Source organism: Pseudomonas sp. PGPPP4 (genome assembly GCF_002256045.1).
Lineage (GTDB): Bacteria > Pseudomonadota > Gammaproteobacteria > Pseudomonadales > Pseudomonadaceae > Chryseomonas > Chryseomonas oryzihabitans.
In genome coordinates this window covers 112,354-227,696 of the sequence record NZ_NKID01000007.1, presented here as the reverse complement: position 1 = coordinate 227,696, position 115,343 = coordinate 112,354, and the positions used below count along the sequence as shown (strand labels likewise).

97 protein-coding genes, 4 tRNA genes, 1 pseudogene and 1 riboswitch (1 of these 103 running past the window's edge) are annotated in these 115,343 nt (G+C 64.9%); of the genes and pseudogenes, 66 read left to right on the top strand and 36 right to left on the bottom strand.

Annotated features, from left to right (window positions below):
• Positions 1–199 precede the first annotated feature (199 nt).
• The 6 genes from murJ to ispH all read left to right on the top strand — a co-directional run bounded on the left by murJ (position 200) and on the right by ispH (position 7,515).
• Complete coding sequence (gene murJ / locus CFE50_RS14695) at positions 200–1,738, top strand: murein biosynthesis integral membrane protein MurJ (RefSeq protein WP_286734594.1); 1,539 nt, start codon at positions 200–202, stop codon at positions 1,736–1,738.
• A gap of 79 nt (positions 1,739–1,817) precedes the next feature.
• Entirely contained in the window at positions 1,818–2,765 is a 948-nt protein-coding gene (ribF, locus tag CFE50_RS14690; RefSeq protein WP_007160797.1) for a bifunctional riboflavin kinase/FAD synthetase, read from the top strand.
• Position 2,766: 1 nt separating this feature from the next.
• On the top strand, positions 2,767–5,601 hold the full coding sequence (ileS, locus tag CFE50_RS14685; protein ID WP_286734593.1) for an isoleucine--tRNA ligase: 2,835 nt from the start codon (positions 2,767–2,769) through the stop codon (positions 5,599–5,601).
• Entirely contained in the window at positions 5,594–6,097 is a 504-nt protein-coding gene (lspA, locus tag CFE50_RS14680) for a signal peptidase II (protein ID WP_044341578.1), read from the top strand. The genes ileS and lspA overlap by 8 nt, the downstream gene beginning before the upstream one ends.
• On the top strand, positions 6,090–6,536 hold the full coding sequence (locus tag CFE50_RS14675) for an FKBP-type peptidyl-prolyl cis-trans isomerase (protein WP_007160800.1): 447 nt from the start codon (positions 6,090–6,092) through the stop codon (positions 6,534–6,536). Before lspA ends, CFE50_RS14675 begins: the two co-directional genes overlap by 8 nt.
• A 34-nt stretch (positions 6,537–6,570) precedes the next feature.
• Positions 6,571–7,515: a 4-hydroxy-3-methylbut-2-enyl diphosphate reductase gene (ispH, locus tag CFE50_RS14670; protein WP_286734589.1), complete on the top strand. Its 945-nt coding sequence runs from the start codon at positions 6,571–6,573 to the stop codon at positions 7,513–7,515.
• A 15-nt stretch (positions 7,516–7,530) separates the two neighbouring features.
• On the opposite strand, the gene CFE50_RS14665 is transcribed toward ispH, so the two are convergent.
• The 7 genes from CFE50_RS14665 to CFE50_RS14635 form a co-directional block, all read right to left on the bottom strand.
• Positions 7,531–7,986, bottom strand: coding sequence for a type IV pilin protein (locus CFE50_RS14665; protein ID WP_275941137.1), 456 nt, complete (start codon positions 7,984–7,986; stop codon positions 7,531–7,533).
• On the bottom strand, positions 7,983–11,825 hold the full coding sequence (locus tag CFE50_RS14660) for a pilus assembly protein (protein ID WP_286734584.1): 3,843 nt from the start codon (positions 11,823–11,825) through the stop codon (positions 7,983–7,985). Before CFE50_RS14660 ends, CFE50_RS14665 begins: the two co-directional genes overlap by 4 nt.
• Before the next feature lie 17 nt (positions 11,826–11,842).
• Complete coding sequence (locus tag CFE50_RS14655; protein ID WP_044341575.1) at positions 11,843–12,313, bottom strand: pilus assembly PilX family protein; 471 nt, start codon at positions 12,311–12,313, stop codon at positions 11,843–11,845.
• On the bottom strand, positions 12,310–13,344 hold the full coding sequence (locus CFE50_RS14650) for a PilW family protein (RefSeq protein WP_286734582.1): 1,035 nt from the start codon (positions 13,342–13,344) through the stop codon (positions 12,310–12,312). The genes CFE50_RS14655 and CFE50_RS14650 overlap by 4 nt, the downstream gene beginning before the upstream one ends.
• Positions 13,341–13,814 (bottom strand): type IV pilus modification protein PilV, encoded by a 474-nt coding sequence (gene pilV / locus CFE50_RS14645; protein WP_115945313.1) that lies wholly within the window; start codon positions 13,812–13,814, stop codon positions 13,341–13,343. Before pilV (CFE50_RS14645) ends, CFE50_RS14650 begins: the two co-directional genes overlap by 4 nt.
• Complete coding sequence (locus tag CFE50_RS14640) at positions 13,811–14,287, bottom strand: GspH/FimT family pseudopilin (RefSeq protein WP_286734580.1); 477 nt, start codon at positions 14,285–14,287, stop codon at positions 13,811–13,813. The genes pilV (CFE50_RS14645) and CFE50_RS14640 overlap by 4 nt, the downstream gene beginning before the upstream one ends.
• Before the next feature lie 105 nt (positions 14,288–14,392).
• Complete coding sequence (locus CFE50_RS14635; RefSeq protein ID WP_286734579.1) at positions 14,393–14,917, bottom strand: GspH/FimT family pseudopilin; 525 nt, start codon at positions 14,915–14,917, stop codon at positions 14,393–14,395.
• Positions 14,918–15,012: 95 nt separating this feature from the next.
• On the opposite strand from CFE50_RS14635, the gene thiO reads away from it, so the two are divergent.
• Entirely contained in the window at positions 15,013–16,116 is a 1,104-nt protein-coding gene (thiO, locus tag CFE50_RS14630; protein WP_241809277.1) for a glycine oxidase ThiO, read from the top strand.
• On the opposite strand, the gene CFE50_RS14625 is transcribed toward thiO, so the two are convergent.
• Genes CFE50_RS14625 through CFE50_RS14615 form a run of 3 tightly spaced genes read right to left on the bottom strand, consistent with a single transcriptional unit; the run spans position 16,117 to position 19,266 of the window.
• Positions 16,117–17,457 carry a sigma-54-dependent transcriptional regulator gene (locus CFE50_RS14625; protein WP_027600185.1) on the bottom strand — a complete coding sequence of 447 codons (1,341 nt, stop codon included), beginning with the start codon at positions 17,455–17,457 and terminating at the stop codon, positions 16,117–16,119. It lies immediately after the preceding gene.
• Between the two features lie 2 nt (positions 17,458–17,459).
• Positions 17,460–19,034, bottom strand: a complete 1,575-nt coding sequence (locus CFE50_RS14620; protein ID WP_027600186.1) for a sensor histidine kinase — start codon at positions 19,032–19,034, stop codon at positions 17,460–17,462.
• Positions 19,018–19,266, bottom strand: coding sequence for a PP0621 family protein (locus tag CFE50_RS14615; RefSeq protein WP_027600187.1), 249 nt, complete (start codon positions 19,264–19,266; stop codon positions 19,018–19,020). The genes CFE50_RS14620 and CFE50_RS14615 overlap by 17 nt, the downstream gene beginning before the upstream one ends.
• 131 nt (positions 19,267–19,397) lie before the next feature.
• On the opposite strand from CFE50_RS14615, the gene CFE50_RS14610 reads away from it, so the two are divergent.
• Complete coding sequence (locus CFE50_RS14610; RefSeq protein ID WP_241809276.1) at positions 19,398–21,020, top strand: NAD+ synthase; 1,623 nt, start codon at positions 19,398–19,400, stop codon at positions 21,018–21,020.
• A gap of 110 nt (positions 21,021–21,130) precedes the next feature.
• On the opposite strand, the gene CFE50_RS14605 is transcribed toward CFE50_RS14610, so the two are convergent.
• Positions 21,131–22,156: an outer membrane protein assembly factor BamD gene (locus CFE50_RS14605; protein ID WP_007160812.1), complete on the bottom strand. Its 1,026-nt coding sequence runs from the start codon at positions 22,154–22,156 to the stop codon at positions 21,131–21,133.
• Positions 22,157–22,344: 188 nt separating this feature from the next.
• Between CFE50_RS14605 and rluD the strand changes: the two genes are divergently transcribed.
• The 11 genes from rluD (at position 22,345) to CFE50_RS14550 (ending at position 33,897) form a co-directional block, all read left to right on the top strand.
• Positions 22,345–23,304 (top strand): 23S rRNA pseudouridine(1911/1915/1917) synthase RluD, encoded by a 960-nt coding sequence (gene rluD / locus CFE50_RS14600; protein ID WP_027600189.1) that lies wholly within the window; start codon positions 22,345–22,347, stop codon positions 23,302–23,304.
• The gene (gene pgeF, locus CFE50_RS14595) at positions 23,301–24,032 is read left to right on the top strand and encodes a peptidoglycan editing factor PgeF (protein ID WP_286734572.1); all 732 of its coding nucleotides are present in this window, start codon (positions 23,301–23,303) and stop codon (positions 24,030–24,032) included. Before rluD ends, pgeF begins: the two co-directional genes overlap by 4 nt.
• A gap of 129 nt (positions 24,033–24,161) precedes the next feature.
• Complete coding sequence (clpB, locus tag CFE50_RS14590; RefSeq protein WP_286734571.1) at positions 24,162–26,726, top strand: ATP-dependent chaperone ClpB; 2,565 nt, start codon at positions 24,162–24,164, stop codon at positions 26,724–26,726.
• 163 nt (positions 26,727–26,889) lie between these two features.
• Positions 26,890–26,965: transfer RNA gene (locus CFE50_RS14585), tRNA-Asn, on the top strand.
• 10 nt (positions 26,966–26,975) lie between these two features.
• Positions 26,976–27,052 (top strand) — tRNA-Pro (locus CFE50_RS14580).
• Between the two features lie 5 nt (positions 27,053–27,057).
• A tRNA-Lys gene (locus CFE50_RS14575) sits at positions 27,058–27,133 on the top strand.
• 334 nt (positions 27,134–27,467) lie between these two features.
• A complete protein-coding gene (locus tag CFE50_RS14570; RefSeq protein WP_286734569.1) occupies positions 27,468–28,001 on the top strand; it encodes a GspH/FimT family pseudopilin in 534 nt (177 codons plus the stop codon).
• Complete coding sequence (gene pilV / locus CFE50_RS14565; protein WP_042137093.1) at positions 28,002–28,598, top strand: type IV pilus modification protein PilV; 597 nt, start codon at positions 28,002–28,004, stop codon at positions 28,596–28,598.
• A 3-nt stretch (positions 28,599–28,601) separates the two neighbouring features.
• On the top strand, positions 28,602–29,387 hold the full coding sequence (locus tag CFE50_RS14560; protein WP_115945317.1) for a PilW family protein: 786 nt from the start codon (positions 28,602–28,604) through the stop codon (positions 29,385–29,387).
• On the top strand, positions 29,384–29,989 hold the full coding sequence (locus CFE50_RS14555; protein WP_042137095.1) for a pilus assembly PilX family protein: 606 nt from the start codon (positions 29,384–29,386) through the stop codon (positions 29,987–29,989). The genes CFE50_RS14560 and CFE50_RS14555 overlap by 4 nt, the downstream gene beginning before the upstream one ends.
• On the top strand, positions 29,986–33,897 hold the full coding sequence (locus CFE50_RS14550) for a pilus assembly protein (RefSeq protein WP_286734564.1): 3,912 nt from the start codon (positions 29,986–29,988) through the stop codon (positions 33,895–33,897). Before CFE50_RS14555 ends, CFE50_RS14550 begins: the two co-directional genes overlap by 4 nt.
• A gap of 70 nt (positions 33,898–33,967) precedes the next feature.
• Here the strand turns inward: CFE50_RS14550 and cyoE are convergent, their stop codons facing one another.
• From cyoE to CFE50_RS14520, 6 genes are all read right to left on the bottom strand, one after another.
• A complete protein-coding gene (gene cyoE / locus CFE50_RS14545) occupies positions 33,968–34,855 on the bottom strand; it encodes a heme o synthase (protein ID WP_223855368.1) in 888 nt (295 codons plus the stop codon).
• Between the two features lie 11 nt (positions 34,856–34,866).
• Positions 34,867–35,205 carry a cytochrome o ubiquinol oxidase subunit IV gene (gene cyoD / locus CFE50_RS14540; RefSeq protein ID WP_007160921.1) on the bottom strand — a complete coding sequence of 113 codons (339 nt, stop codon included), beginning with the start codon at positions 35,203–35,205 and terminating at the stop codon, positions 34,867–34,869.
• A complete protein-coding gene (locus CFE50_RS14535) occupies positions 35,205–35,819 on the bottom strand; it encodes a cytochrome o ubiquinol oxidase subunit III (protein ID WP_027600197.1) in 615 nt (204 codons plus the stop codon). Before CFE50_RS14535 ends, cyoD begins: the two co-directional genes overlap by 1 nt.
• A gap of 4 nt (positions 35,820–35,823) precedes the next feature.
• Positions 35,824–37,812 carry a cytochrome o ubiquinol oxidase subunit I gene (gene cyoB, locus CFE50_RS14530; protein WP_007160923.1) on the bottom strand — a complete coding sequence of 663 codons (1,989 nt, stop codon included), beginning with the start codon at positions 37,810–37,812 and terminating at the stop codon, positions 35,824–35,826.
• Between the two features lie 3 nt (positions 37,813–37,815).
• A complete protein-coding gene (gene cyoA, locus CFE50_RS14525) occupies positions 37,816–38,739 on the bottom strand; it encodes a ubiquinol oxidase subunit II (protein WP_286734558.1) in 924 nt (307 codons plus the stop codon).
• A gap of 406 nt (positions 38,740–39,145) precedes the next feature.
• Positions 39,146–39,221 (bottom strand) — tRNA-Thr (locus CFE50_RS14520).
• Positions 39,222–39,511: 290 nt separating this feature from the next.
• On the opposite strand from CFE50_RS14520, the gene CFE50_RS14515 reads away from it, so the two are divergent.
• Positions 39,512–40,510, top strand: a complete 999-nt coding sequence (locus CFE50_RS14515) for an SDR family oxidoreductase (RefSeq protein WP_286734556.1) — start codon at positions 39,512–39,514, stop codon at positions 40,508–40,510.
• A gap of 164 nt (positions 40,511–40,674) precedes the next feature.
• Here CFE50_RS14515 and CFE50_RS14510 read toward each other — a convergent pair whose 3' ends face one another.
• Positions 40,675–41,181 (bottom strand): pilin, encoded by a 507-nt coding sequence (locus CFE50_RS14510; RefSeq protein WP_286734554.1) that lies wholly within the window; start codon positions 41,179–41,181, stop codon positions 40,675–40,677.
• A 212-nt stretch (positions 41,182–41,393) separates the two neighbouring features.
• Here CFE50_RS14510 and pilB point away from each other — a divergent pair, with 212 nt between their 5' ends.
• From pilB to yacG, 5 genes are all read left to right on the top strand, one after another.
• Positions 41,394–43,088, top strand: coding sequence for a type IV-A pilus assembly ATPase PilB (pilB, locus tag CFE50_RS14505; RefSeq protein ID WP_286734552.1), 1,695 nt, complete (start codon positions 41,394–41,396; stop codon positions 43,086–43,088).
• A 180-nt stretch (positions 43,089–43,268) separates the two neighbouring features.
• On the top strand, positions 43,269–44,486 hold the full coding sequence (locus CFE50_RS14500) for a type II secretion system F family protein (protein ID WP_286734551.1): 1,218 nt from the start codon (positions 43,269–43,271) through the stop codon (positions 44,484–44,486).
• Positions 44,486–45,358, top strand: coding sequence for a prepilin peptidase (locus CFE50_RS14495; RefSeq protein ID WP_286734549.1), 873 nt, complete (start codon positions 44,486–44,488; stop codon positions 45,356–45,358). The genes CFE50_RS14500 and CFE50_RS14495 overlap by 1 nt, the downstream gene beginning before the upstream one ends.
• Positions 45,355–45,966 carry a dephospho-CoA kinase gene (gene coaE, locus CFE50_RS14490; RefSeq protein ID WP_286734547.1) on the top strand — a complete coding sequence of 204 codons (612 nt, stop codon included), beginning with the start codon at positions 45,355–45,357 and terminating at the stop codon, positions 45,964–45,966. Before CFE50_RS14495 ends, coaE begins: the two co-directional genes overlap by 4 nt.
• Entirely contained in the window at positions 45,963–46,160 is a 198-nt protein-coding gene (gene yacG / locus CFE50_RS14485) for a DNA gyrase inhibitor YacG (protein WP_007160931.1), read from the top strand. The genes coaE and yacG overlap by 4 nt, the downstream gene beginning before the upstream one ends.
• A 155-nt stretch (positions 46,161–46,315) precedes the next feature.
• On the opposite strand, the gene CFE50_RS14480 is transcribed toward yacG, so the two are convergent.
• On the bottom strand, positions 46,316–46,813 hold the full coding sequence (locus CFE50_RS14480; RefSeq protein ID WP_286734536.1) for a hypothetical protein: 498 nt from the start codon (positions 46,811–46,813) through the stop codon (positions 46,316–46,318).
• 181 nt (positions 46,814–46,994) lie between these two features.
• On the opposite strand from CFE50_RS14480, the gene recC reads away from it, so the two are divergent.
• The 4 genes from recC to CFE50_RS14460 all read left to right on the top strand — a co-directional run bounded on the left by recC (position 46,995) and on the right by CFE50_RS14460 (position 57,816).
• Positions 46,995–50,426: an exodeoxyribonuclease V subunit gamma gene (gene recC, locus CFE50_RS14475; RefSeq protein ID WP_286734534.1), complete on the top strand. Its 3,432-nt coding sequence runs from the start codon at positions 46,995–46,997 to the stop codon at positions 50,424–50,426.
• A complete protein-coding gene (recB, locus tag CFE50_RS14470) occupies positions 50,423–54,085 on the top strand; it encodes an exodeoxyribonuclease V subunit beta (RefSeq protein WP_286734533.1) in 3,663 nt (1,220 codons plus the stop codon). The genes recC and recB overlap by 4 nt, the downstream gene beginning before the upstream one ends.
• A complete protein-coding gene (gene recD, locus CFE50_RS14465) occupies positions 54,078–56,159 on the top strand; it encodes an exodeoxyribonuclease V subunit alpha (RefSeq protein WP_286734532.1) in 2,082 nt (693 codons plus the stop codon). The genes recB and recD overlap by 8 nt, the downstream gene beginning before the upstream one ends.
• Positions 56,160–56,232: 73 nt before the next feature.
• Positions 56,233–57,816, top strand: coding sequence for a DNA recombination protein RmuC (locus CFE50_RS14460; RefSeq protein ID WP_286734530.1), 1,584 nt, complete (start codon positions 56,233–56,235; stop codon positions 57,814–57,816).
• A gap of 75 nt (positions 57,817–57,891) precedes the next feature.
• Here the strand turns inward: CFE50_RS14460 and CFE50_RS14455 are convergent, their stop codons facing one another.
• From CFE50_RS14455 to CFE50_RS14440, 4 genes are all read right to left on the bottom strand, one after another.
• Positions 57,892–59,475, bottom strand: coding sequence for a peptide chain release factor 3 (locus CFE50_RS14455; RefSeq protein ID WP_286734528.1), 1,584 nt, complete (start codon positions 59,473–59,475; stop codon positions 57,892–57,894).
• Between the two features lie 95 nt (positions 59,476–59,570).
• On the bottom strand, positions 59,571–60,746 hold the full coding sequence (locus CFE50_RS14450; RefSeq protein ID WP_027600209.1) for an acyltransferase family protein: 1,176 nt from the start codon (positions 60,744–60,746) through the stop codon (positions 59,571–59,573).
• A 298-nt stretch (positions 60,747–61,044) separates the two neighbouring features.
• Positions 61,045–62,094: a glycoside hydrolase family 5 protein gene (locus CFE50_RS14445; protein WP_286734525.1), complete on the bottom strand. Its 1,050-nt coding sequence runs from the start codon at positions 62,092–62,094 to the stop codon at positions 61,045–61,047.
• Positions 62,095–62,412: 318 nt separating this feature from the next.
• Complete coding sequence (locus CFE50_RS14440; protein ID WP_132832793.1) at positions 62,413–62,604, bottom strand: hypothetical protein; 192 nt, start codon at positions 62,602–62,604, stop codon at positions 62,413–62,415.
• Between the two features lie 721 nt (positions 62,605–63,325).
• Between CFE50_RS14440 and CFE50_RS14435 the strand changes: the two genes are divergently transcribed.
• From CFE50_RS14435 to CFE50_RS14420, 4 genes are read left to right on the top strand one after another with little or no spacing between them, the layout of a single operon-like run.
• Entirely contained in the window at positions 63,326–64,036 is a 711-nt protein-coding gene (locus CFE50_RS14435) for an ABC transporter permease (protein WP_044341554.1), read from the top strand.
• 9 nt (positions 64,037–64,045) lie between these two features.
• Positions 64,046–64,948 carry a glycine betaine ABC transporter substrate-binding protein gene (locus CFE50_RS14430; protein WP_027600212.1) on the top strand — a complete coding sequence of 301 codons (903 nt, stop codon included), beginning with the start codon at positions 64,046–64,048 and terminating at the stop codon, positions 64,946–64,948.
• A gap of 3 nt (positions 64,949–64,951) precedes the next feature.
• A complete protein-coding gene (locus CFE50_RS14425; protein WP_007160943.1) occupies positions 64,952–65,611 on the top strand; it encodes an ABC transporter permease in 660 nt (219 codons plus the stop codon).
• A gap of 10 nt (positions 65,612–65,621) precedes the next feature.
• Positions 65,622–66,776 (top strand): ABC transporter ATP-binding protein, encoded by a 1,155-nt coding sequence (locus CFE50_RS14420; RefSeq protein ID WP_132832796.1) that lies wholly within the window; start codon positions 65,622–65,624, stop codon positions 66,774–66,776.
• A gap of 50 nt (positions 66,777–66,826) precedes the next feature.
• Here the strand turns inward: CFE50_RS14420 and CFE50_RS14415 are convergent.
• Positions 66,827–67,249: pseudogene (locus CFE50_RS14415) on the bottom strand (L,D-transpeptidase family protein); the annotation flags it as partial.
• Between the two features lie 137 nt (positions 67,250–67,386).
• Positions 67,387–67,941, bottom strand: coding sequence for an NUDIX hydrolase (locus CFE50_RS14410; RefSeq protein ID WP_286734521.1), 555 nt, complete (start codon positions 67,939–67,941; stop codon positions 67,387–67,389).
• A 127-nt stretch (positions 67,942–68,068) separates the two neighbouring features.
• Here CFE50_RS14410 and CFE50_RS14405 point away from each other — a divergent pair, with 127 nt between their 5' ends.
• From CFE50_RS14405 to purT, 3 genes are all read left to right on the top strand, one after another.
• Positions 68,069–68,656, top strand: coding sequence for a CoA pyrophosphatase (locus tag CFE50_RS14405; protein WP_181125990.1), 588 nt, complete (start codon positions 68,069–68,071; stop codon positions 68,654–68,656).
• A 251-nt stretch (positions 68,657–68,907) separates the two neighbouring features.
• Positions 68,908–69,105 carry a DUF1289 domain-containing protein gene (locus tag CFE50_RS14400; RefSeq protein ID WP_007160948.1) on the top strand — a complete coding sequence of 66 codons (198 nt, stop codon included), beginning with the start codon at positions 68,908–68,910 and terminating at the stop codon, positions 69,103–69,105.
• A gap of 21 nt (positions 69,106–69,126) precedes the next feature.
• Positions 69,127–70,308, top strand: a complete 1,182-nt coding sequence (purT, locus tag CFE50_RS14395) for a formate-dependent phosphoribosylglycinamide formyltransferase (protein WP_286734518.1) — start codon at positions 69,127–69,129, stop codon at positions 70,306–70,308.
• 60 nt (positions 70,309–70,368) lie between these two features.
• On the opposite strand, the gene CFE50_RS14390 is transcribed toward purT, so the two are convergent.
• On the bottom strand, positions 70,369–71,673 hold the full coding sequence (locus tag CFE50_RS14390; protein ID WP_286734516.1) for an MFS transporter: 1,305 nt from the start codon (positions 71,671–71,673) through the stop codon (positions 70,369–70,371).
• Positions 71,674–71,861: 188 nt separating this feature from the next.
• The gene (locus CFE50_RS14385) at positions 71,862–72,662 is read right to left on the bottom strand and encodes a cytochrome C assembly family protein (RefSeq protein ID WP_241810192.1); all 801 of its coding nucleotides are present in this window, start codon (positions 72,660–72,662) and stop codon (positions 71,862–71,864) included.
• On the opposite strand from CFE50_RS14385, the gene CFE50_RS14380 reads away from it, so the two are divergent.
• The 14 genes from CFE50_RS14380 to CFE50_RS14315 all read left to right on the top strand — a co-directional run bounded on the left by CFE50_RS14380 (position 72,661) and on the right by CFE50_RS14315 (position 85,415).
• Positions 72,661–72,906 carry a small membrane protein YohP gene (locus CFE50_RS14380; RefSeq protein ID WP_241810193.1) on the top strand — a complete coding sequence of 82 codons (246 nt, stop codon included), beginning with the start codon at positions 72,661–72,663 and terminating at the stop codon, positions 72,904–72,906. The genes CFE50_RS14385 and CFE50_RS14380 overlap by 2 nt on opposite strands.
• A gap of 176 nt (positions 72,907–73,082) precedes the next feature.
• Positions 73,083–74,462 carry a signal recognition particle protein gene (gene ffh / locus CFE50_RS14375; protein WP_007160953.1) on the top strand — a complete coding sequence of 460 codons (1,380 nt, stop codon included), beginning with the start codon at positions 73,083–73,085 and terminating at the stop codon, positions 74,460–74,462.
• A gap of 250 nt (positions 74,463–74,712) precedes the next feature.
• Positions 74,713–74,961: a 30S ribosomal protein S16 gene (gene rpsP, locus CFE50_RS14370; protein ID WP_007160954.1), complete on the top strand. Its 249-nt coding sequence runs from the start codon at positions 74,713–74,715 to the stop codon at positions 74,959–74,961.
• A 5-nt stretch (positions 74,962–74,966) separates the two neighbouring features.
• Entirely contained in the window at positions 74,967–75,503 is a 537-nt protein-coding gene (gene rimM, locus CFE50_RS14365; RefSeq protein WP_286734513.1) for a ribosome maturation factor RimM, read from the top strand.
• Between the two features lie 3 nt (positions 75,504–75,506).
• Positions 75,507–76,244, top strand: coding sequence for a tRNA (guanosine(37)-N1)-methyltransferase TrmD (gene trmD / locus CFE50_RS14360; protein ID WP_286734511.1), 738 nt, complete (start codon positions 75,507–75,509; stop codon positions 76,242–76,244).
• A gap of 42 nt (positions 76,245–76,286) precedes the next feature.
• The gene (gene rplS / locus CFE50_RS14355; RefSeq protein ID WP_007160957.1) at positions 76,287–76,637 is read left to right on the top strand and encodes a 50S ribosomal protein L19; all 351 of its coding nucleotides are present in this window, start codon (positions 76,287–76,289) and stop codon (positions 76,635–76,637) included.
• Between the two features lie 240 nt (positions 76,638–76,877).
• Positions 76,878–77,291: an acyl-CoA thioesterase gene (locus CFE50_RS14350; RefSeq protein WP_007160958.1), complete on the top strand. Its 414-nt coding sequence runs from the start codon at positions 76,878–76,880 to the stop codon at positions 77,289–77,291.
• Positions 77,288–78,178 carry a site-specific tyrosine recombinase XerD gene (gene xerD, locus CFE50_RS14345; protein WP_007160959.1) on the top strand — a complete coding sequence of 297 codons (891 nt, stop codon included), beginning with the start codon at positions 77,288–77,290 and terminating at the stop codon, positions 78,176–78,178. Before CFE50_RS14350 ends, xerD begins: the two co-directional genes overlap by 4 nt.
• 63 nt (positions 78,179–78,241) lie before the next feature.
• Positions 78,242–78,967 (top strand): thioredoxin fold domain-containing protein, encoded by a 726-nt coding sequence (locus CFE50_RS14340; RefSeq protein WP_007160960.1) that lies wholly within the window; start codon positions 78,242–78,244, stop codon positions 78,965–78,967.
• Positions 78,968–79,030: 63 nt separating this feature from the next.
• Entirely contained in the window at positions 79,031–80,335 is a 1,305-nt protein-coding gene (locus CFE50_RS14335) for a homoserine dehydrogenase (protein ID WP_007160961.1), read from the top strand.
• Between the two features lie 46 nt (positions 80,336–80,381).
• Positions 80,382–81,791, top strand: a complete 1,410-nt coding sequence (gene thrC / locus CFE50_RS14330; protein WP_286734502.1) for a threonine synthase — start codon at positions 80,382–80,384, stop codon at positions 81,789–81,791.
• Positions 81,792–81,982: 191 nt separating this feature from the next.
• Positions 81,983–82,522: a YaeQ family protein gene (locus tag CFE50_RS14325; protein ID WP_007160963.1), complete on the top strand. Its 540-nt coding sequence runs from the start codon at positions 81,983–81,985 to the stop codon at positions 82,520–82,522.
• The gene (recJ, locus tag CFE50_RS14320; RefSeq protein ID WP_042137138.1) at positions 82,522–84,243 is read left to right on the top strand and encodes a single-stranded-DNA-specific exonuclease RecJ; all 1,722 of its coding nucleotides are present in this window, start codon (positions 82,522–82,524) and stop codon (positions 84,241–84,243) included. The genes CFE50_RS14325 and recJ overlap by 1 nt, the downstream gene beginning before the upstream one ends.
• A gap of 68 nt (positions 84,244–84,311) precedes the next feature.
• Positions 84,312–85,415: an NADH:flavin oxidoreductase/NADH oxidase gene (locus tag CFE50_RS14315; protein ID WP_286734497.1), complete on the top strand. Its 1,104-nt coding sequence runs from the start codon at positions 84,312–84,314 to the stop codon at positions 85,413–85,415.
• A gap of 37 nt (positions 85,416–85,452) precedes the next feature.
• Here the strand turns inward: CFE50_RS14315 and CFE50_RS14310 are convergent, their stop codons facing one another.
• Positions 85,453–85,923, bottom strand: coding sequence for a nuclear transport factor 2 family protein (locus tag CFE50_RS14310; RefSeq protein ID WP_286734495.1), 471 nt, complete (start codon positions 85,921–85,923; stop codon positions 85,453–85,455).
• A 192-nt stretch (positions 85,924–86,115) separates the two neighbouring features.
• Between CFE50_RS14310 and CFE50_RS14305 the strand changes: the two genes are divergently transcribed.
• Positions 86,116–86,811 (top strand): tellurite resistance TerB family protein, encoded by a 696-nt coding sequence (locus tag CFE50_RS14305; protein ID WP_286734493.1) that lies wholly within the window; start codon positions 86,116–86,118, stop codon positions 86,809–86,811.
• Positions 86,812–86,814: 3 nt separating this feature from the next.
• On the opposite strand, the gene CFE50_RS14300 is transcribed toward CFE50_RS14305, so the two are convergent.
• The gene (locus tag CFE50_RS14300; RefSeq protein WP_077171599.1) at positions 86,815–87,717 is read right to left on the bottom strand and encodes a LysR family transcriptional regulator; all 903 of its coding nucleotides are present in this window, start codon (positions 87,715–87,717) and stop codon (positions 86,815–86,817) included.
• Positions 87,718–87,864: 147 nt separating this feature from the next.
• On the opposite strand from CFE50_RS14300, the gene CFE50_RS14295 reads away from it, so the two are divergent.
• The 8 genes from CFE50_RS14295 to CFE50_RS14260 all read left to right on the top strand — a co-directional run bounded on the left by CFE50_RS14295 (position 87,865) and on the right by CFE50_RS14260 (position 97,770).
• Entirely contained in the window at positions 87,865–89,538 is a 1,674-nt protein-coding gene (locus CFE50_RS14295; protein ID WP_286734488.1) for a GMC family oxidoreductase, read from the top strand.
• A gap of 108 nt (positions 89,539–89,646) precedes the next feature.
• The gene (locus tag CFE50_RS14290; RefSeq protein ID WP_007160970.1) at positions 89,647–91,269 is read left to right on the top strand and encodes an MFS transporter; all 1,623 of its coding nucleotides are present in this window, start codon (positions 89,647–89,649) and stop codon (positions 91,267–91,269) included.
• Between the two features lie 100 nt (positions 91,270–91,369).
• Positions 91,370–92,465 (top strand): peptide chain release factor 2 gene (prfB, locus tag CFE50_RS14285; RefSeq protein WP_100168977.1). Its coding sequence is split into 2 segments (ribosomal slippage): positions 91,370–91,441 and positions 91,443–92,465, totalling 1,095 coding nucleotides; the frame shifts between segments, so codons are not numbered across the junction.
• Between the two features lie 100 nt (positions 92,466–92,565).
• The gene (lysS, locus tag CFE50_RS14280; protein ID WP_108582484.1) at positions 92,566–94,068 is read left to right on the top strand and encodes a lysine--tRNA ligase; all 1,503 of its coding nucleotides are present in this window, start codon (positions 92,566–92,568) and stop codon (positions 94,066–94,068) included.
• A 116-nt stretch (positions 94,069–94,184) separates the two neighbouring features.
• A complete protein-coding gene (locus tag CFE50_RS14275; RefSeq protein WP_144957051.1) occupies positions 94,185–95,192 on the top strand; it encodes a transporter in 1,008 nt (335 codons plus the stop codon).
• A 64-nt stretch (positions 95,193–95,256) separates the two neighbouring features.
• Positions 95,257–96,201, top strand: a complete 945-nt coding sequence (gene cbpA, locus CFE50_RS14270; RefSeq protein ID WP_144957054.1) for a curved DNA-binding protein — start codon at positions 95,257–95,259, stop codon at positions 96,199–96,201.
• Positions 96,201–96,509, top strand: a complete 309-nt coding sequence (locus tag CFE50_RS14265; protein ID WP_286734478.1) for a chaperone modulator CbpM — start codon at positions 96,201–96,203, stop codon at positions 96,507–96,509. Before cbpA ends, CFE50_RS14265 begins: the two co-directional genes overlap by 1 nt.
• A 517-nt stretch (positions 96,510–97,026) precedes the next feature.
• Entirely contained in the window at positions 97,027–97,770 is a 744-nt protein-coding gene (locus CFE50_RS14260; RefSeq protein WP_241807886.1) for a TIGR00266 family protein, read from the top strand.
• Between the two features lie 13 nt (positions 97,771–97,783).
• Here the strand turns inward: CFE50_RS14260 and CFE50_RS14255 are convergent, their stop codons facing one another.
• From CFE50_RS14255 to CFE50_RS14240, 4 genes are all read right to left on the bottom strand, one after another.
• Entirely contained in the window at positions 97,784–98,680 is an 897-nt protein-coding gene (locus CFE50_RS14255) for a hypothetical protein (protein WP_007162117.1), read from the bottom strand.
• A gap of 100 nt (positions 98,681–98,780) precedes the next feature.
• Positions 98,781–99,596, bottom strand: a complete 816-nt coding sequence (locus tag CFE50_RS14250; RefSeq protein ID WP_286734471.1) for an aldo/keto reductase — start codon at positions 99,594–99,596, stop codon at positions 98,781–98,783.
• Positions 99,593–100,768: an NAD(P)/FAD-dependent oxidoreductase gene (locus CFE50_RS14245; protein ID WP_286734470.1), complete on the bottom strand. Its 1,176-nt coding sequence runs from the start codon at positions 100,766–100,768 to the stop codon at positions 99,593–99,595. The genes CFE50_RS14250 and CFE50_RS14245 overlap by 4 nt, the downstream gene beginning before the upstream one ends.
• Before the next feature lie 62 nt (positions 100,769–100,830).
• Positions 100,831–101,163, bottom strand: coding sequence for a DMT family transporter (locus tag CFE50_RS14240; RefSeq protein ID WP_027600233.1), 333 nt, complete (start codon positions 101,161–101,163; stop codon positions 100,831–100,833).
• An 83-nt stretch (positions 101,164–101,246) separates the two neighbouring features.
• Between CFE50_RS14240 and CFE50_RS14235 the strand changes: the two genes are divergently transcribed.
• A complete protein-coding gene (locus tag CFE50_RS14235; RefSeq protein ID WP_286734467.1) occupies positions 101,247–102,131 on the top strand; it encodes a LysR family transcriptional regulator in 885 nt (294 codons plus the stop codon).
• Between the two features lie 145 nt (positions 102,132–102,276).
• Positions 102,277–103,563 carry an MFS transporter gene (locus tag CFE50_RS14230; RefSeq protein ID WP_027600813.1) on the top strand — a complete coding sequence of 429 codons (1,287 nt, stop codon included), beginning with the start codon at positions 102,277–102,279 and terminating at the stop codon, positions 103,561–103,563.
• Here the strand turns inward: CFE50_RS14230 and CFE50_RS14225 are convergent.
• On the bottom strand, positions 103,560–104,924 hold the full coding sequence (locus CFE50_RS14225) for an MFS transporter (protein WP_007162111.1): 1,365 nt from the start codon (positions 104,922–104,924) through the stop codon (positions 103,560–103,562). The genes CFE50_RS14230 and CFE50_RS14225 overlap by 4 nt on opposite strands.
• A 166-nt stretch (positions 104,925–105,090) precedes the next feature.
• Positions 105,091–106,038, bottom strand: coding sequence for a LysR family transcriptional regulator (locus CFE50_RS14220; RefSeq protein WP_286734463.1), 948 nt, complete (start codon positions 106,036–106,038; stop codon positions 105,091–105,093).
• Positions 106,039–106,146: 108 nt separating this feature from the next.
• Here CFE50_RS14220 and CFE50_RS14215 point away from each other — a divergent pair, with 108 nt between their 5' ends.
• From CFE50_RS14215 to waaA, 3 genes are all read left to right on the top strand, one after another.
• Complete coding sequence (locus tag CFE50_RS14215; RefSeq protein ID WP_286734461.1) at positions 106,147–107,328, top strand: fumarylacetoacetate hydrolase family protein; 1,182 nt, start codon at positions 106,147–106,149, stop codon at positions 107,326–107,328.
• Positions 107,329–107,521: 193 nt separating this feature from the next.
• Positions 107,522–109,306: an IlvD/Edd family dehydratase gene (locus CFE50_RS14210; RefSeq protein WP_027600810.1), complete on the top strand. Its 1,785-nt coding sequence runs from the start codon at positions 107,522–107,524 to the stop codon at positions 109,304–109,306.
• 48 nt (positions 109,307–109,354) lie between these two features.
• On the top strand, positions 109,355–110,620 hold the full coding sequence (waaA, locus tag CFE50_RS14205; RefSeq protein ID WP_286734459.1) for a lipid IV(A) 3-deoxy-D-manno-octulosonic acid transferase: 1,266 nt from the start codon (positions 109,355–109,357) through the stop codon (positions 110,618–110,620).
• Here the strand turns inward: waaA and CFE50_RS14200 are convergent.
• Positions 110,566–112,062, bottom strand: coding sequence for a TolC family outer membrane protein (locus CFE50_RS14200; protein ID WP_286734456.1), 1,497 nt, complete (start codon positions 112,060–112,062; stop codon positions 110,566–110,568). The genes waaA and CFE50_RS14200 overlap by 55 nt on opposite strands.
• Before the next feature lie 109 nt (positions 112,063–112,171).
• A riboswitch (TPP riboswitch) is annotated at positions 112,172–112,298 on the top strand.
• Positions 112,299–112,400: 102 nt separating this feature from the next.
• Here CFE50_RS14200 and thiC point away from each other — a divergent pair.
• Positions 112,401–114,278: a phosphomethylpyrimidine synthase ThiC gene (thiC, locus tag CFE50_RS14195; protein WP_027600242.1), complete on the top strand. Its 1,878-nt coding sequence runs from the start codon at positions 112,401–112,403 to the stop codon at positions 114,276–114,278.
• Between the two features lie 251 nt (positions 114,279–114,529).
• On the top strand, positions 114,530–115,343 hold the 5' portion of the coding sequence (gene cytX / locus CFE50_RS14190) for a putative hydroxymethylpyrimidine transporter CytX (RefSeq protein WP_286734453.1). The gene runs 449 nt beyond the window's last position; 814 of the gene's 1,263 nt are visible here — the first part of the coding sequence; the start codon lies at positions 114,530–114,532; its stop codon lies off the right edge, out of view.

The following is a 115,343-nucleotide window of genomic DNA, read 5'->3' as shown; positions in this document are numbered from 1 at the left end:
TCTGTAGCAAGTACAGAGCTAAATTAAGGTCGCGAATCTTGACGTCCCTGGCGGCGCCTGTCAAGGCTGTCTGGATGGATATCCGGCTGGTCGCCGATGAAGGGCCTCGTTACACTCGATCGCTTGTGCCCATCGCGCGACTGCGCTCACGCGCATCCTCTGTCACGTCCCGCTGCGTTCACCGAGTCCTCTCCCTGCCATGAATCTGCTCAAGTCCCTGGCCGCCGTCAGCTCCATGACCATGCTGTCCCGCGTGCTGGGTTTCGTGCGCGACACCATCGTCGCCCGCACCTTTGGCGCCGGCATGGCCACCGACGCCTTTTTCGTCGCCTTCAAGTTGCCCAACCTGCTGCGCCGCATCTTCGCCGAAGGGGCCTTTTCCCAGGCGTTCGTCCCCATCCTCGCCGAATACAAGGCCCAGCAGGGCGAGGAGGCCACCCGCACCTTCCTGGCCTACGTCAGCGGCCTGCTGACCCTGGTGCTGGCGCTAGTCACGGTGCTGGGCATGCTGGCCGCGCCCCTGGTGATCTGGATCACCGCGCCGGGTTTCGCCGACACCCCGGAGAAATTCGCCCTCACCTCCAATCTGCTGCGGGTGACCTTTCCCTACATCCTGCTGATCTCCCTGGCGTCCCTGGCCGGCGCCGTGCTCAACACCTGGAACAGGTTCAGCGTGCCGGCCTTCGTGCCGACCCTGCTCAACGTCAGCATGATCATCTTCGCGCTGTTCCTGACTCCCTATTTCGATCCGCCGATCATGGCCATGGCCTGGGCGACCCTGGTGGGTGGCCTGGCGCAATTCCTCTATCAGCTGCCGCATCTCAAGCGCATCGGCATGCTGGTGCTGCCGCGACTGAATCTGCGGGACAGTGGCGTCTGGCGGGTCATGAGGCAGATGGGGCCAGCGATCCTCGGGGTCTCGGTCAGCCAGATTTCGCTGATCATCAACACCATCTTCGCCTCCTTCCTGGCGGCCGGCTCGGTGTCCTGGATGTACTACGCCGATCGCCTGATGGAGCTGCCCTCGGGGGTGCTCGGCGTGGCGCTGGGGACCATCCTGCTGCCGGCGCTGTCGCGCACCTACGCCAAGGCCGATCGCCAGGAATATTCGCGGCTGCTCGACTGGGGCCTGCGACTGTGCTTCCTGCTGGTGCTGCCTTGCTCGGCGGCCCTGGCGCTGCTGTCCGAGCCCCTGACCGTCTCGCTGTTCCAGTACGGCCGTTTCGATGCCCATGACGCCCTGATGACCCAGCGAGCGCTGGTCGCCTATGCCGTGGGGCTGCTCGGCATCATCCTGGTCAAGGTGCTGGCGCCGGGTTTCTATGCCCAGCAGAACATCAAGACCCCGGTGAAGATCGCGCTCTTCACCCTGGCGGTGACCCAGGTGCTCAACCTGATCCTGATCGGGCCGCTGCAGCATGTCGGCCTGGCCCTGGCCATCGGCCTGGCAGCCTGTCTCAACGCCGGCCTTTTATTCTGGCAACTGCGCCGCCATAACCTGTTCATCCCCCAGGCGGGCTGGACAGGCTTCCTGCTGCGACTGCTGATCGCGGTGGCGGTAATGACCGCGGTGCTGGTCGGCCTGATGCAGCTGCTGCCCAGCTGGAGCGAAGGACTGATGTGGCAGCGCCTCTTGCGTCTGGGCGGTCTGGTCGCGGCGGGGGTGCTGGCCTATTTCGCCAGTCTCTTCCTGCTCGGCTTCCGCGTGCGCGACTTCAATCGGCGCGCGGTGCTGTGATTGCACAAGGCCGGGTGTGCGCCTGTCCTCGCGGCGGGCATCCGGATATAATCGATTAATTTCTGAGCAATACCTACCCATGCAGCTGTTTCGTGGTCTCCATCATCTCGACGCCTTTCCCAAGGGCTGCGTTGCCACCATTGGCAACTTCGACGGGGTTCACCTGGGGCACCAGGCCATCCTCGCGCGGCTGCGTGAGCGGGCGGCGGAGCTCGGGGTGCCCAGTTGCGTGGTGATCTTCGAACCTCAGCCGCGGGAATTCTTCCTGCCCGATATCGCGCCGGTGCGTCTGACCCGCCTGCGCGAGAAGCTGGAATGCTTCGCGCGCCTGGGCGTCGACAACGTGCTCTGCCTGAACTTCAATCGGCGGCTGCGCGAGTTGTCCGCCGAGGCCTTCGTCCAGCAGGTGCTGGTGGAAGGCCTGGGGGTGAAGCACCTGGAGATCGGTGACGATTTCCGTTTCGGCTGCGACCGCGCCGGCGACTTCACCTACCTGAACCTGGCTGCCCGCGACCACGGCTTCACCCTGGAAGCCGCCACCACCGTCGAGCTGGACGGCCTGCGGGTGAGCAGTACCCTGATCCGCCAGGCCCTGGCCGACGGCGATCTGGCCCTGGCCGCGCGCATGCTGGGCCGGCCCTACAGCCTCTCGGGACGGGTCTTGCATGGCCAGAAGCTGGCGCGTCAGCTGGGCTGGCCCACGGCCAACGTCCAGCTCAAGCGGCGTCGACCGCCGCTGCGCGGCGTCTATCTGGTCAGCAGCCTGATCGATGGGCGGGTGGTACCGGGCGTGGCCAATATCGGTCAGCGGCCGACGGTGCAGGGCGATGGCCGTCCGCACCTGGAGATCCATCTGCTGGACTTTGCCGGCGACCTCTATGGCCGCCACCTCAGCGTGACCTTCGTGCAGAAGGTCCGCGACGAACAGAAATTCGCCTCTCTGGAGGCCCTCAAGGCGGCGATCGAAGCGGACGTCGCCACGGCCCGCGCCTACTGGCAGGGGCAACCGTCAACGAGCCTGGACTGACATGACCGATTACAAAGCGACGCTCAACCTGCCGGAAACGGCATTCCCGATGAAAGCCGGCCTGCCGCAGCGCGAGCCGGAAGCGCTCAAGCGCTGGCAGGACATCGACCTGTACGGGAAGCTGCGCGCCATCGGCAAGGGCCGTCCGACCTTCATCCTGCATGACGGTCCGCCCTATGCCAACGGCAGCATCCACATCGGTCATGCGCTGAACAAGATCCTCAAGGACATCATCACCCGGTCCAAGACCCTGGCCGGCTTCGATGCCCCCTATGTGCCGGGCTGGGACTGCCATGGCCTGCCCATCGAGCACAAGGTGGAGACCACCTTCGGCAAGAATCAGCCGGCGGACCTGACCCGCGAGCGCTGCCGTGCCTATGCCAGCGAGCAGATCGAAGAGCAGAAGGCCGGCTTCGTCCGCCTGGGTGTGCTGGGTGACTGGAGCAATCCCTACCTGACCATGAACTTCGCCAACGAGGCCGGCGAGATCCGCGCCCTGGGCGAACTGGTCAAGAAGGGCTTCGTCTTCAAGGGCCTCAAGCCGGTCAACTTCTGCTTCGACTGCGGCTCGGCCCTGGCCGAGGCCGAGGTGGAGTACCAGGACAAGCGTTCCGACGCCATCGACGTGGCCTTCCCGGTCGCCGATGCCGACAAGCTGGCCGCCGCCTTCGGCCTCGAAGCGCTGGCCAAGCCCACCGCCATCGTCATCTGGACCACCACCCCCTGGACCATCCCGGCCAACCAGGCGCTCAACGTGCATCCCGAATTCACCTATGCGCTGGTGGACGTCGGTGATCGCCTGCTGCTGCTGGCCGAAGAGCTGGTGGAAAGCTGCCTGGCGCGCTACGGCCTGCAGGGCGAGGTGATCGCCACTGCCCCGGGAACCGCCCTGGAGCTGATCAACTTCCGTCATCCGCTGTACGAGCGCCTGTCGCCCATCTACCTGGCCGAATACGTCGAGCTGGGCGCCGGTACGGGCATCGTGCACTGCTCGCCGGCCTACGGCGAAGATGACTTCCGCATCTGCAAGCAGTACGGCCTGAGCAACGACGACATCCTCAATCCGGTGCAGAGCAACGGCGTCTACGCCGAGTCGCTGCCGCTATTTGGCGGCCAGTTCATCTGGAAGGCCAACCCGGTCATCGTCGGCGCGCTGGAAGAGACGGGCGCCTTGCTCAAGCACGAGGCGATCAACCACAGCTACATGCACTGCTGGCGCCACAAGACCCCGCTGATCTATCGCGCCACCGCCCAGTGGTTCGTCGGCATGGACAAGCAGCCCAACGAGGGCGCCACCCTGCGCGAGCGCTCCCTGGCGGCCATCGAGCAGACCCAGTTCGTCCCGGCCTGGGGCCAGGCACGGCTGCACGGCATGATCGCCGGTCGGCCCGACTGGTGCATCTCGCGCCAGCGCAACTGGGGCGTGCCGATTCCCTTCTTCACCCACAAGGAAAGCGGCGAGCTGCATCCGCGTACCGTCGAGCTGATGGAAGCCGTCGCCCAGCGCGTCGAGCGCGAGGGCATCGAAGCCTGGTTCAAGCTCGATCCCGCTGAACTGCTCGGCGAAGAAGCCGGCCAGTACGACAAGAGTCGCGACACCCTCGACGTCTGGTTCGATTCCGGCACCACCCACTGGCACGTGCTGCGTGGCTCCCATGCCGAGCTGGCCCATGACCAGGGTCCGGTGGCCGATCTCTACCTCGAGGGTTCCGACCAGCATCGTGGCTGGTTCCATTCCTCGCTGCTGACCGGTTGCGCCATCGACGGCCACGCACCCTACAAGGAACTGCTGACCCATGGCTTCACCGTGGACGAGCAGGGCCGCAAGCAATCCAAGTCGCTGGGCAACGTGGTCGCCCCGCAAAAGGTCATCGACAGCCTGGGCGCCGACATTCTGCGCCTCTGGGTCGCCTCCACCGACTACACCGGTGAGATGGCGGTCTCCGACCAGATCCTGCAGCGCAGCGCCGACTCCTATCGCCGTATCCGCAACACCGCGCGCTTCCTGCTTTCCAACCTCTCCGGCTTCGATCCGGCGGTGAATCGGGTCGCTCCCGAAGACATGATCGATCTGGATCGCTGGGCGGTGGATCGTGCGCTGCTGCTGCAACAGGAAATCGAACAGGCCTACGCCGAGTATCGTTTCCTCAACGTCTACCAGAAGGTGCACAACTTCTGCGTGCAGGAGCTGGGCGGCTTCTACCTCGATATCATCAAGGACCGCCAGTACACCACCGGCGCCGACAGCCTGCCGCGGCGTTCCTGCCAGACCGCGCTGTATCTCATCGCCGAGGCCCTGGTGCGCTGGATCGCGCCCATCCTGTCCTTTACCGCCGACGAGATCTGGCAGTACCTGCCGGGCGAGCGGGAAGAGTCGGTGATGCTGACCACCTGGTACGACGGCCTCTTCGCCCTGCCCAAGGGCGCGACCCTGGATCGCGCCTACTGGGATCAGGTGATGGCGGTCAAGGCCGCGGTCAACAAGGAGCTGGAGAACCAGCGCGCCGCCAAGACCCTGGGCGGCAGCCTGCAGGCGGAGATCACCCTCTACGCCGACAGCGCCCTGCAGAGCGTGCTGGAGGCCCTGGGCAATGAACTCAGGTTCGTGCTGATCTCGTCCCAGGCCGCTGTCCAGCCGCTGGAAAAGGCTCCGGAAGGCGCCGTGGCCAGCGAACTGAGCGGCCTCAAGCTGGTGGTCCGCAAGTCCGAGGCACCCAAGTGCGCCCGTTGCTGGCACCACAGCCACAGCGTTGGCAAGGATGTCGCGCACCCAGAGATATGCGAGCGCTGCGTGACCAACGTCTATGGTGCCGGCGAGGTGCGCGAGCATGCGTGACGCCTCGCGTTTCGGTGCCTTGCCCTGGTTGGCCCTGAGTGTGCTGGTGATCCTGCTGGATCAGCTGACCAAACTCTACTTCCAGGCCAACCTGTCGCTCTACCAGAAGGTGCCGGTGATTCCGGACATCCTCAGTTGGACCCTGGCCTACAACCCGGGCGCTGCCTTCAGCTTCCTGGCCGATCACTCCGGTTGGCAGCGCTGGTTCTTCGCCGGCATCGCCGCGATAGTGAGCGTGGTTCTGGTGGTCTGGCTCAAGCGCCTGCGCAACGACACCTGGACCGCCATCGCCCTGGCCCTGATCCTGGGTGGTGCGCTGGGCAATCTCTATGACCGCCTGGTCCTGGGCCACGTCATCGACTTCATCCTGGTGCACTGGCGCCAGGAGTGGTACTACCCGGCCTTCAACCTGGCCGACAGCGCCATCACCGTCGGTGCCGTGATGCTGGCCCTGGACATGTTCCGCAAGAAGAAGCCCGAGGAAGCCCATGGCTGAGATCACCATCGGCCCGGATACCCGGGTCACCCTGCATTTCGCCATCAAGCTGCAGAATGGCGACGTGGTGGACAGTACCTTCGACAAGGCGCCGGCCACCTTCACCGTCGGCGACGGCAATCTGCTGCCCGGCTTCGAGCAGGCGCTGTTCGGCCTGGAGGCCGGTACCAAGACCAGCCTGACCATTCCGCCGGAGCGCGGCTTCGGCCAGCCCAACGACGGCAATCTGCAGACCATGGCGCGGGATGATTTCAGTGACATGGAGCTGTCGCCCGGCCTGCTGATCATCTTCAGCGACGCCGCCGGTGGCGAGATGCCTGGCGTGGTCAAGAGCTACGACGACGAGCAGGTGATCATCGACTTCAACCACCCGCTGGCCGGCCGTGTGCTGACCTTCGACGTGGAAATCCTGGCCATCGAGCCTGCCGTCTCCCATTGATCCAACGCCGCCCGTGAAGCGGGCAGAGGAGCCTATGCAGATCAAGCTCGCCAATCCCCGCGGCTTCTGCGCCGGCGTGGACCGCGCCATCGACATCGTCGACCGGGCGCTGGACGTTTTCGGTCCGCCCATCTATGTGCGTCACGAAGTGGTGCACAACAAGTTCGTGGTCGACAACCTGCGCGCCCGTGGCGCCGTCTTCGTCGAAGACGTGGCCGATGTACCGGACGACGTCATCCTCATCTTCAGCGCCCACGGCGTCTCCCAGGCCGTGCGCCGCGAGGCCGCCGAGCGTGGCCTCAAGGTGTTCGACGCCACCTGTCCGCTGGTGACCAAGGTGCACATGGAAGTCGCGCGCTACAGTCGTGACGGCCAGGAATGCATCCTCATCGGCCATGCCGGGCACCCGGAGGTGGAGGGCACCATGGGCCAGTACGATGATCGTGCCGGCGGTGCCATCTACCTGGTGGAAGACGAGGAAGACGTGGAAAAGCTCGAGGTGCGCAACCCCGAAGCCCTGTTCTACGTCTCCCAGACCACCCTGTCGATGGATGACACCCGCAAGGTGATCGATGCTCTGCGCGCCAAGTTTCCCCACATCAATGGTCCGCGCAAGAACGACATCTGCTACGCCACCACCAATCGCCAAGACGCGGTAAAGACCCTGGCCCTGGAAAGCGACGTGGTGCTGGTAGTCGGCAGCCCCAGCAGTTCCAACTCCAACCGCCTGCGCGAACTCGCCGAACGCCTGGGCACCCCGGCCTACCTCATCGATGGCGCCGAAGACCTGCAGCGGAGCTGGTTCGAGGGCGTCCAGCGCATCGGCGTCACCGCCGGCGCCTCGGCCCCCGAAGTCCTGGTACGCGGCGTCATCGACCAGCTGCAGAGCTGGGGCGCCACCGGCGAAGTCGAGCTGGAAGGCGAGCCGGAACACATCACGTTCACCCTGCCGCGAGAGCTCAGGGTAAAGGCGGTCTAGGACGTCGCTGGCGCGCTAGCGGCGCCAGCAGTCGGCGGTGGTGACGTTTTGGCCGGTTTGGCCCTTCAAGCCGGTGTTGGTGAGTGTCAGATTCCCGCACCTGTCATTGGCCATCGTACCCGGGTTGTTCGGCGTCGCCGTCGCCGTATAGGACGTACCCGCATTTCCTATAGTGATCGAGAAGGTATAGCCGGTACCCGTGGGGTAGGGCGGGGCCGGATTATCCGGCACATCCGTCTGCCCGAGTGTCTTCGAATAGCGCCCTGTACCTGTGTTGTAGCGCTCCATGAATTGCGCCAACTGCATCAGAGACGCCTCGGCGTCGGTACGATTCGTCCTTCTGACATGCTCCATGTAGGAGGGGTAGGCGATGGCCGCAAGAATGCCCGCGATGGCCACCACTATCATCAGCTCTATCAGGGTAAAGCCACGCTGTTGGCTTCTAGGTCGCATTCCAATTATCTCATTCATCTGATTTCACGCCAGGAAGCGCGTTCTGAAACGCGGGAGCCTTTATTGACAGGTTCGCATTGGGGCTGCCCTGTTGCTGAGCCGGTATAGCAGATGAGGTCGGTATCAGCACTGTCTCCCCGATTTATATAGGTCGGAGTCTTCACGATGCCTTGTTGAGTATCAATGAGCCCTGAGTAAGGGATTTTGGTGCCATCAGCGGCCAGGTAGTAGTCCTGATCATTGATTACGCCATCGCCATTGAAGTCGAGCGGGCTATAGGTCAGGCGTGAGCCGGTTTGAGCATCAATGATCATTAGCGCGCTGATCCCACCTCCTTTGCAAGCATCAGGAGAGGGAATAAGTGAAGTGAAGGTCAGGGCCCCATTCCTGAGTTTTGAGCGGGCGATAACGCGTTCCCCCTGGCGGTTGTTGTTGAAGGCCAGATCCAGGTACCAACCTGACTTGTCCGAAGGGATATCGTTGTTGCTTACCACTCGAAGAGTTCTGGTGCCTGAGGACTGCTGTGCGATGAAGGTCTGTTGTACCAAGGCGCTACGCTGGATCGTCACCCCTTTATCAATCAGGCCGTAGTAACTCTCGAGACGCGGGGAGGCCGGCACATCGCTATCGCCCGTCTGGTAGTAGCTCCCTGTGCCAAAAAGCACAACCGGATTTCCGTACTTGTTTAGGGTTACGGAGAGCGCCGAGGTGATGGGCTGCACTGCATCGGTAGTCGTATTGCCTACTCTCGCAGTAAACAGGGGGCTACTGCCAAGGGTGCTGGGAATGCCCCAGTTAGCCGGATCGGCGCCTTTTAGGTCAAAGCGCCAGATATTCCCTTTGGTGTCAGGTACATAGAGCCGGTCGGCAATGCGGTCGTTAGTCAGGTCGACAGCTACAGCTTCTCCCAATCCACCACTGGTATTGACGGTGAAACTGGCCATTACACTGCCGTTGGCAGCGTCAAGAATCCAGACTTTACCCGATGTGGCGGTGCCATTGACAAAGCCGCTGGTTACAATCACCCCGAATTTTCCATTTTCCAGGGCCACCAGCGAAGGGCGTTGGATAGGGTAGTTCATTTGCGAAGACGAGAACTCCCACTTCACGCTTGGTGCACTCGGATCCGTAACGTCGAGTGCGAAGACGGAGTTGCCACCAGCGCCGGCGGTGCCTACGGCTAGGGTTTTCCAAGCGCTATCCACCCAGGCGTGCCCAACTGTTATTCCGCCGTCGACATAGTACCGATGGCTGTAGTCTCGCTGCGTTAGGCGATAAAGCTGCCCAAGAAGCGTTCGGGGGACGAAAGCAAACAGTTCATTACCACCACCGTTTGTGGAGGTGTCAAATGCGTGCAGCATGCCGTCGTTAGCCCCAACCACGACAAAGGGTTTGCTGTCCTTTATGGTTTGACGGAAGGTGAGGTAGCCAGGACCTGCTTGGCCCCAGGAGGCGCCACTAAGCAGGTTGTAGCCGAAATCCATAGGTCCCGCATAGTAGGGGTCCGAGTTTACGATATCGCCTAGCCGACTCTTTCGTGTCCGCATGGGGTTGCTCGAGCGTGTTTCATAGGAGCGATCACCACGCAGATAGTTGAGTCGTGCCTCGCCTTCGGCATCGCTAACGAGCGTTGTTCCATCTGCGGTCTGACGCAGGGCAGTTTTGGCATCACTGTCCAACACGCTCCATTTGAAGCTCTTGCCGCCACTTGAATAGGTGACATTAGCGTCAAGTGCCCGGGTGCTTGAGGTCAGTGCGTTGCTGGTCAATATGGTGCGCCCATCAGGCGAGGCATTGTCTAATTGGGCAGCTGCGCTCCAAGTAGCGATATTACTGGCGACCCCTGAACTGTTGATGCTCAGCGACTGCAGGTCACCGCTCCAGTACTTTGGCTCGAACGAGCTTCTAAAAAGGGCGCTGCCGGTTTCCAGTTCGGTACTGTTGCTGCCAAGAGAAGTGCTGGTTGTGCTTGTTTCTTGAACGATTTTAGAAAAGGCGTTTTTTAGGCCGCTGACCATCGCGTCGGCATCGCCACCGACGAAGAAGTTGTCGGGTCGCTTATCACCGGTCGAAAGGATCTGACCATTAGTGGTCCACATGGCTTCTGTGATGCTGGCGGAGTTTGCCTTGTCAGGATCGAAGTTCTGAGGAACGGTAAAGCCGCCATATTTGGTAGCTAGCCAATATTGGTTGCTCGTTTTGCTCTTGAGTTGCTGATTCTCCCTGACATCTACCCAGTAAGTGGAGATGGTCTGGTTCCCAGATAAATCTCCGCGTTGGTCGCGCACATGAGCGTCGTAAGCGAGGCCAGCGATGTATGCTGAGTTTTCTCGGCCCGAGAAAGGCGTACTGATGGTGATACCTTCCAGCGAGGCGACTTCAGCGGTCACTTTGCTTACATCCACGGTTTTATCTGCGTCTACTTCAGGTGGTATGTCAGGTTCCGCGTTGCGACGGGTGTTTCCAGGCAAATTCTTGTCATTCCATGTGTTTACATCCCCAATGCCGAGAATGACATTCTTTTGGCAGGAGTAGGTGATGGGATCGTTCCAAGTAGTCACGACCGGGAATCCGTCAGCTTGTGCATAACGGTTATCACTATCGCCTGTAAGATTGCTATAGGCTGTTACGTTTCCTTGGTTCTTGAAGTAGCGTATTGCGGTGTAGTAGAGCTCGCTAACCGGGTCGTAGTCTTTGAGGTTTTTATAGTTGTTTCCACTGTAAGGCATAGAGCCAAATTTGTTTATATAGTTGATGACGCCGCTGTTGGCGACGCGGCTACCGCCATCTATATTGGCGTTCGTCGCATTGGCTTCTGCGGGGGAAGGGTTGGTGACCAGAATACCCGTTGTCGAGCTCCATTCTGCTCTCCCTTTCGTCTGGTCCGGAGGATTGGGTCCTATGTAGGCTTGATTGGCCCGCAAAACCCCGCCGTCCCTCAAAGAGTTCCCATCGTTTAGATAGCTGAATGCAGAGTACCGTAGGCGATCCGAATATTGCTGTAAAAGTCCCTCGGGTTTGTATTGCCCATTCGGATACAGTTTGCAGTTCGCCTCTTTGAGTGCTTCTGATACGCAAACTTTTACCTGAACTTTGAGTCGGTAAACGCTTTTTACGGATTGTCCACGAGGTGTGTAAGCAGTATTAAGTTTTCCCCCAGACCATTGCGCTGAGTTTTCAGGATCGTAGTCGACCCATTCAGCCTGGCCTTCGCCTGAAGCTTCACTTCCTCCTATTTTATCGGACCAGTTGGAAATCAACATGTCGAAGTTGAGTCCCTGTAGGCGAATGTTCAGGTTTGCCCAGTTATTTAAAGGCAGCGCTCCCGTCAATTGCGCCATGTTTTGGCCAGTATTGATTCGGTTGCCGGCTGAGTTTTGACCGCTGTGACGGGCTTTTTGCAGGATGGTCGAGGTAGTGCTGTCGACAATTCGATTGCCGCCCGTCAAGGCGCTGCGGAAAGGGTCGATCGTAGGGGTGGCGGCCCAGTTGAGAAAATTTCCGCTCCACTGCTTGTCGCCAGTGCAGCGGAAATTGGAGGCGCTGCTCGTTGTGCTTGCTGGATAGAAATAACGATCGACGTCCTGAGTGCCGTATTGATAGAGATAGCACTTTTCCGAATCGAAATAGCCGCTATAGCGAGTTGAGGCGACATAGTTTCCTATATTGGCCACGGACAGAACGGTAGGCCATTCGACGGAGGGCACCAGCGCCAGACTGCCAGGAATGTCACTGCCAATGATGAGCGGACTTTGGGAAACAGCTGCTTGAGCTATGGGTAGAGCGCTGCCAAACAGGCCCAATGCGAGAGCTGTGAAGCAAAACCTAGCGGCAGATAGTGACGAGAGAGGATTCATTGCCGGATCTCCGAACGCTAACGCCTGATGTAGAGGGTGCTTATATTGACCGTGGAGCTGGCGGCTGGCGTGCTCGCAGTATCCTGTGAGCTCCCGAGCCCTTTGCTTTCGATGCGAATGACGCTGGTAGTGACAGGTACACCGGCCTCGATACTGTCGCCGGCTTTGCGGATGGTCACGCCGGGTAGGGGATTCATACGATAAGTCGCCTGCCCTTGGTTAGAGAGGGTTGTTGCATTGGTCCAGGCGGTGGTAAGCGCAGTCGTTTGCCAGTCGGCTACAGAGCGATTCCTTGCTGCCTGCTCTGCGTCTCGCTGGGCCATTTCGGCAGTCTGGAAGGCGAGGTTTTCATCGCGCAGGTTTCCGGCCATACGCTCTTGCAAGACCGTGCCTCTCATGCTGCCAATGGCGATCAGCGTCATCAGGAGCAACATGACCAGCGTCACGATGAGTACCGCGCCATTTTGTCGATTCGAGGGGTTTTTCATGGCAGGTGATTACGAATCCCAACGGTAAGCGTGAAGGCTTGGGCGAGTCGGCCATCGGCGATCGTCCTGTCACTACCCATGAAACGAAGGGTTTGATTGGGCGAAACCACATTCCTCTGGCGACTGACCGCGAGGAGATTCACCCGAACGGAAACGACACTCTGCCAATTGCCAGTTAAGTTGGCGTCATTCGCCTCGAGGTAGTCACCCGTTATCTGGCCGTTGGCGTCACCCAGGGCGTATTGAATTTGCAAATCCTGAATGCCTTCGGTCAGCTCCTCCGGTGTCGCGCTGGCAGCCGAAGTGTCGGTAGCTCCGTAGCGGGTACGCCATAGAGAGGGCGCGCCGCTGGTAGCGTCATCCCTCAGATAATAGAGGACGCTCTGATAGCTCAAAACCTGAGCTGTATCGTTATAAAGGCGACTGAAGCTTTTCCCGGTAGGAAGTGAGACGGATGTGCCTGAAGTGCTTTGATTGACGAAGAAATCGCAGGCCACTGGATCCGACACAATGATGAGACTACCTTTTCTAGCGCCATTGTCCGTAGTGCCAGTGGTGAGACTCGTCGCCGTAGCCACGGTGCCGGTGGGTAGTGCCATGACTACCGGATTCACCGCGTGTTTGAGCAGAACAACATCAGTGGCCGCGGTGCGCGCATTGTATGTCGGACTCAACCAGGCAGGTACCGTGCCTGGATTGGTATTGCTCCAGCCTCTGATACCGCTACCGAGAACGTATCTTTCGTCTTCTATGCCATTTGAATCCCTGGTCAGGGTGCTGGGCGTCAGATCATTCAGTTGGCTCAGGCACTCGCCTCGATAACCCGCATTACGAAGGTCGAAGGCTAAGAACTCCAAGGCGAAGCGACCGGATTCTTGAACCTGTGATAGAGCTGCATTGGTCTGATATGTCTGTCGTGATGAAAGAAACAGCTGTAGCACTCCGCCTATGAGAACCAGACCCAGCAGTAGAGCAATCATCAGTTCGATGATAGACAGGCCAGCCTGACGATGAAACGCTGCGCGGTTCATAGGCGGGTCCTATAGGCAAAGGTTTCCGTTTTTCGAGCGGTTAGCTGGTCGCTTGTTTCATTGGCACTTTTAATCCGCCCCCGTCCGTCATCCCAACGAATACTCACTGTAACGATGTTGCTGTCAGTCACGATGGTGCCAGTGCCCTGAGGTAAACTATTCGCCAAGTTGTTCAACCACTCTGCGAGGTCGCGCTTGTCCTGGGTACCTTCAACCGCATGAGTATTGGAGGATGTGGGAAAGCTACTGGTAGTGTAATTGCCCGCCAGTGCCATTTTTCTATTCGCACGCATTCGCTCCACGATGTCGCTGGCTAGAACGGTCGCTTGCGAGCGGTAATAAGCCCCCTGATTGCTCTGCGTACTGACGGCTTGCAGGCCAGCCAGCCCCAACAGACCGATAGCAAGAATGAACATTGCTATCAGAACTTCGATCAGGGTGGCGCCGCGCTGCCGGTAGTTGGGACTCATGGCTGTTGACACCCGTTTTGATTGACGGAGGCGCTACCTGTGAGGTTGAGCGAAACGGTGCGTGTGCAGCTAGGTGTACTGAGAGTGAAAGTCTGATTTGCGGTCAGGGTAGTCAGGCCATTGCTGCGAAAGGTTATGCCAGCGCTTGGTCCGGTAAGGGTGATACCGTTGATGCTCTCCCAGACTTGAATCACCAGATTGCCCTGGATCAGTAGCCATCCAGCGGCCCAGTCGGTGCCGTTTTCACAGGCATTGCCCTGCGTATTGCGACGACAAAGCATTACATCGGCACGACGTTTTAGTCCCTCTGAACGTGCTATCTGGAGCGCACCGACCAGTTCATTGCTGGCCACGGCAGCTCTGTTGCTTTGTACTGTCCTATTGAAGGAAGGCGCAGCAATGCTGACCACGATCGCCAGAATGGCGAGCGCTACCAGGGTTTCGATCAGGGTAAAGCCGTACTGGGTCCGCATCGTCGGTTTCGCTGGGCTGGAAGGCCAAGCATGGGGGATCATGCCTGGCTGGACCAGCGTACGGCGGATATCCGGTCGAAACGGGAAGGTGTCTGGTCAGGACGTTCAGGCGCAGCGATCGCTGGTGCGAAGATTCGCCACCTCGATCCGCCCTGCCTTGTTCAGGACCAGTCGTGCGCGCGGCTCGGCGCCTTGGCAGAGGATGAAGCTGCCGTTCAGGGCGTCGGTCACGCCGCTGTTTAAAAATGTCAGATGCGGTAGCGTACGGAAATTGTTCCACCGCCAGTGCAGTCCCTCGGGGAGCTGACTGATCAGCAGGGTGGGCTCTTCGACTGATTGAAGGCCATCGCGATCCCAGTCGCGGAAGACGCGGGTGGTAGCCGACCAGAGGTTCGAGCCGTCGCACTCGCCGGTCGGTGCATGACAGATGGACACAGTGGCATGGCCATTGATCGCAGCCGCCCGTGCGAAGTTGACTGTCTCCCTGAGTTGCTGAATGGCCAGCTGCTGGCGATTGCGCTGCAGCATTCCCCCAAAGGCGGGGACGGCCAGGGAGGCCACAATACTCAGTATGCTGAGGCAGATCAGGGATTCAAAGAGGCTGAAGCCTCGCGCGATGCGATAGGTCATGTTGACGTCCTTGTGGGTAGGCGGCCTTCCTGGCCGCGCTAGCCGTTTTGCGCCAGGACGGCGGAACAGTCAATTCCAGGATGTAGAGGTGTGACGTGATCTTTGATGTAGCGGTGGTCGGGGCGGGTGCAATAGGGCTGATGTCGGCCTATCACCTGTCCTTGAGCGGTCGGCGGGTGGTGGTGGTCGAGCGCGGCGAGCCGGGGCGGGAGGCGTCCTGGGCCGGCGGCGGGATCGTGTCGCCGCTGTATCCGTGGCGCTATCAGCCGGCGGTGACGGCGTTGGCGCACTGGTCGCAGGATTTCTATCCGGTGCTGGGGGAACGGTTGCGGCAGGAGACGGGGGTGGACCCCGAGGTCGAGGTGACCGGGCTGTACTGGCTCGATCTGGAGGACGAAACCGAGGCGTTGGACTGGGCGCGGCGCAATGTGCGGCCGCTGGCGTCGGTGTCGGTCGCGGCGGTGCGGCAGCGGGTGCCGGTGCTGGGGCCGGGCTATGAGCGGGCGGTCTTCATGGCGGGGGTGGCCAATGTGCGCAATCCCCGGCTGGTGCGCTCCCTGCGCGAAGCCCTGCTGCGCATGCCCAATGTGACGCTGGTGAGCGAGTCGCCGGTGACCGGTTTCCTGCGCCAGGGTGAGCGGGTAGTGGGGGTGCAGACCGCGCGCGAGGCCATCCATGCCGAGTCCGTGGTGGTCTGTGCCGGGGCCTGGAGCGGTGAGTTGCTGCAGAGCCTGGGGTTGGCGGTGCCGGTGCGGCCGGTGAAGGGGCAGATGCTGCTGTATCGCCAGCCGGTGGGTTATCTGACCAGCATGGTGCTGGCCAAGGGGCGCTACGCCATTCCGCGCCGCGATGGGCATATCCTCATCGGCAGTACCCTGGAGCACGCCGAATTCGACAAGACGCCGACCGCCGAGGCGCTGGCCAGCCTGCAGGCCTCGGCCGCCGAGTTGCTGCCGGCCCTGGCCGGCCAGGCGCCGGTGGCGCACTGGGCGGGACTGCGGCCGGGGTCGCCGGATGGCGTGCCCTTCATCGGGCCGGTACCGGAGCTGCCTGGGCTGTGGCTAAACTGCGGGCACTATCGCAACGGCCTGGTGCTGGCGCCGGCGTCCTGCCAGTTGCTGACCGATCTGCTCACCGAGCGCACGCCCATCATCGATCCGGCGCCCTATGCGCCAGGCGCGCGGTTGGCGGTGGGCTGATCAGTCGATGCCGAGCTTCTTCAGTCGATAGCGCATCGACCGGAAGGAGAGGCCCAGGCGTTCCGCAGCGGCGGTGCGATTCCAGCGGGTCTCTTCGAGGGCCTGCATGATCAGCTGGCGTTCGATGGACTCCAGGTGGTCTTCCAGATTGGCGATGTTGGCCAGGCTGGCTTCGCCGGTGGCGGTGGCTGCCGGGGCATCGGCCAGGCGTAGATCGGCCGGGCGGATGACGTCGCCCTCGCAGAGGGTGTAGGCCCGCTCCAGCATGTTTTCCAGTTCCCGCACGTTGCCGGGGAAACGGTAGCTCTTGAGCTTGGCCAGGGCATCCTCGCCCAGCGTGGCCGCGGCCAGGCCGGCGTCGCGTGCCAGGCGTTCGAGCATATGGTTGGCCAGGATGCCGATGTCTTCGCGGCGCTCGCGCAGGGCCGGCACCTGCAATTCGATGACGTTGAGGCGGTAGTAGAGGTCCTGGCGGAAGGTCCCGGCGGCGACTTCGGCGGCCAGATCCCGGTGGGTGGCGCTGAGAATGCGCACGTCCAGGCTGATCTCCTGTTGGCTGCCTACCGGGCGCACGGCCTTTTCCTGGATGGCGCGCAACAGCTTGACCTGCATCGGCAGCGGCAGGTCGGCTACCTCGTCGAGAAACAGGGTGCCGCCCTGGGCGGCCTGGAACAGGCCCTGCTTGTCCTCGATGGCGCCGGTGAAGCTGCCCTTGCGGTGGCCGAAGAATTCGCTTTCCACCAGTTCCGAGGGGATGGCGCCGCAGTTGACCGGTACGAAGGGGCGACCGGCCCGCGGCCCCTGCTCATGGATCAGTCGTGCCACCCGCTCCTTGCCGCTGCCCGATTCGCCGCTGATGTAGACCGGCGCCTGGCTGCGCGCCAGTTTGGCGATCTGGTTGCGCAGGGCGCGCATGGGCGGCGATTCGCCGAGCAGCTGGGTTTCGCTGGCACCGGCCGCTGCCGGGGCAGGCCCGGACAGCCGCAGGGCGGTGCCTACCAGCTCACGCAGGCGCGGCAGGTCCACCGGCTTGGTAAGGTAGTCGAACGCACCGGCCTTGAGGGCCTGGACCGCGGTTTCCAGGCTGCCGAAGGCGGTGATCATGGCTACCGGCAGTTGCGGAAAGCGTTGCTGGATGAACTGGATCAGGTCCAGTCCCGAGCCGTCAGGCAGGCGCATGTCGGTCAGGCAGAGGTCGAAGCTTTCCCGTTCGAGGATGGCCCGGGCATCGGCGATGTTCTTGGCGCTGGCGGTGTCGAGCTTCATCCGCCCCAGGGTGATCTCCAGGAGTTCGCGGATATCGGGTTCATCGTCGACGATCAGGACTTTCTGTCGGGCCATGCTCAGCTCATTGTGCGGGGATGGGCGAAGGTGATGCGAAAACAGCTGCCGTTCGCCAAGGGATGATAGCCAAGTCTGGCCTGGTTGCTCTCGCAAAGCTCACGGGAGATGTACAGCCCCAGCCCGGTTCCCTTGTTCTCGGTGGTGAAGAAGGGCTCGAACAGGTGGTCGAGTTGCTCGGCGGCAACGCCCGGTCCGTCGTCGACCACTTCGAGGATGGGCAGGTCGCTTTCCGGATCGCGGTAGGTGCTGAGCCAGACCTGGCCGATGCCGTGCTTCTGGCAGCTGTAGCGCAGGCCGTTCTGCACCAGGTTGGTCAGGATCTGGCCCAGTTGGTGGGGATCCATGTGCGTCTGCAGGGTGCCCGGCTCGGTCTTGACGTGCAGCGTCTGGCCGGCGGGCAGGGTAGGGCGCAACTCCCCGGCGAAGCGGTGCGCCCAGTAGCGCAGGTCGATCAGCTGAGGGGCGGCCTGCTGGCGGCGAGACAGCTGCAGGACGTTCTCCACCACTCGATTCATTCGCCGCGACTGGTCCTGGATGATCTGCGCCAGGCGCCGGTCCGGCGTGGCCAGCTCCTCGGATTCCTGCAGCAGCTGGGCGGCGTGACTGATGGCGCCCAGCGGATTGCGGATCTCGTGGGCGATGCCGGCAGTGAGGCGACCCAGGGAGGCGAGCTTGAGTTGCTGGGCCTGCTGGGCGATGCGCGAGACGTCTTCGAGAAAGGTCAGCACCCGTTCGCCTTCGCCCTGCTGCAGGCGAGCGAAGCTGGGTTGCAGCAGCGGGCCGTTGGCATAGGCGCGCCAGGGCGCCGGCCGGATACTGGGATTGCGCTCCCACTCCTCGAGGCGTTGGGCGAGACCCAGGGCCAGGGGGGCGATGGTGTCCTCGTCGTCCACCCCCAGCAGGCGGCGGGCTGCCGGATTCACCAGCAGCACCTGGTATTCGGCATCGAACACCAGGATGCCGGTCCGCATCCGTTCGAGGATCAGGGCGTTGAGGGCTTCCAGTTCGGCCACGGCCGTGGCGCGGGTTTCGGCCAGGGCCTGGCTGTCCAGCAGCCGCCGGACCAGGCCTTGCACCAGCAGCGCCGTGGCGAAGCAGAGGGTGCCCAGGCCCGCCGCCTGCACATAGCCACTGCCGCTGTCGCCGCGGCGCAGGTCGAGATAGCCGGTCGCCAGCAGCAGGGCGATGGCCGCCAGGGCGGCGATCAGCAGGCCGCGGCGGCCGCGGATCAGGACATTGGACACCCCGACGGTCACCACCAGCAGACTGCCCATGCCGCTGGCGATGCCGCCGGCCAGGAAGAACAGCCCGCCCAGGGCGAGGATGTCGATCAGCGCCAGGGTGAAGGCGCGACCGCGCAACAGCCGCTGGCCGACCGCCAGCACGGCGTTGATGGCGAGATAGGCCCAGCTGGCCTGGCGGAACAGCTGGCCGTCGACGGTGCGCAGCCAGTGCTGGTCCAGGTCGCTGGAAATCAGCACCACCAGCGCCAAGCCGATGACGATGCGATAGAGGTGATAGAGCCGCAGGACCGCGTCGGCTCTCAGGGTGCCTGGATCAGTCGCGGTGCTCATGCTGCAACCGGCGATGTTCGGCGCTGCAGTACCAGCGCTGGCCTTCGCCATCGGCCAGGGCTCTCTCCTGGGGCACGTGCACGCCGCAATGGGCGCAGCGCACCATGGGGTTGGGCGGTAACGGACGGGCCTTGCCGGACGGCGTCTGCGTCTTGCCGCGCCACCAGCGTCTGATCATCCAGAACAGCGCGCCCAGGAGGACGAGCCACAACAGCAGGCGAAGCAGACCCATGGCGATCTCGCAGCGTGAAGGAGGGTGGAGTTTAGCAGGGCCGCTGCAGGCGGTGAGCCCCGCATGGCATCGATTGTCCCGCTTCGCTGCTTGCGGGAAAATGCGCCGATCAATCGGGCAAGGAAGAGTGCATGAGTCAGTTGCTGAACGTCGTGATGGCGCAGGTGAACCTCAAGGTCGGCGACATCCATGGCAATGTAGAGCGCATCATCGCCGCCGCCCGGCAGGCCCGGGATGAGCTGCAGGGCGATCTCATCGTCTTTCCGGAGCTGTCGCTGTGCGGCTATCCCCCGGAGGACTTGCTGCTGCGCTCGAGCATGCAGCGCCGGATCGAGCAGGGGCTGCAGCGGATCCGCCAGGAGATCGCCGGCATCCATGTGCTGGTGGGCTTTCCTTGGCTGGAGGAGGGGCGACGCTACAACGCCTGCGCGGTCTATCGCGATGGCGCCGAGCTGGCCTTCTATCGCAAGCAGCAATTGCCCAACTACCGGGTGTTCGACGAGAAGCGCTATTTCGAGCCGGGCGACAGAGCGGCCGTGTTCGACTACCAGGGCGTGCCCATCGGCGTCACCATCTGCGAGGACATCTGGTTCGCCGAGCCCATGGCCAGGGCACGAGCGGCCGGGGCGCGACTGATGCTCAACCTCAATGCCTCGCCCTTCCACGGCGGCAAGCAGCCGGAGCGCGAGGCCGTGGTGGGCGAGCGTGCCCGCGAGGGCGGCATGCCGGTGGTCTACGTCAACCAGGTGGGTGGCCAGGACGAGCTGGTATTCGACGGTCATTCCTTCGTGGTCGATGCCCGGGGGCAGGTCAGTCAGCGCGCGCCGGCCTTCGTCGAAGGCCTCTATCCGGTGATCATCGATGCGGCCCTGCAACCGCAGCCGGCCGAACTCGCCCCCGTCGCCTCGCTGGAGGCCAGCGTCTATGACGCCCTGGTGCTCGGGGTGCGCGACTATGTGTGCAAGAACGGCTTCAAGGGCGTGGTGCTGGGCCTGTCCGGTGGCATCGATTCGGCCCTCGTGCTGGCGGTCGCCGTGGATGCGCTGGGCGCGGAGCAGGTGGAGGCGGTGATGATGCCCTATCACTACACCGCCCAGATCAGCCTGGACGACGCCGAAGCCGAGGCGCGGACGCTGGGAGTGCGCTACAGCGTCTTGCCCATCGCACCCATGGTCGAGGCCTTTCAGGCGACTCTGGCCAGCGAATTCGCCGGACTCGGGCGGGATACCACCGAGGAGAATCTGCAGGCGCGTTGCCGCGGGACCCTGCTGATGGCCATCTCCAACAAGAAGGGCTATCTGGTGCTCACCACCGGCAACAAGAGCGAGATGGCCGTCGGTTACGCCACCCTCTATGGCGACATGGCCGGTGGCTTCGACGTGCTCAAGGATGTGCCCAAGACCCTGGTGTTCCGCCTCTGCGAATACCGCAATCGCGCGGGCGAGGTGATTCCCCGGCGTGTGATCGATCGCCCGCCATCGGCCGAGCTGTCGCCGGACCAGAAGGACGAGGACTCGCTGCCGCCCTATCCGGTGCTCGACGAGATCCTGCGGCTGTATGTCGAGCAGGATCTCTCGGCCGTGGACATCGTCGCTGCCGGCTTCGACGAGGAAACGGTGCGCAGGGTGCTGCGCCTGGTGGATCTCAACGAATACAAGCGGCGCCAGGCGGCGGTGGGCGCCCGGGTCACCCAGCGCGGTTTCGGGCGTGACCGGCGCTATCCGATCACCTCGGGCTGGCGCATCGGCGACTAGCTCGTCGGGCGCCGGACCCCTGCGATCCGGCGCCAGAGGGGGTCGCCAGCCATTGCGGGCAATAAAAAAGGGGAAGCCACTGGCTTCCCCTTTTCACGTCTGCTGCCGGATCAGTCGAACAGACCAAAGGTCAGGCGGCTGAACCAGGAGCGCTTGGCCGGCGCCGGCGTCGCGCCACCGGCCTTCTCGGCTTCGGCCGGGTCGACGATGCGCAGCTCGGGCGCCAGGTTGTCGCGCTCTTCCTGGTACTTGCGCTGGATGTCCTGGCTGGCGCGGGTCTCGCCGGGCGGCAGCGGATCGCTCGGGCGATCGATCAGGCCCAGGGTCGCACGGGTCAGCCAGGAGCGCTGCTGATCCTTGTCGTCCGGCTCGCGCAGCTGGAATTCGCCATCCTTGAGGCTGACGTTGTCCGGGTAGTTGAGCTTGAGGGTTTCCAGGCTGGTGGCCGCCAGGTCGTTGAGACCCAGGTGCTTGTAGGCTTCGGTCATGATCGCCAGGCCATCGCCCACGGACGGAGTGCCCTGGAAGTTCTCGACCACGTAGCGACCGCGGTTGGCGGCGGCCACATAGGCCTTGCGGGTCAGGTAGTAGTGGCCGACGTGCACGTCGTAGGCCGCCAGCAGATTGCGCAGGTAGACCATGCGCGCCTTGGCGTCGGGGGCGTAGCGGCTGTTGGGGAAGCGGCTGGTGAACTGGGCGAAGTCGTTGAATGAATCGCGCGCCGCGCCCGGGTCACGCTTGGTCATGTCCAGTGGCAGGAAGCGCGCCAGCAGGCCGCGGTCCTGTTCGAAGGAGGACACGCCCTTCATGTAGTAGGCATAGTCGACATTGGGGTGTTGCGGATGCAGGCGGATGAAGCGATCCGCCGCCGTGCGCGCCGCCTCGGGCTCGCCATTCTTGTAGTTGGCGTAGATCAGCTCGAGCTGGGCCTGCTCGGCATAGCGACCGAAGGGATACCGCGACTCCAGGGCCTTCAGCTTGCTGATGGCGTCCGTGTAGCTGCTGTTGGAGATATCGCGCTGAGCCTGGGTGTAGAGCTCGCCTTCCGGCAGATTTTCCGGAACCTCGGGTGCTTTCGAGGAGCAGGCGGCGGTGAGGACTAGGCTGGTGACCAGCAGCAGGTGCTTCAATTGCATGGCGGCTTGGATTCCCCGAAACGGTCGGCGGTGCAGGGATGAGCGCGGAGAGCGCTCACCTAGCCTGTGACGGGGCCGGAACCGTCCTGTTATGATGATCGACCCGGAATGCCGGGGCAAAAAAGTCGCCGTATTTAACCACAGGGTCGGGCCGATTCCAAAAGCCCTGCCATTGCCCGCGCAGATCCATGTCCGAATCCATCGTTCTCAATGCCGAAGTCCCCTACGAACTCGGTGGCCAGCGCCTCGATCAGGTCGCTGCCCAGCTGTTCGCCGAACACTCCCGCTCGCGTCTCGCCGCCTGGATCAAGGACGGTAGCCTGACCGTCGACGGCGCCGTGCTGCGTCCGCGTGACACCGTCCATGGCGGCGCCCAGCTGGCGCTGCGCGCCGAGCGCGAGGCCCAGGGCGAGTGGGTGGCCCAGGACATCGAACTGGACATCGTCTACGAAGACGATCACCTGCTGGTGCTCGACAAGCCGGCCGGGCTGGTGGTGCATCCGGCCGCCGGCCATGCCGACGGCACCCTGCTCAATGCCCTGCTGCACCACGTGCCCTCGCTGGACAGCGTGCCGCGTGCCGGCATCGTCCATCGCCTGGACAAGGACACCACCGGACTCATGGTGGTGGCCAAGACCCTGGAGGCCCATACCCACCTGGTCGCCCAGTTGCAGGCGCGCTCGGTGAGTCGCATCTATGAAGCCATCGTCGCCGGGGTGATCGTCGCCGGCGGCACCGTCAATGCACCCATCGGCCGTCATTCCCAGCGCCGCCAGCAGATGGCGGTGATCGCCGGGGGCAAGCCCGCGGTCAGTCACTACCGGGTGCTGGAGCGCTTCCGTGCCTATACCCATACCCGGGTCAAGCTCGAGACCGGGCGCACCCACCAGATCCGCGTGCACATGACCCATGTAGGCTTTCCGCTGGTGGGCGATCCGGTCTATGGCGGTCGCTTCAAGATTCCGCCGGCGACCAATCCGACCCTGGTCAAGACCCTGCGCGAATTCCCGCGCCAGGCACTGCATGCGCGCTTCCTCGAACTGGATCATCCGGTGACCGGCGAACGCCTGCGCTGGGAGTCGCCGCTGCCGGAAGACCTGGTCTGGCTGCTGGATCTGCTGCGCCAGGATCGGGAATCCTTCGAATGATCGACGCCGACTGGTTGCGGCCGGACTGGCCGGCGCCGGTCGGCGTCCAGGCCTGTGTGACCACCCGCGCGGGTGGCGTCAGCCAGGCGCCTTTCGCCAGCTTCAACCTGGGCAACCATGTCGGTGACGATCCGGCTGCGGTCGCCGAAAATCGTCGACGCCTGGGCCAGGCCCTGGGGTGCCAGCCGGCCTGGCTCGAACAGGTCCATGGCACTGCCGTCGTCGAAGCCGATCCGACCCAGGTGCTCCAGGCCGATGCCGCCTGGACGGCCACGCCCGGCATCGCCGTGACCATGATGACCGCCGATTGCCTGCCGGCCCTGTTCTGCCGGCGGGACGGCTCTCGCGTCGCGGCGGCCCACGCCGGCTGGCGCGGTCTCGCGGGTGGCGTGCTGGAAGCGGCTGCCGCCAGTCTGGAGGTCGCTCCCGCCGAGGTGCTGGTCTGGCTGGGCCCCGCCATAGGGCCGGCCAGCTTCGAAGTGGGCGCCGAGGTGCGCGAGGCCTTTGTCACCCAGCACGCCGAGGCCGAGCGGTGCTTCGTGGCCAGGGGCGGCGACAAGTACCTGGGCGATCTCTATGCCCTGGCCCGTCTGCGCCTTTCGGCTCAAGGCATCACGGCGGTTCATGGCGGTGGCTTCGACACCTTCGCCGACGAGGAGCGCTTCTTTTCCTATCGGCGCGGCGCCCGGACCGGTCGCTTTGCCAGCCTGATCTGGATCAACGCCTAAGTATTTTTTCGGATGTCAAGCCTCTGTGGCTTGAATCGTTAGGCATCGCCCCTATCTAAAGGTCATTCCCGCGGGTAATCGAAAGCGCCCTCTGCTGCGCCATCCCGCGTCTCAGATAGGACCTTGCCCATGCGTATAGACCGTTTCACCAGCAAATTGCAGCTCGCTCTGGCGGATGCCCAGTCCCTGGCCGTCGGCCATGACCATCCGGCCATCGAGCCGCTGCACCTGTTCTCCGCGCTGCTCGACCAGCAGGGCGGTTCCATTTCTCCGCTGCTGCGCCAGGTCGGCTTCGACCTCGCCAGCCTGCGCAAGACCCTGGCCGAAGAGCTGGACAAGCTGCCCAAGATCCAGAATCCCACCGGCGACGTGAATCTGTCCCAGGATCTGGCGCGGCTGCTCAACCAGGCCGATCGTCTGGCCCAGCAAAAGGGCGATCAGTTCATCTCCAGCGAGCTGGTGCTGCTCGCCGTCATGGACGAGAACACCCGCCTCGGCAAGTTGCTGCTGGGGCAGGGCGTCTCGCGCAAGGCGCTGGAGAACGCCATCAACAACCTGCGCGGGGGCGAGGCGGTCAATGACCCCAATGCCGAAGACAGCCGCAAGGCGCTGGACAAGTTCACCGTCGATCTCACCAAGCGCGCCGAAGACGGCAAGCTCGACCCGGTTATCGGACGGGACGACGAGATCCGCCGCACCATCCAGGTCCTGCAGCGCCGCACCAAGAACAACCCGGTCCTGATCGGTGAGCCCGGCGTCGGCAAGACCGCCATCGCCGAGGGCTTGGCCCAGCGCATCATCAATGGCGAAGTGCCCGATGGCCTCAAGGACAAGCGCCTGCTGGCCCTGGACATGGGCGCGCTGATCGCCGGCGCCAAATTCCGCGGTGAATTCGAAGAGCGCCTCAAGGGCGTGCTCAACGAACTGGCCAAGCAGGAAGGGCGCATCATCCTCTTTATCGACGAGCTGCACACCATGGTCGGCGCCGGCAAGGCCGAGGGCGCCATGGATGCCGGCAACATGCTCAAGCCGGCCCTGGCCCGTGGCGAGCTGCACTGCGTGGGTGCCACCACCCTCGACGAGTACCGCCAGTACATCGAGAAGGACGCGGCCCTGGAGCGGCGCTTCCAGAAGGTGCTGGTGGACGAGCCGGGCGAGGAAGACACCATCGCCATCCTGCGTGGCCTCAAGGAGCGCTATGAGGTGCACCACAAGGTGGCCATCACTGATGGCGCCATCATCGCCGCGGCCAAGCTGTCTCATCGCTACATCACCGATCGTCAGCTGCCGGACAAGGCCATCGACCTGATCGACGAGGCCGCCAGCCGCATCCGCATGGAGATCGACTCCAAGCCGGAGGCCCTGGATCGTCTGGATCGCCGGCTGATCCAGCTCAAGGTGGAACGTCAGGCGCTGAAGAAGGAAGAGGACGAGGCCGCGCGCAAGCGACTGGAAAAACTCGACGAGGACATCGCCCGCCTCGAGCAGGAATACGCCGATCTGGAAGAGGTCTGGAAGGCAGAAAAAGCCGAGGTCCAGGATTCCGCCCAGTTGCAGCAGCGCATCGAACAGGCGCGCACCGAGCTGGAGGCCGCTCGCCGCAAGGGCGACCTCAATCGCATGGCCGAGCTGCAGTACGGCACCATCCCCGATCTGGAGCGCAGCCTGCAGATGGTCGACCAGCACGAGAAGCCGGCCAACCAGCTCTTGCGCAACAAGGTCACCGAAGACGAGATCGCCGAGGTGGTCTCCAAGTGGACCGGCATTCCGGTCAGCAAGATGCTCGAAGGCGAGCGTGACAAGCTCTTGCGCATGGAAGAGGCCCTGCACAACCGAGTGATCGGCCAGGACGAGGCGGTCACCGCCGTGGCCAATGCTGTGCGCCGCTCGCGGGCGGGCCTGTCCGATCCGAATCGCCCCAGCGGTTCCTTCCTCTTCCTCGGCCCGACCGGGGTGGGCAAGACCGAGCTGTGCAAGTCGCTGGCGGAGTTTCTCTTCGACACCGAAGACGCCATGGTGCGCATCGACATGTCCGAATTCATGGAGAAGCACTCCGTGGCTCGCCTGATCGGGGCTCCGCCCGGCTATGTCGGCTATGAAGAGGGTGGCTACCTGACCGAGGCCGTGCGGCGCAAGCCTTACTCGGTGGTCCTGCTGGACGAGGTGGAAAAGGCTCATCCGGATGTCTTCAACATCCTTCTGCAGGTGCTCGACGACGGGCGTCTGACCGACAGCCAGGGTCGAACCGTGGATTTCCGCAATGCGGTGATCGTCATGACCTCGAACCTGGGCTCGGCGCAGATCCAAGAGCTGGTCGGCGATCCCGATGCCCAGCGCGCCGCGGTGATGGATGCGGTGGCCAGTCATTTCCGCCCCGAGTTCATCAACCGGATCGATGAGGTGGTGGTGTTCGAGCCCCTGGGCCGCGAACAGATCGCCGGCATCGCCGAGATCCAGCTGCAGCACCTGCGGCAGCGCCTGGCCGAGCGTGACCTGCAGCTGGAGCTGTCGCCCGAGGCCTTGGACAAGCTGGTGGCGGTGGGTTACGACCCGGTCTACGGTGCCCGTCCGCTCAAGCGGGCGATCCAGCGCTGGATCGAGAATCCGCTGGCCCAGCGCATCCTTTCGGGCGCCTTCGCGCCGAACAGCCGCATCGAGGGCAGGGTAGAGGGCGACGAGATCGTCTTCGCCTAGGAAATGACCGGGCGATCCCAGGGGTCGCCCGGCCTTTCGCATAAATTTGTGAAAAAACAGCAGGCTAGGTGTTGACGTCTGTTTCCACTTCCGTAAAATGGCGCACCTCACTTACGGCAAAGCCCGAAAGGCACTGACGTAAGAGGGGTTGGAAGATCGAAATTCCGCGATAGCTCAGTCGGTAGAGCAAATGACTGTTAATCATTGGGTCCCTGGTTCGAGTCCAGGTCGCGGAGCCACTTCCATTCTCGGGGTATAGCGCAGCCCGGTAGCGCGCCTGCTTTGGGAGCAGGATGTCGGGAGTTCGAATCCCCCTACCCCGACCATATTTGGGTCGTTAGCTCAGTCGGTAGAGCAGTTGGCTTTTAACCAATTGGTCGTAGGTTCGAATCCTACACGACCCACCATTTTTACCAGAAACCCTCCGCAAGGAGGGTTTTTGCGTTTCTAGGGCATCGTTTTCTCTGTCCGAGATCTGGTCCCTCTGCCTGTGAGGCGCCGACCCGGCTAATGCACAGGGCTAGGTTGCTCTCTCAAATCCCCCTGCATCGAGCAGACTCTGGAACGGGCCGTGTTCTGGTCTGCCACCCTCGATTCTCCTCGCCGCGCTCTATTTCGCCCATCTCCGGCGAACGCCTTGATCCAGGCGGTTACCCGCGCCCATCGAAGCGATAGCCGGTCATAGCGACTGCCCGAGCCCTTACTACTATCAAGGAAGTCACGGGTTTTCAGGCGGTGCGGATGCAGTCGAAGCGCCTCTCGGGTTTTACGCTCATCGAGGTCCTGGTCGTCATAGCGTTGCTGGGCATCGTCACGGCGCTGGCGGCGCCTGGTTTCGCGAGCCTGGTGCAAAGCAACCGGGTCCAGGCGGCAGCGGGGGAGTTGCAGCGTGCCCTCTATTACGCGCGCAGCGAAGCCATGAGTCGCGGTGTGAATGTCGTGGTCACCACGGATCCGGAGGATGCCAACGGCTGGATGGGCGCGCTGAGGATCACCACGGCCAAGACCGTGGTGCTGCCCACTGCCGAAGTGTTGCGGCAGTACAGCGGGGGACTGGGCAACGGCGTCAACGGAACCGGATCCCTGGGCGGTACCCCCCTGACTAGTCTGACCTTCCAACCCAATGGCAGCCTGAAACTCAGCGGTGAAGCCACCATTCGCGTCTGCGCTACCAATGCGCTCACCCAGGGCAAGCAATTCACCCTCAGTCAGGGCGGGGTGCTGACTGTGACCAACTATGCGCCTAACCGTGCCAGCACCGTGGGGTGCAGCTAGATGAAGCGCTGGCAAGGGGGGTTCAGCATGATCGAGGTGCTGGTCAGTCTGGTGATCATCTGCATTGGCGTGTTGGGCATGGTGGCTTTGCAGACCCGCAGTGTGGCGCTGTCCCAGGATTCGGTGCAGCGCAGCAATGCCATGGTGCTGGCCAACGACCTGCTCGAGTTGATGCGCAGCAACCGCGATCAGGTGGTGGCGAGCGACAAGGTCAAGATCGACGGGGCCTACATCAAGCAGCCTGGTACCAACTTTCGCACCAAGGCGCTCGATGCCGGCAAGACCTGCCTGGCCCGGGATCGCTCTGCAGGCGGGGAAACGGTCGCCGGGCAGGATCTGGGGTGTTGGCTGAATCAGGTAAAGGCGCTGCTACCCGTGACGGACGCCTTGATCGCCAGCAGCTTCGCGGTCTGTCCAGCGTCCGGCGTACCGAAACTGCCGTCCAGCGATCCTGCGGGCAACACGACGCCGCTGGGTGCCTGCGAGACCAATGCGGTGGCACCGGTGATGGTGGTGGTGGCCTGGCAGGACGTCAGCAACGATTCGCTGAATTGCCCCAAGGGCGTCTGCTACTACGCCTTGCGCTCGGAGCTGTAGGCCATGCTCATCATGTCGCGTAGCCAGAAGGGTTTTTCACTCATCGAGATGATGATCGCCCTGACCGTGGGTACCTTTCTGGTGTTGGGCGTCTCGCAGATCTATATCAACAACAAGCGCAGTTTTCTCTTCCAGCAAGGCCAGACCGGCAATCGCAACAACGCTCAGCTGACCTTGCAGGTGCTCGACCGGCAACTGGCACGGACCGGCTTCCGCGCGGAAATCCGTTATCAGGGTAGCCTCCAAGCAGCCTTTCCGGCGGTCGGTGAGGTAAAGGATACCGATGACATCAGCTGTCCAGCTTTTGCCGCTGGCGCCACCTTCGCGGCGACCACGGACAGCGCCAATGCGCCCACCGGCGTCTGCATTCGCTATCAGGGCGCATTGGACAGCAAGGACCAGGACTGTCTGGGCAACCCCATCCCGCGGGTGAACCTCAATGCCGGCGGCAACGTGCTGCTCAAGCTGCGCTACACCGCGGGCAATACCCCGGGCGGGGGCACCCTGAGCTGCACCGTCTGGAGCGAGCGTGGGGGCGCGCTGACGCGCAAGGGCAGTGCGGTGCTGGTGCAGGGGCTGCAGGATTTTCGCTGGTCCATTCCGCCCAAGGCGGATGCACCGGCCGTGCGCTACGCGGCGTTGCTCAGCACCACGGAGGCATTAACCAGCGATGTGGCTAGTAATACGGCTGCCAATTGGCAGGCCCTGACCGGCCTGCAGATCGCGGACGCCAGTCGACCCATGCAGATACTGCAGAGCACCGTTACCCTGAGGAATCTGGCGCTATGAGTCCAGTCATTGGCAGGCAGCGCGGCGCGACCTTGCTGATCGCCCTGGTGATGTTGCTGCTGCTGTCGCTACTGGCCGCCTCCAGCATGCGTCAGACCTTGCTGCAGGCCCGCAGCGGCGGCGCCGCCTTGGAAAACACCCAGGCCTTCAATGCCGCAGAGGCGGCGCTACGCGAAGGTGAGCGGCGATTGGTGGCCCTCAGTCAGCAACCGTCCTTTACCGCCTTCAGTGCCGGCTTTGCCAGCTGTTCGGAAAGTGTCCCAGCGGTACGCAGTGCCTTCGCCAAGCCACCAACCGGTGACCTGTGCATCCTGACCAAGGCCAGCGATCTCAATACCGGTGCCCTGACCCAGACCTGGGCAGCGGCAGCGCTCCAGGCGAGCGGGACCGATCCTACGACGCGGACGGTTGCCTACCGCGGCTCCGATGGCAGCGCTTCCTTCGCCCAGACACCCCGCTGGGTCGTGACAGCCATCGGTAGCAGTTCGGTCGATGTCTCGGCGCCCGCCACCAACCTGTTCCGGATCACCGCCGTGGCCCAGGATCGCGGCAAGCGCTTTCCGGTGATTCTGCAGAGCGTCGTCGCCCTGGAGGTGCCATGAGTCGGGCTGCATTAGGCATTGGAACTCTGGCCCTCCTATTAACCTTGGCCGCACCTGCGACGCAGGCCGCTGCCTTGAATCTCAGTCAGCAGCCATTGTTCCTGACCAATAGTGTCGGTCCCAATCTGTTCGTCACGCTGGATAACTCCACCAGCATGCAGATGGCGGTTGTGCCGGATGCGTCGAATACCGATGCCATCCGACCAACCCGTCGCGCTAAATCGGCGGCTTTCAATAGCCTCTACTACAATCCGGCGATTACTTATCCGGCGCCCTATGCGGTGAGCTACAGCACTACGGGCGGACTGACCCGTACGCGACTGGCGACCAGCTTTACCAGTGCCTACGTAAACGGCTATCGACCGAGCTTGGGTAGTGTCAATCTCGCCACCGACTACCGCGTGAGCTGGAGCTATAACCCTAATTTGGTGACTACAGATCCCAATGTGGCGCGGGGTAATGCCTACGGAAACCCGGGGCTGCAGAACAATAGCCCGAGCATGCTGGCGGAGAACCCGTCTCAGGATTTTTTCAGTAGTGGTACTTACCGTGGAACAAGCGCGACCTATGGCAGCCTCACGCTGCTCAATATCTTGTTGGGTGCCGGCTTCACCGAGAACATCAACGGTGCCCAAGTCAGTATCAGTGACGCCTCCCTGCTTGAGCGCCTGCTGACGGGAGCTGCGCTCAACGGTGGCTGTACCGCGAGCATTGCCAATACGGTGGCGGTCACCTACAGCAATGTTACCTGTACCCGAAACGTGGACTATGGACTGCTTGGGGTGGTTTCCTCGGTCAACTACACGGTCACCGCCAATACCAACATTTCTGCTGCCATCACTGGCGTACAGGCCTACTACTATCTCTACGATACGACGCTCAGCACCTGTCTTCCCGTCGCCTTGCAGACCGAGGGCTGTTACCGGCGGGTACTGGTCGGCAGCTCTTCCGGTCCCAACGGGACGGACGAAAGGCAGAACTTCGCCAACTGGTATTCCTTCTATCGCAGTCGCGCCCTAGCGGCTCAAACTTCGACCAACCTGGCCTTGGCGGATGCGTCGGAAAATCTCCGGCTTGGCTGGCAGGCACTGGGAACCAGCGACAGCTGCATCCTGGTAGCGGCCAATGCCAACTGTCGCGGTATCAGCAACTCCGGTTCAACTGCCTACGATAATCGGCTGAGACCCTTTACCGGTGCGCACCGAGCCGCTTTCTTCACCTGGCTCGGAGAAGTCTATTACAACCAGAGCACGCCGCTGCTCCAGGCGGTTGCTCGCGTTGGCGAACTGCTCAAGACCAGCGGTAGCAACAGTCCATATGCGTACGATCCGGGTAATAGCGAGTCGCCTGTCTACGGCTGTCGCGCCAGCTACAGTCTGGTGGTGACCGATGGTATCTGGAACTCTGCGCTGAATTCCGGCAACGTCGATGGTACAGCCGCAACCCTTCCGGACGGGCAGCAGTACTCACCACAGGCACCGTTCCAGGACACTACGGCCAGCACTCTCGCAGACCTGGCCTTTCTCTACTGGCGCACCGATGCCCAGCCCGGTCTCGACAACAAGGTACCGCCCTACAATACCGTGACCAGCAATGAGGTACGGGGGACCACTACGCTTTCGCCCTACTGGAATCCGCGTAACGACCCAGCCACCTGGCAGCACCTCACGGGGTTCTACGTGGGTATCGGCTTGAGCAGTGCGCTGATCAATCCGGATTGGGATGGCGATACCTTTGCCGGCGGCTACGCTGGCTTGGCCGCAGGTACTACGTCCTGGCCAGTGGCGGGTGCGGACAACTCGGTCAATCAGAACAATGTCTATGACCTCTGGCACGCGGCAATCAATTCGCGGGGTGAGTTCTTCAGTGCGGAAAATGCCAGCGACCTGATCACCTCTCTTGGCAAGGTCATCACGCGGATCACCCAGTCCACCAGTGTCGGCGCGAGCCAGACCGTATCGCCCACCCGGGTAGGGGACACCAACGCGCTCTTTACCTATTCCCCATCCTTTTCCAGTGCCGACTGGAGCGGTGATGTCATCAAGTACCAACGCACGGGTACCACCCAGACGCGGATCTGGAGTGCCGCTCAACAACTTGATGGCAGGTTCGCTCCGGGTAATACCGCCTTCGGCACCCGCAAGATCTACATGGCCAAGGGCGGCGCCTTGACCGATTTCGCCTGGGCGAATCTGAATACCGATCAACAACTCAGGCTCAACAAGGCCTCCGGTGGTGCCACCGACACCTATGGCAGTCGCCGGGTGGATTATCTGCGCGGCGATCGCAGTCTGGAGTCGCCCGGGGCCACGCCATCGTTTCGACCGCGTAGCCATATCCTCGGTGATATCGTGAATTCCTCGCCGGTGGTGGTGGACGGCCCCAACAGCCCCATCGCCCTGATGAATGCGACCGTTGGCGACAACTCCTACGCCACGTTCCGCAGCACCAATGCGTCCCGTGAGCGACGTATCTACGTCGGGGCCAACGACGGCATGCTGCATGCCTTCAACGATCAGGGGCAGGAGGTCTATGCCTTCGTTCCCAGCGCGGTCATCGGCAATCTCAACCGGCTGACCGAGCGCAGCTATAACGGTGGGGGCCATCAGTCCTATGTCGACAACACGCCGGTGGTGGGCGACGTCTATGTCAACGGGGCCTGGCGCACGGTACTGATCGGCACGCTGCGTGGGGGAGGGCGGGGCATCTTTGCGCTGGACATCACCAATCCCAATGCCCCGGTGCTGCTCTGGGAAAAGTCGGACGCGGATGCCAGCTACAAGGACCTGGGCTTCACCTATGCGCAGCCGATCATCACCCGGCTGCATACCGGTGGTTGGGGCGTGGTGGTCAGCAATGGTTACAACAGTGCGCAGGACAACGCGGTGCTCTATGTGATGAACGTGGCCGACGGCAGCCTGATCAAGGCCTTGCCGGCCAGCGATAACATCGCCACACCCAACGGCTTGAGTTCCCCCTTCGTGGCCGATGTCGATGGCGACCTGATCGCCGACTATGCCTATGCCGGTGACCTGCACGGCAATCTCTGGCGCTTCGACCTGATCGGCACCTCCCTGACCGCAACGGCCGCAGCAGACAACTTCCGTGTTGCCTTCGGGGGGCGACCCCTCTATACCGCCCAGGCGAGTAGCCTGGCGCCCGGTACCGCCAATCTGGTCCAGCCGATCACCGCCAGTCCTTTGGTCGTGGCTCACCCGAGTGGAACGGGGCATCTGGTGCTCTTTGGTACCGGTAAATACCTCGAGGCCAGCGATGCCCTCGCCAATACCAGCAAGGCCATGACGCTCTATGGCATCTGGGATCGCCAGACCGATGGGGCGGCGGCCAGTAGTACCTCGGTACTGACGATCGCCAACCTCCAGCAGCAGACCCTGGGCACCGACCAGCGCATCAGCTACACCAGTTCTGCCGGTTCCAGTGTCAGCAGTACGGCGAACACCATTTCCACGACGTCAGTCAGCTATGACGCCACTACGGCGACCAATGGCAAACAGGGCTGGTATCTGAACCTGCCCTTGAATGGCGAACTGGTAATCAACAAGCCCCAACTGTTCAGCGGTACCCTGCTGATGAGTTCGCTGATTCCCAGCACCGACGCCTGTACCGCTGGGGTCACCACCTACCTCTATGCCCTGGATCCCTACACCGGCGGCAACAACAGCGGCCTGTTCAACCTGGGTACGGATACGGTCTATGGGCGTATCCAGCTCGATGGCCTGCTCGGTGGGATCGTGCCCTTCGTCTACGGTGACGGCACTTTCAGTATGGAAGGGACCCTGGCGGATGCGGCGATCTATGGCAGCGACAGCAAGTCGCCGAATGGCTTGCGGGGCGACCTGCCCGCCAGTCGCCGCCAGACCTGGCGCGTCATCACCAACCAGGACTAGCGGCAGCAGCTTTCACGCAGGCATGAAAAAGCCCGGCACTGGGCCGGGCTCTTTCATGGAACGGTACGTCTCAGCGTGCGTAGGTCAGCAGCACGTCGCCCGGGATCTGGAAGTCCACCGACATCATGACGCTTAGGGCGGTGATGGCGATGATGGAGAACCCGAACAGCTTGCGTGCCCACTGCACGTCGTTCTCGGCCTGATAACCCATGAAGGCCAGGCGTAGCCACCAGGCCCCGATCACGGCGGCCACTGCCAGATAGACGTAGCCGGCGTAGCCGAGCACGGTCAGCAGCAGGGTGGCGGCCATGAAGGCCACGGTGTACCAGACGATGTGACGCTTGGTCACCGAGATCCCCTTGGCCACCGGCAGGACCGGAATCGAGGCCGCGGTGTAGTCCTTGAGACGGAAGATGGCAATGGCGTAGGAATGCGGCATCTGCCAGAGGCAGAAGATCAGCAGCAGCACCGCAGCGCCACTGTCGAACTGGCCGCTGGCGGCGCAGTAGCCGATCACCGGCGGTGCGGCACCGGACAGGCTGCCGACCAGGGTGCCGTATACCGAGGTGCGCTTCAGCCAGAGGCTGTAGAGCCCTACGTACACCACGAAACCCATCACCGCGAAGGCGGTGGCGACCGCATTGGTCGCCACGTACAGCAGACCCACCCCGGCCAGGCCGAGGAGGGTGGCATAGGCCAGCGCCACCTTCGAGGAGATCGTGCCCTGGACCAGCGCACGATTGCGGGTTCTTTCCATCTTCTGATCGATGTCCATATCGATCACGTTGTTGAACACACAGCCGGAAGCAATGACCAACGACACCCCGATAGCCGTCGCCAGCAGCAACAGCGGGTCGATGCTCCCTTTGGAAGCCAGGAAGAACCCGCCGGCAACCGAGATCAGGTTGCCGAAGATGATGCCCGGCTTCGTCACGAGAAGGTACTTCTTGATCATCACGTCGGCCCGGTTCAGTGGATCATCATGTTCTGGTGCATGTGGTACATGATCCACAGGGATCCCACGACCAAGATACCGACGATGACCACGGTGAAACCAAAGGAGATCACGTTCCAACGCTGCTCTTCGGAGGTATTCAGGTGCAGGAAGAAGTACAGGTGCACCAGCAGCTGTACCACCGCCATGATCACCACGATCGCCAGGGTCGCGCCCTTGGAGAAGGTGGGGAACATCACCAGGCCGAAGGGAATGACCGTCAGGATGACCGACAGGATGAAGCCGACCATGTAGCTCTTGAAAGTGCCATGGCTCTCGGCGGTATGCCCGTGGGCGTTATGGTCGTGCGCCATTACAGCACCCCCATCAGATAGACGATGGTGAAGACGAAGATCCAGATGATGTCCAGGAAGTGCCAGAACAGGCTCAGGCACGACAGGCGGGTCACGTTGGTGGTGGTCAGACCCTTGGAGGAGATCTGCAGCATCAACACGATCATCCAGATCAGACCCGAGCTCACGTGCAGACCGTGGGTACCGACCAGGGCGAAGAACGCGGACAGGAAGGCACTGCGATCCGGACCATAGCCCTCATGGATCAGATGGTTGAACTCATAGAGTTCCATGCCGATGAAGCCGGCACCGAACAGCCAGGTAACCGCCAGCCACCCCAGGACGCCACCCTTGCTGCCATGATGCTGGGCAATCATGGCGAAGCCGTAGGTGATACTGGAGAACAGCAGCAGGAAGGTTTCGACCAGGACGAACGACAGTTCGAAGATGTCCTTTTGGGAGGGGCCATCGGCATGGGCCCCGCTCAGGACTGCATAGGTCGCGAACAGCGTCCCGAACAGAATGCAGTCGGTCATCAGGTAGGACCAGAAGCCGAACGTCTTCATCGATCCGGCGTCGTGGTGCCCATGCTCCTCGGCATGGGCGACTTCGTTATGCATAACTTGATTCGCCATTGGGTTAGGCCTGCTTCAATTTCGCCAGGGACTGAATGCGCGCGGTTTCGATGCGTGCCACTTCTTCCGCTGGTACGTAATAGTCGACGTCGTCGTCGTAGCTGCGGACGACCGCAGTGACGATGCAGCCCACGAAGCTGGCGATGGCCAGCCACCAGATGTGCCAGATCAGGGCGAAGCCAAGGATCAGGGCGAAGAGGCTGATCACGATACCGGCGCCAGTGTTGCGCGGCATGTGGATCTGCTTGTAGTCCGCATCCTTCTTCTCGGTGATGCCTTTCTCTTTCATGCCCCAGTAGGCGTCGATGTCGTGCACTTCCGGCACTTCAGCGAAGTTGTAGAAGGGCGGCGGCGAAGAGGTCGACCATTCCAGGGTACGGCCATCCCACGGATCGCCCGTCACGTCCACGTTCTCCGGCAGATTGCGGTCGCGGATACTGACGTAGAACATCCACAGCTGGCTCAGGATGCCCAGGGCGATGATGCCGGCGCCAATGGCGGCGGTCACCAGGAAGGGGTGCCAGTCGGGGTTGTCGTAGTGGTTCAGACGACGGGTCATGCCCATGAAGCCCAGCATGTACAGCGGCATGAAGGCGACATAGAAGCCGATCAGCCAGCACCAGAAGGCCTGCTTGTTCAGCTTCTCGTTCAGCTTGAAGCCGAAGACCTTCGGGAACCAGTAGATCATGCCGGCGAAGTAGCCGAACACGGCGCCGCCGATGATCACGTTGTGGAAGTGGGCGATCAGGAACAGGCTGTTGTGCAGCACGAAGTCGGCACCCGGTACCGCCAGCAGAACGCCGGTCATGCCGCCGATGCTGAAGGTCACGATGAAGCCCAGGGTCCAGAGCATCGGCGAGGTGAACTGGATGCGGCCCTGATACATGGTGAACAGCCAGGTGAAAATCTTCACCCCTGTCGGGATCGCAATGATCATGGTCGCGATGCCGAAGAAGGCGTTGACGTTAGCGCCCGAGCCCATGGTGAAGAAGTGGTGCAGCCAGACGATGAAGGACAGCACGGTAATGGCTACCGTTGCCCAGACCATCGAGACGTAGCCGAACAGACGCTTCTTGCTGAAGGTGGAGGTCACTTCCGAGAACACGCCGAAGGCCGGCAGAATCAGGATGTATACCTCGGGGTGGCCCCAGGCCCAGATCAGGTTGGTGTACATCATCTGGTTGCCGCCGGCTTCCGCGGTAAAGAAGTGGAAGCCCAGGTAACGGTCCAGGGTCAGCAGCGCCAGGGTCACGGTCAGGATCGGGAAGGCTGCCATGATCAGAATGGCAGTACACCAGGAGGTCCAGGTGAAGATCGGCATGCGCATCAGGGTCATGCCCTTGGTACGCATCTTCAGCACGGTCACGAAGAAGTTGACGCCGGTCAGGGTCGTCCCGATACCGGAGAGCTGAAGGGCCCAGATGTAGTAGTCCATCCCTACGCCTGGACTGTACTGGATGCCTGACAACGGCGGATAGGCCACCCAGCCGGTCGCGGCGAATTCGCCCACGAACAGCGACATCATGATCAGCACGGCACCGGCCACGAACAGCCAGAAGCTCAGCGAGTTCAGGAAGGGGAAGGCCACGTCGCGGGCACCGATCTGCAGCGGGGTCACCACGTTCATCAGGCCGGCCACGAACGGCATCGCCACGAAGAAGATCATGATCACGCCGTGGGCGGTGAAGATCTGGTCGTAGTGATGGGGTGGCAGGTAGCCCTCGGCGCCGCCGGAGGCGATGGCCTGCTGGCTACGCATCAGGATGGCGTCGGAGAAGCCACGGAGCAGCATGATCAGGGCGACGATGAAGTACATCACGCCGATCTTCTTGTGGTCGACGGTGGTCAGCCACTCTTTCCAGAGGTAGCCCCACTTGCCGAAGTAGCTGATCGCTCCCACCAGTCCCAGGCCGCCCAGGGCGACCACGATGAACGTTACGAGAATGATCGGCTCGTGATACGGAATATCCGCGAGAGTTAATTTACCGAACATGACTTATTCCTCGGTACCGTGTTGACCGCCGTGCTGGCTCATGTCCATCACGTGATCGGTCTGCTTGCTGAAGTCGGACTTCATGAACTTCTTGATGACCGTTCTGAACAGATCCGGCTCGACCGTCGAGTAGTAGGCGACCGGCTGCTTCTCGCTGGGCTTGGCCAGCTCGGTGTAGCTCGCCTGGTCCAGGGTCTTGCCACCCGACTGCTTGACCTTGTTTACCCAGGCGTCGAAATCACCGGCGGTGGGTACCGCGTGCACGGCAAAGATCATGTCGGAGAAGCCGGCGCCGCTGTAGTTGGCCGAGCGACCTTCGAATTCGCCGGGATGATCGGCGATCAGGTGCAGCTGGCTCTGCATGCCGGACATGGCGTAGATCATGCCGCCCAGGGCCGGGATCGACAGGGTGTTCATGACCGACTCGGAGGTGATCTTGAACTGCACCGGACGATTCACCGGGATGGCGATCTCGTTCACCGAAGCGATGCCTTGCTCGGGATAGATGAACAGCCATTTCCAGTCCATCGAGACCGCTTCGATCACCAGCGGCTGCTCGGAATGGTCGAGCGGCCTGAAGGGATCCAGCTCGTGGGAAGTCTTCCAGTTCAGGATGCTCAGGAACACCACGATGGCCAGGGGGACCAGCCAGACCACGGCTTCGATCTTGTAGGAGTGAGCCCAGTTCGGGGTGTACTTGGCTTCCTTGTTGGTAGCGCGGTACTTCCAGGCGAACAGGAAGGTCATCACGATGACCGGGATCACCACGATCAGCATGAGGCCGAACGCTGTGTAGATGAGGTTGCGTTCTTGCACGCCGATGGAGCCTTTCGGATCCAGCAGCACGGCGTCGCACCCGCTGAGCAGCAGCGCGGCGGCACCGGCCAGAAGCCAACCGGTTGGTTTTAGATACTTCGTTAGTTTCATCTCACGACCTCAGTAGAGCGGCTCATCGTGGTTATTCTCTCAACGTGCCTGTCGCCAGCCTCATGCTCCGCAACGGACAGGCATCCGTGCGGCAGGCTGATGGATTGCAGAAATTGCGGGATTTCGCAGCGCGGTATGGTGCCACAGAGGGGCTGGATATTCGACCCTTTGGTCAGCCGCCGTTCAGGTGTTGCCGCCCGTCAAGCAAGCCGAAATCAGGCGGTGTAAGGCACTGTCATGCGCTGGGTAAGAGTAGCCGAGCGGCAGGGAGTCGCCAGTTTGCTCTGGCGTTTGCCGTCGGCTCGCACGCAAGGCGCAGATCGGAAAGGGGCGCAGAAAGGCGCGGTCCAAGGCGGCTAAGGCCTTGAAGGCTTTGAAAAGAGCGAGGAGGGATGCAGCGGAAGGATGGTGCCGGAGATAGGAGTCGAACCTACGACCTTCGCATTACGAATGCGCCGCTCTACCAACTGAGCTACACCGGCACGAAGCTTTCAATGATAAGTCTTCGGTCATCTGCTGTGCAAGCCTGGTCATCGTGCCTGTGCCAAGCCCTGTGGCGATGTGTCGCACTGCTGCCCGCCCCTGATTTCACGATTCGTCAGTGCTTCTCGGCCTGACGTGATTGTTGCGCGCGAAGGTCAGTGGTCAGGGCGGCATGCATTCGGGAAACCTTTACCGGCTTCGTCATACCTAAATCTTCGCGGATCCAGCCTTGCCGCAGCTTCGACTCCATGATCATGCCACTAGATAGCTGCCCATGCGGAGAGCCTCGATGACCGATTACTCCCTTACCCGTCGTAACGTGCTCGTCGGCTCCGCCGTGGGGCTCGCCGCCGCTGCTTCAGGCGCTGCCGTCGCCCAGGAGGGTAGCAGTATGACTCGTCCCGCCAAGCCACTGCAGGACCCACGCACCAAGTACACCCGCGAGCCTTTCAAGGAGCAGCGCCAGGAATGGCCGGCGCTCACCAGCAAGATGGAGCCGCGTCCCGACCATGGCGAGACCAGCTATCACGGCTCGGGTCGCCTGGCCGGGCGCAAGGCCCTCATCACCGGCGGCGACAGCGGTATCGGCCGCGCCGTGGCCATCGCCTTCGCCCGGGAAGGGGCGGATGTGGCCATCAACTACCATCCTTCCGAAGAGTCCGACGCTCAGGAGGTGGTCAAGCTGATCCAGGAAGCCGGCCGCAAGGCCATCACCCTGCCGGCCGACATCCGTACCCAGGAGGCCTGCGAAGACGTGGTGAGCAAGGCCATCCAGCAACTCGGCGGCCTGGACCTGCTGGTGAACAATGCCGCCTATCAGCAGAGCAAGGCCGACATCCTCGAGATCACTGACGAGCAATTCGACCGCACCTTCAAGACCAACGTCTATCACGTCTTCCGCTTCAGCAAGGCCGCCATCCCGCACCTGCCGCCAGGCGCCAGCATAATCAATACCGTCTCGGTGAATTCCTACGATCCCGGCGAAGAATTGATCGACTATGCCTCGACCAAGGCCGCCATCCTCAATCTCACCAAGGGCATGGCCAAGCAACTGGCCAAGAAGGGCGTTCGCGTCAACGCCGTGGCGCCAGGTCCAGTGTGGACACCGCTGCAGGTGGCTGGCGGGCAATTGGAAGGGCAGATGAAGGGGTTTGGGCAGGACACGCCGCTAGGAAGGGCAGGACAGCCAGCGGAGTTGGCGGGGCTTTATGTGGCGCTTGCGGAGGAGGATGCGAGTTTCAGTACGGGAACGGTGGTGGGGGCGTTTGGGGGGGAGGGGATGCCGTAAGAATACGTTAAGATATAGAAAATATGTTTCGCAATAGTTTAAATAATAAATGTACTTGCTCTTTCGGGGTTGCTATGCTCCTCGGTTTTCCTTCTTCTATTGGGTTGTCATAGGTTTTCAAATAAAAGAAGGGCGCATTTTGCGCCCTTCTTTTATCTGTTTTATTAAGTGGCGGAGTAGGGGCATCCATTAGGAGCATATTTGGAATCGGCGGATGTTTTGCAGGTCCAGCCGCCGGTAGTGGATCTAGTCCAGGTCAAGGTCTTCGTAGCAATGGCTGCTGCTGCGTTGTTACCAAAAGTTGCAATGATAGTAGCTCCGCCGTCAGCAGCGCCGTTAGTTTGTGTCATTGCTACTTGTGGGTAACCAGTCCCAGAAGCAGGGTCAGCAGCAGATCCTTGCTTAGCGCCGGTAATCAAGTTCGATTGAACAAGGCCAACTGCAGGGTCGCAGTTGACAGCAGAAGATGCGGCACTACCAACCGTAGTCTTACCACTGTTGATGCAGTCTTCTACCAATGTTTTCATGCTGCCCGCTTCGGACATCACTCGCGCCACTTGGGAGCGAGCAACGTAGTTCTGATATTGCGGAATTGCAATTGCCGCGAGAATACCGATGATCGCTACTACGATCATAAGTTCGATCAAAGTGAAGCCTTTTTGAGCTTTCATTCCAAATCTCCAAGGTTGGATCAGGCCAACGTGCCTGTTAGTGATTTAGCATAGGTCGTGCCAAGAAAAAATGGGGACTACAGCACGTTTTCTGTGGGGTGGGTGTCAACAAAAGGGCAGGTGATGACGAAAAATGTCAGCTGTCTGGCGCCATTTTGCGGTCGCCCTGGGGGGTGTTATAACGCTAGGGATAACTGAGAGTAGGAACGATGGTGAACGAGACGGTGATGCTGTCAGGACTGGCGCGGCAGTTGGTGGATGCGCAGTTGCTAGCAGAGGCGGCGGCACAGCAAGCTGTGGTCAAGGCCAAGCAGGCCAAGGTGCCACTGGTGACCTATCTCGTTCAGCAGCGGCTGGTGCAGAGCCGGCCGCTGGCAGAGTTGGCGGCTCAGGAATTCGGTGTGCCCTTTCTCGATCTTGCGGCCATCGATAAGGAGCAGCTACCCAAGGACCTCGTCAACGAGAAGCTGATGCAGCAGCATCACTTCCTGCCTTTGAGCAAAAGAGGCAACAAGCTTTTCATCGCGCTTTCCGATCCTACCAACCAGCAGGCCATTAATGATGTGTCCTTTGGCAGCAAGCTCGCGGTCGAAGTGGTGCTGGTCGAGGACGATAAGCTGCACCAGGCCATCGAGCGGTATCTCGATACGGGAACCGGCGGGCTGGAGTTGTCCGATCTGGATCTGGATCTGGAAGCTGAAGGCGGAGAGCGCACGCAAGAAGCCGTAGCCGGTACAGACGCCGACGATGCGCCCGTGGTGAAGTTCGTCAACAAGATGCTGCTCGATGCCATCAAGAAGGGTTCGTCCGACCTGCATTTCGAGCCCTATGAAAAGATGTACCGGGTACGCTTCCGCACAGATGGTGTCCTGCACGAGGCGGCGCGGCCGCCGGTGCAACTGGTGTCGCGGATCTCGGCGCGGCTCAAGGTGATGTCCAATATGGATATTTCTGAACGGCGCAAGCCCCAGGATGGGCGGGTCAAGCTCAAGGTCTCCAAGACCAAGTCCATCGACTTCCGGGTCAACACTCTGCCCACCCTCTGGGGCGAAAAGATCGTGATGCGGATTCTGGATTCCTCCAGCGCTCAGATGGGTATCGATGCCCTGGGCTATGAGGACGTGCAGAAGGAACTCTACTTACAGGCACTCAAGCAGCCGCAGGGGATGATTTTGGTGACCGGGCCGACCGGTTCGGGCAAGACGGTATCCCTCTATACCGGCCTCAACATCCTCAATACCGAAGACATCAATATTTCCACCGCGGAAGATCCGGTGGAGATCAACCTGGAAGGTATCAACCAGGTCAACGTCAATCCGCGTCAGGGGCTCGACTTCTCCCAGGCGTTGCGGGCCTTCCTGCGTCAGGATCCTGACGTGATCATGGTCGGTGAAATCCGGGACTTGGAAACGGCGGAGATCGCCATCAAGGCAGCCCAGACCGGTCACATGGTGATGTCGACCCTGCACACCAATAGCGCGGCGGAAACCCTGACGCGTCTACGGAATATGGGGGTGCCCGCCTTCAACCTGGCGACCTCGGTCAACCTCATCATCGCCCAGCGCCTGGCGCGCAAGCTGTGCAACAAGTGCAAGCGAGTCCATGAGGTACCTCGTGAGGCGCTGCTGGCCGAAGGCTTTCGCGAGGAGGAGATCGGCAGTTTTACCCTTTACCAGCCTATCGGTTGCGAAGACTGCAATGCGGGATACCGCGGCCGGGTGGGGATCTACGAGGTGGTGAAGATCACGCCGGCACTGCAGCAGATGATCATGGAGGAGGGCAACTCCATCGAGATCGCGGCGCGGATGCGCAAAGAGGGCTTCAATGATCTGCGGCGGTCGGGGCTGGTGAAGGCGATGCAGGGGATTACCAGTCTGGAAGAGATCAATCGGGTAACCAAGGACTAGCGGCTTTCCCTCACCCTAGCCCTCTCCCTGAGGGAGAGGGGACTTTATCCGAGCGTTGGTCGATCATCGCTGCAAGCCCCGGATAAGCCGGGGCGTGGCGACTATCGCTGTTTGGCGCGATGCTTGCCTTTAAAGCGGCAACCGGCTCTGAACAGAGCATTCTTTTGACGAGTCGAGGCCATGGCCGATAAAGCTATCAAGATGGGCAGCTTCACCTGGGAGGGGACCGATCGCAAAGGGACCAAGGTGAAGGGCGAGATGACGGGGCTTAATCCGGCGTTGATCAAGGCGCAGTTGCGCAAGCAGGGCATCAATCCGACCCGGGTGCGCAAGAAGTCAGCATCGTTGTTCGGCAAGGGCAAGAAGATAAAGCCCATGGATATCGCCCTGTTCACGCGACAGCTGGCAACCATGATGACCGCAGGGGTACCTCTGCTGCAGGCCTTCGACATCATCGGCGAAGGTTTCGACAATCCCAACATGCGAAAGCTAGTCGATGACATCAAACAGGATGTCGCTGCGGGTAATAGCCTGGCCAATTCCCTACGTAAGCATCCTCAGTATTTTGACGATCTCTATTGCAACCTGGTGGATGCCGGGGAGCAATCTGGCGCCTTGGAGACCTTGCTGGATCGGGTAGCCACCTACAAGGAAAAGACCGAAGCGCTGAAGAAAAAGATCAAGAAGGCCATGACCTATCCCGCAGCGGTGATCGTCGTCGCGGTGATCGTGTCGGCCATTCTGTTGATCAAGGTAGTGCCTCAATTCCAGTCGGTATTCGAGGGTTTCGGTGCTCAGTTGCCGGCCTTTACCCTTATGGTTATCGCCATTTCCGAGGTCTTGCAGGAGTGGTGGTTGCTGGTACTGGGCGGGATCTTTGTGCTGGCTCTCGTCCTTCGTCACTTCTACAAGAAATCGGAAAACTTCCGCGACGCGGTCGATCGTGGATTGCTCAAGATCCCGTTGATCGGCTCCATTCTCTATAAGTCGGCCATCGCCCGTTATGCCCGGACCCTGGCCACTACCTTCGCGGCGGGTGTCCCGCTGGTGGATGCCCTGGACTCGGTGGCGGGCGCGACCGGCAACGTGGTGTTCCGCAACGCCGTGGAGAAGATCAAGGGCGATGTGTCCACCGGTATGCAACTCAACTTCTCCATGCGTACCACCGGGGTGTTCTCTTCGATGGCCATCCAGATGACGGCCATTGGTGAGGAGTCGGGCTCGCTGGACGAGATGCTGTCCAAGGTCGCGACCTTCTATGAAGACGAGGTCGACAACATGGTCGACAACCTCACCACCCTGATGGAACCGATGATCATGGCGGTCCTCGGTGTCCTGGTCGGTGGTCTGATCATTGCCATGTACCTGCCCATCTTCCAGCTCGGCTCGGTGGTCTGATGGCGCTGCTGGAATTTTTGGCCAGCGCGCCGCTGGCCGCAGCGCTGTGCGCGCTGGTCCTGGGGTTGCTGGTGGGCAGCTTTCTCACTGTGGTGGTCTATCGCCTGCCGGTGATGCTGAGGCGGGCTTGGCAGGCGGAGGCACGTGAGGTGCTGGAGCTGCCGGCTGAGCCGGCCGGCGCCCCCTTTAACCTGGCGCGACCTGCTTCACGTTGTCCTCATTGCCAGCGCGCGGTGCGGCCCTGGGAAAATGTGCCGGTGCTGAGTTATCTGCTCCTGCGCGGTCGCTGCAAGGGGTGTCAGGCCTCTATCAGCCTGCGTTATCCGCTGGTGGAGCTGGCCTGTGGACTGCTGTCGGCCTGGGTCATCTGGCACCTGGGCGTGGCCTGGCAGGGTGGGGCCTTTCTGCTGCTGACCTGGGGATTGCTCGCGGCCAGTCTGATCGATGCCGATCACCAGCTGCTGCCGGATGTGATCGTGCTGCCGCTGTTGTGGTTGGGGCTAGTAGTCAATCAGTTCGGACTATTCACCAACCTCAGCGATGCCGTCTGGGGCGCGGTGGCGGGGTATCTGAGTCTGTGGCTGGTATTCCAGCTGTTCCGTCTGGTGACCGGCAAGGAAGGCATGGGCTATGGCGACTTCAAGCTGCTGGCGCTGCTTGGCGCCTGGGGCGGTTGGCAGATCCTGCCGTTGACCATCCTGCTGTCGTCGCTGGTGGGCGCCATTCTGGGCGTCATCACCCTGCGGCTGCGGCGGGCGGAAAGCAGCACGCCCTTGCCCTTCGGTCCCTATCTCGCCGTGGCGGGGTGGATTGCCTTGCTCTGGGGTGATCAAATAACCGGCCTGTACCTGAACTTCGCCGGATTCCGATGACTTCTGCCTGGACCCTCGGCCTGACCGGGGGTATCGGCAGTGGCAAGAGCGCCGCTGCCGAGCATTTCGCCCAACTGGGCATTACCTGTGTCGACGCCGACCAGGCCGCCCGTTGGGTGGTGGAGCCGGGACGACCGGCGCTGGCCGAGATCGCCGGGCATTTTTCGCCCGCTGTCTTGCAGTCGGATGGCAGTCTGGATCGAGCGGCGCTGAGAGCCGCGATCTTTGCCGATCCGGCCGAGCGGCGCTGGCTGGAAGCCCTGCTGCATCCCCTCATTCGCCAGGAAATCCTGGCGGCCCTGGCGGGTGCCGAGTCGCCCTATGCCATCCTGGTGTCGCCGTTGCTGTTCGAGTCCGGACAGCGAGCGCTGGTCCGGCGAGGACTGGTGATAGACGCGCCGGAAGCGTTGCAGCTCGAACGGGCCATGCGCCGTGACGGGGTAAACGAAGCCCAGGTGCGGGCCATCCTCGCGGCGCAGTTGCCGCGCGTCGAGCGGCTGGCCAAGGCGGATGACGTCATCTGCAACGACGGCGATCTCGCCGCGCTCCACGCCGAGGTGGAGCGCCTGCATTCCTTTTATCTGACCCTTGACGGAGGCCAAGCATGAGCACTCTTACCGTGGACTGCCCCACCTGCGGTGCACCCGTGGAATGGAGCGAGAAGAGCGCCAACCGGCCCTTCTGTTCGGACCGCTGTAAACTGATCGACCTGGGCGCCTGGGCGGCGGAAGAACACGCCATCCCCGGCAACGAGCTGGAAGACGATCTCTATTCCGAAGACCTCAATCGGCGCGGCCACTAAGCTTTGTCTGAAACGTGCCTGCGCTTGGCCAGGCGGCGTTAAAAATCCGTTCGGAATGCTCATTTACCAATCGTAAACTCCGCTTCCTCACAGATTTTTGCCTTGCCTGACCTTCGCTCGGCGACTTTTCAGACAAGCTTAGGGCGCTCCTTCCCCTATAGCCGCTGTGCCCAGGCCTGGGCGGTCGCCTGGGCCGCCTGGCGCAGCTTGGCTGCCAGCTCGGGTTTCTCGTATTCCAGCGGACTGGATGCCGTTACCGTATGGATGCGGTCGCGCTTGATGAAGAACACCTGGGTACCCAGCAAGGGCTTGCTGCAGGCGCTGGCGCCCTCGCCCAGGCCGTAGATGGCCTTGCACTCCAGTTGTTCGCTCAAGGATTGCACCTGCCGCCGCAGCTTGGGCAGCGCCCTGCCGCCATTCTCGTAGCCCGCCGACAGCCCCAGCAGGTAGTTGGCCGGCTGGCCGGTGTCGCGATCGGTGAAGGCGCAGCCGCCGGCGATCTGCCGGGCATAGGCCAGGGGCAGGCCGGAGGTCTGCTGGAGCAGGGGCAGCGGCAACTGGGCCTGCAGGCTGGCGCAGTCGACGGGCTCGCCGGTGTCGGCATGGGCAAGGGCGGCGCCCAGGAGCAGGGGAAGGGCAACGAGGAAACGCATGAAAACATCCTGTCGAAGGCCGGCGGCCGATAGCGGCTGAGTCTACCGGCTCGAGTCCCGCGATAGGCGGGTGGACAGAGCGGCTGTGCACTGCGTCATGCGTCGGTCAACACATTGCGGGCTGGTGTCTGGCGCGGGTGATCCTTACCCTGGCCGCAGATAGCGAACAGCGAGGCGTAGGATGTCCGAGGCGCTCACTCCCGGATTCATGGTGGTACACGGCAATCGGCTCGAAGAGCTGCGCGGCCTGGCGGTCGGCTGGATGCGGCGGTATCCCCTGGCGCCGCTGGAAAACGAACAGGTGCTGGTGCAGAGCAATGGCATCGCCCAGTGGCTCAAGCTGGCGCTGGCCGAGGATCCGCGCGGTGACGATGAGGGTGGCTGCGGGGTCGCCGCGGCCCTCGAGGTGCAGTTGCCGGCGGCCTTTCTCTGGCGGACCTATCGCCAGGTACTGGGGCGTGACCAGGTTCCGCCCTCCTCGCCGCTGGACCGCGCGCCCCTGACCTGGCGCCTGATGCGACTCCTGCCGACCCTGCTCCTGCAACCGGACTTCGCCGCGCTGCGGCGCTTTCTCGACGACGACGGCGATCTGCGCAAGCGCTATCAGCTGGCCGAGCGCCTGGCTGATCTCTATGACGGCTACCAGGTCTATCGCGCCGACTGGCTCAACGACTGGGCGGCGGGCCGCGATCTGCTGGCCAGCCTGCGCGACGGTCGGCGCCCCTTGCCGGAAAGTTGCCGCTGGCAGGCGCAGCTGTGGCGGGCGCTGCTGGACGATGTGGGCGATGGCGGTCTGGCCCGCAGTCGCGCCGGGGTGCACCGGCGCTTTTTGGAGGTGATGCAGGCGGCGACCGAGCCGCCTGCCGGTCTGCCGCGGCGGGTGGTGATCTTTGGCCTGTCGGCGATTCCGGCGCAGACCCTCGAAGCCCTGGCCGCCCTGGCCCAGTTCAGCCAGGTGCTGCTCTGCGTGCACAATCCCTGTCGCCATCATTGGTCCGACATCGTCGCCGACCAGGATCTGCTGCGGCAGAACTACCGGCGCCAGCAGCGCAAGCCGGGCATGCCGCAGACGCTGGATGCCGAGGCGCTGCACCAGCATGGCCAGCCACTGCTGGCGAGCTGGGGCAAGCAGGGCCGCGACTACATCCACCTGCTGGACGAATTCGACGAACCCGATGGCTATCGCCGCCTGTTCGAGGACCTCAACGGCGGGCGCATCGACCTCTTCGCCGAGACCGAACCCCAGCACCTGCTCGGCCAGTTGCAGGACGACATCCTCGAATTGCGTCCGCTGAGCGAGACCCGCGAGCGCTGGCCGGCGGTGGATCCGGCGCGGGACAGGTCCATGCGCTTCCATGTGGCCCACAGCCCCCAGCGCGAGGTGGAGATTCTTCACGACCAGCTGCTGGCGCGCTTCAACAGCGACAGCAGTCTCCGGCCGCGCGACGTCATCGTCATGGTGCCGGACATCGACGCCTATGCGCCGCACATCCGCGCGGTGTTCGGCCAGCTCGAGCGCGGCGATCCGCGCTTCATCCCCTTCAGCCTGGCCGACCAGCACCAGCGCGGTTTCCAACCCTTGTTGATCGCCCTGGAGCACCTGCTGCAGTTGCCCGACAGCCGCTTCGCCCTGAGCGAGATCCTCGACCTGCTGGACGTGCCGGCGCTGCGCGCCCGCTTCGGTCTGCGCGAGGGCGATCTGCCGACCCTGCACCTCTGGCTGGAAGGCGCCGGCGTGCGCTGGGGGCTGGATGCCGAGCAGCGCAGTCGCCTCGACCTGCCCGAGGGGCTGACGCAGAACACCTGGCGCTTCGGCCTGAGGCGCATGCTGCTGGGCTACGCCGTGGGCAGTGGCGCGGCGCTGGGGGATATCGAGCCTTTCGACGAGGTGGGCGGCCTGGACGCGGCCCTGGTCGGGCCGCTGGTGGATCTGCTCGATGCCCTGGACGCGGCCCAGGCGGCACTGGCCCAGCCGGCGCGACCGGCGGAGTGGGGCGCCCGCCTGCAGGCGCTGCTGGCGCTGTTCTTCAGTGCCCAGGACGAGCACGACGAATACCTGCTGGAACAGCTGGAAAATCTCCGTGAGCGCTGGCTGGAACTGTGCGAGGACGTGGCGCTGGATGAAGAATTGCCGCTCACCGTGGTGCGCGAGGCCTGGCTGGCGGGACTGGACAGCGGCGGCCTGGCCCAGCGCTTTCTCGCCGGCGCGGTCAATTTCTGCACCCTGATGCCCATGCGCGCCATTCCCTTTCGCGTGGTCTGCCTGCTGGGCATGCATGACGGTGCCTATCCGCGCATCCAGTCGCCGCTGGATTTCGATCTCATGGCCCAAGACTACCGTCCCGGTGATCGCTCGCGACGGGAGGACGACCGCTATCTGCTGCTGGAAGCGCTGCTCTCGGCGCGCGATCAGTTCTATGTCAGCTGGGTGGGGCGCAGCATCCGCGACAACAGCGAGCGTCCGCCGTCGGTGCTGGTCGCCCAGTTGCGCGATCATCTCCAGGCCGGTTGGCGGCTGGAAGGGCATGAAGAGGAGCCGGAGCGCCTGCTCACGGCCCTGACCCAGGAGCATCCCCTGCAGCCTTTCAGTGCTCGCTACTTCCGCGGCGAGCGCGGCTATTTCAGCTTCGCCACCGAGTGGCTGGGCGTGCATGACCGCACCACGCGTGATGAGGATGAGCTGTTGCCGCCACTGGTGCCCGAAGAGCCCCTGGGCCTCGATGATCTCGCCCGTTTTCTGCGCGGACCGGTGGACCTGTTCTTCGCCAATCGCCTCAAGGTGCATTTCGCGCCGCCCGATGCGCCGGCGGAAGACGAAGAGCCTTTCGGCCTGGACGCCCTGACCCGCTACCAGTTGGGCGAAGACCTGCTGGCGGCGGCTCTGGCCGCGCCGGCCGAGGCGGATCAGGCGCTCATGGCCGCCGCCGAGCGCCTGCGCGGCAGTGGTCGGCTGCCGCTGGCGGGTTTTGGCGAGCGAGCCGGGCGGGCCTTGCGCGAGCCGCTGCCCGCCGTGGTGGCCCAGGTCGAGGCCCTGACGCTGCGCTGGCCCGAACCCCTGGAAGAGGCCCTGACCCTGGATATCGAACATCGCGAGCTGCAACTGGTGGCGAACCTCGAACGGCTGCGCCGCGGTCCCGAGGGCCTGCTGGCCCTGACCGCCCAGGCCAATGGCCTGGGCAATACGCGCACCCGCAAGTGGCACCGGCTACTGCGCCCCTGGGTACAGCATCTGGTCGCCGCGGCCGGTGGCCTGCAGTTGACCACCGCGGTGGTGGCGACCGATCTGACCCTGTTGCTGGCGCCACTGGACGCCGAGCTGGCCCGCCGTCAGCTGAACGAATTACTGGACGCCTGGGCCCTGGGGCAGCGGCGGCCGCTTCCCGTCGCGCCGCGCACCGCCTTCGCCTGGCTGGCCAATGACCCGGACAAGGCCCTGGCCGCGGCCGAGCAGGTCTATCAGGGCGAGGCGGCGACCCATCCGGCGCTGCGTCGGCAGTATCCGGACTTCGCCGCCTTGCTGGCCGACGAGGAGTTCGACGGCTGGTGCCAGACCCTCTATGCGCCGGTGCACACCGCCGGCTGGCAGGTGGTGGGCGGGGAGGGCCAGGCATGAATCAGCGTCCGCTCGCCCTGCGCTTTCCGCTGCAGGGCAATCAGCTGATCGAGGCCAGCGCCGGGACGGGCAAGACCTTCACCATCTCCGCACTCTATGTGCGTCTGGTGCTGGGCCACGGTACGCCCGAGACGGCGTTCGGCCGCGAACTGCTGCCGCCCCAGATCCTGGTGGTGACCTTTACCGAGGCCGCTACCCAGGAATTGCGCGATCGCATTCGACATCGCCTGTCCGAGGCAGCGCGCTTCTTTCGCGACGAGATCGCCGCGCCCGATCCGCTGCTCGCCGAGTTGCGCGAGGACTTTCCGGTCGAAGCCTGGGCCGAGTGCGCCCGGCGCCTGGATATCGCCGCCCAGTGGATGGACGAGGCGGCCGTTTCCACCATCCACAGCTGGTGCCAGCGCATGCTGCGCGAGCACGCCTTCGACAGCGGCAGTCTCTTCGTGCAGAACCTGGAGCAGGACCAGAGCGAGCTGCTCGCCCAGGTGGTGCGCGACTACTGGCGACGCTTTTGCTATCCGCTGGAGGGCGAGGCACTGGACTGGGTCATCGAGCACTGGGGCGAGCCCCGCGCCCTGGCCGCGCGCCTGCGACCCTTGCTGAGCGAGGCCCTGGGCGCGCCCCAGGGTGAACCGGCCGCCTTGCTGGCCACCGCCCTGACGGAGCGTCGCGAGCGGTTGGCACACCTCAAGGCGCCTTGGGCCCGGTGGGCGGAAGAGGTGCGCGACCTCTGCCAGGCCGGCTGCGACGCCAAGGTGGTCGACGGTCGCAAGCTGCAGAAGCGATTCTTCGGGCCCTGGTGCGACAAGCTGGTCGCCTGGGCGGACAACCCCGCCAGCGAGGACCTGGATATCGGCACCGGCTTTATCCGGCTGACCGAGGAGGGCTTCGCCGAGGTCTGGACCAAGGCCAGTCCGCCGGATCATCCGGCCCTGGCGGCCATGGCGCGCTTGCCCGGGCAACTGGCCGAGTTGCCCAGCCCGGAGGTGCCGCTGCTGGAGCACGCGGCGGCCTGGGTCCAGCAGAAATTCGAGCGTGAGAAGCTGCGCCGCGCCGAGCTGGGGTTCGACGACATCCTCACCCGTCTGGATCGGGCGCTGCAGGCCGATGGCGCCGGCGCGCGGCTGGCGGCGCTGATCCGCGAGCAATTCCCGGTGGCACTGATCGACGAATTCCAGGACACCGACCCGGTACAGTACCGCATCTTCAGCAGCGTCTATGGCGCGGGGGAGGGCACCGGGCTGTTCCTGATCGGCGATCCCAAGCAGGCCATCTATGCCTTTCGCGGCGCCGACATCCATACCTATCTGCAGGCGCGTCGCGCCAATGCCGGCCACCTGCACTCGCTGGACACCAACTTCCGTTCCACCGCCGCCATGGTCGCGGCGGTCAACCAGGTGTTCGCCCATGGCGAGGCCACGGCCCCGCGGGCGGCCTTCCTCTTCCGCCAGGGCGAGGACAATCCGGTGCCCTTCGAGCCGGTCCGCGCCCAGGGGCGGCGTGAAGCGCTGGAGATCGACGGCACGCCGGGTGCGGCCCTGACCTTCTGGCAGCTGGCCGGAGACGAGCCCCTGGCCGGCACCGCCTATCGCGCCGCCCTGGCCGAGAGCACCGCCAGTGAGATCGTCCGGTTGCTGACCCTGGCCGCCGAGGCCAAGGCCGGCTTTCGGCGCGAAGACGGCGAGTTCACGCCACTGCGGCCCGCCGACATCGCCATCCTGGTGCGCGCCGGCAGCGAGGCCCAGGCGGTACGCCAGGCGCTGGTGCGGCGCGGGGTGCGCAGCGTCTATCTGTCGGACAAGGATTCGGTGTTCACCGCCCAGGAGGCCCGCTGCCTGCTGGACTGGCTCAAGGCCTGCGCCGAGCCCGATGTGGATCGCCGGCTGCGTGCGGCCCTGGGCAGCCTGACCCTCGACCTGCCCTTGGCCGAACTGGATGCCCTCAACCACGACGAGCAGGCCTGGGAGGCGCGGGTGCTGCAATTCCGCGGCTATCGCCAGCTATGGCGCGGCCAGGGCGTGCTGCCCATGCTGCGCCGCCTGCTGCAGGACTTCCGCCTGCCGCAGCGGCTGATGGCTCGCGCCGATGGCGAGCGGGTGCTGACCAATCTGCTGCACCTCGCCGAACTGCTGCAGCGTGCCGCCGGCGAGCTGGATGGCGAGCAGGCGCTGATCCGCCACCTGGCCGAGCAACTGGCCGCCCAAGGCGCCGCCGACGAGCAGATCCTGCGCCTGGAAAGCGACGCCGAGCTGGTCAAGGTGGTGACGGTGCACAAGTCCAAGGGCCTGGAATATCCCCTGGTGTTCCTACCCTTCGCCTGCGCCTATCGCGCCGAAGAAGGCACGACCCTGCCGCTGCGCTATCACGATGACCAAGGCCAGCTGCGCCGCACCTTCAAGCCCTCCGCCGAGGAACTGGCCCGCGCCGACGACGAGCGCCTGGCCGAAGACCTGCGCCTGCTCTATGTCGCCCTGACCCGGGCCCGCCATGCCTGCTGGGTCGGGGTGGCCGATCTCAAGCGCGGGCGCAGCAAGGAATCCGGCTTCGCCCGCAGTGCCCTCGGCTACCTGGCCACCGGCGGCGAGCCCCTGGCGAGTTCGGCGGCCCTGGGCACTGCCCTGACTACCCTGATCGGCGCCCAGCCCGACACCCTTATCCTGCCGCTCCCCGAGGCCAGTCCGGCACGCCTGCCCGAAGCCCGCGAAGCGCCGGTGACCCTCAAGGCGCTGACGGCGCGTCGGGCGGCTCGCGAGGACTGGTGGATCGCCTCCTACAGCGCCCTGCGCATCGGTACGCGCCTGGGCGAGGCGCGGGAAGAGGGCCCGTTCAACCTGGAGCTGGACCTGGATACCCCGGCGGCCCAGAAGCTGTTCGACGACGACCGCCTCGCTCCCGACGAGGCCCGCCAGCCCGCAGCCGGTGAAGACCTGCATCGCTTTCCCCGCGGCCCCGGCCCGGGCACCTTCCTGCACAGCCTGCTGGAGTGGGTCGGCGAGGAAGGCTTCACCGCCATCCAGGCGGCGCCCGAGCGGCTGGACGACCTGATCGCCCGGCGTTGCCAGCGGCGCGGCTGGAATCACTGGATTCCCATCCTGCAGGGCTGGCTGCGCCAGTTGCTGACGCTGCCGCTGCCCCTGCCGGGGGGCAGCCAGCGCCTGGGCGAACTGGCGCGCTACCAGGTGGAAATGGAATTCTGGTTCGCCACCCATGGCGTCGATCTGGAGCGGCTGGATGACCTGGTGAGTCGTGGTACCCACCGCGGCCAGGTGCGGCCGATGCTGGAGCCGGGGCAGCTCAACGGCCTGTTCAAGGGCTTCATCGATCTGGTCTTCGAACACGAGGGGCGCTATTTCGTGGTGGACTACAAGTCCAACTGGCTGGGCGCCGAAGCCGGCGCCTATACCCGCGCGGCCATGGAGGAGGCCGTCCTGGCCAAGCGCTATGACCTGCAGTACGTGCTCTACAGCCTGGCCGTGCACCGGCTGCTCAAGGCGCGGCTGCCCGACTACAGCTACGAGCGCCACTTCGGCGGCGCCGTCTACCTCTTCCTGCGCGGCTGCGATCCGGCCGGCCACGGCGTCTTCGTCGAGCGGCCCGCCCAGGCGCTGATCGAGACCCTGGATCTGTTGTTCAGCGGTGCGGAGAATGCCCATGTCTGATTTCAGCCCCGCCACCGAACGGCTGCTGCGCCTGGCGTCCCTGGCCCAGGAGCGCCCGCTTGCCCCGCTCGAACAGCGGGACGACCTCTTTCGCCTGCTGGAGCTCTGGGTGCAGCGCGGCTGGTTGCGCCAGGTGGACCGGGCCTTCACCGGCTTTCTCGGCGAACTCGAACCCCAGGGCGACTCGGCGGTGCTCTTGGCCGCGGCCCTGGCCAGCCATCAGCTCGGCCATGGCCATGTCTGCCTGGATCTCGCCGCCACCCTGCGCAATCCCGATGCCGCCCTGTCGCTGCCGCCCGAGGGCGACGAGGCGCGCGCCTCGCTCTTGCCGTCGCAACTGCTGCACGGCCAGACCCTCGAGGCCTGGCAGCGGGCGCTGCTGGCCAGCGACCTGGTCGATGGCGACGGCAGCTGTCCGGAACGACCGCTGGTGCTGGGTGGCGAGCGCCTCTACCTGCGTCGCTACTGGAATTACGAACGCGCGGTGGCGGCCAGCCTGCGCCAGCGCCTGGCCACCCACGAACCTTTGCCGGCGGATCTCGCCGAGCGTCTCGATCGGCTGTTTCCGCCGGACCCCGACGCGGGCGGCGAACCCGACTGGCAGAAACTGGCCTGCGCCCTGGCGGTGCGCGGTGCCTTCAGCATCGTCACCGGTGGCCCCGGCACCGGCAAGACCACCACCGTGGTGCGCCTGCTGGCGCTGCTCCAGGCGCCCGCGGTGGCGGCCGGTCGTCCCTTGCGCATCCGCCTGGCCGCGCCCACCGGCAAGGCGGCCGCGCGCCTCACCGAATCCATCGGCGGCCAGGTCAGTCGCCTGCCGGTGGATGAGGAGTTACGCCGGCACATCCCCACCGGGGTGACCACGGTGCACCGGCTGCTGGGCAGTCGGCCCAACACCCGCCATTTCCGCCATCACCGCGGGCATCCTCTGCCGCTGGACGTGCTGGTGGTGGACGAAGCCTCGATGATCGACCTGGAAATGATGGCCAGTCTGCTGGCGGCCTTGCCGCCGCGGGCGCGCCTGGTGCTGCTGGGTGACAAGGATCAGCTGGCTTCGGTGGAGGCGGGCGCGGTGCTGGGCGATCTCTGCCGGGATGCCGAAGCCGGACGCTACAGCCCCGCCACCCGCGCCTGGCTGGAAGCCGTGAGTGGCCAGTCGCTGGCCCAGACGGCCCTGGCGGTCGGCGACGACCAGGCTGACGCCCTGGCGCAGCAGGTGGTGATGCTCAGGCGCTCACGGCGTTTCGGCGCCGGCAGCGGGATCGGCCAGCTGGCCCGCCGGGTCAATGCCCAGGACGGCCAGGGTGCTCAGCAGGTGCTGGTCGACGGCGGCTATGCCGATCTCCATCGGGTGTTGCTCAAGGGGCCGGAGGATCGCGCCCTGGAACGCCTGGTGCTGGAGGGACGCGGGCGCGCTCGGGGCTATCGTCATTATCTCGAGGTCCTGCAGGGGACGCGGCCCCAACTGGATACCGTCCTGGAGGATCCCGCCTGGACGCTCTGGGCCGGCCAGGTATTGTCCGCCTTCGACGACTTCCAGCTGCTCTGCGCCGTGCGCAAGGGCCCCTGGGGTGTGGAAGGCCTCAACCTGCGCATCGCCAGCGCCCTGCTGGCGGCCGGCCTGCTCGCGGGCGAGCACGGCTGGTACGAAGGCCGTCCGGTGCTGGTGACGCGCAACGACTACAGCCTGGGGCTGATGAATGGCGACATCGGCATCACCCTCTGCCTGCCGGATGCCAACCAGCCGGGGCGCAAGGCCCTGCGGGTCGCCTTTCCCCGCGGCGATGGCAGCGGCGGTCTGAGATTCGTCCTGCCCAGCCGGTTGGCCGCAGTGGAGACGGTGTTCGCCATGACCGTGCACAAGTCCCAGGGCTCGGAATTCGCCCACACCGCGCTCCTGCTGCCCGAGCAGCTCAGTCCGGTGCTGACCAAGGAGCTGGTCTATACCGGCATCACCCGGGCGCGCGATGATTTCACCCTGATCGAGGCCCGGAGCGGCATCTTCGCCGAGGCGGTGGCGCGTCGGGTCCGCCGCGTCAGCGGGCTGGACCTGGATTTGCGAAACACTGTGTAAATGTACAGATAAACGCTGGACGCTCCCCTCGCGCCTGCCTAAGGTGAGGGGAGCCGTCCGCGATGAGAGCGCCATGACTTCCCTGCCTTTCGTTTCCCTTGTGCTTCCCCTGTTGCTGCTGGCCGGCTGGGCGGGTTCGGCCGTCTGGCTGACCGGGCGCCAGCGCTATCTGCAACAGCAACTCGACAGCGCCGCCGAGCGCTACGACATGCTGCGCGACGACCTGCAACGCGCCGAGCTGGCCAACGGTCGCCAGGTGGTGGAGCTGGGCGCCGAGCGCGAACGCACCGCCGTCCTGCAGCGCCAGCTGGAGGCCAATCGCGAGCTGGAGGCGGAGTTGCGCCAGCAGACCCGCCAGGCCCAGCTGCAGGCCGCCGAACAGCACGCCCTGGCCGAGGCCACCCGCGCCCAGCTGCAGGGCATCCAGGAGCAGCTCGCCGAGGTGCGCGAGCGCCAGCACCGCGAGCAACAGCTGCACGCCGAGGTGCAGGAACGCCATGCGCGCCTGACCGAAGAACACGCGACGCTGAGAACCACCCTGGAGCAGAAGGAAGAGCACTTCCAGGCGCAGCAACAGCTGCTGCGCGAGAGTCGCGAGCAACTCAAGCTGGAATTCGAGCAACTGGCCGGACGCATCTTCGACGCCAAGGGCCAGGCCTTCGCCCAGCACAGCCAGCAATCCCTGGATGCGCTGCTACGGCCCTTCCGCGAGCAGATCGAGGGCTTTCGCGCCAAGGTCGAGGACATCCACCACAAGGATGTGCAGCAGCAGGCGGCCCTCGGCCAGCAACTGCTCGACCTCAAGGAGCTCAACCGCCAGATCACCCAGGAGGCCCACGACCTGGCCACCGCCCTGCGCGGCCAGAAGAAGGCCCAGGGCAACTGGGGCGAACTCATCCTGGAAAACGTGCTGGAACGCTCCGGCCTGCGCGAGGGGCGCGACTTCGTCCGCGAACGCAGTTTCACCACCGAGACCGGCCGCCGGCGGCCGGACGTGCTGGTCCATCTGCCGCAGAAGAAGCACCTGGTGGTGGACGCCAAGGTGTCGCTCAACGCCTACACCCGCTACGTCAACAGCGAAGACGAGGGCGAGCGGCGCCTGGCCCTGGGCGAGCACGTGCGCGCCGTGGGCGAGCGTATCCGCGAACTGGCCGATCGCGAATACTTCAGCCTGCCGGGGCTGAATTCGCCGGAGATGGTCTTCCTGTTCATCCCCATCGAATCGGCCTTCGTCGAGGCGCTCAAGGCCGACGAAAGCCTGTTCCAGCGGGCCATCGAGCAGAATGTCCTGGTGGCGACGCCGACCACCCTGCTGACCAGCCTCAACATCGTCCGCCAGCTCTGGCGCTTCGAGGACCAGAATCGCCACACCGCCGAACTGGCCGAGCGCGCGGGCAAGGTCTACGACAAGCTGCGCACCTTTCTCGGCAGCATGGACGGCATCGGCAAGAGTCTGGACAAGGCCGGCGAAGCCTATCGCAAGGCCTGCGGCCAACTGGTGGGCGGGCCGGGCAACCTGGTCAAGCAGGTGGCCGACTTCAAGGAGCTGGGCGTGGCGGTACGCACCGAACTGGACGGCCAGTGGACCGAGCGGGCGGAACTGGAGCTGACGATGGTCGAGCTGGAAGCCGCGGCCGAGTCTTCCGACCGGGACTGATTCGCGCAGACCTGACAGGAGAGCCGGAGCTCCGCCTGACCGGTGCGCCAGGCGCACCGGTCAGGACAGTAGGGCTTAGTGGTGCTCGCGGGTGGCGCGGAATTTGATCTCCGGCCAGCGCTCTTCCATCAGCGCCAGGTTGACCCGGGTCGGCGCCAGGTAGGTGAGGTGCCCGCCGCCGTCGACCGCCAGGTTTTCGAAGGCCTTGTTCTTGAAGTCCTCTAGCTTCTTCTTGTCGTCGCACTCGATCCAGCGCGCCGACCAGACGTTAATGGCCTCGTAGGCGCACTCCACCTTGTATTCTTCCCTCAGGCGGCTGGCGACCACGTCGAACTGCAGCACGCCCACCGCGCCGAGCACGATGTCGTTGTTGCGCTCGGGAAAGAACACCTGGGTGGCGCCTTCCTCGGCCAGTTCCTGCAGCCCCTGGCGCAGCTGCTTGGATTTCAGCGGATCCTTCAGGCGCACGCGGCGGAACAGTTCCGGGGCGAAGTGCGGGATACCGGTGAAACCCAGGGCTTCGCCTTCGGTGAAGGTGTCGCCGATCTGGATGGTGCCGTGGTTGTGCAGGCCGATGATGTCGCCGGCAAAGGCCTCGTCCAGGTGCTCGCGCTCGCTGGAGAAGAAGGTCAGGGCGTCGGCGATCTTCAAATCCTTCTTGATGCGCACATGGCGCAGCTTCATGCCCTTCTCGTACTTGCCCGAGCAGATGCGCATGAAGGCGATGCGGTCGCGGTGCTTGGGATCCATGTTCGCCTGGATCTTGAACACGAAGCCGGAGAACTTCTCTTCCACCGGCTCCACCACCCGCTCGTGAGCGGCGCGCGACAGCGGGCGCGGAGCCCAGTCGACCACGGCGTCGAGCACCTGGTCGACGCCGAAGTTGCCCAGCGCGGTACCAAAGAACACCGGGGTCATCTCCCCGCGCAGGAAGGCCTCGCCATCGAATTCATGGCAGGCGCCCTGGACCAGCTCCAACTCCTCGACGAAGCGGTCGTAGAGATCGCCCAAGTGGGCGCGGGCCTCGTCGGAGTCCAGCTTGTCGATGGTCTTGGTGGCGATACGCTCGTGGCCATGGCCGGGGGTGTAGACGTAGATGCGGTCGTCCGAGAGGTGATAGACGCCCTTGAAGTCGCGATAGCTGCCGATCGGCCAGGTGATGGGCGCGGCCTTGATCTTGAGCACCGCCTCGATCTCGTCGAGCAGTTCGATGGGATCGCGGATGTCGCGGTCGAGCTTGTTGATGAAGCTGACGATGGGCGTGTCGCGCAGGCGGCAGACGTCCATCAGGGCGATGGTGCGGGGTTCGACGCCCTTGCCACCGTCGAGCACCATCAGCGCCGAGTCCACCGCGGTCAGGGTGCGGTAGGTGTCTTCGGAGAAGTCCTCGTGGCCGGGGGTGTCGAGCAGGTTGATCATGTGCTCGCGATAGGGGAACTGCATCACCGAGGTGGTGATGGAGATGCCGCGCTGCTTTTCCATCTCCATCCAGTCGGAGGTCGCGTGCCGGTCGGATTTGCGCGACTTCACCGTACCCGCGACGGCGATGGCCTGGCCCATCAGCAGCAGCTTCTCGGTGATGGTGGTCTTGCCCGCGTCGGGGTGGGAAATGATGGCGAAGGTACGGCGCTTGGCGACTTCGGCGGCCTGGGTGGTCATGGATGAACCTGGGCGAGAGCGAAAAAAGAGGGGGCGGAGTATAGCAGAGGGCAGTCCTACCGGCTCGAGGTCGGTAGGACTGCACCAGGCGCCACTCAGCGCTGCGGCTGGATGTTGCCGTCGCAGCAGGGCGGGGTGCGTTTGCGGCGCACCAGACGCTTGCCCAGCGCCATGCCCGGGACCTCGATGTATCTGTGGGTCAGGCAGGCGAAGGCGAAGACCACCGCCAGTTCCACCACCACCACCAGGTTGTCCAGCACGACGCTGCCGGTGGCGATGTAGCGGATCATGAAGGGCAGCGGGGCGTCATGGGAGGGCGCCACCACCGTGAGGTCCTGGTGCAGCAGCTTGCCCAGCACGATGAAAGCGCTCTTGACCACGAAGATCACCGCGGCGTGGCACAGGTAGATCGAATAGGACAGTACCCCCAGGCGCACGAAGAGGCCGTGATGCAGCACGCTGGAGACCAGGCCGCGCTCGAAGGCGAAGGTGAGGATGGTGACGCAGAACACCAGGGTCGCCAGCACGCCCTTCTTGGGTACCGGTAGATCGGAGGTCATCACCGCGGCACCGGCGATCAGGCAGGCCAGTTCCAGCAGGGTGCCACCGAATTGTCCGCCGTTGTGCTGCTTGATCCAGACATAGAGGCGATAGGTGCAGGCGCCGGCGAAAAAGCACGACAGCCCGCGAAAGATTTCGGTCTTCAGCGGCAGGAAGGGAAACAGCAGCTGCACGAAGGCCAGCAGGGCGATCGCCAGGAACCACTGGCGCTGATGACCCTGGCCCTTGAGCACCAGCAGGCCGAAGATCAGATAGAGGTAGAACTCGATGCTGATGCTCCAGGATGGGTAGTTGAAGGAGCCGGTGATGGCCTGGCCCAGCCAGGATTGCAGCAGCAACAGATTGGGCAGGAATTGCTCGGGCGCGGTGGCGCCGCTGAACGCCGGATCGTTGAAGCCGACTCCCAGTTTTTCCGCCAGCAGGCGACCGCACTCCAGCAGCACATAGAGACCCAGCATGGCCAGATGCAGCGGCAGGATCCGCGTCGCGCGACTGATGGCGAAGTCGCGATAATCGTCCAGGGTGCGCAGCCGGCTCTCATAGGTGTGCATGAGCACGAAGCCGCTGAGCACGAAGAAGAACTCGACGAACAGGTAGGCGTTGGCGATCAGCGGATTTTCCGAGGCGGCCTGAGCGACATAGGTGTGAAACAGCACGACGGCGACGGCCAACAGACCGCGAAAGCTATCCAAAGCGACAAATCTTTCCATGGGATATCCCTGAGGGTGCGGCAAGAAGAGGCGAACGGATGCAGCGCTGCCGTTAGGGGGAAAGAGCGGAGGGGTAGTGCGGGAACGTGAAAGCTGACATGGCATCCTGGCTCTTGTGCGTCGCAAGCTTCTTAATAGTCGAACTATTACTTGCTGTTACATTTTGATCGCCAAAAACCAGCAAGTTCTTGCTATGCCGTCCCTGGCCCGGCGTTTTGTGATTGCAGTCACCGATTTCCAGACAAGTTGTCACCTGACTGCAAGAAGGCGCCGCCCGTGCTGCCTGGCGGCGCTTCGCTCAGCGGGGACCCAGGGTCTGGCAATCGGCCGGCTTCACGTACTTTTGCAGCACCTTCCATTGTGGGCGGGGCTTGCCCTTGATCGGTTCGATCGCCAGCGGATAGTCGCCCCAGTTGGGGCCGGCTGCCCAGTACATGGCCGGGATGCATTCCTGGCGCAGCCGCGCCAGCAAGCGGTCCATGGCGGCCAGCCAGCGGGGGTCGTTGTCCGGCACGCCGAATTCGCCGATGTGGCCGCGCTTGCCGTGCTGCTTGAGCCAGGTGATGAAGGGCTCGACCCGGCGGATGCCGACGTCGGGATCGAAGTCGGTCATGTCCTTCTTGAGGTACTTGCCGCCACCGTCATTGTCGAAATAGACGTGCGCCGAATAGATCAGGTTGTCGGCCGGATCCTTGAGACCGAGCAGCTTGGCGTTGTAGCGCGGCCAGAGATAGCTGCTGGCCCAGCCATTGCCTTCGATCAGGAGCGGACGCGCCCGATCCACCTCGCGCACCGCGTCGATACCGTGCTGGGCGGCCACCGGCCATTGCTCCACGGCATCGTGGGGCTCGTTCATGATGTCGTAGGCGGCGAGGGCGGGGTGCTCGTGCCAGCGCTGGGCGATCCGGCGTAGGACATCGGCGTAGGCCGGATAGGGCACCGCCGCGCTGCCGATGAGCTGGCCGCGGTATCTCATGTAGTTGTGCAGATCGAGGATCACGCTCATGCGATAGCGCTTGGCGTTGTCCAGGGTCTGGTCGATCAGCTTGGCGTAGGCGGGATCCAGGGGTTGTCCCAGCGTGGGCTGGAGGCGCTCCCAGATGACCGGGAAGCGGATCACCCGGATGCCCTTGGCCGCCCAGCGTCGGTAATGGCCGGCGTCGGGAAAGAAGTAGTTGGTTCCCGGTTTGCCCGGCAGTACGTGGGGCGCGAAGCCGGCGCCGGAAAAATTCAGGCCGACCAGATCGGTGGGGAAGTCCCGTGTGGCGGCCTGGGCAACCGGCATGGCGGCCAGACTGCAGAGCAGGGTGAACAGCAGGGTGAGCTTGGATTTCAGGCGTAGCGTCATCGGCAAGGTCCCGGACAGTGACGGAAGACGTGAGAATGTCGGGCTGTCGTGGCCCGATCCGCCATGAGGCCTGAAGAGACGCCGGGAAGTTGCAGTGCAAGACTCAGAAGGTGCGCCAGACAACGTTAATGTCGGGCGAAAACCGCGGAAATGCGAGCTGGGTAGACTGGCGGGCAGCTTGGAGCGGGACGCCGCTGCGTCTGGATCCGGGCAGAGCGGACCCCTCGATGGGGAAGGAGAGGGGTGAAGCGGGTAATGAACTGCCTGTGACTGCTTTCCATCTTTCCATGGCGCAGGCAGGTCATTCGAAAGCGGTCTTTAGCGACGCAGGCAGATCCCAGCCCACTGCTCGGCTTCGCGGCGGGCCGAGGCCTCGTCGCTGAATTCGGCGATCAGGCCGCCGTGCGCATACACCACCACCCAATTTTCCACCTTGGGTTGCAGCAGCATTACGGGGGCAGAGGAGAGAACAGCGGAGTCCAACGATGCACAAGCCGTCATGTCATTCATAACGTTCCCTTTGAAGTTAGCTCGGTGAATAGTCTGTTTTTATAGCGGTTCCAGAAACGGCGCTTGGTGCTATCACTGGGCCACCTATTGACCTTGGTATGGCTGAATGATCCCTCAAAGCGTCAGCCATTCGTCGGCATGATAAAGGGGTGCCAAAACCCCGTCACCGCACTGGCTCACAGAAAGATGTTTCAGTTATGACCGTACGTCAGCTGAGCTGTGTGCCGCTCCACGAAACCGCCGTGGCTTGCGTCGGCATCCGTGACAGGCGTCGCGCTGGTACTGCAAAGCAGCTAACAGTAAGCGTATTAAATTTATCGTCACACATTCGCCGAGGGCTCTAGCGCGCGACTCTCGCTTTTTGCCGGCTGTCCGGGCCTCACGGCCGGGCCTTTCACCCTGTCAAGACGTCCCGCTTTGCATGATCGGGTTGGCATTGAGCGAGTCTATTGGGTTAGCCTGAAAAGGAGCTGGCGAACTATCGACTGCGATGGACGTCAATCTCTTCGGTCGAGACAAGGCGCCATGTCGTTCCCCCCGGAGCGACACCCAAGGGCTAGGCAGATCAGAGATCCGCAGTGCCCCGTTGGTCCAGCCGGCATACCCGCCATGCCCTGCTGTGTCTCGACCCTGAACCCGGACAGCCGTCCTGCGCCTCGCCCCCGTGCGAGGTCCGCACTCGGAAGGCATGCGGCCTGTCCGCCCGTTGAAGGAGCCTGACATGGCGAAGTTCAAGACCCTCCTGCTCGGCACGGCCGTGGGGGTGGTGATCCTGGCACTGCTGGTGCACTGGATCGGTAGGGATACCCTCAGTACCTATCGTGCGGATCTGCTGTTCTATCTCCAGGCCCACCTCTACCTGGTGGCCGTCTCCATGGTCCTGGCCCTGCTGGTGGGCATCCCCGCCGGGGTGCTGCTGAGTCGGCCAGCCTTCGCCCGCAGCGCCGAGCGCTTCATGCAGGTGTTCAACATCGGCAATACCGTGCCGCCGCTGGCGGTGCTGGCCATCGCCCTGGGCATCGTCGGCATTGGCGATGGGCCGGCGATCCTGGCGCTGTTCCTGGCCTCGCTGCTGCCCATCGTGCGCAACACCTACGAGGGGCTGAAGAACGTGCCGGCCTCGCTCAAGGAGGCTGCCACCGGCATCGGCATGACCCCCACCCAGGTACTGACCAAGGTGGAGCTGCCCAATGCCGTGCCCATCATCATCGGCGGGGTGCGGGTCGCCCTGGCGATCAACGTCGGCACTACGCCACTGGTGTTTCTCATCGGCGCCAACAGCCTGGGCAGCCTGATCTTTCCCGCCATCGCCCTGGAGAACCAGTCGCAGCTGCTACTGGGCGCCGCCGCCACGGCGCTGCTGGCGCTGCTGCTGGACGGCCTGGTGCTGCTCGCCAGTCGCCTCTGGCTGGAACGCGGCCTGGCCCGCTAAGGAGACGAGATGAAGAAGTTGCTTATCGCCCTGGGCGCCGCCTGGTTCGGACTGACGCTGGCGAGCGCCGCTCAGGCCGATCCGATCCGTATCGGCGCCAAGGTCTTTACCGAGCAGGCCATCCTCGCCGAACTCACCGGGCAGTATCTGTCCCGCCACGGCTATCAGCCGGAGATCGTCGGCGGCCTGGGCAGCACCATCGCCTGGAATGGCGTGAAGAACGCCCAGCTCGACCTCACCTGGGAATACACCGGCACCTCGCTGGTGGCCTACAACCATGTCACCGAACGACTGGACAAGGAGGCCTCCTACCAGCGGGTCAAGCAGCTGGATGCCAAGGTCGGTCTGGCCTGGCTGGCGCCCACCCGCTTCAACAACACCTATGCCCTGGCGTTGCCGGAGAAGATCGCTCGACAGCATCCCGAGCTGAACAGCATCAGCGACCTGGCCGGACTGCTCAAGGCCGAGGCCGGCAAGCAGCATCTCACCGCTCTGGACATTGAATTCGCCAATCGCTCCGATGGCCTCGCCGGCCTGGTCAAGGCCTATGGCCTGAGCTACACCCGTGACGACATCCGCCAGATGGACCCGGGACTGGTCTATACCGCCCTGCGCAACGGCCAGGTCTTCACCGGCCTGGTCTACACCACCGACGGCCGCCTGGACGCCTTCAGGCTCAAGGTGCTGGAAGACGACAAGGGCTATTTTCCCGACTACACCGCCGCCCCCGTGGTGAACGCCGGGTACCTGGCCAAGCACCCGGATCTCGCCGCCTTGCTCAAGCCCCTGGCGGAAAGCCTGGACCAGGCCACCATGCGCCAGCTCAACGCCAAGGTGGACATCGAGCGGCAGACGCCGGCCCAGGTGGCCCGCGACTTCCTCGCCCAGCACCCCCTAGACGGAGGGCAATGACCCATGGATTTCGTCACCTCCTTCAATCACATCGACTGGCTGCAGGTCCTCGAACTGACCCGCCAGCACATCACCCTGGTGGGGATCGCCGTGACCCTGGCGATCTTGGTGGGCGTGCCCCTGGGCATCCTCATGACCCGCTATCCCTGGCTGGCCGGACCGCTGCAGGCGGTGGCCACGGTGGTCATGACCCTGCCCTCCATCGCCCTGTTCGGCCTGCTGCTGCCGTTCTATTCCAAGTTCGGCCAGGGCCTCGGTCCGCTGCCGGCCATCACCGCGGTGTTCCTCTATTCGCTGCTGCCGATCCTGAGAAACACCTACCTGGCGCTGACCAGCGTCGAGCCGGGCATCCGCGAGGCGGGTGCCGGTATCGGCATGACCTTCTGGCAGCGCCTGCGCATGGTGGAACTGCCCATCGCCCTGCCGGTGATCCTGGCCGGGGTGCGCACCGCCGTGGTCATGAACATCGGCGTCATGACCATCGCCGCCACCATCGGCGCCGGGGGCCTGGGCGTGCTCATCCTCACCTCCATCAGCCGCAGCGACATGGCCACCCTCATCGTCGGCGCGGTGCTGGTCAGTCTGCTGGCCATCGTCGCCGACCTCGTCCTGCAGTGGCTGCAACGCCGCCTCACCCCGCGCGGCCTGCGCAGCGCCCCTTAAGGAGTCCCAGATGATCGAACTCGACCGCCTGACCAAGACCTTCAAGCAGCATGGCAAGGACGTGACCGCGGTGGACGCCGTGAGCCTCACCGTGGAGGAGGGCCAGATCTGCGTCTTCCTCGGCCCCTCCGGCTGCGGCAAGACCACCACCCTGAAGATGATCAACCGCCTGATCGAGCCCACCTCGGGACGGGTGCTGATCAACGGCGAGGACACCACCGGTATCGACGAGGTGACGCTCAGACGCCATATCGGCTACGTGATCCAGCAGATCGGTCTGTTCCCCAACATGACCATCGAGGAAAACATCACCGTGGTGCCCAAGCTGCTGGGCTGGGACAAGAAGCGGTGCCGCGAGCGCGCCACCGAGCTGATGAGCATGGTGCAGCTCGAACCCAAGCAGTACCTGTCGCGCTATCCGCGCGAACTGTCCGGTGGCCAGCAGCAGCGCATCGGCGTGATTCGCGCCCTGGCGGCCGAGGCGCCGCTGCTGCTGATGGACGAACCCTTCGGCGCGGTGGACCCGATCAACCGCGATGCCATCCAGAACGAGTTCTTCCAGATGCAGCGGGCGCTGAACAAGACGGTGATCATGGTCAGCCACGACATCGACGAGGCCATCCGCCTGGGCGACAAGATCGCGGTGTTCCGCGGCGGCCGCCTGGTGCAGTTCGACCACCCGGACACCCTGCTGGCCCATCCCAAGGACGACTTCGTCAGCAACTTCGTCGGCCAGGACAGCACCTTGAAGCGTCTCCTGCTGATCCGTGCCGAGGATGCGGCCGACAACGCGCCCTCGATCCAGGCCGAGACCCTGATCGGCGATGCCGTGGAATTGATGGAGGAGCACGACCGCCGCTACCTGGTGGTGACGGATGCCGCCAACAAGGGCCTGGGCTATGTGCGCCGGCGTGACCTGCGCGGGCAGAGCGGCCCGGTGGCGCCCTTCATCACCCCGTTCAAGGCCACCGCGGCCTTCGACGAGCACCTGCGCATCCTGCTGTCGCGCATGTACCAGTTCAACAGCTCCTGGCTGCCGGTGCTCAGCGCCGACAACGATTTCCTCGGCGAGGTCACCCAGGAATCCATCGCCGACTATCTCAGCAGCGGTCGGTCGCGCGGCAAGACCACCATCGTCTCGCCGGCGGAGCAGGTGGCGGGGTAGGGCAGGGACTCAGGCGGCGGTCGCAGCGCTGCCGCCTGACGGTCTGTGGCTCAGGGGCGGATCTCGATCAGGGTGCCATCCTTGACCAGGCCCCAGACCTCGCGCATGTCGTGGTTGGTCATGGCGATGCAGCCCTCGGTCCAGTTCAGCGAGTTGAAGTACCACTCCGGGTACTCCTCGTCGATGGGCGTGCCGTGCAGCATGATCATGCTGCCGGGACGCACGCCGGCCTGGCTGGCGCGGGCCAGGTCCTCGCGATTGGGATAGGAGATGTGCATGGCCAGGTTGAACTTGTCGCTGGTCTTGCGCCAGTCGATCCAATAGAAGCCTTCCGGGGTGCGCTTGTCGCCCTCACGCAACTTGGGGCCGCGGGGATTCTTGCCCAGCGAGATGCGATAGGACTTCATCACGGTATCGCCGCTGAGCAGTTGCAGCTGATTGCGCGACTTGATGACCAGCACCTTGTCGATCAGCGGCGCGGCCGGCTGGCGGATCACCGTGACGCTGGTACTGGCCTGGGCCAGCTGGGGAAGCAACGAACCGCACAGCACATAGCAGAGCGCCAACAACAGGTGCAACGGACGCATGTCGGGTAGATCCTCGGAAGAGCTCAGGCAGGCTTGGGTGCGACCACCATGGGCGCCATGCCTTCATGGCGCAGGGAAAACTCGCCGCGACGGCGGTCGGCGAAAAAGCATTCTAGTGTCCGCTTGATGGTCGGAAAAGCCAGAGACGACCAGGGGATGTCGGCTTCGTCCAGAAGGCGCACGTCGAGGCTTTCCTCGCCGACGCCAAAGCGGCCGTCGACCAGTTCGCCGCGGAACAGCATGTAGATCTGGTCGATGTGCGGCAGGTCGAAGAGAGTATAGAGCTCCAGGCCCTGCACGGTCGCGCCGGCTTCCTCGAAGGTCTCGCGAGCAGCGGCCTCGGTGGTGGTCTCGCCGTTTTCCATGAAGCCCGCCGGCAGCGTCCAGTAACCCTTACGCGGTTCGATGGCGCGCTGGCAGAGCAGCACCTTGCCCTCCCAGGTCGCCAGGCAGCCGGCCACCACCCGCGGATTCTGATAATGCACTGCGCCGCACTGGCTGCAGATCAGGCGCATCCGGTTATCACCCGCGGGAAGGCGTTCTTCCAGCAGTCCGCCACAGTGATTGCAATGCTTCATGGTTCATCCTCGTTTTGCTGCAGTGTGCCGGGGCGCTCCCGGGCCTCGCAAGCGATGGCTGGGCTTGGGATTGCCCGACGGGCGTGCCATGATCCGGGGGATACGATGAGCAAGGGAGAATTCCGGCGTGGATGAGTTGCTCCAGCGCCTGCGTCACTATCAGCCGCGCACCCTGAGCGGCACCGAGAGCTACCAGGAAGCGGCGGTGCTGGTGCCCATCATCCGTGGCGAGCATCCCGAGTTGCTGCTCACCCTGAGGGCCAGCAACCTGTCCACCCACGGCGGCGAGGTGGCTCTGCCGGGCGGCCGGCGCGATCCCGAGGACGCCGATCTGGTCGCCACCGCCCTGCGCGAAGCCGAGGAAGAGGTCGGACTGCCACCGGGCCTGGTGGAGGTGATCGCCCCCCTGAGTCCGCTGGTGTCGCGCTACGGCCTGGCGGTGACCCCCATCGTCGCGCTGATCCCCGATCAGCTCGAATACGTTCCCAGCGAGGCCGAGATCGCCGCGATCTTCAGCGTGCCCCTGCAGTTCTTCTGCGAGGTGCCGCCGGATTTCACCCTCAGGGTCGACCATGACGGCCGGCGCTGGCAGGTGCCCAGCTATCAATATGGCGAGCACCGCATCTGGGGGCTGACGGCGGTGATCATCGTCGAACTGGTCAATCTGCTGTACGACGCCGGTATCGTGCTCAAGGCACCGCCCAGGCGGGATTGAGCGCTAGGCTCTGTACGAAAAGTCGCCGAGCGAAGGTCAGGCGAGGAGAAAAGCGCTGAGGAAGCGGACCGGGCTCGCGAACGAGTTTACGAATGGTAAATGAGCATTCCGACCGGGCTGGCGATCCAGGCGTTTTTCAACGAAGCATCACCGAGCGCAGGCCTTTTCGTGCAGAGCCTAGCGACAAGGTAAAGGCACATGCCAAGTCGGGCATTAACGGGCACAATGCGCGGCCATTCGAGGGAAGCCGCATGACCACCGCCGATTCACCCGTGCGTTCGCCCTGCGTCCATGTCTGTGCCCTGGACGAACAGGACATCTGCATCGGTTGCCAGCGCAGCGCCGCCGAGATCACCCGCTGGATGTCCATGAGCGACAGCGAGCGCCGCGAGGTGCTGCTGCGCTGCAGCGAGCGGGCGCGGGCGGGCGGTGCGGCCTTCCTGACCTGACATCAGCCGGAGAGATCTGTCATGCCCCGTATCGGTACCCCCCTGTCCCCCAGCGCCACCCGCGTGCTGCTCTGCGGCTCCGGCGAACTGGGCAAGGAAGTCGTCATCGAACTGCAGCGTCTGGGCGTCGAGGTCATCGCCGTGGATCGCTACGCCGATGCCCCGGCCATGCAGGTCGCCCACCGCAGCCACGTCATCGACATGCTTGACGGTGCCGCCCTGCGCGCGGTGATCGAGCGCGAACAGCCGCACTTCATCGTGCCGGAAATCGAAGCCATCGCCACCGCCACCCTGGTGGAGCTGGAAGGCGAGGGCTACACCGTGGTGCCCACCGCCCGCGCCGCCCAGCTGACCATGAATCGCGAAGGCATCCGGCGCCTCGCCGCCGAGGAACTGGGCCTGCCCACCTCGCCCTATCATTTCGCCGACACCTACGAAGACTATGCCGCCGCCGCCGAGGCGCTGGGCTATCCCTGCGTGGTCAAGCCGATCATGAGTTCCTCGGGCAAGGGCCAGAGCCTGCTGCGCAGCGCCGACGAGCTGCAGGCCGCCTGGCAATACGCCCAGGAAGGCGGTCGCGCCGGCAAGGGCCGGGTGATCGTCGAGGGCTTCGTCGACTTCGACTACGAAATCACCCTGCTGACCGTGCGCCACGTCGGCGGCACCTCCTTCTGCGCGCCGGTCGGGCATCGCCAGGTCAAGGGCGACTACCACGAGTCCTGGCAGCCCCAGGCCATGAGCGAGAAGGCTCTGGCCGAGTCCGAGCGGGTCGCCCGCGCGGTCACCGAGGCCCTGGGCGGTCGCGGCCTGTTCGGCGTGGAACTGTTCGTCAAGGGCGACCAGGTCTGGTTCAGCGAGGTCTCCCCGCGGCCCCACGACACCGGCCTGGTGACCCTGATCTCTCAGGATATCTCCGAATTCGCCCTGCATGCCCGGGCCATCCTCGGCCTGCCGATCCCCACCATCCGCCAGTTCGGTCCCTCGGCCTCGGCGGTGATCCTGGTGGACGGCGATTCGCGGCAGACCGCCTTCACCAACCTCGGCGCGGCCCTGGCCGAACCCGACACCGCGCTGCGCCTGTTTGGCAAGCCCGAGGTGAAGGGGCAACGGCGCATGGGCGTCGCCCTGGCCCGCGACGAAAGCATCGAAGCCGCCCGGGCCAAGGCCGTGCGTGCGTCCCAGGCGGTGAAGGTCGAGCTGTAAGGCTGGCCGCGCCCCACGAAAAAGGGCCCCGCGGGGCCCTTTTTCATTGGCTGGAGAACTCTACAGCGACTGGTCGCGCGTCTCGCGCAGGCAGAGCACCGCCACCAGGCTGATGGCCGCCGCCGCCGAGACATAGCCACCCACCCAGCTCAGGCCACCGGCCTCCACCAGTTGCTGCGCGGCGTAGGGCGCCAGGGAGGCACCGAGGATGCCGCCCAGGTTGTAGGCCGCCGAGGCACCGGTGTAGCGCACCCGGGTAGGGAAGATTTCCGGCAGCAGGGCGCCCATGGGGCCGAAGGTCATGCCCATGAGAAACAGCTCCAGGGCCAGGAACAGGCCGACCGCCTGACTGGAGCCGTGGGTCAGCAGCGGCTCCATGGCGAAGCCCGACAGCAGGGCGGCGATGGCACTCACCGCCAGTACCGGCTTGCGGCCGAAGCGATCCGCCAGCCAGGCCGACAGCGGCGTGGCCAGGGCCATGAACAGCACTGCCACGCAGAGCAGGCCGAGGAATTCCTGGCGGCTGTAGCCGAGATTCTTCACCCCGTAGCTCAGCGAGAACACCGTGGAGATATAGAAGAGGGCGTAGCACACCACCATGCTCAGGGCGCCCAGCAGCACCGCCTTGCCGTGCTTGCCGAAGGTCTCGACCATGGGCAGGCGCAGTTTCTCACGCCGCGCCATGGCCTCGGCGAACACCGGCGTCTCGTGCAGCGACAGCCGCACATAGAGGCCGACCACCACCAGCAGGGCGCTGAGCAGGAAGGGGATGCGCCAGCCCCAGGCGCGGAATTGCTCGTCGTCCAGCAGCAGCGCCAGGGCCAGGAACAGGCCGTTGGCCATGAGGAAGCCGATGGAGGGGCCGAGCTGGGGAAACATGCCGAACCAGGCGCGCTTGCCGGGTGGGGCATTCTCCGTGGCCAGCAGCGCTGCGCCGCCCCATTCGCCGCCCAGCCCCAGACCCTGGCCGAATCTCAGCAGGCACAGCAGGATCGGAGCCCAGACGCCGATGCTGGCGTAGCCGGGCAGGAGGCCGATCAGGGTGGTGGAGATGCCCATCAGCAGCAGCGAGGCCACCAGGGTGGACTTGCGCCCGATGCGATCGCCGAAGTGGCCGAACAGCAGCGAACCCAGCGGCCGTGCCAGGAAGGCGATGCCAAAGGTGATGAAGGCGCTGAGGGTCTGGGCCATGCCCGCGCCTTGGGGAAAGAACACCGGGCCGATCACCAGGGCCGCGGCCGTGGCGTAGACGTAGAAGTCGTAGAACTCGATGGCGGTGCCGATGAAACTGGCGGTGGCCACGCGGGTGGGGGAGTTGCGCGGCACGGAGGTGGGCGCGTCGAAGGCGGCAGCGGTCGTGGACATGCAGGGGTACCGGGCAGTCGTTCTTGTAGGAGGCGTCTGCCGGAGCGGCCCGGTGGGGCAGCGGCTGTCCGAGGATGGGGACGGGCGGGACGACCTGTTATGACGTGCCGGGCGCGAAGCGGCTGTTGGCCGGGTCGCGCCGAACGTGGTTCGGTCGCCTGATTATGCAGGTAGTGGAACGACGACTGTCAACGATGCAGGATGAATTCCCGCACCAGCTTGCTACCGAAGTAGGCCAGCATCAGCAGGATGAAGCCCAGCAGCGTCCAGCGGATCGCCGTATGGCCGCGCCAGCCCAGGCGATGGCGACCCCACAGCAGGATGCCGAACACCACCCAGGCGATGCAGGAGAGCACCGTCTTGTGGATCAGGTGCTGGGCGAACATGTCCTCGACAAAGAACCAGCCGGAGATCAGCGCCAGTGATAGCACTACCCAGCCAGCCCAGAGAAAGCCGAACAGCAGGCTTTCCATGGTCTGTAGCGGCGGAAAGCTGCGGATCAGTCCCGAGGGGTGCTTGTTCTTGAGTTGATGGTTTTGCAACAGCACCAGGCAGGACTGCAGCACCGCCAGGGTGAAGAGGCCATAGGCGATGATCGACAGCAGCACGTGCACGACGATCTTGGGCGAGACGTCCAGCGGGGTCACGGTGCCCGGCGGCACGAATTCGGCCAGCAGCGCGGTGATGGCGCCGAGGGGATAGACCAGCACCAGCAGCGGTTGCAGCGGCATGCGCAGGCAGCCGATCAGCATCAGCGCGATGGCGGTCGCCGAGATCAGGCTGGAGGCGTCGAAGAAGTCCAGGCTCAGGGTCGGTTCGAGGATCAGCTGCAGATAGACGGCCAGGGCATGGGGCAGCAGGGCCAGGATGCCGGCGCCCAGGACCAGGGGCTTGCTCGACGGCTGTTTGCGCAGCAGGCAACTGCCCTGGTAGAGGGTCGCGAGCAGATAGAGGGCGGCGGCCAGGAGGGTGGGCAGCAGGGCGTGCATGGTCCGGTTTCAGCAGAGCGGAAAGCAGGCGAGTGTGGCACAGACAGGGCGGTACAGAAAGTCTGAGCCGCGCCTTGGCGCCGGCTGGCCAGACTGGGCGAACCCTTGCCGCCAGCGGGTGGTCCCAAGAGGTACATATCTAGAAGAGGTCGCGACCATGCTTAAATTTCTCGGCGGTACCATGGGCATCATCTTTCTGATCGGCCTGGTGGTGGTCATCGGCATCTTCTCGCTGATTTTCTGATCCCTTCCCTGCAGGCACCGGCCCTGGCGTCGGTGCCTCGCGCTCCTGCCTCGGCGGCTCGCCGATCCAGGCTCTGCTGACGGTTTCACGGGGTAGCGGCCCTGGCAGCTATCCCTGCTCAGGCGCTCTTTCGTTATACTTGCCGGTCAGCCGCCGTTTCTGCCCTGGATGTCCGCATGTTCGAGAATCTCACAGACCGCCTGTCCCAAAGCCTGCGCCACATTACCGGCAAGGCCAAGCTCACCGAAGACAACATCAAGGACACCCTGCGCGAGGTGCGCATGGCGCTGCTCGAGGCGGACGTCGCCCTGCCGGTGGTCAAGGAGTTCGTCAATCGGGTCAAGGAGCGGGCGGTCGGCACCGAGGTGTCCAAGAGCCTGACCCCGGGCCAGGCGTTCGTGAAGATCGTGCGCGCCGAGCTCGAAGCCATCATGGGCGCGGCCAACGAAGACCTGGCGCTCAACGTCGCGCCGCCGGCGGTCATCCTCATGGCCGGCCTGCAGGGCGCGGGCAAGACCACCACCGCGGGCAAGCTGGCGCGCTTCCTCAAGGAGCGCAAGAAGAAGACCGTCATGGTCGTCTCCGCCGACGTCTATCGTCCGGCCGCCATCAAGCAGCTGGAAACCCTGGCCGGGGAGGTGGGGGTCACCTTCTTCCCCTCCGACATCAGTCAGAAGCCGGTGGAGATCGCCCAGGCCGCCATCCGCGAAGCCAAGCTCAAGTTCATCGACGTGGTCATCGTCGACACCGCCGGCCGCCTGCACATCGATAGCGAGATGATGGCGGAGATCCAGCAGGTCCATGCCGCCACCAAGCCGGCCGAGACCCTGTTCGTGGTCGACGCCATGACTGGTCAGGACGCCGCCAACACCGCCAAGGCCTTCAACGACGCCCTGCCGCTCACCGGCGTGATCCTGACCAAGGTCGACGGCGATGCCCGGGGCGGTGCCGCCCTGTCGGTCCGTCACATCACCGGCAAGCCGATCAAGTTCATCGGCATGGGGGAGAAGAGCGAAGCCCTCGACCCCTTCCACCCGGATCGCGTCGCCTCGCGCATCCTCGGCATGGGCGACGTCCTCTCGCTGATCGAGCAGGCCGAACAGACCCTGGATCGCGAAAAGGCCGACAAGCTGGCCAAGAAGCTCAAGAAGGGCAAGGGCTTCGATCTCGAAGACTTCCGCGACCAGCTACGCCAGATGAAGAACATGGGCGGCCTGGGCTCGCTGATGGACAAGCTGCCGACCATGATGGGTGGCATGAACATCCAGCAGATGGGCAACGCCCAGGGCGCCGCGGAAAAGCATTTCAAGCAGATGGAAGCCATCATCGACTCCATGACCCCGGCCGAGCGCCGCGATCCGGAGCTGATCAGCGGCTCGCGCAAGAAGCGCATCGCCCTGGGTTCCGGCACCCAGGTGCAGGACGTCGGCCGCCTCATCAAGCAGCACAAGCAGATGCAGAAGATGATGAAGAAGGTCACCGCCAAGGGTGGCATGGCCAAGATGATGCGCGGCATGGGCAGCATGTTCCCCGGCGGCGGCATGCCCAAGATGTGATTTCCAGGTGCCGCCCGTCGCCAGATGGCCGGCATCGGAAAGGGCTCTGCGAGGGGCGTCGGCACCAGTGCTGATGCACCTTCGCGAGCGACGGGGCTCCACCGCTGGAGTCTCCAGGCTGCCGCTATGCCGAAGGTGCCGTTGAAAGCCATTGGCAAACCGGGTAACAGCCCTTAGAATATGCGGCCTTTCGGGCCATGTGGCCCAGTGTGCCCACAGCTACAAGCACCGACTACAGGAACGAAGTTCAATGGTAACCATCCGTCTAGCCCGTGGCGGCTCCAAGAAGCGCCCCTTCTACCACCTGACCGTGACCAACAGCCGCAACGCGCGCGATGGTCGTTTCGTCGAGCGCATCGGTTTCTTCAACCCGGTGGCCAGCGGCGCCGAAATCCGTCTGTCGGTGGACCAAGAGCGCGCCAACTACTGGCTGTCGCAGGGCGCCCAGCCGTCCGAGCGCGTCGCTCAGCTGCTCAAGAGCGCTCAGGCTACCGCCTGAAGACCATGAGTACGCCGACCTCCGCCCCCGACCTGGTGGTCCTGGGCAAGATAGTCTCGGTCTTTGGCGTACGCGGTGAGCTCAAGATCTACTCCTTTACCGATCCGCTCGACAATCTGCTGGACTATCGGACCTGGACGCTGCGGCGCGAAGGCGAGACCCGGCAGGTCAAGGTGCTCGGCGGTCGGATGCACGGCAAGGTCCTGACGGTACGTCTGCAGGGCCTGGACGATCGCGAAGAAGCCCGCCTGATGGCTGGTTTCGAGATCTGCGTGCCGCGCAGTGAATTGCCCCCGCTGGGCGCCGGTGACTACTACTGGCATCAGTTGGAAGGTCTCAAGGTGATCAATCGCGAAGGCCAGTGGCTGGGCGTGGTGGATCATCTGCTGGAGACCGGGGCAAACGACGTCATGGTGGTCAAGCCCTGTGCTGGCAGCCTCGACGATCGTGAGCGTCTGTTGCCTTATCTGCCCGACCAGTACGTGCTGGCGGTGGATCTGGCCAAGGGCGAGATGCAGGTCGACTGGGACGCGGATTTCTGATCCATGCGTATCGATGTCATCAGCCTCTTTCCCGAGATGTTCGAGGCCGTCAGCGCCTATGGCGTGAGCGGTCGCGCGATGAAGCAGGGGCTCCTGGAGCTGACCTGCTACAACCCGCGCAGCTATACCGAGGATCGTCACCAGACCGTGGACGACCGGCCCTTTGGCGGCGGTCCCGGCATGGTCATGAAGATCCAGCCGCTGGAGCGTGCCCTGGCCGATGCCAAGGGTGATTCGGCGGCGAAGGTGATCTACCTGTCCCCCCAGGGTCGCAAACTCGACCAGGCGGCGGTACGGGAACTGGCGCAGGAGGGGCATCTGATCCTCATCGCCGGGCGTTACGAAGGCATCGACGAGCGTTTCATCGAGACGCACGTGGATGAAGAATGGTCGATTGGCGACTATGTGCTGTCCGGCGGTGAATTGCCGGCCATGGTGCTGATCGATGGGGTCACGCGACTGCTGCCTGGAGCCTTGGGGCATGCGGATTCCGCCGAGCAGGACTCGTTTACCGATGGCCTGCTCGATTGCCCGCACTACACCCGACCCGAGGTGTACGAGGGCCGTCGCGTACCCGACGTGTTGCTCAGTGGTAACCACGAGCATATCCGGCGCTGGCGCCTGCAGCAGTCCCTGGGACGCACTGCGGAGCGACGCGCCGATCTTCTGGATGGCCGCTCGCTTTCTGGAGAAGAGCAGAACCTGTTGGCGGAATACCTCCGTCAGCGGAACGATAGTTAGGTATCGATGGCGGGCCGCGGCCTGTCTTAGGAGCAGAGTGACATGACCAACAAAATCATTGCCCAGATCGAAGCTGAGCAGATGAACAAAGAAATCCCGGCGTTCGCCCCCGGCGACACCGTGATTGTCCAAGTTAAGGTGAAGGAAGGCGACCGTCAGCGTCTGCAGGCCTTCGAAGGCGTGGTGATCGGCAAGCGTAACCGCGGCCTGAACAGCGCCTTCACCGTACGCAAGATCTCCAACGGCGTTGGCGTCGAGCGTACCTTCCAGACCTACAGCCCGCTGGTCGACAGCCTGAGCGTCAAGCGTCGCGGTGACGTGCGCAAGGCCAAGCTGTACTACCTGCGCGAACTGTCCGGCAAGGCTGCCCGCATCAAGGAAAAGCTTTCCTGATCGCGGCGTGACCAGAAAAAAGCAGCTTCGGCTGCTTTTTTCGTTTCTAAGAGCCTAGTCAAAATCTCGCGAGCTAGAGACAAACAAGGCGAAGCTGGCTGAGGAAGCGGACCGGGCTCGCGCGCGAGTTTACAGCTGGTAAATGAGCATTCCGACGGGGCTGGCCTTCCGGGCCGGCTTCAACGACGTTTGGCCGACGCGCAGCAGATTTTGAGTAGGTTCTGAGGTTCGAGGTAAGACATGACGACCCGCGAAGCGGAAATCCAGCGGCGCACCGCGCTGTCGGAAACCCGGGTGGCCAAGGCGGTCTTCCCGCCCACCACCAATCATCACGACACCCTGTTCGGCGGCACCGCCCTGGCCTGGATGGACGAGGTGTCCTTCATCACCGCGACGCGCTTCTGTCGCAAGCCGCTGGTCACGGTCTCCACCGACCGCATCGATTTCAACCATCCCATTCCCGCGGGCTCCATCGTCGAGCTGATCGGCCGGGTGGTGAAGGTGGGCAACACCAGCATCAAGGTGCAGGTGGAGGTCTTCGTCGAAGGCATGCTGGCGGAAGGCCGCGAGCGCGCTATCAATGGCGCCTTCAGCTTTGTCGCCGTCGATGACGAGGGCAAGCCGACGCCGGTGCTGCCCGGATTCGCCGCGTGAACGCCGAGCGGCTGATCGAGGAATTCCTCGACGCCCTGTGGTTGGAGAAGGGGCTGTCGCCCCATACCCGCAGCGCCTACCGCACCGACCTGTTGGCCTTCGCTCGGTGGCTGGAGGGCAGGGGCCTGACCCTGGAGTCCGTCGGCCGCGACGCGGTGCTCGATCACCTCGGCTGGCGCCTGAGCGAGGGTTACCAGGCGCGCTCCACGGCGCGTTTCCTTTCCGGGCTGCGCAGCTTCTACAAGTACGCGGTGCGCGAGGGGCGGCTGGCCGAGGACCCGACGCTGCTGGTGAGCATGCCGCAGCTGGGTGCGCCGCTGCCCAAGAGCCTGTCCGAGGCGGATGTGGAAGCCCTGTTGGCTGCGCCGGATACCGAGGACACCCTGGGCCTGCGCGATCGCACCATGCTCGAGGTGCTCTATGCCACCGGCCTGCGGGTGACCGAGCTGATCAGCCTGACCCTGGACGAGATCAATCTGCGCGAGGGTTCGCTGCGGGTCTTCGGCAAGGGCAGCAAGGAGCGGCTGATCCCCCTGGGCGAAGAGGCCATCGCCTGGCTGGAAAGCTATCTGAAGACCGCGCGTCCATTGCTGCTGGGCGGCCAGCCCGGCGACATCCTCTTTCCCAGCCAGCGCGGCACGCCCATGACTCGGCAGACCTTCTGGCACCGCATCAAGCTGCATGCCCAGGTGGCCGGCATCCGCACCTCGCTGTCGCCGCATACCCTGAGGCACGCCTTCGCCACCCATCTGCTCAATCACGGCGCGGACCTGCGCACGGTGCAGATGCTGCTCGGCCATACCAGCCTGTCCACCACCCAGATCTACACCCACGTCGCCCGCGTGCGGCTGCAGCAACTGCACGCCCAGCACCATCCGCGGGGGTAGGGCGGGACCGCCGTAGCCGGCAGGTCTGTGGTAGGCTTGCCGGCGTCTCAACAGGAGTCAAACATGCGTATTTCCCAACTGTTGCTCGCCGCTTGCCTGGGGCTCGGCGTGCAACTGGCTCAGGCCGAACCTGAGCAGGCCATTCGCCAGAGCCTGACCGCGCTGCAACCCAATCTCGCCATCGAGTCCATCGCCAAGAGTCCGCTGGAGGGCCTCTACCAGGTCCAGCTCAAGGGCGGTCGCGTGCTCTATGCCAGCGGCGATGGCCAGTTCGTCATGCAGGGCTATCTGTATCAGGTCAAGGACGGCAAGGCCTCCAACCTGACCGAGAAGGCCGAGAACGTCGCGGTGGCGCGGCAGATCAATGGCCTCGATCGCAACCAGATGATCGTCTATCCCGCCCAGGGCGAGACCAAGGCGCATATCACCGTCTTCACTGACACCACCTGCCCCTATTGCCAGAAGCTGCACGCCGAGGTGCCCGAGCTGAACAAACGCGGCATCGAGGTGCGCTACCTGGCCTTCCCGCGCCAGGGCATGGGCTCGCCGGGCTCCAAGCAACTGGAGGCGGTGTGGTGCGCCAAGGACAAGCCGGCGGCGCTGAACCAGATGTTCACCGGTCGTGAGGTCAAGTCCGAGAGCTGCCAGAATCCGGTCGCCCAGCAATTCGCGCTGGGGCAGAACATGGGTATCCAGGGCACGCCGGCGATCATTCTCGCCGATGGCCAGATGATCCCGGGCTACCAGCCGGCCGATCAGCTGGCGGAAGCGGCAATCGGCGCCCGCTAGGCGCCTCAATCAGAGTTATGAACGGGGCCGCGGAGCGGTCCCACACGACATGGGGATAAGGGTGTGAAGCCGGTCAAAGTAGGCATCTGTGGTCTGGGTACCGTGGGCAGCGGGACCTTCAACGTACTCAAGCGCAACGCCGAGGAAATCGCCCGGCGCGCCGGTCGGGGTATCGAGGTGGCGCAGATCGCCCAGCGCCGGCCCAATCCCCAATGCGACACTGGTAGCACGCCGATCACCGCCGAGGTCCTGGCGGTGGCCGACAATCCCGAGATCGACGTGGTGGTGGAGCTGATCGGTGGCTACACCCTGGCTCGCGAACTGGTGCTGCGCGCCATCGCCAACGGCAAGCACGTGGTCACTGCCAACAAGGCGCTGATCGCCGTGCACGGCAACGAGATCTTCGCCAAGGCGCGCGAGCAGGGCGTGATCGTCGCCTTCGAGGCCTCGGTGGCCGGCGGCATCCCGGTGATCAAGGCGCTGCGCGAAGGCCTGGCCGCCAACCGCATCAACTGGGTGGCCGGCATCATCAATGGCACCGGCAACTTCATCCTCTCCGAGATGCGCGAGAAGGGTCGCACCTTTCCCGATGTCCTGGCCGAAGCCCAGGCGCTGGGCTATGCCGAGGCCGATCCGACCTTTGACGTGGAAGGCATCGATGCCGCCCACAAGCTGACCATCCTGGCCTCCATCGCCTTCGGCATTCCGCTGCAATTCGACAAGGCCTACACCGAGGGCATCACCCGCCTGACCACTGCCGACGTCGGCTACGCCGAGGCACTGGGCTATCGCATCAAGCACCTGGGCGTGGCGCGCAGCACCGACCAGGGCATCGAGTTGCGGGTGCACCCGACGCTGATCCCGGCCGATCGCCTGATCGCCAACGTCAACGGCGTAATGAACGCGGTGATGGTCAATGGCGACGCCGTCGGCTCGACGCTGTTCTATGGCGCCGGTGCCGGTCAGGAGCCGACCGCCTCGGCGGTGGTGGCCGACCTGGTGGACGTGGTGCGCGCCATGACCTCGGATCCGGAGAATCGCGTGCCGCACCTGGCCTTCCAGCCCGATGCGCTGTCCGACCATCCGGTGCTGTCGATCGAGGCCTGCGAGAGCGCCTACTATCTGCGCATCCAGGCCAAGGATCACCCGGGCGTGCTGGCCCAGGTGGCGAGCATCCTTTCGGCGCGCGGCATCAACATCGAGTCCATCATGCAGAAGGAAGCCGAGGAACATGACGGCCTGGTGCCCATGATCCTGCTGACCCATCGCGTGACCGAGCGCCACATGGTCGAGGCCATCACCGCGCTGGAAGCCCTGGACGATGTCGTCGGCGATGTCGTCCGCATCCGCGTCGAGCACCTGAACTGAGCAGCCTGGCGGCGCCCGGCGCCGCCGTCTTTCCCGAGGTCGAGTCATGCGTTACATCAGTACCCGCGGCCAGGCGCCCGCGCTGAATTTCGAAGAAGTGCTGCTGGCGGGTCTCGCCAGCGATGGCGGTCTCTATGTGCCGGAGAACCTGCCGCGCTTTTCCCTGGAGGAGATCGCCTCCTGGGCCGGTCTGCCCTATCACGAGCTGGCCTTCCGGGTGATGAAGCCCTTCGTCGCCGGCTCCATCGCCGATGCCGAATTCAAGGCCATCCTGGAAGAGACCTACGCCGGTTTCGCCCATAGCTCGATCGCGCCGCTGCGCCAGCTGGACGCCAACGAGTGGGTACTGGAGCTGTTCCACGGCCCGACCCTGGCCTTCAAGGACTTCGCCCTGCAACTCCTGGGACGGCTGCTTGACCATGTACTGGCCAAGCGCGGCGAGCGCGTGGTGATCATGGGCGCCACCTCCGGCGACACCGGCTCGGCGGCCATCGAAGGCTGCAAGCGTTGCGAGAACGTGGACATCTTCATCCTCCATCCGCACCAGCGGGTGTCGGAAGTGCAGCGCCGGCAGATGACCACGCTGCTGGGCGACAACATCCACAACATCGCCATCGAAGGCAACTTCGACGATTGCCAGGAGATGGTCAAGGCCAGCTTCGCCGACCAGGGTTTCCTCAAGGGCACCCCGCTGGTGGCGGTCAACTCGATCAACTGGGCGCGGATCATGGCCCAGATCGTCTACTACTTCCATGCGGCCCTGCAGCTGGGCGCCCCGGCGCGCTCCATCGCCTTCTCGGTGCCCACCGGCAACTTCGGCGACATCTTCGCCGGTTACCTGGCGCGCAACATGGGTCTGCCGGTGAGCCAGCTGGTGGTGGCCACCAACCGCAACGACATCCTGCACCGCTTCATGTCCGGCAACCGCTACGACAAGCAGCAGCTGGAAGCCACGCTGTCGCCGTCCATGGACATCATGGTCTCGTCCAACTTCGAGCGCCTGCTGTTCGACCTGCACGGTCGCGACGGCCTGGCCCTGGCCGAGCTGATGGCGAATTTCCGCAGCAGCGGCACCCTGACGGTGGCCGACGATCGCTGGACCGAAGCGCGCAAGCTGTTCGATTCCCTCGCCGTGAGCGATGAAGAGACCTGCGCCACCATCGCCGAGATGTATGCCGCCACCGGCGAGGTGCTGGATCCGCACACCGCCATCGGCGTCCGCGCCGCTCGCGAATGCCGACGCAGCCTGGCCACGCCCATGGTGGTGCTGGGCACCGCCCACCCGGTCAAATTCCCCGAGGCGGTGGAAAAGGCCGGCATCGGCGCGACCCTCAGCCTGCCGACCCACCTGGCCGACCTGCTGCAGCGGGAAGAGCGCTGCACCGTGCTGCCCAACGACCTCGCCGCCGTCCAGGCCTTCGTCAGCCGCCACGGCAAGCGTGGTCAGCCGCTGTAGATTTTTAGCCCTTTAGATCGCGGTTATCGCGGCCATGGGCCGCTCCTACGGGAAGTCTGAGCACCTGTAGGAGCGGCCCATGGCCGCGATACATCCTACCTCCGCTCCACCGATCCCCTGACGCTCCTCTGATCCCGAGCCTCCTGCCTTTTCCGGTACAATGCCCGGCTTTCCCTGCCGGTGACCCGCCCATGGCTCTGCAAGCCACGCCCTACAAAGTCGAACTCAACCTCACCGACCTGGATCGCGGGGTCTACGAAAATCTGCGCCTGACCGTGGCGCGGCATCCCTCCGAGACCGAGGAGCGCATGGCGGTGCGGTTGCTGGCCTATGTGCTCTGGTACAACGAGCAGCTGGCCTTCGGGCGCGGCCTGTCCGACGTCGACGAGCCGGCGCTGTGGGAAAAGAGCCTGGACGGTCGGGTGCTGCACTGGATCGAAGTCGGCCAGCCCGATGCCGAGCGCCTGACCTGGTGCAGCCGCCGCACCGAACGCACCAGCCTGCTGGCCTATGGCAACCTGCGCGTCTGGCAGACCAAGGTGGTGGACGCGGTCAGGACGCTGAAGAATCTGCACATCGCCGCAGTGCCCGCCGAGCCCCTGGCCGAGCTGGCCCGCGACCTGCCGCGCAGCATTTCCTGGCAGGTGATGATCAGCGAAGGCACCCTGTTCGTCACCGACGACCGCGGTCAGCACGAATTGCAGCTGGAATGGCTGCTGGGCGAACGTTGATGCGCCTGGAGCCCCGTCCGCTGCCGGCGGTGTTGCCCGATCTGGGCGATCTACCGCCGCTGCTTACCCGGCTCTATGCCGCGCGCGGCGTGACCTTGCCGGAAGAACTCGACAAGGGGCTGGCGCGGCTGGTGCCCTATCACCAGCTCAAGGGCATCGAGGCGGCGGTGGAGCTGCTGGCACGTGCCCTGGAAGAGCGCCGGCGCATCCTCATCGTCGGCGACTTCGATGCCGATGGCGCCACCGCCAGTGCCGTGGGCGTGCTGGCCCTGCGTCGCCTGGGCGCGGCCTGGGTCGACTACCTGGTGCCCAATCGCTTCGAATACGGCTACGGCCTGACACCCGAGATCGTTGCCGTGGCCCTGCAGCGCGAACCCGAGGTGCTGCTCACCGTCGACAACGGCATCTCCAGCCTGGACGGCGTGGCCGCAGCCAAGGCCGCCGGGCTGCAGGTGGTCATCACCGACCATCACTTGCCGGGCGCCGAATTGCCCGCCGCCGATGCCATCGTCAATCCCAACCAGCCGGCCTGCGCCTTTCCCAGCAAGTGCATCGCCGGGGTCGGGGTGATCTTCTATGTGATGCTGGCCCTGCGCAGTCGCCTGCGCGAGAACGGCTGGTTCGCGCGCCAGGGCCTGGCTGAGCCCAATCTGGCCGAGTTGCTGGATCTGGTCGCCCTCGGCAGCGTCGCCGACGTGGTGCCGCTGGATGCCAACAACCGCATCCTGGTGCACCAGGGGCTGATGCGGATCCGCGCCGGCCGCGCGCGGCCGGGACTCAAGGCGCTGCTGGAAGTGGCCGGGCGCCAGCCGGGCAAGGTGGCCTCCAGCGACCTCGGTTTCATCCTCGGCCCGCGGCTCAATGCCGCCGGTCGGCTGGACGACATGTCCATCGGCATCGAGTTGCTGCTCTGCGAAGACCCGCAGCTGGCGCAGGAATACGCCCAGCAGCTGGACGACTTCAACAAGGATCGCAAGAGCATCGAGCAGGGCATGCAGCGCGAGGCGCTCAAGCAGCTCAAGGAGTTGCCGGAAGACAATCTGCCCTTCGGTCTCTGCCTGTTCGATCCGGAGTGGCACCAGGGCGTGATCGGCATCCTGGCCTCGCGGCTCAAGGAAAAGTATCACCGCCCGGCGCTGGCCTTCGCCGACGACGGCAGTGGCAACGGCATGCTCAAGGGCTCGGCGCGCTCGGTCCCCGGGCTGCACATCCGCGATGCCCTGGACGCCGTGGCGACCCGTCATCCGGGACTGATCACCAAGTTCGGCGGTCACGCCATGGCCGCCGGCCTCAGCCTGCCCCAGGCGCACTACGAGACCTTTGCCGCGGCCTTCGACGCCGAAGTACGCCGCCATCTGCAGGCCGACGACCTCAGCGGGCGCCTGCAGACCGATGGCTGCCTCGCTCCCACCGAATTCCAGCTCGGCCTGGCCCAGGCCCTGCGTCAGGCCGGTCCCTGGGGCCAGCAGTTCCCAGAGCCGCTGTTCCACGGCACCTTCGAGATCCTTTCCCAGCGCCTGCTCAAGGAGCGGCATCTCAAGCTGACCCTGCGCAGCGAGCAGGGCGGACCGGAGCTGGACGGCATCGCCTTCAACATCGATCGCGACACCTGGCCCGATCCCAACATCCGCTGGGCCGAACTGGCCTATCGGCTGGACGTGAACGAATTCCGCGGCAACGAGAGCGTGCAGTTGCTGGTGGTGCACCTGGCACCTCGTTAGTCGGAATAGCGACCTATTCTGTTCGGGAACACTCCAATGCAGTGAATCCCGACTAGACGAGGTCCGCCATGAGTCTCCTGTTCCAGCCCCTGACCCTGCGTCAGCTGACCCTGCCCAATCGCGTGGTGGTCTCCCCGATGTGCCAGTACTCCAGCGAAGACGGCTTCGCCAATGACTGGCATCTGGTCCACCTGGGCAGTCGCGCCACCGGTGGCGCCGGCCTGGTGATCTTCGAGGCCACCGCGGTCACCCCCGACGGGCGCATCACACCCCAGGACCTGGGGTTGTGGAAGGACGAGCAGATCGAGCCCCTGCGGCGCATCACCCAGTTCATCGAGGGGCAGGGCAGTGTCGCCGGTATCCAGCTGGCCCACGCCGGGCGCAAGGCCAGCACCTGGCAACCCTGGCTCGGCAAGCACGGCAGCGTGCCCATCGCCGAAGGCGGCTGGGTGCCGGTGGCGCCCTCGGCCATCGCCTTCGATCCCCAGCACACCCGGCCCACGGCGGTGGATCGCGACGACATCGCCAGCATTCGCCGGGCCTTCGTGGACACTGCCGAACGCGCCCTGGCGGTCGGCTTCAAGGTAGCCGAGATCCATGCCGCCCACGGCTATCTGCTGCACCAGTTCCTCTCGCCGCTTTCCAACCGCCGCGAAGACGACTACGGCGGCAATTTCGAGAATCGCATCCGCCTGCTGCTGGAGGTGACCGCCGACGTGCGCGCGGTCTGGCCGGAGGAGTTGCCGCTGTTCGTGCGGGTCTCGGCCACCGACTGGGTGGAAGACGGCTGGGACGTCGACGAGACGGTGGAACTGGCGCGCCGGCTCAAGACCCTGGGCGTCGACCTGATCGATGTCTCTTCCGGCGGCACCGCGGCTCAGGCCGACATTCCCACCGGCCCCGGCTACCAGACCCAGTTCGCCGAGCGGGTGCGCAAGGAAGCCGGGATTCCCAGTGGCGCGGTTGGCATGATCACCGATGCGGCCCAGGCCGAGCACGTGCTGCGCACCGGTCAGGCCGATCTGGTGCTGCTGGCCCGTGAGCTGCTGCGCGATCCCTATTGGCCGCTGAATGCCGCCGAAGCCTTGCGCGAGAAGGTCTCCTGGCCGCCGCAGTATGTCCGCGCCGCGCACCGGGATACGCCGCTGCGCAAGCCGTTCGGGGTGGAATAGGGGAGCAACGGAGCCATCCGCCCGGATGGCTCCCGGGTCAGGGCTTGACCGGTCGCAGCATCGCCTCCAAGGCGTCGCTGTCGTAGTAGTCGCCCAGGTACCAGATGCGACCGTCGCGGATCTTCATAATGCTGGCGCCGCGAATCTTCACCGGCTGCTTGCCGGTGGCGGTGGTGCGGTTGCCAGTCAATTCCCATTCGAAGGCGATGCTGCGCGGGCCGATGACCGGTTTGTGCACCATCTTCACCTGCAGATCCGGTACCGCCTTGAGGGTGACCTTGACGATCCTGTCGCGGGCCTGGGTGCGGCTGGTCTCGGTGGTGGCGGCGCCACTGTCGAAGTACTGCACCTTGGGATCGAGCAGGGCGCTGGCGGCCTCGGCGTCGTGATCGTTCCAGGCATCGAGATAGCGATTGGCGATGAGGCGGGCATCCTCGGCGGCAGCCTGGACCTGGCCGGCGGTAAGGGCGAGCGAAAGCGCGAACAGCACAGCCAGACGCGAGCGCATGGGGTGTCTCCGGCAACTGCAGGGGGGAAGGCGCAAGAGTAGCGCCGTGGGTGGCCTGCGGTCAGCAATATTTTGTAGCGGCTGGCCGCTGGCGCCGGGGGTCCCGGCAACATCTGGTAAGCAGGTGCCGGGAGCCGGACGGTGCGGACGGCGGTCCCAAGAAGCTGAATCCCGACTCTGTGGAGGTCATCCATGAACACCCGCGGTTTGCTCGATCAATTGCTCAAGGCGAGCCAGCAGGCCCTGGCCAAGAAGACCGGCCACGCGGCCCCACGACCCGGTACCCCGTCTTCCGGCAAGGATCCCCTCGGCGGTCTGCTCTCCGGACTGGGCAACAGCGGCCTGGCCGCCGGTGCCCTGACCGCCCTGCTGGGCAGCAAGCGCGGGCGTGCCATGGGGGGCAAGGCGGTCGGCTATGGCGGCTTGGCGGCGCTCGGCATGGTGGCCTACAAGGCCTATCAGTCCTGGCAGGCCAATCAGGCCCAGGGCGCGGCGGCCGCCGAGCCCCGCACCGTGGATCGGGTACCGGAGCACGAAGCCGAGGCCCACGGCCGGGCGGTGCTGATCGCCCTGATCGCGGCGGCCAAGGCCGATGGCCATGTCGATGACCAGGAACGCCAGGCCATCGAAGCCGAGATGGCCAAGCTGGACAACGATCCCGAACTGCGCAGCTGGCTGCAGCGCGAACTGGAACAGCCGCTCGACCCGGCCAAGGTCGCCGCCGCGGCGGAAACCCCCGAAATGGCGGCCGAGATGTACCTGGCCAGCCTGATGCTGATCGACGATCAGCAATACATGGAAAAGGCCTATCTGGACGAGCTGGCGCGCCAGTTGCGCCTGGAGCCCGGCCTGCGCGCCGAACTGGAGCGCGAGGCCGCGGCGGTCTGACGGCTAGGCGAGGGCACGTTCCTCGCCCAGCAGGACGCTCCGCTCCGCTGCGCAGAGGTGCAGCAGGAAATCCCAGACCACGCGCAGGCGCGCGGAGCGGTGCAGCTCGCGGTGGGTGGAGATCCAGTACTCCCGGGTAAAGGAGCGCTCCGGGAGCACGCCTTCCAGGGGCGTGCCTTGACCCACCAGGTAGCAGGGCAACACCGCGATGCCGATGCCGGCACAGGCGGCTTCGCGCTGGGCGATGACGCTGGTGCTGCGAAAGACGATGCGCGGCTCGGGGCAGAGTCCCTGGATGAATTGCAGTTCGCGGGTGTACAGCAGGTCGTCGACGTAGCCGATGAAGGTCTGCTCGCCGAGGTCGGCTTCGGCCCCCAGGGGCGGCGCCCGATCCAGGTAGGCGCGACTGGCGTAGAACCTCAGGCGATAGGGCGTCAGCCGCCGGCCGATCAGGCCTTCGGCGGTGGGCCTTTCCAGGGTGATGGCGATGTCCGCCTCGCGGTTGGTGACGCTGACGAAGCGCGGCACCGAGACCAGTTCCACTTCCAGCCCCGCATAGTCGCGCAGCAGCGCTCCCAGGCGCTGGGCGAGAAAGCCGGTGCCCAGGCCTTCGGTCACCCCGACCCGCACCTGGCCCAGCGGATTGAGTCTCTGGGTCACTGCCTCCTGGGCCAGCAACGCGGCTTCTTCCATTGCCTGGGCGTGCGCCAGCAGGGCCTGACCAGCCGGGGTGAGTTGATAACCGCTGGCCTGTTGCACCAGTAGCTGGCTGCCCAGGGCGCGCTCCAGGGCCTCCAGGTGGCGGGCGACGGTGGCATGACTGACGCCCAGGCTACGGGCGGCGGTCAGCAGGCGGCCATGGCGCTGGATCTCCAGAAAAACCCGCAGATCGTTCCAGTCGAACATCCCGTCTCCCTCGTCTAGGTCTGTCTGCGCGGTCGCTTGCGGGGCGCTGTTCAGAAATGCACAGCCGGTGCCCGTTTTCTGCGACTGTTGTTCGCGGATGACGACACTAGGATAGGGACCACAACAACAAAAAAGCGAGGGAACGTCATGCCCGGTCCTGCTGCGGAATATGACTTCATCATCGTCGGCGCCGGTCCGGCCGGCTGCCTGCTGGCCAATCGACTGTCCGCCGATCCGGCCCATCGCGTGCTGCTGCTGGAAGCCGGCGGGCGCGACAACCATCCCTGGATCCACATCCCCGTAGGCTATCTGTTCTGCATCGGCAATCCGCGCACCGACTGGTGCTTCAAGACCGAGGTGGAAGCGGGCCTGGGGGGCCGCGCGCTCAATTATCCACGCGGGCGGGTGCTGGGTGGCTGCTCGTCCATCAATGGCATGATCTACATGCGTGGCCAGGCCCGCGACTACGACGGCTGGGCCGCCGCCGGCAATCCCGGCTGGGGCTGGCAGGACGTGCTGCCGCTGTTCAAGCGCATGGAGGATCACTGCGACGGCAATTCAGAGTTTCATGGCGCCGGGGGCGAATGGCGGGTCGAGCGGCAGCGCCTGCACTGGACGCTGCTCGACGCCTTTCGCGCGGCCGCCGGCGAAACCGGCATCGCGCCGGTGGAGGACTTCAACACCGGTGACAACGAAGGCTGCGGCTACTTCCAGGTCAATCAGCGCAATGGCGTGCGCTGGAATGCCGCCAAGGCCTTTCTCAAGCCCATCCGCCAGCGCGCCAATCTCGAGGTGCTGACCGGCGTCCAGGTCGAGCGGGTGCTGCTGGAGGAGGGCAGGGCACGGGCGGTGCTGGCGCGCCTGCCGGGCCAGGCCGAGCCCCAGCGCCTGGTGGCACGGCGGGAGATCGTGCTCTGCGCCGGCGCCATCGGCTCGCCGACCCTGTTGCAGCGCTCCGGCATAGGGCCGCGCGGTCTGCTCGAAGGCCTGGGCATCGGCGTCCGGCACCGCCTGGAAGGGGTGGGCGGCAATCTGCAGGATCACCTGCAACTGCGGCTGATCTACCGGGTGCACGGCGTGCCGACCCTCAACGCCCTGGCCGGCAGTCTCTGGGGCAAGCTGGGCATGGGCCTGGAATACCTCTGGAAACGCAGTGGCCCCCTGGCCATGGCGCCGAGTCAGCTGGGCGCCTTCGCCCGCTCCGATCCCGGGCAGCGCTCGGCCAATCTGCAGTATCACGTGCAGCCGCTGTCGCTGGAGCGCTTCGGCGAGCCGCTGCACGGCTTTCCCGCCTTTACTGCCTCGGTGTGCAACCTGCGTCCGGCCAGTCGCGGCCAGGTGGCCATCCGCAGCGCCGACCCGCTGGCCGCGCCGCTGATCCAGCCGCGCTACCTCAGCGCGCCGGAGGATCTCAAGGTGGCCGCCGACGCCATCCGCCTGACCCGGCGCATCGTCGCCGCTCCGGCCCTGGCCGCCTATCGACCCGAGGAATACCTGCCGGGCCCGGCCTACCAGAATGAGGAGGAATTGCAGCAGGCGGCCGGCGCCATAGGCACCACCATCTTCCATCCATCCGGCACCTGCCGCATGGGTCAGGACGCCGACGCCGTGGTCGATGCGCGCCTGCGGGTGCATGGCATTCCCGGGCTGCGGGTGGCCGACGCCTCCATCATGCCGACCCTGGTCTCGGGCAACAGCTGCTCGCCAACGCTGATGATCGCCGAGCAGGCGGCCAGCTTCATGCTGGCCGAGGCGCGCGAGCAGGGCAGTCACGAGCTGCCCGCCGTGGTGGCCCGGGCCAGCGCGGTCTCGGCGGCCTAGCGGCGTCCCTCCGCTTTCACCGACGGCGGGCCTCCCGCCGTTTCCACCGTAGTAGCTGTCGCCCATAACAACAATCAGCCCGGCGATCCCGGGTCAGGAGAACGTGCGATGTCCGACTATGCCCAACCCCGGGTCCAACCCAGCGCGGCCAGCAGTCGCCGCGAAGAACGCAAGGTGATCTTCGCCTCGTCCCTGGGAACCGTCTTCGAGTGGTACGACTTCTTTCTCTATGGCGCCCTGGCGGCGGTGATCAGCAAGCAGTTCTTCGCCGGCGTCAACGACACCACCGCCTTCATCTTCGCCCTGCTGGCCTTTGCCGCCGGCTTCGTGGTGCGGCCCTTCGGCGCCCTGGTGTTCGGCCGCCTGGGCGACATGGTCGGCCGCAAGTACACCTTTCTCGCCACCATCATCCTCATGGGCATCGCCACCTTCGGCGTCGGCCTGCTGCCCACCTACGCCAGCATCGGCGTGGCCGCACCCATCATCCTGGTGGTGCTGCGCCTGCTGCAGGGCCTGGCCCTGGGCGGCGAATACGGCGGCGCCGCCACCTACATCGCCGAGCACGCGCCGCCCGGCAAGCGCGGCGCCCATACCAGCTGGCTGCAATCCACCGCGACCCTGGGGCTGTTGCTGTCGCTGGTGGTGATCCTGGTCTGCCGGTACCTGACCGGCGACCAGTTCGAGGTCTGGGGCTGGCGCCTGCCGTTCCTGCTGTCGATCTTCCTGCTGGCCATCTCCACCTGGATCCGCATGTCGATGCACGAATCGCCCGCCTTCGTGCGCATGAAGGCCGAAGGCAAGCAGAGCAAGGCGCCGATCCGCGATTCCTTCACCAACTGGAGCAATCTCAAGGTGGTGCTGATCGCGCTGTTCAGCATCAACGGCGGCCAGGCAGTGACCTTCTACCTGTCGCAGTTCTATGTGATGTTCTTTCTCACCCAGACCCTCAAGCTGGATCCGGTGCTGGCCAACAACCTGCTGATCATCAGCGTCATCCTCGGGGCCCCCTTCTTCGTCATCGCCGGCTGGCTGTCGGACAAGGTCGGGCGCAAGCCGATCCTGATGCTCGGCCTGCTGCTGGCCACGGTGCTCTACTTCCCGCTGTTCAAGGCCCTGACCCACTACGCCAATCCGCAGATCTACCAGGCCAGCCAGCAGGCTCCCATCGTGGTGACCGCCGACCCGGCCACCTGCACCTTCCAGTTCGATCCGGTGGGCAAGGCGCGTTTCGACAGTCCCTGCGACCGGGTCAAGACACTGCTGGCCAAGAGCGGTCTGCCCTACCGCAGCGTGGCCGCGGCGCCCGGCGATGCGGTGCAGGTCAGCGTCGGCGACAAGCTCATCGTCGGCTTCGACGAACCGGCCCTGCGCGCCGCGGTGCAGGCCGCCGGCTATCCGGCCAAGGCCGACTCGGCCCAGGTCAACAAGCCGATGGTGGTGGCGGTGATCTTCGCCCTGATCCTGATCGCCACCCTCTGCTACGGACCACTGGCGGCGCTGATGGTGGAGCTGTTCCCCACGCGCATCCGCTACACCTCCATGTCGCTGCCGTACCACATCGGCAACGGCTGGTTCGGCGGCTTCCTGCCCACGGTGTCCTTTGCCCTGGTGGTCTATACCGGCGACATCTTCTACGGCCTCTGGTACCCGGTGCTGATCACCGGCGTCAGCCTGGTGGTGGGGCTGCTGTGCCTGCCGGAAACCCGCCATCGCGATCTCGACGCCGATTGAGGCGCGTGCGGGCGGCGCTGCCCGCCGCCCGCTGAGTTTCGCCGCCGATTGGGTTATACTCGCGAGCTTTTCCACAGCTTTTCTCGCGAGTGTTTCCCCCATGGAAATCAACCCGATCGTCACCAGCATCAAGGACCTCACCAGCCGTACCCAGACCATTCGGGGGTATCTTTGACTACGATCTGAAAAAGGATCGTCTGGTCGAAGTCGAGCGCGAGCTCGAGGATCCCGCTGTCTGGAACAAGCCCGAATACGCCCAGAATCTCGGTCGCGAGCGCGCCCAGCTGGCCCAGGTGGTCGGGACCCTGGACGAGCTGACCGGTGGCCTGGCCGATGCCAGCGACCTGCTGGAGATGGCCGCCGAAGAGGAAGACCAGGGCGCGGTCGATGACGTGGCGACCGAGGTGGAGCGCCTGCGCGGCATCCTCGAGAAGCTGGAATTCCGCCGCATGTTCAGCGGCGAGATGGACCCCAACAACTGCTACCTGGACATCCAGGCCGGCTCCGGCGGCACCGAGGCCCAGGACTGGGCCAACATGCTGCTGCGCATGTACCTGCGCTGGGCCGACCAGCACGGTTTCAGCGCCGAGATCGTCGAGTTGTCGGAAGGCGAGGTCGCCGGCATCAAGGGCGCCACGGTGCACATCAAGGGCGAATACGCCTTCGGCTGGCTGCGCACCGAGATCGGCGTGCACCGCCTGGTGCGCAAGAGTCCCTTCGACTCGGGCAACCGTCGCCACACCTCCTTCACCGCGGTGTTCGTCTCGCCCGAGATCGACGACAACATCGACATCGAGATCAACCCGTCCGATCTGCGCATCGACACCTACCGCTCCTCGGGTGCGGGTGGTCAGCACGTGAACACCACCGACTCCGCGGTGCGGATCACCCACGTGCCCACCAACACCGTGGTGGCCTGCCAGAACGAGCGTTCCCAGCACGCCAACAAGGACACCGCCATGAAGATGCTGCGGGCCAAGTTGTACGAGCTGGAGATGCAGAAGCGCACCGCCGCCTCCCAGGCGCTGGAGGACTCCAAGTCCGATATCGGCTGGGGCCACCAGATCCGCTCCTACGTCCTCGACGCCTCGCGGATCAAGGATCTGCGCACCGGTGTGGAACGCAGCGACTGCGACAAGGTGCTCGACGGCGATCTGGACGAATACCTTGAAGCCAGCCTCAAGCAGGGCATCTAACCAACCTATCTCTGTAGGAGCGGCCCATGGCCGCGATACTGCTAGTTATCGCGGCCATGGGCCGCTCCTACGACAAGCACTCCCCAGGTAAACAGCAGACATGAGCGAACAACCCCTAGACCCCCAAGCCCAGGAACAGGAAGACAACAAGCTGATCGCCCAGCGCAAGGAAAAGCTCTCCGCGCTGCGTGCCCAGCAGGCCATTCCCTTCCCCAACGACTTCCGCCGCGACAGCCTGGCCGGTGATCTGCAGCAGCAGTACGCCGACAAGACCAAGGAAGAGCTGGAAGCCGCGGGCATCAAGGTCAAGGTGGCCGGCCGCATCATGCTCAACCGCGGCGCCTTCATGGTGCTGCAGGACACCAGCGGGCGCATCCAGGTCTACGTCGACCGCAAGACCCTGCCGGCCGAGACCCTGGAAGCGGTCAAGACCTGGGACCTGGGCGACATCATCGCCACCGAAGGCACCCTGGCCCGCTCCGGCAAGGGCGATCTCTACGTCAACATGAGCGACGTGCGACTGCTGACCAAGTCGCTGCGACCGCTGCCCGACAAGCACCACGGCCTGACCGACACCGAGCTGCGCTATCGCCAGCGCTATGTCGACCTGATCGTCAACGAAGAGGTGCGCCAGACCTTCCGCGTACGCTCCCAGGTCATCGCCCACATCCGCCGCTTCCTCATGGAGCGGGGCTTCCTCGAAGTGGAAACCCCCATGCTGCAGACCATTCCCGGCGGTGCGGCGGCCAAGCCCTTCGAGACCCACCACAACGCCCTGGACATGGCCATGTTCCTGCGCATCGCGCCGGAGCTGTACCTCAAGCGCCTGGTGGTCGGTGGCTTCGAGAAGGTCTTCGAGATCAACCGCAACTTCCGTAACGAAGGCGTCTCGACCCGGCACAATCCCGAGTTCACCATGCTCGAGTTCTACCAGGCCTACGCCGACTACCGCGACAACATGGACCTCACCGAGGAACTGTTCCGCGAACTGGCCATGGCCGTACTCGGCACCACCGATGTGCCCTATGGCGACAAGGTCTTCCACTTCGGCGAGCCCTTTGTGCGCCTGTCGGTGTACGACTCCATCCTCAAGTACAACCCGGACATCACCGCGGAAGACCTGCAGGACGTCGAGAAGGCCCGCGCCATCGCCAAGAAGGCTGGCGCCAAGGTGCTCGGCCACGAAGGCCTGGGCAAGCTGCAGGTGATGATTTTCGAGGAGCTGGTGGAGAGCAAGCTGGAGCAGCCGCACTTCATCACCGAGTACCCCTTCGAGGTCTCGCCACTGGCGCGCCGCAACGACGACAATCCCAGCGTCACCGACCGCTTCGAGCTGTTCATCGGCGGCCGCGAGATCGCCAACGCCTACTCCGAGCTCAATGACGCCGAAGATCAGGCCGAGCGCTTCATGCTGCAGGTCCAGGAAAAGGACGCCGGTGACGACGAGGCCATGCACTACGACGCCGACTTCATCAACGCCTTGGAATACGGCATGCCGCCCACCGCCGGTGAAGGCATCGGCATCGACCGCCTGGTGATGCTGCTGACCAACTCGCCGTCGATCCGCGACGTCATCCTCTTCCCGCACATGCGTCCGCAATAAGAGCGGTGCCCCGTCCGGGGCGTCGCTCCGGCGCCTGCCGACCGGGGCTCTGTCATCAAAGGTTCATTCGGACCTGCTAACAGAGCCCTGATGTCGCGTTCCCTCCGCAGGTAGCCATGACCAATACGCTGATCCCCCTGCATCCGGCCGCCGAACGGCTGGGGCTGCTATACGCCTATCATTTCACCTCCGGCCAGCCGGGCCGGGCCCTGACGATGGCGCCGGAAGATCCCTGGGAGGCGGAAGAGGGCGGATTTCGCTGGCTGCACTTCAACCTGGCCCACGCCGCCGCCGAACGCTGGATGCGCGAGCACCTGGAGCTGCCCGAGGAATTCTTCGAATCCTTGCATGCCGGTTCCCACTCGACCCGCCTGGAACCGGCCGACGACACCCTGCTCGGGGTGGTGAACGACGTGACCCTCGCCTACGGCCAGGTCTCGGTGGACGTCGCCACCCTCTGGGCCTGCGCCCGCCCGGGGCTGCTGGTGACCGCCCGGGCCCAGCCACTGCGTTCGGTGGATCGCCTGCGCCACGCGGTACGCCGCGGCGAGGGCTTCGGCTCGACCCTGGAGCTGCTGGTGCACCTCCTGCGCGACCAGGCCGATGTGCTGACCGGCATCATCCGCGACACCACGGTCAAGGTGGATGCCATCGAGGATCGCCTGCTGTCCCAGCGGCTGTCCGCCAGTCGCGCCGAACTGGGCAGCCTGAGACGCGCCCTGGTCCGGCTGCAACGGCTGCTGGCCCTGGAGCCGGGTTCCCTGCTGCGGCTGCTCAACCGGCCGCCGGCCTGGCTGCGCCGCGACGACATCCAGACCCTGCGCGAGGCCACCGAGGAATTCGACCGGGTGCTGGACGACCTCGCCGCCCTGGTGGAGCGGCTCAAGCTGTTGCAGGAGGAGATCGCCGCCGCCTCCGCCGAGCAGACCAACCGCACCCTGTTCACCCTGACCCTGGTCACGGTGCTGGCCCTGCCGATCAACATCATCGCCGGCTTCTTCGGCATGAACGTCGGCGGTATCCCGCTGGCCGATTCGCCCCATGGTTTCTGGATCCTGGTGGCGCTGGTGGCGACCTTCACGGTGCTGGCCGGCACCCTGGCCTTTCGCAAGCGAGGCGACTGACCGGCTGCGTGCAACCCCTGGGGGCGCTGCGCGGTCTCTAGGAGAACCGTTACTGGAGACCGCAATGGACTTCAAGGACTACTACGAGGTGCTCGGCGTCGCTCCCGACGTCGACGACAAGACCCTCAAGACCGCCTATCGCAAGCTGGCGCGCAAGTACCACCCCGATGTGAGCAAGGAGGCCGATGCCGAGGCCCGCTTCAAGGAGGTGGCCGAGGCCTATGACGTCCTGCGCGATCCGCACAAGCGCGCCGAGTACGATCAGGTACGCCTCTACCAGCAGCAGGGCGAGCGCTTCCAGGTGCCGCCGGACTGGCAGCCGGGTTCAGGCGATGACTACAGCGATCCCCATGCCGGCTTCGGCGCGGACTACTCCGACTTCTTCGAATCCCTGTTCGGTGCTGCCGGGCGCTCGCAGCAGGGCGGTTTCGCCCGCCGGGGTCGTGACATCGAGCTGGAGCTGCCGCTGTTTCTCGAAGAGAGCCAGGCGGGCAGCACCAAGCCGCTGAGTTTTACGCTGCCGCAGCGCGACGAGCTGGGCCGGCGCGTCGGCGAGACCACCAAGACCCTCAACGTCAAGATTCCCGCCGGCAGCACCGACGGCGAACGTATCCGCCTGAAAGGCCAGGGCGAGCCGGGCGTCGGCGGCGCGGAGGCGGGGGATCTCTACCTGGTCATCCGCCTGGTGCCCCATCCGCTGTTCGACGTCGACGGCCAGGATCTGGTGGTCAGCGTCCCGCTCGCCCCCTGGGAAGCTGCGTTGGGCACCAAGGTGCAGGTGCCGACGCTGGATGGACAGATCATGCTCAGTATCCCGCCCGGCAGCCAGAACGGTGCGCGGTTGCGGGTGCGCGGCAAGGGCCTGGCCGGCAAGGCGGGGCAGGGCGATCTGCATGCCCTGCTCAAGGTGGTGATGCCGCCCAGGGGCGATGAAGAAACCCAGGCGCTGTGGCGCCAACTGGCCGAGCGGGCGGCCTTCGATCCCCGCCGCGACTGGAGGAAAGTCTGATGAGCAGTCTGATCGTCCTGCAGGAATTCTGCGTGCTCTGCGAGGTGAGCGAGCCGGTGGTGGTGGAGATCGTCGAGCACGGCATCCTGGCACCCCAGCGGGGCAAGCGCCCGGCCGAGTGGCACTTCGATACCAGCGCCCTGCATCGCGCCCGCCGCGCCGTGCGCCTGAGGCACGAGCTGGAACTGGACTGGTCCGCCACCGCCCTGGCCCTGCACCTGCTGGATGAGGTGGAAGAACTGCGGCGGGAAAACCAGCGCCTGCGCCGTCGGCTAGAGCGTTTCGCTGGTGAGCTACGTGACGTCTGATTGGCTGCATAGGTTGGGCTGAGACAGCTTCATCGTCGAAGCCCAACGGCCGTGGTTGAGCCTTGCCGTGTTGGGCTTCGCTGCGCTCAACCCAACCTACAAAGCGTCCATCCGCACCGGATATCCCCCTCGCCCTCCGGGAGAGGGCTGGGGTGAGGGGGAGCCAGATAGCGCCGGTAATGGCCGCGATGTCGTAGGGTGGAAAACCGCGCAGCCTTTTCCACGCGCGTTGCATATTCGCAGGGCAGTGGAAAAGGCTGCGCCGTTTTCCACGCTACGGGGTTGCGATGTGTTGGGCTTCGCTGCACTCAGCCCAACCTACGGGACTTTCATTCGTACCGTACATCCCCCTCTCCCTCCGGGAGAGGGTTGGGTTGAGGGAAGCCAGGTAGCACCGGTAATGACCGCGATGTTGTAGGGTGGAAAACCGCGCAGCGTTTTCCACGCGCCTTGCCCAAACGCAGGACAGTGGAAAAGGCTGCGCCGTTTTCCACGCTACACCAGGAGTCTGACAGCCATGCCCAGCCATATCCTCGACCACCGCATCCTCGGCGAATCCCTGCAGGCGGTGGAGATCGGCCTCGATCCGGGCGAGACGGTGATCGCCGAGGCCGGCGCCATGACCTACATGGAGGCCGACATCGATTTCACCGCGCGCATGGGCGACGGCTCCGCCGGCCTGCTCGGCAAGCTGTGGGGCGCCGGCAAACGGATGCTCGGTGGCGAGTCGCTGTTCATGACCCATTTCACCAACGAAGGCCGCGAAAAGCGCCACGTCGCCTTTGCCGCGCCCTATCCGGGTCAGGTGGTACCCCTGGATCTCGCCGCCCTGGGCGGCACCCTGTTCTGCCAGCGCGATTCCTTTCTCTGTGCGGCCATGGGTACCCGCATCGGCGTGGCCTTCACCCGCCGTCTGGGCGCCGGTTTCTTCGGCGGTGAAGGCTTCATCCTGCAGCGGCTGGAGGGCGATGGCATGGCCTTCGTGCATGCCGGCGGCACGGTGATCCGCAAGGAACTCAGGGGCGAAACGCTACGCCTGGACACCGGCTGCTTGGTGGGTTTCACCAGCGGCATCGACTACAACATCAAGCTGGCGGGTGGCCTGCGCAGCATGCTGTTCGGCGGCGAAGGCCTGGTGCTGGCGACCCTGAGCGGTCACGGCACCGTGTGGATCCAGACGCTGCCCTTTTCGCGATTAGCCGGCCGAGTTCAAGCCGCGGCCGGCGGCGGCGTCGGTGAACGCCGCGCCGGTGGCGACTGATCTTTCGCCTACCCTAGGCCCGCTGCAGGGCGCTCTGGGGCGCCATGCGCTCCAGCCAGTCACGCCAGCGCACCCGGCTGTCGTGAACCAGCCAGCCGTCCTGGCGGGCGAAGCTTTCCGACAGCCAGAGGCCGCGGGTCGATACCGGCAGGCGCTGGCCGGCGGACAGGGTATAGAGCTCGCCGGTGGGCTTGCCGTCGTCCAGGGCGACCAGATAGAGATCCGGGCGTTGCCGGGCCAGGCGCGCCAGCAATTGGCCGTTCTCGATCTTCTCGTCGACGTGGAACAGACTCGGCGCCTTGCACTCCTTGGGCAGCTCCAGCAGCAGGTCATAGACCAGTTGCAGCGAGGCGGTGGGGGTGTGCACATAGGCGCGTGGGCGCTCCAGCAGCGCCAGGCTGCCGCAGCGTACCGGCCGCGCCGCGCCCGAACGTGGGGTCAGGCGAAAGGCCACGTCCTCGCGATAGGGCAGGGCCGGGGCATAGGGCGTCGGCAGCCAGGTGTCGGCGAAGCGTCCGGCCAGCCAGCCGCGCGGCGTCTCGATCAGGCACTCCTCGGCCACCTCCTGGACGGCGGTGAGCAGCGGCAGCGCCAGTTCGTGGGTCGGGATGTAACCGGAGATCAGCTTGAGCACCACGTCGCCCCGATCGGGCCGGCGCTGGCGCACCAGCAGCCAGTGATCCTGGCCCTGCCAGTTCAGCGTCAGGCGTACCGAGACCCCCAGATTGGCGAGCCTGGCGCTGAAGTGCTGGGCATCGTCGATCTCGATGGGCTTGCGCCGCTCCAGCATCTCGCTGAAATTCAGGGGTTGGCCGAGGGCCTGGTAGGTGAGGCCGTCATGGTTGGCCTCGACCGAAAGGGGCAGGGTCTTGAACGCCTTGGGATTGTGGCGGGCGATGAGCTGGGGCATGGCCGACTCCTGTTTGTTGTATGCCGCGGACGCGCCGTCCCTGAGCGACCGGGCGGGGCGTCCAGCGGACGAAGGCAAGGGTTCAGCGAAACGCTCTGGATCAGGGCCGAGCGGTGATCACTTCGGCCAGGGTACGGACATTATGTGACAGGTGCAGGGGATCGATAGTGCCGACTATCGCACTGCTCACCCCGGGCTCGCCGAACACCCGGGCGAAGCTGGCCCGCACTGGATCCTGGCCGGCGCCGAGTACGGCGTGACCGCTGGCCAGGGCCTTCTTGATCAGGATGCCCTTGCCCTGGGCGGCGGCGGCCTGGATCACCGGGATCTCGGCGTCTTCATTGAGGTTGAAGGTGACCATGGCGCAATCGCCGGCTTCCAGGGCTTTCAGGCCGCCGGCGACGGTCTTGCCGGAAAAGCCGAAGGCGCGGATCAGCCCCTCGCGCTTGAGCTCGGCCAGGGTCTCGTAGCAGCCGCTGTCCTGGAGGATGGCCAGGTCGTTGCCATCGGAGTGCACCAGCACCAGATCCAGCCAGTCGGTTTCCAGGCGCTGCAGGCTGCGTTCCACCGAGCGGCGGGTATGGGCCGGACTGAAGTCGAAGCTGGACAGGCCGCCCTCGAATTCCTCGCCGACCTTGCTGGCGATCACCCAGTGCTGGCGCTGGCCACGCAAGAGCGGACCCAGGCGTTCCTCGCTGCGGCCATAGGCCGGAGCGGTGTCCAGCAGATTGATCCCCAGTTCACGGGCAAGACTCAGCAGGTCCGCGGCGCTGCGGTCGTCGGGGATGGTGAAGCCATTGGGATACTTCACGCCCTGGTCGCGGCCGAACTTGACCGTGCCCAGGCCCAGCGGGGAGATCTCCAGACCGGTGCTGCCCAGCGGACGGTGCAGACCATGCAGGGTGCGCAAGCTCATGGCAGCAGTTCCTCCCAGAAGGGTGCGGCCACCGGCGGTTGCGGATGGGCGGGCAGGGCGGGGTGCTGCCCGGGGGCGATGCCGTCGCGGTCGAGATTGGCCAGGACGCGATCGGCCAGGTCCGGCGACAGGGCCAGCTTGGTCGGCCAGCCCACCAGCAGGCGGCCTTCCTCGGCGAGGAAGGCATTGTCCGGGCGCACCAGTCCGGATTGCGCCGGCTCGGCGCGATCCACGCGCAGGGTCGCCCAGTGCGCGCCGGCGAAGTCGATCCAGGGCAGCAGGCGCTGCAATTCCTCGCGTGCCGCGGCGATCTGCGCCTGGGGTTCGCGCGCCACGCCCTCGGCTTCGGCCAGGTCGCCACCCAGGTACCACAGCCACTGGCCATCGGCGGTGGGGTGGCTGGTGATGGTCACCCGCGGCTTGGGGCCGCCACCCAGGCAGTGGGCATAGAGGGGTTTGAGCATGGGGCCCTTGACCACCACCATGTGCAGCGGGCGGCGCTGCATGGCCGGTTGTTCGAGACCGAGGGCCTGGAGCAGCTCGGCCATGCCGGCGCCGGCGGTGAGCACGATGCGGCGGGCGCGAATGGGCTGGCCGTCCACCACCAGGCCGGTCAGTTCGCCGGCTTCGCGCAGCGGTTGCAGCTCATGCCCGGCCAGCAGGCTGTCGCCGGCCAGCTCGGCCAGGCGCGCGACCAGGCTCGGCACGTCCAGCACCAGTTCGGCCAGGCGATAGACCTTGCCCTTGAAGGCACGATCGCGCAGGGCCGGGGGCAGTTCGTCGCCCTTGACCGCATCCACCCGGCCACGCACCGCCTTGCTGGCGAAGAAGCTGGTGAGGTTGCCGGCCAGGCTGCCCGGCGACCAGAGGTAATGGGCTTCGGAGAGCAGGCGCACGCCGGAGAGATCCAGCTCGCCGCTGCCGGCCAGGCTCTCACGCCAGCGCCGCGGCATGTCGGCGATGGCCTCGGAGGCACCGGTGAGCATCCCGGTCAGGGCGTACTTGGTGCCGCCATGGATGATGCCCTGGGACTTGCCGCTCTGGCCGCCGCCCAGGGCGCCGGTCTCCACCAGCACGGTGGCGTAGCCGGCGCGTCTGAGGCGGGCGTTGAGCCAGAGGCCGGCGACGCCGCCGCCGACGATGAGGATATCGGTGGACCAGGGTTGGGACATGAACGGCCTGCTCGGGTGATCGGCAAAGAAGCGATTTTACACGCTCCTCGCCGCCGCTGGTCTCAATGCCCGGTGCTGCCGGAAAACAGCTGGATCACCACCACCCCGGCGACGATCAGCCCCATGCCCAGCAGGGCCGGCAGGTCCAGCTTCTGATCGTAGAGAAAGGCCGCGGCGATGCTCACCAGCACGATGCCAAGGCCGGCCCAGATGGCGTAGGCGATGCCCACCGGGATGCTGCGCACCACCAGGGTCAGCATCCAGAAGGCCAGCCCGTAGCCACAAACGACCAGGATCAGCGGCAGCGGCTTGCTGAAGCCGCTGATGGCCTTCATGGAGGTGGTGGCGACGACTTCGGCGGCGATGGCGATGGCCAGGTAGATGTATCCGCTCATGGGGCTTCCTCCTGTAGAAGGCCCCATTGTGCCTTTCCGGGCGATGGGTGAAAGTTGATACCTATCTATCGGGGAGATGGGTCGTGCAGTGGAATCTTGAGCAACTGGAGATCTTCGTCGGCATCGCCGAGGGCGCGAGTTTCTCGGCGATGGCGCGGCGTCTGGGCCGGGCGCAATCGGCGATCAGCTCGGCCATCGCCCTGCTGGAGACCGATCTGGGCGTGGCGCTGTTCACGCGCAGCAACGGGCGCACGCCGGTCATCACCGCGGCCGGTCTGGCCCTGCTGGAGGAGGCGCGCGAGGTGCTGCGCCAGTGCCAGCGGCTGGACAGCCGGGCCCAGGCCCTCTGCGCTGGACAGGAACCGCTGTTGCGCCTGGCCCTGGACGAGGCCATGCCCTACCAGCCGGTGCTCGATGCCCTGGACGCCCTGGCCGCGGCTTTCCCGCACCTGGAGGTCCAGCTCACCAGTGGCGCCCAGGGCGATGTGGCGCGTAAGCTGCTGACCGACCAGGCCGACCTCGGCCTGCTGTTTCGCCATGAGCACATGCCCGCGGCCTTGGAGCGCCAGGCCCTGGGCGATGTCGCCCAGGTCACCGCCTGCGGCGCCCAGCATCCGCTGGCACGCCAGCAGGGTGTGGGCCGGCGCGAACTGGCCCGCCACCGCCAGTTGCTGATCGCGCCGCTGGAGAATCCCTATCCCGGCGGCGAGCAGATCGCCCCCCAGGTCTGGCGCGCCGACAGCTTCTACCTGCTCGCCGAATTGCTGATGCGTGGCCTGGGCTGGGGCTGGCTGCCACGGCACGTGGCGCGCTATCCCACCTACCAGGGCTTGCTGGCCGAACTGGCCTGCGACTGGGTACCGCCGGCCCTGGTGGTGGAACTGGCCTGGCGCCGCAACGCCGCACCTGGACCGGCGGCGCGCTGGCTGGCGCAGCGCCTGGCGGAAGAGTTGCGGGCGATTGGTTGAATCGACGTGTTGGGCTTCCAGCACTCGCCCACAACCCTTTCCAACGAACACCCATTCTGGCCAGATCCGTGGGCCAGCTTGGCCAGCGCCAGGTCGCCCGGGCTGCAATACTCGACTCATCCCTTTCCCGCCGGTGAAGATCGCCATGACCACACCTCCCGCCCTCGGCCAGCGCTTTGTCTTCGTCGTCCTGGCGCTGATCTTTCTTGCCCTGCTGGTTTCGGCGGGCGTCAGGTCTACCCCCGGCGTCTTGCTCTTGCCGCTGCAGGACACCTTTGGCTGGAGTCGCGAGACGGTCTCGCTTGCCGCCGCCATCGGCATCTTTCTCTATGGCCTGGTGGGCCCCTTCGCCGCGGCCCTGATGCAGACCCTTGGCATCCGCCGCACCCTGCTCGGCGGCCTCACCCTGATCAGCCTGGCCACCGCCCTGAGCACCCTGATGCGCGAACCCTGGCATCTGGTCGCCACCTGGGGCGTGCTCAGCGGCCTGGGCACCGGTTGCGTGGCCATGGTGCTGGGCGCGGCCATCGTCAATCGCTGGTTCGTCGCCCGGCGGGGGCTGATGATGGGGCTGCTGGCGGCCAGCACCGCCACCGGCAATCTGGTCTTTCTGCCGCTGCTGGCCCATCTCGCCAGCCACGAAGGCTGGCAGACCGTGGTGCTCACCGTGGCCGTGGCCAGCGCCGCGCTGATCCCGCTGGTGGCCTGGCTGCTGCCGGAGCGGCCGGCGGACATCGGCCTGCGGCCCCATGGCGCCCCGGCGGACTACCAGGCGCCAGCTGCTACCGCACCGGGCAACCTGTTTCGCGTGACCCTCGGCACCCTGGCCATGGCCAGTCGGCGGCGTGATTTCTGGTTGCTGTTCCTGACCTTCTTCGTCTGTGGCTTCACCACCAATGGGCTGATTGGCACCCACTTCATCGCCATGGGCCATGACCACGGGCTGTCCCAGGTGCAGGCCGCCGGGATCCTCGCGCTGATGGGCATCTTCGATCTGGTAGGCACCACCGCTTCCGGCTGGCTGACCGACAGGTACGATCCGCGCCGCCTGCTGTTCGTCTACTACAGCCTGCGCGGCCTCTCGCTGATCTATCTGCCGTTCTCCGGTTTCGCCCCCGAGCAGCTACTGCTGTTCGGCATCTTTTACGGGCTGGACTGGATCGCCACGGTGCCGCCCACGGTCAAGCTGACCAACCAGAGCTTTGGCGAAAAGAGCGCGCCGGTGGTGTTCGGCTGGGTGTTCTGCGGCCACATGCTCGGCGCCGCCTGCGCGGCCTTTCTCGCCGGGGCCCTGCGCGAGCACTTCGGCTCCTACCAGGAGGCCCTGGTGCTGGCCGGCCTGACCGGCATCCTGGCGGCGCTGATGGCCCTGTGGATCGGCCGGCCGAGCGCCGCGGGAGCCGGGCGCTCGGCCGTGCCCGAAGTGGGCTAGGCGGGCTTCAGGTCCAGCGGCACGGCGGTCGGCGCGCGGTGCAGCATCGAGGCCGGGATCGCCAGGATCAGCAGGCCGCTGACGAACAGGCAGGCGCCGAGCACATAGGTGCCGTTGTTGATGTCGCCGGTGAGGGTTTCCATGGTCGCGGTGATCATGGAACCGGTGAAGCCGGAGAGGTTGCCGATGGCGTTGATCATGCCGATGCCCGCCGCGGCGGCGACGCCGGAAAGCAGGGTGCCGGGCAGCGACCAGAAGATCGGCATCAGCGCCAGCAGGCCCGAGGCGGCCACGGTGAGGAAGAAGATCGACAGCACGATGTTGTGGATGAACCAGGCGCTCAGCACCAGGCCCAGGGCGCCGACGAAGGCCGGCACCGCCGCGTGCAGCCGCTGCTCGCCGGTGCGGGCCGAGTGGCGGGCGTTGAGCAGCATGACCACCAGGGCGACGCTGTAGGGGATGGCGGTGAGCAGGCCGATCTGCAGGCTGCCGCTGACACCGGCGTTCTTGATGATCGAGGGCATCCAGAAGGCCAGGCCATAGAAGCCGGTGTTGAAGGTCAGCAGGATGAACACCAGCAGCCAGACCCGCGGATTGAAAAACACCTCACCGAGTCGCGAGGCCTTGCCGGCGTTCTGCTGCTCCAGGTTGCGCTTGAGCAGGGCCTTTTCCCGGGCGTCCAGCCAGGGCGCCTTGTCGATGTTGTCGCTCAGGCAGCAGAACACCACCACCGCCATGATGATCGAGGGCACCCCTTCCACCAGCAGCATCCACTGCCAGCCGGCCAGACCGTGCCAGTTGTGCAGACTGCTCATCAGCCAGCCGGAGAGCACGCCGCCAAAGCTCAGGCTGAAGGGCAGGGCGATGAGGAAGCCCGACATCACCCGACTCTGTCGGCGGGTGGGAAACCAGTAGTTGAGATAGAGGATCACCCCGGGAAAGAAGCCCGCCTCGCAGACGCCCAGCAGGAAGCGCAGCACATAGAAGAGGGTGCTCGACTGCATGCCGAAGAACTGCGCCAGCGGCTGGGTGAAGGCCACCGCCATGGAGATGATCGCCCAGGTCAGCATGATGCGGGCGATCCAGAAGCGCGCGCCGTAGCGATGCAGCAGCAGGTTGCTGGGGACCTCGAAGAGGAAGTAGCCCCAGAAGAACATGCTGGCGCCAAGGGCATAGACGGTGTTGCTGAAGCCGAGGTCGTCGAGCATGTCCAGCTTGGCGAAGCCGACGTTGACCCGATCCAGGTAGGCGGCGATGTAGCACAGCAGCAGGATCGGCAGGATGCGCAGCACCACCTTGCGATAGGTGCGTTCTTCGAAGGCGTCGCCAGCGGCGCCCTGGGGAGCGGTGGTCTCGAACATGGGAATGACCTTCGGGGCCTTGGGGCCCGTTGTTGTTATTGAAGAGGTCGAAGGCGGCCGGGGATGCAGGGTGGCCGTCTGAATTGCCAGGCCACTCTAGGAGCGAGAGCGATTCTTTCCCAATGGCATTTGCGGATCATTCGATAACGGCGCGTTATCGAAGCCTTTAGGCCGAGGCCTCTCCGCGACCGGCATGGCTCAGCAGGATGGCGGCGAATTCCCGGGCCGCCTCGCCCAGGGGTTCGCCCTTGCGGGTGAGGATGCCGTAGTCCTGCGCCGGCAGGTGCAAGGGCAGCTCCAGGGCACTTAGCGCGCCGCTGGCGAGATAGGGCTCGACCATGGCCTCGGGCAGCATGCCGATCATGGGGCCGGCGCGCAGCACCTGGAGAAAGGTCTGCATGGAGATGGTGTCGATGGTGTTGCTCGGCACCGGCAGGCCGGCGGCGGCGAAGGCCCGCTCCATGCGCCCGCGGATGGGCGTGCCCTTGGGATAGAGGATCCAGGGCCAGGCCAGCACCTGGTCGAGGCCCACGGGGCCGCTGCCCACCAGCGGGTGATCGGCATTGACCACGAAGCGGAAGGGCTCCGGCGCCAGCGGCTGGAAGTCGAAGCGCAGGGCCTGGGCTTCGTCGGTGAAACGCGCCACCGCCAGATGCAGCAGCTTGTCGTCGAGCATCTCCATCAGGTGGTCGCTGGTCTGCTCCATCACCTCGATGGCCAGCAGCGGCCAGCGCTGCTTGATCGCGACGATGGCCTGCGGCAGGGCCACCGCGGTGGCGGCGAAGATGCCGCCGACCTTGAGCTGGCCGTGACCACCGCGCCTCAGGCTGTCGATCTGCTCGGCGAAGTCGCGGGCATCGTTGAGCGCCACCCGCGCATAGCGCAGCACGTGCTCACCCAGGGCGGTGGGTGGCATGCTGCGCGGCTGGCGCTCGAACAGGGCGAAGCCCAGCAGGTGCTCGATCTCCTTGAGCATCTTGCTGATGGCCGGCTGGCTGAGATTCATCTGCTGCGCGGCCAGGTGCATGTTGCGGGTGCGACCCAGGGTGTCGATCAGCAGCAGGTGGCGAAATTTAAGCCAGTGGCAGATCTGGCTGAACGACGGCTCGGACACGGGTGCCTCCCAGGCGATAAGCGCAGGTTATCGAATGATGAAATAAGCCCATTTGAGTTTATCAGTCCGGCTGCCTAGCGTGGACCCATCAGCCCTGGAGTCCTGCCCATGTCCCTTCGTCTCTCGCCTGCCAACACCCTTCCCACCGATGGCCTGGCCGGCACCCTGGTGGGCCGCGCCTGGGTGCCCGGCCCGCTGGCCGGTCCCTCGCCCGTGGTGCTGCGCGAAGACGGCGTCTTCGATGTCTCCCAGCGGTTCGCCACCCTCAGCGCCCTGTTCGAGGAGGAGGCACCGTTGCAGGCCCTGCGCGACACTCCCGGACGTTACCTCGGCAGTGTGGAGGAACTGCTGGCCAACAGCGGCGAGCAGGCCGCTGCGGACCGCCTGCATCTGCTGCCGCCAGCCGATCTGCAGGTGATCAAGGCCGCCGGGGTGACCTTTGCCGCCAGCATGCTGGAGCGGGTGATCGAGGAACAGGCCGGTGGCGATGCCGGGCGCGCCGTAGCCATCCGCGAGCAGGTGCAGGCGGTGATCGGCGCGGACCTGCAGGGCCTGGAGCCGGGCAGTCCGCGGGCCCAGGCGCTCAAGGCGCTGCTGATCGAGAAGGGCATGTGGTCGCAGTACCTGGAGGTGGGCATCGGCCCGGACGCCGAGATCTTCACCAAGGCGCCGGTGCTGGCCGCGGTCGGCTCTGGCAGCGCCATCGGCATCCACCCGGTGTCCCAGTGGAACAATCCCGAACCCGAGGTGGTGCTGGTGGCCGACAGCCGCGGTCGCCTGCATGGCGCTACCCTGGGCAACGACGTCAATCTGCGCGACATCGAGGGCCGTAGCGCCCTGCTGCTGAGCAAGGCCAAGGACAACAACGCCTCCTGCGCCCTGGGGCCCTTCATCCGCCTGTTCGACGAGACCTTCGATCTCGACCAGGTGCGCCAGTGCGTGGTGACCCTGGAGGTCCAGGGCGACGACGGCTTCCGACTCCAGGGCAGCAGCTCCATGGCGCAGATCAGTCGCGACCCCACCGATCTCGCCGCTCAGACCCTCAACGCCAACCACCAGTATCCCGACGGCTTCGTGCTGTTTCTCGGCACCCTGTTCGCCCCGACCCAGGACCGTGACGCCCCGGGCGGTGGCTTCACCCACAAGGTGGGTGACCGGGTCAGCATCGCCAGCCCGCTGCTGGGTACCCTGCACAACCGGGTGACCACCAGCGACCAGGCCGCGCCCTGGCGCTTCGGCCTCGGCGCCCTGATGCACAACCTGGCCGCCCGTGGCCTGCTGGGCCGCTGATCCTTTCTTTCCTTGGTTCAGTACGAAAAGGCGCCGAGCGAAGGTCAGGCGAGGCGAAAAAGGCTGAGGAAGCAGAGTTTACGAGCGGTAAATGAGCATTCCGATCGGACTGGCGATCCAGGCCTTTTTCAACGAAGCATCACCGATGCGCAGGCACTTTTCGTGCAGAACCCAATAACAAATAGAGATCACCATGACTTCCGCCAAACGCCCGCTGCGCAGCCAGCTCTGGTTCGATGACCCTGCCCACGCCGACATGACCGCGCTCTATGTCGAGCGCTACATGAACTACGGCCTGACCCGCGACGAACTCCAGTCCGGTCGCCCCATCATCGGCATCGCCCAGACCGGCAGCGATCTCACCCCCTGCAATCGCCACCACCTGGAACTGGCCCAGCGGGTCAAGGCCGGCATCCGCGATGCGGGCGGCATCCCCATGGAATTCCCGGTGCACCCCATCGCCGAGCAGAGTCGCCGGCCCACCGCGGCCCTGGATCGCAACCTGGCCTACCTCGGCCTGGTGGAGATCCTGCATGGCTTCCCGCTGGATGGCGTGGTGCTCACCACCGGCTGCGACAAGACCACCCCGGCCTGCCTGATGGCCGCGGCCACCACCGACCTGCCGGCCATCGTGCTCTCCGGCGGACCCATGCTCGACGGGCATTTCAAGGGCGAGCTGATCGGCTCCGGCACCGTGCTCTGGCACGCACGCAACCTGCTGGCGACCGGCGAGATCGACTACGAGGGCTTCATGGCCCTGACCACTGCCGCCTCGCCCTCGGTGGGCCACTGCAACACCATGGGCACGGCCCTGTCGATGAATGCCCTGGCCGAGACCCTGGGCATGTCGCTGCCCGGCTGCGCCAGCATCCCCGCGCCTTACCGTGAGCGCGGCCAGATGGCCTATGCCACCGGCAAGCGCATCTGCCAGCTGGTGCTGGACGACGTCCGCCCCTCGCAGATCATGACCCGCGAGGCCTTCGAGAACGCCATCGTGGTGGCCTCGGCCCTGGGCGCCTCCAGCAATTGTCCGCCGCACCTGATCGCCATCGCCCGGCACATGGGCATCGAATTGTCGCTGGACGACTGGCAGCGCCTGGGCGAGGACATCCCGCTGCTGGCCAACTGCATGCCGGCCGGCAAGTATTTGGGCGAAGGCTTCCACCGCGCCGGCGGGGTGCCGGCGGTGCTCCACGAACTGCTCAAGGCCGGCCGGCTGCACGGCGAGTGCCTAACCGTCTCCGGCAAGACCATCGGCACCATCGCCGAGGGCGCCGCCAGCTCGGATCCTGCGGTGATCCAGCCCTATGAGGCGCCGCTCAAGCACCGCGCCGGCTTCATCGTGCTCAGCGGAAACTTCTTCGATAGCGCCATCATGAAGATGTCGGTGGTGGGCGAGGCCTTCCGTCAGACCTACCTGGCCGAGCCGGGCAAGGAAAACAGCTTCGAGGCGCGGGCCATCGTCTTCGAAGGCCCTGAGGACTATCACGCGCGCATCGACGATCCGGCGCTGGACATCGACGAGCGCTGCATCCTGGTGATCCGCGGCGCCGGTCCGGTGGGTTATCCGGGCAGCGCCGAGGTGGTCAACATGGCGCCCCCGGCGGCGCTGATCAAGAAGGGCATCGATTCCCTGCCGTGCCTGGGCGACGGTCGCCAGAGCGGCACCTCGGCCAGCCCTTCGATCCTCAACATGTCGCCGGAAGCGGCGGTGGGCGGCGGCCTGGCCCTGCTCAAGACCAACGACCGGCTGCGCGTGGACCTCAATGCCCGCAGCGTCGACGTGCTGCTCGACGATGGCGAACTGGAACGGCGCCGCGCCGAATGGACGCCCAACCTGCCGCCGGCCCAGACCCCCTGGCAGGAACTCTACCGGCAGCTGGTGGGCCAGCTCTCCACCGGCGGCTGCCTGGAACCGGCCACCCTGCACCTCAAGGTGATCGCCCGCGAGGGTGGGGTGCCGCGGCATTCGCACTAGGTCGAACGGGCTCGCACTAGCGGCCCTGCTTCATTAAGCTCTGCCGCCATGAATCGTACCCTCTATAGCCTGATCTTCACCCTGGCCTTGCCCTTCATCCTGCTGCGCCTGCTCTGGCGCGGCCGCAAGGCCCCCGCCTATCGGCAGCGCATCGGCGAACGCCTGGCGCTGGGCTTGCCTGAGGTGCCGCCCGGCGGTATCTGGGTACACGCGGTGTCGGTGGGGGAGAGCATCGCCGCCGCGCCGGTGATTCGCGCCCTGCGCCAGTGGCATCCCGACCTGCCGATCACCGTGACCTGCATGACGCCCACCGGCTCGGAGCGCATCCGCGCCCTGTTCGGTGACGACGTCCACCACTGCTACCTGCCCTATGACCTGCCCTGGCTGGCCGGACGCTTCCTCGACCGGCTCGGGCCCAGCCTGGGGGTGGTGATGGAGACCGAGCTCTGGCCCAACCTCATCCACCAGGCGGCGCGCCGCGATATTCCCATCGCCCTGGCCAATGGCCGGCTGTCCGAGCGCTCGGCTCGTGGCTACGGAAAGCTGGGTGGGGTAACGGGGCCGATGCTGGCGGAACTGGCCTGGCTGGCGGTACAGACGCCGGTGGAGGCCGAACGCTTCCGGGCCCTCGGCGCCCGCGCCGAGCGGGTCACGGTGACCGGTTCCATCAAGTTCGACCTGCGCATCGATCCCGCGCTGCCGGCCCGCGCCGCTGCGCTGCGCCAGGGCTGGGGCCAGCGCCCGGTATGGATCGCCGCCAGCACCCATGCCGGCGAAGACGGCATCCTGCTCCAGGCCCATCGCCAATTGTTGGCCGTACACCCCGATGCCCTGCTGATCCTGGTGCCGCGCCATCCCGAGCGCTTTCCCGAGGTATTGGCCGAGGTGCGTCGCGAAGGCTTCGGCGTGGTGCAGCGCTCGACGGGGGAGGCGGTGCAGCCGCAGACCCAGGTGCTGCTGGGCGACACCATGGGCGAATTGCTGTTTCTCTACGCCCTGGCCGATGTCGCCTTCGTCGGCGGCAGCCTGATCGAGCGCGGCGGTCACAATCCGCTGGAGCCGGCGGCCCTCGGCGTGCCGGTGCTCAGCGGACCGCACGTGTTCAACTTCCTCGACATCGTCGCCCAGTTGCGCGACGCCGGCGCCCTGGAAACCGTGGCGGAAGCACCCGCGATCGCCGCCGCCGTGACCCGGCTCTGGGCCGAGCCGGCGGAAGCCGCGCGACGCCGGCAGGCGGGCCTGGCGGTACTGGCCGCCAATCAGGGCGCGCTGGAGCGGCTGCTCTCCGGGCTGGACAGGTTGCTCACCCCCTGAGCCGAACGCGCCGGCAGGACGTCGGCGCGGGTCTTGGCCAGGTCCGGCGGCAGGAAGTCGCGATCCGGGTCGTAGTGGGGATCGAGATAGCCGGACAGCGCCAGCAGATCGTTGGGCGCCAGCGTGCCGGCCGCCTGCTTGAGTCTCAGAGTGTCCAGGATGTAGTTGTAGCGGGCGTCGTTGTACTGGCGCACGGCGTTGTACAGCAGCCGCTGGGCGTCGAGCACATCGACGATGGTGCGACTGCCCACCTGGTAGGCGATCTCGGTGGCGCGCAGCGCGCGCTGACTGGAGGCGATGGAGAGCCGGCGGGCACGCACCTGCTCGATGTCGGTGTTGATCGCCCGATGGGCGTTGCGGGTGTTCTGCACCACCTGGCGGCGCAGGCTTTCCTGGCGCTGTTCGCTCTGGTCCAGCTGCTGGTAGGCCTGGCGCGCCTGGGAGCTGGTGGCGCCGCCGCTGTACAGCGGTACCTCGACCTGGATGCCGATGCTGCGGCTGTTGACCGGGCTGCCGAACAGCGACAGCTGCTCGGCGTTGGGCAGGTTCACCGCGTCGTTGTCGCTGTGGCTGTAGCGCGCCACCGCATCCACCGTCGGCAGGTGCCCGGCGCGGCGCTGGCGCAGGGTCTCCTGGGCGGCTGTGACGCCCTGGCCGGCGGCCAGCAGCTGCAGATTCTGGCGCATGGCAGTGTCCACCCACAGCCGCGCATCGTTGGGCTGCGGCGGCAGGATCGGCAGGTCGTGGCGGATGCCGGCGATGCTGCCGTAGTCGCGATCGGTCAGCCGGGTCAGGGCCTGGAAGGCGTCGGCCACCTGCTGCTCGCTCTGGGAGCGGTTGGCCTGGGCGTTGTCGAAGCTGGCCTGGGCCTGGAGCACGTCGGTGTCGTCGGTCAGGCCGACCTTGTAGCGCTCGCGGGACTGGTCCAGCTGGCGGTACAGCGCCTTTTCCTCGGCGCGGGCGGTGGCCAGGGCGTCCTGGGCGCGCAGGGCGCTGAAATAGCCCTCGGCGGTCTGCAGGATGAGTTGCTGCTGGGCGGCGGAGAATTGCAGCTCGGCCTGCTCGGTGGCGGCCTGGGCGGCCTTGAGCTGGAACCAGCGATCGGCACGGAACAGCGGCTGGCTGAGGCTGGCCTGGATCAGCTGGCTGCTGCGGTCGCTGCTGTAGCGGCCACCCTGGACGCCCAGCGCCGGATTGTCCTTGAGTTGCAGGCTGGTATGGGTGTCGTTGAACTGGGCGCCAAGGCCGATCTGCGGCAGCAGGCCGGCGCGCGCCTGGGGCACCGCCTCGCGCTGGGCACCGAGGCCGGCACGTTCGGCGGCGAGGTCGGCGTTGTTGTCCAGCGCTTCGCGGTAGACGTCGAGCAGGCCATTGCCGGCGACCTGGGCCTGGGCTAGGCCGGCCGAGCTGCAGAGCGCCGCGAGCAGCAGGAATCTTCGCATTCTAGGAGCCTTCCTTGAGGGACCGCGCCAGTGTAGTGGCTTCGTCCGAATCCGCCATAGGAGAGGAAATAGCGGTCGAAGTTTCTGCCGCTCTGGGTTTACACTGGCCGCGTTCTTGTCGGGGTGCGCTACGAGGCGCTGAGATCGGGTAGTCCCGGATCCCGTTGAACCTGATCAGGCTAGGCGCGCCGCATGGCGGTGCGTCAACCTGCGTAGGGAACAAGAGGGCGTCCGCAGCCTTATTCCGTGGTCGCCATCCGTCCGGGCTTGCCGCTTCTTGCGTGCCCACCCTTCGTCCAGGTTCTTCCCTCGGCAACGCGCCCACCAGGAGAGCCTCGATGAACAAGCAGAACAACGTCACCGACTTCACCCGCGTCGACCGCCAGTCCACCCAGCCGCTGCCCAATTCGCGCAAGGTCTATCTGACCGGCTCGCGTCCCGACATCCGCGTGCCGGTGCGGGAAATTTCCCTCGCCGACACCCCCACCGCCTTTGGCGGTGAGCAGAACGCCCCGGTGTTCGTCTACGACACCTCCGGTCCCTACACCGACCCGGCTGCACGCATCGACCTGCGCAAGGGCCTGCCGGACGTGCGTTCGCGCTGGATCGAAGAACGCGGCGACACCGAACTGCTGGCTGGGCTCTCTTCCGAATTCGGGCAGGCGCGCCTGGCCGATCCGAGTCTCGCCGCCCTGAGATTCGACCTGGCGCGCCAGCCGCGGCGGGCCAAGGCCGGGCGCAACGTCTCCCAGATGCACTATGCCCGCCAGGGCATCGTCACCCCGGAGATGGAATACATCGCCATCCGCGAGAACATGAAGCTGCAGGAGGCCCGTGCCGCCGGCCTGCTGGGGAACCAGCACCGCGGCCAGAGCTTTGGCGCCAGCATTCCCCAGGAGATCACCCCGGAATTCGTCCGCGACGAGGTGGCCCGCGGCCGCGCCATCATCCCGGCCAACATCAACCACCTGGAGCTGGAGCCGATGATCATCGGCCGCAACTTCCTGGTGAAGATCAACGGCAACATCGGCAACAGCGCCTTGGGTTCCTCCATCGAGGAAGAGGTGGAGAAACTGACCTGGGGCATCCGCTGGGGCGCCGATACCGTGATGGACCTGTCCACCGGCAAGCACATCCACGAGACCCGCGAGTGGATCATCCGCAACTCGCCGGTCCCCATCGGCACCGTGCCCATCTACCAGGCCCTGGAAAAGGTCGGCGGCGTCGCCGAGGAACTGACCTGGGAGCTGTTCCGCGACACCCTCATCGAGCAGGCGGAGCAGGGCGTGGACTACTTCACCATCCACGCCGGGGTGCGCCTGCACTACGTGCCCCTGACCGCCAAGCGCGTCACCGGCATCGTCTCCCGCGGCGGTTCCATCATGGCCAAGTGGTGCCTGGCGCACCACAAGGAAAACTTCCTCTACACCCACTTCGAAGACATCTGCGAGATCATGCAGGCCTACGACGTGAGCTTCTCGCTGGGTGACGGTCTGCGCCCGGGCTCCATCGCCGACGCCAACGACGCCGCCCAGTTCGGCGAACTGGAAACCCTCGGCGAGCTGACCAAGATCGCCTGGAAGCACGACGTCCAGACCATGATCGAAGGCCCGGGCCACGTGCCCATGCAGCTGATCAAGGAGAACATGGACAAGCAGCTGGAGTGCTGCGACGAGGCGCCGTTCTATACCCTCGGCCCGCTGACCACCGACATCGCCCCCGGCTACGACCACATCACCAGCGGCATCGGTGCCGCCATGATCGGCTGGTTCGGTTGCGCCATGCTCTGCTACGTGACGCCCAAGGAGCACCTCGGCCTGCCCAACAAGGACGACGTCAAGACCGGCATCATCACCTACAAGATCGCCGCCCATGCCGCTGACCTCGCCAAGGGGCATCCCGGCGCCCAGATCCGCGACAACGCCCTGTCCAAGGCGCGTTTCGAATTCCGCTGGGAAGACCAGTTCAACCTGGGCCTGGACCCGGACACGGCACGCGCCTTCCACGACGAGACCCTGCCCAAGGACTCGGCCAAGGTGGCGCACTTCTGCTCCATGTGCGGGCCCAAGTTCTGCTCCATGAAGATCACTCAGGAGGTCCGCGACTACGCCAAGGAAAACGGCCTGACCGACGAGCAGAAGGCCATCGAGGCCGGCTTCCAGGAACAGGCGGCGCGCTTCAAGGACGAAGGCGGCGTGATCTACAAGCAGGTCTGAAAATCGTAGGTTGGGTTGAGCGCAGCGAAGCCCAACAATGCACAGATCGACCTCGCAACGTTGGGCTTCGACGATGGAGCCGTCTCAGCCCAACCTACGTCTGTTAAGCCAGCACCCTGTTTCCGTAGGTTGGGTTGAGCGCAGCGAAGCCCAACGATGCCCGGGTCGATCCCACACTGTTGGGCTTCGACGATAGAGCCGTCTCAGCCCAACCTACGCCTTACTTAAACTCTTTTCGCACGAGACCCATCATGGCCCAGGCCCCCGGCCTCTATACCCCTACCGTCCCCGTTCCGGCGGACCGCCGCATCCTTGGCGGGCGCGACCTCTTCACCCTTTGGTTCTCCCTCGGCATCGGCCTGATGGTGGCCCAGGCCGGCGCGCTGCTGGCGCCCGGACTGGGCCTGGCCGACGGCCTGCTGGTGCTGGTGCTCGGCACCGCGGTCGGGGTGCTGCTGCTGGCGGCTGCCGGCCTGGTGGGCAGCGACACCGGCCTGGCCGGCATGACCGCCCTGGGCCAGAGTCTCGGTCAGCGCGGCGCGCTGTTGCCGGCGGTGCTCAACATCACCCAGCTGATCGGCTGGGGCGCCTTCGAACTGGTGGTGATGCGCGAGGCGGCCAGCGTGCTGCTGGGCAGCTGGGGTCTGCAGGGCTGGGCCTCGCCGGTGCTCTGGACCCTGGTCTTCGGCGCTCTGGCCACGGCCCTGGCGGTGGCCGGTCCGCTGACCTTCGTCCGCCGCTTTCTCAGTCGCTGGGGCATCTGGCTGCTGCTGGGCGCCTGCACCTGGCTGACCCTGGACCTGTTCCTGCGCGCCGACCTGGCCGCGCTCTGGCAGCGCCCGGGCGACGGCTCCCTGACCCAGGCCCTGGGCTTCGACCTAGTGGTGGCCATGCCGCTGTCCTGGCTGCCGGTGATCGCCGACTACACCCGCTTCGCCCGCACCGGCCGCAGCGCCGGTCGCGGCGTCATGCTGGGCTATTTCTGCGGCAACCTCTGGCTCATGGGCCTGGGCTTCGCCTATACCCTGGCCTTTGCCAGCGGCGGTGAAGCCGACGCCCTGCTAC

Coding starts and splice junctions, on each gene's coding strand:
- CFE50_RS14495 (WP_286734549.1), top strand. CDS start 44,486: ATGGCGCTGCTGGAATTTTTGGCCAGCGCGCCGCTGGCCGCAGCGCTG.
- CFE50_RS14340 (WP_007160960.1), top strand. CDS start 78,242: ATGCGTATTTCCCAACTGTTGCTCGCCGCTTGCCTGGGGCTCGGCGTG.
- CFE50_RS14555 (WP_042137095.1), top strand. CDS start 29,384: ATGAGTCCAGTCATTGGCAGGCAGCGCGGCGCGACCTTGCTGATCGCC.
- pilV (WP_115945313.1), bottom strand. CDS start 13,814: ATGAGTCCCAACTACCGGCAGCGCGGCGCCACCCTGATCGAAGTTCTG.
- rimM (WP_286734513.1), top strand. CDS start 74,967: ATGAGTACGCCGACCTCCGCCCCCGACCTGGTGGTCCTGGGCAAGATA.
- CFE50_RS14430 (WP_027600212.1), top strand. CDS start 64,046: ATGAAGAAGTTGCTTATCGCCCTGGGCGCCGCCTGGTTCGGACTGACG.
- CFE50_RS14605 (WP_007160812.1), bottom strand. CDS start 22,156: ATGCAATTGAAGCACCTGCTGCTGGTCACCAGCCTAGTCCTCACCGCC.
- recB (WP_286734533.1), top strand. CDS start 50,423: ATGAATCAGCGTCCGCTCGCCCTGCGCTTTCCGCTGCAGGGCAATCAG.
- pilV (WP_042137093.1), top strand. CDS start 28,002: ATGAAGCGCTGGCAAGGGGGGTTCAGCATGATCGAGGTGCTGGTCAGT.
- thrC (WP_286734502.1), top strand. CDS start 80,382: ATGCGTTACATCAGTACCCGCGGCCAGGCGCCCGCGCTGAATTTCGAA.
- CFE50_RS14215 (WP_286734461.1), top strand. CDS start 106,147: ATGTCCCTTCGTCTCTCGCCTGCCAACACCCTTCCCACCGATGGCCTG.
- CFE50_RS14315 (WP_286734497.1), top strand. CDS start 84,312: ATGAGTCTCCTGTTCCAGCCCCTGACCCTGCGTCAGCTGACCCTGCCC.
- CFE50_RS14240 (WP_027600233.1), bottom strand. CDS start 101,163: ATGAGCGGATACATCTACCTGGCCATCGCCATCGCCGCCGAAGTCGTC.
- thiC (WP_027600242.1), top strand. CDS start 112,401: ATGAACAAGCAGAACAACGTCACCGACTTCACCCGCGTCGACCGCCAG.
- CFE50_RS14230 (WP_027600813.1), top strand. CDS start 102,277: ATGACCACACCTCCCGCCCTCGGCCAGCGCTTTGTCTTCGTCGTCCTG.
- ispH (WP_286734589.1), top strand. CDS start 6,571: ATGCAGATCAAGCTCGCCAATCCCCGCGGCTTCTGCGCCGGCGTGGAC.
- CFE50_RS14625 (WP_027600185.1), bottom strand. CDS start 17,457: ATGGCCCGACAGAAAGTCCTGATCGTCGACGATGAACCCGATATCCGC.
- CFE50_RS14480 (WP_286734536.1), bottom strand. CDS start 46,813: ATGCGTTTCCTCGTTGCCCTTCCCCTGCTCCTGGGCGCCGCCCTTGCC.
- rplS (WP_007160957.1), top strand. CDS start 76,287: ATGACCAACAAAATCATTGCCCAGATCGAAGCTGAGCAGATGAACAAA.
- rluD (WP_027600189.1), top strand. CDS start 22,345: ATGTCCGAATCCATCGTTCTCAATGCCGAAGTCCCCTACGAACTCGGT.
- CFE50_RS14295 (WP_286734488.1), top strand. CDS start 87,865: ATGCCCGGTCCTGCTGCGGAATATGACTTCATCATCGTCGGCGCCGGT.
- CFE50_RS14570 (WP_286734569.1), top strand. CDS start 27,468: ATGCAGTCGAAGCGCCTCTCGGGTTTTACGCTCATCGAGGTCCTGGTC.
- CFE50_RS14310 (WP_286734495.1), bottom strand. CDS start 85,923: ATGCGCTCGCGTCTGGCTGTGCTGTTCGCGCTTTCGCTCGCCCTTACC.
- CFE50_RS14635 (WP_286734579.1), bottom strand. CDS start 14,917: ATGACCTATCGCATCGCGCGAGGCTTCAGCCTCTTTGAATCCCTGATC.
- CFE50_RS14300 (WP_077171599.1), bottom strand. CDS start 87,717: ATGTTCGACTGGAACGATCTGCGGGTTTTTCTGGAGATCCAGCGCCAT.
- CFE50_RS14650 (WP_286734582.1), bottom strand. CDS start 13,344: ATGAACCGCGCAGCGTTTCATCGTCAGGCTGGCCTGTCTATCATCGAA.
- ribF (WP_007160797.1), top strand. CDS start 1,818: ATGCAGCTGTTTCGTGGTCTCCATCATCTCGACGCCTTTCCCAAGGGC.
- CFE50_RS14445 (WP_286734525.1), bottom strand. CDS start 62,094: ATGACGCTACGCCTGAAATCCAAGCTCACCCTGCTGTTCACCCTGCTC.
- CFE50_RS14390 (WP_286734516.1), bottom strand. CDS start 71,673: ATGTCCACGACCGCTGCCGCCTTCGACGCGCCCACCTCCGTGCCGCGC.
- cyoB (WP_007160923.1), bottom strand. CDS start 37,812: ATGTTCGGTAAATTAACTCTCGCGGATATTCCGTATCACGAGCCGATC.
- cyoD (WP_007160921.1), bottom strand. CDS start 35,205: ATGGCGCACGACCATAACGCCCACGGGCATACCGCCGAGAGCCATGGC.
- coaE (WP_286734547.1), top strand. CDS start 45,355: ATGACTTCTGCCTGGACCCTCGGCCTGACCGGGGGTATCGGCAGTGGC.
- CFE50_RS14290 (WP_007160970.1), top strand. CDS start 89,647: ATGTCCGACTATGCCCAACCCCGGGTCCAACCCAGCGCGGCCAGCAGT.
- rpsP (WP_007160954.1), top strand. CDS start 74,713: ATGGTAACCATCCGTCTAGCCCGTGGCGGCTCCAAGAAGCGCCCCTTC.
- CFE50_RS14435 (WP_044341554.1), top strand. CDS start 63,326: ATGGCGAAGTTCAAGACCCTCCTGCTCGGCACGGCCGTGGGGGTGGTG.
- CFE50_RS14515 (WP_286734556.1), top strand. CDS start 39,512: ATGACCGATTACTCCCTTACCCGTCGTAACGTGCTCGTCGGCTCCGCC.
- CFE50_RS14440 (WP_132832793.1), bottom strand. CDS start 62,604: ATGAATGACATGACGGCTTGTGCATCGTTGGACTCCGCTGTTCTCTCC.
- CFE50_RS14655 (WP_044341575.1), bottom strand. CDS start 12,313: ATGAAAAACCCCTCGAATCGACAAAATGGCGCGGTACTCATCGTGACG.
- recJ (WP_042137138.1), top strand. CDS start 82,522: ATGCGCCTGGAGCCCCGTCCGCTGCCGGCGGTGTTGCCCGATCTGGGC.
- waaA (WP_286734459.1), top strand. CDS start 109,355: ATGAATCGTACCCTCTATAGCCTGATCTTCACCCTGGCCTTGCCCTTC.
- CFE50_RS14260 (WP_241807886.1), top strand. CDS start 97,027: ATGCCCAGCCATATCCTCGACCACCGCATCCTCGGCGAATCCCTGCAG.
- yacG (WP_007160931.1), top strand. CDS start 45,963: ATGAGCACTCTTACCGTGGACTGCCCCACCTGCGGTGCACCCGTGGAA.
- CFE50_RS14620 (WP_027600186.1), bottom strand. CDS start 19,034: ATGAGCACCGCGACTGATCCAGGCACCCTGAGAGCCGACGCGGTCCTG.
- CFE50_RS14550 (WP_286734564.1), top strand. CDS start 29,986: ATGAGTCGGGCTGCATTAGGCATTGGAACTCTGGCCCTCCTATTAACC.
- pgeF (WP_286734572.1), top strand. CDS start 23,301: ATGATCGACGCCGACTGGTTGCGGCCGGACTGGCCGGCGCCGGTCGGC.
- clpB (WP_286734571.1), top strand. CDS start 24,162: ATGCGTATAGACCGTTTCACCAGCAAATTGCAGCTCGCTCTGGCGGAT.
- CFE50_RS14665 (WP_275941137.1), bottom strand. CDS start 7,986: ATGAATGAGATAATTGGAATGCGACCTAGAAGCCAACAGCGTGGCTTT.
- CFE50_RS14385 (WP_241810192.1), bottom strand. CDS start 72,662: ATGCACGCCCTGCTGCCCACCCTCCTGGCCGCCGCCCTCTATCTGCTC.
- CFE50_RS14380 (WP_241810193.1), top strand. CDS start 72,661: ATGGTCCGGTTTCAGCAGAGCGGAAAGCAGGCGAGTGTGGCACAGACA.
- trmD (WP_286734511.1), top strand. CDS start 75,507: ATGCGTATCGATGTCATCAGCCTCTTTCCCGAGATGTTCGAGGCCGTC.
- CFE50_RS14510 (WP_286734554.1), bottom strand. CDS start 41,181: ATGAAAGCTCAAAAAGGCTTCACTTTGATCGAACTTATGATCGTAGTA.
- CFE50_RS14455 (WP_286734528.1), bottom strand. CDS start 59,475: ATGACCACCCAGGCCGCCGAAGTCGCCAAGCGCCGTACCTTCGCCATC.
- CFE50_RS14275 (WP_144957051.1), top strand. CDS start 94,185: ATGACCAATACGCTGATCCCCCTGCATCCGGCCGCCGAACGGCTGGGG.
- CFE50_RS14615 (WP_027600187.1), bottom strand. CDS start 19,266: ATGGGTCTGCTTCGCCTGCTGTTGTGGCTCGTCCTCCTGGGCGCGCTG.
- CFE50_RS14560 (WP_115945317.1), top strand. CDS start 28,602: ATGCTCATCATGTCGCGTAGCCAGAAGGGTTTTTCACTCATCGAGATG.
- lspA (WP_044341578.1), top strand. CDS start 5,594: ATGCGTGACGCCTCGCGTTTCGGTGCCTTGCCCTGGTTGGCCCTGAGT.
- CFE50_RS14450 (WP_027600209.1), bottom strand. CDS start 60,746: ATGGAAAGATTTGTCGCTTTGGATAGCTTTCGCGGTCTGTTGGCCGTC.
- CFE50_RS14210 (WP_027600810.1), top strand. CDS start 107,522: ATGACTTCCGCCAAACGCCCGCTGCGCAGCCAGCTCTGGTTCGATGAC.
- CFE50_RS14460 (WP_286734530.1), top strand. CDS start 56,233: ATGACTTCCCTGCCTTTCGTTTCCCTTGTGCTTCCCCTGTTGCTGCTG.
- ileS (WP_286734593.1), top strand. CDS start 2,767: ATGACCGATTACAAAGCGACGCTCAACCTGCCGGAAACGGCATTCCCG.
- lysS (WP_108582484.1), top strand. CDS start 92,566: ATGAGCGAACAACCCCTAGACCCCCAAGCCCAGGAACAGGAAGACAAC.
- CFE50_RS14400 (WP_007160948.1), top strand. CDS start 68,908: ATGACCACCGCCGATTCACCCGTGCGTTCGCCCTGCGTCCATGTCTGT.
- CFE50_RS14225 (WP_007162111.1), bottom strand. CDS start 104,924: ATGTTCGAGACCACCGCTCCCCAGGGCGCCGCTGGCGACGCCTTCGAA.
- CFE50_RS14500 (WP_286734551.1), top strand. CDS start 43,269: ATGGCCGATAAAGCTATCAAGATGGGCAGCTTCACCTGGGAGGGGACC.
- CFE50_RS14350 (WP_007160958.1), top strand. CDS start 76,878: ATGACGACCCGCGAAGCGGAAATCCAGCGGCGCACCGCGCTGTCGGAA.
- CFE50_RS14305 (WP_286734493.1), top strand. CDS start 86,116: ATGAACACCCGCGGTTTGCTCGATCAATTGCTCAAGGCGAGCCAGCAG.
- ffh (WP_007160953.1), top strand. CDS start 73,083: ATGTTCGAGAATCTCACAGACCGCCTGTCCCAAAGCCTGCGCCACATT.
- CFE50_RS14410 (WP_286734521.1), bottom strand. CDS start 67,941: ATGAAGCATTGCAATCACTGTGGCGGACTGCTGGAAGAACGCCTTCCC.
- CFE50_RS14640 (WP_286734580.1), bottom strand. CDS start 14,287: ATGCGGACCCAGTACGGCTTTACCCTGATCGAAACCCTGGTAGCGCTC.
- purT (WP_286734518.1), top strand. CDS start 69,127: ATGCCCCGTATCGGTACCCCCCTGTCCCCCAGCGCCACCCGCGTGCTG.
- CFE50_RS14245 (WP_286734470.1), bottom strand. CDS start 100,768: ATGTCCCAACCCTGGTCCACCGATATCCTCATCGTCGGCGGCGGCGTC.
- CFE50_RS14425 (WP_007160943.1), top strand. CDS start 64,952: ATGGATTTCGTCACCTCCTTCAATCACATCGACTGGCTGCAGGTCCTC.
- recC (WP_286734534.1), top strand. CDS start 46,995: ATGTCCGAGGCGCTCACTCCCGGATTCATGGTGGTACACGGCAATCGG.
- CFE50_RS14255 (WP_007162117.1), bottom strand. CDS start 98,680: ATGCCCCAGCTCATCGCCCGCCACAATCCCAAGGCGTTCAAGACCCTG.
- CFE50_RS14660 (WP_286734584.1), bottom strand. CDS start 11,825: ATGAATCCTCTCTCGTCACTATCTGCCGCTAGGTTTTGCTTCACAGCT.
- cyoA (WP_286734558.1), bottom strand. CDS start 38,739: ATGAAACTAACGAAGTATCTAAAACCAACCGGTTGGCTTCTGGCCGGT.
- CFE50_RS14200 (WP_286734456.1), bottom strand. CDS start 112,062: ATGCGAAGATTCCTGCTGCTCGCGGCGCTCTGCAGCTCGGCCGGCCTA.
- CFE50_RS14325 (WP_007160963.1), top strand. CDS start 81,983: ATGGCTCTGCAAGCCACGCCCTACAAAGTCGAACTCAACCTCACCGAC.
- murJ (WP_286734594.1), top strand. CDS start 200: ATGAATCTGCTCAAGTCCCTGGCCGCCGTCAGCTCCATGACCATGCTG.
- CFE50_RS14420 (WP_132832796.1), top strand. CDS start 65,622: ATGATCGAACTCGACCGCCTGACCAAGACCTTCAAGCAGCATGGCAAG.
- CFE50_RS14610 (WP_241809276.1), top strand. CDS start 19,398: ATGAGTCAGTTGCTGAACGTCGTGATGGCGCAGGTGAACCTCAAGGTC.
- cbpA (WP_144957054.1), top strand. CDS start 95,257: ATGGACTTCAAGGACTACTACGAGGTGCTCGGCGTCGCTCCCGACGTC.
- recD (WP_286734532.1), top strand. CDS start 54,078: ATGTCTGATTTCAGCCCCGCCACCGAACGGCTGCTGCGCCTGGCGTCC.
- CFE50_RS14675 (WP_007160800.1), top strand. CDS start 6,090: ATGGCTGAGATCACCATCGGCCCGGATACCCGGGTCACCCTGCATTTC.
- CFE50_RS14250 (WP_286734471.1), bottom strand. CDS start 99,596: ATGAGCTTGCGCACCCTGCATGGTCTGCACCGTCCGCTGGGCAGCACC.
- CFE50_RS14265 (WP_286734478.1), top strand. CDS start 96,201: ATGAGCAGTCTGATCGTCCTGCAGGAATTCTGCGTGCTCTGCGAGGTG.
- CFE50_RS14535 (WP_027600197.1), bottom strand. CDS start 35,819: ATGGCGAATCAAGTTATGCATAACGAAGTCGCCCATGCCGAGGAGCAT.